This is a genomic window from Pseudotamlana haliotis (assembly GCF_008806375.1).
Lineage (GTDB): Bacteria > Bacteroidota > Bacteroidia > Flavobacteriales > Flavobacteriaceae > Pseudotamlana > Pseudotamlana haliotis.
Genome location: NZ_WAAT01000050.1, coordinates 173,014 through 265,296 on the forward strand (window position 1 = coordinate 173,014; position 92,283 = coordinate 265,296).

Annotated in this window: 67 protein-coding genes (1 of these 67 only partly in view); 50 read left to right on the forward strand and 17 right to left on the reverse strand. The window is 34.9% G+C overall.

Going from position 1 to position 92,283, the window contains the following annotated elements; genetic code table 11:
• From F6U93_RS12130 to F6U93_RS12190, 14 genes are all read left to right on the forward strand, one after another.
• On the forward strand, positions 1–928 hold the 3' portion of the coding sequence (locus tag F6U93_RS12130; protein WP_150940174.1) for an FdhF/YdeP family oxidoreductase. 1,367 nt of this gene lie to the left of the window's left edge; the window shows 928 of its 2,295 coding nt (coding positions 1,368–2,295); the start codon falls outside the window, past its left edge; it ends in the stop codon at positions 926–928.
• A 156-nt stretch (positions 929–1,084) separates the two neighbouring features.
• Positions 1,085–3,601, forward strand: a complete 2,517-nt coding sequence (nirB, locus tag F6U93_RS12135) for a nitrite reductase large subunit NirB (RefSeq protein ID WP_150940176.1) — start codon at positions 1,085–1,087, stop codon at positions 3,599–3,601.
• Between the two features lie 23 nt (positions 3,602–3,624).
• Positions 3,625–4,002 carry a nitrite reductase small subunit NirD gene (gene nirD, locus F6U93_RS12140; protein ID WP_150940178.1) on the forward strand — a complete coding sequence of 126 codons (378 nt, stop codon included), beginning with the start codon at positions 3,625–3,627 and terminating at the stop codon, positions 4,000–4,002.
• Between the two features lie 22 nt (positions 4,003–4,024).
• Positions 4,025–4,609, forward strand: coding sequence for a DUF4202 domain-containing protein (locus F6U93_RS12145; RefSeq protein ID WP_150940180.1), 585 nt, complete (start codon positions 4,025–4,027; stop codon positions 4,607–4,609).
• A 10-nt stretch (positions 4,610–4,619) separates the two neighbouring features.
• On the forward strand, positions 4,620–6,452 hold the full coding sequence (locus tag F6U93_RS12150) for a sensor histidine kinase (RefSeq protein ID WP_150940182.1): 1,833 nt from the start codon (positions 4,620–4,622) through the stop codon (positions 6,450–6,452).
• Positions 6,453–6,519: 67 nt separating this feature from the next.
• The gene (locus F6U93_RS12155; protein ID WP_150940185.1) at positions 6,520–7,185 is read left to right on the forward strand and encodes a response regulator transcription factor; all 666 of its coding nucleotides are present in this window, start codon (positions 6,520–6,522) and stop codon (positions 7,183–7,185) included.
• 272 nt (positions 7,186–7,457) lie between these two features.
• Positions 7,458–8,948 (forward strand): MFS transporter, encoded by a 1,491-nt coding sequence (locus F6U93_RS12160; protein ID WP_150940187.1) that lies wholly within the window; start codon positions 7,458–7,460, stop codon positions 8,946–8,948.
• A 550-nt stretch (positions 8,949–9,498) separates the two neighbouring features.
• Positions 9,499–13,020 (forward strand): nitrate reductase, encoded by a 3,522-nt coding sequence (locus F6U93_RS12165; protein WP_150940188.1) that lies wholly within the window; start codon positions 9,499–9,501, stop codon positions 13,018–13,020.
• A complete protein-coding gene (locus F6U93_RS12170; protein ID WP_150940190.1) occupies positions 13,020–14,450 on the forward strand; it encodes a rubredoxin in 1,431 nt (476 codons plus the stop codon). The genes F6U93_RS12165 and F6U93_RS12170 overlap by 1 nt, the downstream gene beginning before the upstream one ends.
• Positions 14,451–14,777: 327 nt before the next feature.
• Positions 14,778–15,686, forward strand: a complete 909-nt coding sequence (locus tag F6U93_RS12175) for a DMT family transporter (RefSeq protein ID WP_150940192.1) — start codon at positions 14,778–14,780, stop codon at positions 15,684–15,686.
• A 114-nt stretch (positions 15,687–15,800) separates the two neighbouring features.
• Positions 15,801–17,651: a DNA topoisomerase IV subunit B gene (locus F6U93_RS12180; protein ID WP_150940194.1), complete on the forward strand. Its 1,851-nt coding sequence runs from the start codon at positions 15,801–15,803 to the stop codon at positions 17,649–17,651.
• A 177-nt stretch (positions 17,652–17,828) separates the two neighbouring features.
• Positions 17,829–17,972: a hypothetical protein gene (locus tag F6U93_RS14670; protein ID WP_191963510.1), complete on the forward strand. Its 144-nt coding sequence runs from the start codon at positions 17,829–17,831 to the stop codon at positions 17,970–17,972.
• A 3-nt stretch (positions 17,973–17,975) separates the two neighbouring features.
• Positions 17,976–20,579, forward strand: a complete 2,604-nt coding sequence (locus F6U93_RS12185) for a DNA gyrase/topoisomerase IV subunit A (protein ID WP_150940196.1) — start codon at positions 17,976–17,978, stop codon at positions 20,577–20,579.
• Positions 20,580–20,594: 15 nt separating this feature from the next.
• Complete coding sequence (locus tag F6U93_RS12190) at positions 20,595–21,635, forward strand: endonuclease/exonuclease/phosphatase family protein (protein WP_150940198.1); 1,041 nt, start codon at positions 20,595–20,597, stop codon at positions 21,633–21,635.
• 174 nt (positions 21,636–21,809) lie between these two features.
• On the opposite strand, the gene F6U93_RS12195 is transcribed toward F6U93_RS12190, so the two are convergent.
• Complete coding sequence (locus tag F6U93_RS12195) at positions 21,810–23,387, reverse strand: carboxypeptidase-like regulatory domain-containing protein (RefSeq protein WP_317132848.1); 1,578 nt, start codon at positions 23,385–23,387, stop codon at positions 21,810–21,812.
• Positions 23,388–23,495: 108 nt separating this feature from the next.
• On the opposite strand from F6U93_RS12195, the gene bshC reads away from it, so the two are divergent.
• The 5 genes from bshC to F6U93_RS12220 all read left to right on the forward strand — a co-directional run bounded on the left by bshC (position 23,496) and on the right by F6U93_RS12220 (position 30,868).
• Positions 23,496–25,097, forward strand: coding sequence for a bacillithiol biosynthesis cysteine-adding enzyme BshC (gene bshC / locus F6U93_RS12200; protein ID WP_150940490.1), 1,602 nt, complete (start codon positions 23,496–23,498; stop codon positions 25,095–25,097).
• A gap of 289 nt (positions 25,098–25,386) precedes the next feature.
• Entirely contained in the window at positions 25,387–26,760 is a 1,374-nt protein-coding gene (locus tag F6U93_RS12205; RefSeq protein WP_150940200.1) for a pyridoxal phosphate-dependent decarboxylase family protein, read from the forward strand.
• Positions 26,761–26,820: 60 nt separating this feature from the next.
• Positions 26,821–28,356: a glutamine-hydrolyzing GMP synthase gene (gene guaA / locus F6U93_RS12210; protein ID WP_150940202.1), complete on the forward strand. Its 1,536-nt coding sequence runs from the start codon at positions 26,821–26,823 to the stop codon at positions 28,354–28,356.
• A gap of 345 nt (positions 28,357–28,701) precedes the next feature.
• Positions 28,702–30,639 (forward strand): LysM peptidoglycan-binding domain-containing protein, encoded by a 1,938-nt coding sequence (locus F6U93_RS12215; RefSeq protein WP_150940204.1) that lies wholly within the window; start codon positions 28,702–28,704, stop codon positions 30,637–30,639.
• Between the two features lies 1 nt (position 30,640).
• Positions 30,641–30,868 (forward strand): DUF3820 family protein, encoded by a 228-nt coding sequence (locus F6U93_RS12220; protein WP_150940206.1) that lies wholly within the window; start codon positions 30,641–30,643, stop codon positions 30,866–30,868.
• A 13-nt stretch (positions 30,869–30,881) separates the two neighbouring features.
• On the opposite strand, the gene F6U93_RS12225 is transcribed toward F6U93_RS12220, so the two are convergent.
• Positions 30,882–31,121, reverse strand: coding sequence for a hypothetical protein (locus F6U93_RS12225; protein ID WP_150940208.1), 240 nt, complete (start codon positions 31,119–31,121; stop codon positions 30,882–30,884).
• Between the two features lie 154 nt (positions 31,122–31,275).
• Between F6U93_RS12225 and F6U93_RS12230 the strand changes: the two genes are divergently transcribed.
• From F6U93_RS12230 to mazG, 9 genes are all read left to right on the forward strand, one after another.
• Complete coding sequence (locus F6U93_RS12230) at positions 31,276–33,231, forward strand: peptidylprolyl isomerase (protein WP_150940210.1); 1,956 nt, start codon at positions 31,276–31,278, stop codon at positions 33,229–33,231.
• 5 nt (positions 33,232–33,236) lie between these two features.
• Positions 33,237–34,085 (forward strand): peptidyl-prolyl cis-trans isomerase, encoded by an 849-nt coding sequence (locus F6U93_RS12235; protein WP_317132849.1) that lies wholly within the window; start codon positions 33,237–33,239, stop codon positions 34,083–34,085.
• Entirely contained in the window at positions 34,048–35,502 is a 1,455-nt protein-coding gene (locus F6U93_RS12240) for a peptidylprolyl isomerase (RefSeq protein WP_150940214.1), read from the forward strand. Before F6U93_RS12235 ends, F6U93_RS12240 begins: the two co-directional genes overlap by 38 nt.
• A 3-nt stretch (positions 35,503–35,505) precedes the next feature.
• On the forward strand, positions 35,506–36,459 hold the full coding sequence (locus F6U93_RS12245; protein WP_150940215.1) for an AAA family ATPase: 954 nt from the start codon (positions 35,506–35,508) through the stop codon (positions 36,457–36,459).
• A gap of 419 nt (positions 36,460–36,878) precedes the next feature.
• Positions 36,879–39,656 (forward strand): bifunctional aconitate hydratase 2/2-methylisocitrate dehydratase, encoded by a 2,778-nt coding sequence (locus F6U93_RS12250; protein ID WP_150940217.1) that lies wholly within the window; start codon positions 36,879–36,881, stop codon positions 39,654–39,656.
• Between the two features lie 291 nt (positions 39,657–39,947).
• On the forward strand, positions 39,948–45,446 hold the full coding sequence (locus F6U93_RS12255) for an alpha-2-macroglobulin family protein (RefSeq protein ID WP_150940219.1): 5,499 nt from the start codon (positions 39,948–39,950) through the stop codon (positions 45,444–45,446).
• 229 nt (positions 45,447–45,675) lie between these two features.
• On the forward strand, positions 45,676–47,961 hold the full coding sequence (pbpC, locus tag F6U93_RS12260; RefSeq protein WP_225312690.1) for a penicillin-binding protein 1C: 2,286 nt from the start codon (positions 45,676–45,678) through the stop codon (positions 47,959–47,961).
• 148 nt (positions 47,962–48,109) lie between these two features.
• The gene (locus tag F6U93_RS12265; RefSeq protein ID WP_150940224.1) at positions 48,110–50,377 is read left to right on the forward strand and encodes an aconitate hydratase; all 2,268 of its coding nucleotides are present in this window, start codon (positions 48,110–48,112) and stop codon (positions 50,375–50,377) included.
• Positions 50,378–50,643: 266 nt separating this feature from the next.
• Positions 50,644–51,417: a nucleoside triphosphate pyrophosphohydrolase gene (mazG, locus tag F6U93_RS12270; protein WP_150940226.1), complete on the forward strand. Its 774-nt coding sequence runs from the start codon at positions 50,644–50,646 to the stop codon at positions 51,415–51,417.
• Here the strand turns inward: mazG and F6U93_RS12275 are convergent, their stop codons facing one another.
• Positions 51,418–51,570 (reverse strand): SsrA-binding protein, encoded by a 153-nt coding sequence (locus F6U93_RS12275; protein ID WP_150940229.1) that lies wholly within the window; start codon positions 51,568–51,570, stop codon positions 51,418–51,420. It abuts the gene before it with no gap.
• A gap of 128 nt (positions 51,571–51,698) precedes the next feature.
• Between F6U93_RS12275 and F6U93_RS12280 the strand changes: the two genes are divergently transcribed.
• Positions 51,699–52,643 (forward strand): calcium/sodium antiporter, encoded by a 945-nt coding sequence (locus F6U93_RS12280; protein ID WP_150940231.1) that lies wholly within the window; start codon positions 51,699–51,701, stop codon positions 52,641–52,643.
• A 423-nt stretch (positions 52,644–53,066) separates the two neighbouring features.
• On the opposite strand, the gene F6U93_RS12285 is transcribed toward F6U93_RS12280, so the two are convergent.
• Positions 53,067–54,089: a glutamine synthetase beta-grasp domain-containing protein gene (locus tag F6U93_RS12285; protein ID WP_150940233.1), complete on the reverse strand. Its 1,023-nt coding sequence runs from the start codon at positions 54,087–54,089 to the stop codon at positions 53,067–53,069.
• A 266-nt stretch (positions 54,090–54,355) separates the two neighbouring features.
• Between F6U93_RS12285 and F6U93_RS12290 the strand changes: the two genes are divergently transcribed.
• The 7 genes from F6U93_RS12290 to F6U93_RS12320 all read left to right on the forward strand — a co-directional run bounded on the left by F6U93_RS12290 (position 54,356) and on the right by F6U93_RS12320 (position 64,712).
• A complete protein-coding gene (locus F6U93_RS12290) occupies positions 54,356–56,542 on the forward strand; it encodes a glutamine synthetase III family protein (protein ID WP_150940234.1) in 2,187 nt (728 codons plus the stop codon).
• A gap of 82 nt (positions 56,543–56,624) precedes the next feature.
• Positions 56,625–57,803 (forward strand): AIR synthase related protein, encoded by a 1,179-nt coding sequence (locus F6U93_RS12295; RefSeq protein ID WP_150940236.1) that lies wholly within the window; start codon positions 56,625–56,627, stop codon positions 57,801–57,803.
• Between the two features lie 68 nt (positions 57,804–57,871).
• Positions 57,872–58,831, forward strand: coding sequence for a DUF3078 domain-containing protein (locus F6U93_RS12300; RefSeq protein ID WP_150940238.1), 960 nt, complete (start codon positions 57,872–57,874; stop codon positions 58,829–58,831).
• Between the two features lie 389 nt (positions 58,832–59,220).
• Positions 59,221–61,776 carry an adenosylcobalamin-dependent ribonucleoside-diphosphate reductase gene (locus F6U93_RS12305; protein ID WP_150940241.1) on the forward strand — a complete coding sequence of 852 codons (2,556 nt, stop codon included), beginning with the start codon at positions 59,221–59,223 and terminating at the stop codon, positions 61,774–61,776.
• 167 nt (positions 61,777–61,943) lie between these two features.
• Positions 61,944–63,020: a peptide chain release factor 1 gene (gene prfA, locus F6U93_RS12310; protein ID WP_150940243.1), complete on the forward strand. Its 1,077-nt coding sequence runs from the start codon at positions 61,944–61,946 to the stop codon at positions 63,018–63,020.
• Between the two features lie 51 nt (positions 63,021–63,071).
• Positions 63,072–63,896 carry an orotidine-5'-phosphate decarboxylase gene (gene pyrF / locus F6U93_RS12315; protein WP_150940245.1) on the forward strand — a complete coding sequence of 275 codons (825 nt, stop codon included), beginning with the start codon at positions 63,072–63,074 and terminating at the stop codon, positions 63,894–63,896.
• A 9-nt stretch (positions 63,897–63,905) separates the two neighbouring features.
• Positions 63,906–64,712, forward strand: coding sequence for a helical backbone metal receptor (locus tag F6U93_RS12320; RefSeq protein ID WP_150940247.1), 807 nt, complete (start codon positions 63,906–63,908; stop codon positions 64,710–64,712).
• Between the two features lie 192 nt (positions 64,713–64,904).
• Here the strand turns inward: F6U93_RS12320 and F6U93_RS12325 are convergent, their stop codons facing one another.
• The 4 genes from F6U93_RS12325 to purU all read right to left on the reverse strand — a co-directional run bounded on the left by F6U93_RS12325 (position 64,905) and on the right by purU (position 67,370).
• Positions 64,905–65,102: a Lacal_2735 family protein gene (locus F6U93_RS12325; RefSeq protein ID WP_150940249.1), complete on the reverse strand. Its 198-nt coding sequence runs from the start codon at positions 65,100–65,102 to the stop codon at positions 64,905–64,907.
• 88 nt (positions 65,103–65,190) lie between these two features.
• Positions 65,191–65,388, reverse strand: a complete 198-nt coding sequence (locus tag F6U93_RS12330) for a Lacal_2735 family protein (RefSeq protein ID WP_150940251.1) — start codon at positions 65,386–65,388, stop codon at positions 65,191–65,193.
• A 358-nt stretch (positions 65,389–65,746) separates the two neighbouring features.
• Entirely contained in the window at positions 65,747–66,481 is a 735-nt protein-coding gene (locus tag F6U93_RS12335) for a DUF4197 domain-containing protein (protein ID WP_150940254.1), read from the reverse strand.
• Between the two features lie 34 nt (positions 66,482–66,515).
• On the reverse strand, positions 66,516–67,370 hold the full coding sequence (gene purU, locus F6U93_RS12340) for a formyltetrahydrofolate deformylase (protein ID WP_150940256.1): 855 nt from the start codon (positions 67,368–67,370) through the stop codon (positions 66,516–66,518).
• A gap of 147 nt (positions 67,371–67,517) precedes the next feature.
• Between purU and F6U93_RS12345 the strand changes: the two genes are divergently transcribed.
• Positions 67,518–70,955, forward strand: coding sequence for a methylmalonyl-CoA mutase family protein (locus tag F6U93_RS12345; protein ID WP_150940258.1), 3,438 nt, complete (start codon positions 67,518–67,520; stop codon positions 70,953–70,955).
• Positions 70,956–71,181: 226 nt separating this feature from the next.
• Here F6U93_RS12345 and F6U93_RS12350 read toward each other — a convergent pair whose 3' ends face one another.
• A complete protein-coding gene (locus F6U93_RS12350) occupies positions 71,182–71,577 on the reverse strand; it encodes a hypothetical protein (protein WP_150940260.1) in 396 nt (131 codons plus the stop codon).
• A 122-nt stretch (positions 71,578–71,699) separates the two neighbouring features.
• On the opposite strand from F6U93_RS12350, the gene F6U93_RS12355 reads away from it, so the two are divergent.
• A complete protein-coding gene (locus tag F6U93_RS12355; RefSeq protein ID WP_150940262.1) occupies positions 71,700–72,143 on the forward strand; it encodes an Lrp/AsnC family transcriptional regulator in 444 nt (147 codons plus the stop codon).
• Between the two features lie 217 nt (positions 72,144–72,360).
• Here F6U93_RS12355 and F6U93_RS12360 read toward each other — a convergent pair whose 3' ends face one another.
• Together F6U93_RS12360 and F6U93_RS12365 are read right to left on the reverse strand one after the other, a co-directional pair.
• A complete protein-coding gene (locus F6U93_RS12360) occupies positions 72,361–72,738 on the reverse strand; it encodes a VOC family protein (RefSeq protein ID WP_150940264.1) in 378 nt (125 codons plus the stop codon).
• Positions 72,739–72,743: 5 nt separating this feature from the next.
• Positions 72,744–73,721 carry a YpdA family putative bacillithiol disulfide reductase gene (locus F6U93_RS12365; protein WP_150940266.1) on the reverse strand — a complete coding sequence of 326 codons (978 nt, stop codon included), beginning with the start codon at positions 73,719–73,721 and terminating at the stop codon, positions 72,744–72,746.
• A gap of 109 nt (positions 73,722–73,830) precedes the next feature.
• On the opposite strand from F6U93_RS12365, the gene F6U93_RS12370 reads away from it, so the two are divergent.
• Positions 73,831–74,436, forward strand: a complete 606-nt coding sequence (locus F6U93_RS12370; RefSeq protein WP_150940268.1) for a DUF1684 domain-containing protein — start codon at positions 73,831–73,833, stop codon at positions 74,434–74,436.
• Here F6U93_RS12370 and crcB read toward each other — a convergent pair.
• Together crcB and F6U93_RS12380 are read right to left on the reverse strand one after the other, a co-directional pair.
• Positions 74,433–74,759 (reverse strand): fluoride efflux transporter CrcB, encoded by a 327-nt coding sequence (gene crcB, locus F6U93_RS12375; RefSeq protein ID WP_150940270.1) that lies wholly within the window; start codon positions 74,757–74,759, stop codon positions 74,433–74,435. The two genes, F6U93_RS12370 and crcB, sit on opposite strands and share 4 nt — an antisense overlap.
• A gap of 3 nt (positions 74,760–74,762) precedes the next feature.
• Positions 74,763–75,785 (reverse strand): SRPBCC family protein, encoded by a 1,023-nt coding sequence (locus tag F6U93_RS12380; protein WP_150940272.1) that lies wholly within the window; start codon positions 75,783–75,785, stop codon positions 74,763–74,765.
• Positions 75,786–76,586: 801 nt separating this feature from the next.
• Between F6U93_RS12380 and F6U93_RS12390 the strand changes: the two genes are divergently transcribed.
• Complete coding sequence (locus F6U93_RS12390; RefSeq protein WP_150940276.1) at positions 76,587–76,973, forward strand: pyrophosphohydrolase domain-containing protein; 387 nt, start codon at positions 76,587–76,589, stop codon at positions 76,971–76,973.
• Between the two features lie 73 nt (positions 76,974–77,046).
• On the opposite strand, the gene F6U93_RS12395 is transcribed toward F6U93_RS12390, so the two are convergent.
• Positions 77,047–78,114 carry a branched-chain amino acid aminotransferase gene (locus F6U93_RS12395; protein WP_150940278.1) on the reverse strand — a complete coding sequence of 356 codons (1,068 nt, stop codon included), beginning with the start codon at positions 78,112–78,114 and terminating at the stop codon, positions 77,047–77,049.
• Positions 78,115–78,249: 135 nt separating this feature from the next.
• Here F6U93_RS12395 and mnmD point away from each other — a divergent pair, with 135 nt between their 5' ends.
• The gene (gene mnmD, locus F6U93_RS12400; protein WP_150940281.1) at positions 78,250–78,936 is read left to right on the forward strand and encodes a tRNA (5-methylaminomethyl-2-thiouridine)(34)-methyltransferase MnmD; all 687 of its coding nucleotides are present in this window, start codon (positions 78,250–78,252) and stop codon (positions 78,934–78,936) included.
• A 117-nt stretch (positions 78,937–79,053) separates the two neighbouring features.
• Positions 79,054–79,956, forward strand: a complete 903-nt coding sequence (locus tag F6U93_RS12405; RefSeq protein ID WP_150940283.1) for a TIGR01777 family oxidoreductase — start codon at positions 79,054–79,056, stop codon at positions 79,954–79,956.
• 137 nt (positions 79,957–80,093) lie between these two features.
• On the opposite strand, the gene F6U93_RS12410 is transcribed toward F6U93_RS12405, so the two are convergent.
• Positions 80,094–80,759: a YceI family protein gene (locus tag F6U93_RS12410; protein ID WP_150940285.1), complete on the reverse strand. Its 666-nt coding sequence runs from the start codon at positions 80,757–80,759 to the stop codon at positions 80,094–80,096.
• A 148-nt stretch (positions 80,760–80,907) separates the two neighbouring features.
• Here F6U93_RS12410 and F6U93_RS12415 point away from each other — a divergent pair, with 148 nt between their 5' ends.
• From F6U93_RS12415 to F6U93_RS12440, 6 genes are all read left to right on the forward strand, one after another.
• A complete protein-coding gene (locus F6U93_RS12415; protein WP_150940287.1) occupies positions 80,908–81,486 on the forward strand; it encodes a nucleotide exchange factor GrpE in 579 nt (192 codons plus the stop codon).
• Between the two features lie 8 nt (positions 81,487–81,494).
• Positions 81,495–82,607, forward strand: coding sequence for a molecular chaperone DnaJ (gene dnaJ / locus F6U93_RS12420; protein ID WP_150940289.1), 1,113 nt, complete (start codon positions 81,495–81,497; stop codon positions 82,605–82,607).
• 433 nt (positions 82,608–83,040) lie between these two features.
• Entirely contained in the window at positions 83,041–83,967 is a 927-nt protein-coding gene (locus tag F6U93_RS12425; RefSeq protein WP_150940291.1) for an ABC transporter ATP-binding protein, read from the forward strand.
• A gap of 5 nt (positions 83,968–83,972) precedes the next feature.
• Complete coding sequence (locus tag F6U93_RS12430; RefSeq protein WP_150940294.1) at positions 83,973–85,280, forward strand: ABC transporter permease; 1,308 nt, start codon at positions 83,973–83,975, stop codon at positions 85,278–85,280.
• Positions 85,281–85,283: 3 nt separating this feature from the next.
• The gene (locus tag F6U93_RS12435; RefSeq protein ID WP_150940296.1) at positions 85,284–86,210 is read left to right on the forward strand and encodes a mechanosensitive ion channel family protein; all 927 of its coding nucleotides are present in this window, start codon (positions 85,284–85,286) and stop codon (positions 86,208–86,210) included.
• A gap of 35 nt (positions 86,211–86,245) precedes the next feature.
• Positions 86,246–87,409: a sigma-54-dependent transcriptional regulator gene (locus F6U93_RS12440; RefSeq protein ID WP_150940298.1), complete on the forward strand. Its 1,164-nt coding sequence runs from the start codon at positions 86,246–86,248 to the stop codon at positions 87,407–87,409.
• Between the two features lie 176 nt (positions 87,410–87,585).
• Here the strand turns inward: F6U93_RS12440 and F6U93_RS12445 are convergent, their stop codons facing one another.
• On the reverse strand, positions 87,586–88,362 hold the full coding sequence (locus tag F6U93_RS12445) for a hypothetical protein (protein ID WP_150940300.1): 777 nt from the start codon (positions 88,360–88,362) through the stop codon (positions 87,586–87,588).
• Positions 88,363–88,498: 136 nt separating this feature from the next.
• Between F6U93_RS12445 and F6U93_RS12450 the strand changes: the two genes are divergently transcribed.
• Positions 88,499–89,356, forward strand: a complete 858-nt coding sequence (locus F6U93_RS12450) for a PPK2 family polyphosphate kinase (RefSeq protein ID WP_150940302.1) — start codon at positions 88,499–88,501, stop codon at positions 89,354–89,356.
• 120 nt (positions 89,357–89,476) lie between these two features.
• Here the strand turns inward: F6U93_RS12450 and lysA are convergent, their stop codons facing one another.
• On the reverse strand, positions 89,477–90,712 hold the full coding sequence (lysA, locus tag F6U93_RS12455) for a diaminopimelate decarboxylase (protein ID WP_150940304.1): 1,236 nt from the start codon (positions 90,710–90,712) through the stop codon (positions 89,477–89,479).
• A 192-nt stretch (positions 90,713–90,904) separates the two neighbouring features.
• Between lysA and sucC the strand changes: the two genes are divergently transcribed.
• Positions 90,905–92,098, forward strand: coding sequence for an ADP-forming succinate--CoA ligase subunit beta (gene sucC / locus F6U93_RS12460; RefSeq protein WP_150940306.1), 1,194 nt, complete (start codon positions 90,905–90,907; stop codon positions 92,096–92,098).
• The last annotated feature ends 185 nt before the right edge of the window (positions 92,099–92,283 follow it).

Consider the following 92,283-nt stretch of genomic DNA (forward strand, 5'->3'; position numbering starts at 1 on the left):
TGATTCGATAAAAGCGATGTACGAGAAAAAGGCTAAGGTGTTTTTTGGTTTGGGGGGTAATTTCATTTCGGCAGTTCCAGATACGGTGTATTCCGCGAAAGCGTTATCTAATTGCAATCTAACCGTGCATGTGAGTACCAAATTAAATCGCTCGCATTTAGTAACCGGAAAGGAAGCTTTAATTTTTCCGTGTTTGGGAAGAACCGAAAAAGACTATCAGAAGTCGGGTCTACAAAAACAAAGTGTGGAGAATTCTATGGGGGTAGTATCTTCAACAAAAGGTGTGTTGGAGCCTTGCTCAAAAGATATCCTTAGTGAAGTCGCAGTAGTTTGTGGGGTCGCACATGCCACCTTAAAAACACGTTCAAAAATCAATTGGTTAGATTATAAAGACGATTACAACCTGGTAAGAGACGATATCGAAGAGGTGGTTTCGGGGTTCGAAAACTATAATAAACGCTTAGAAAATCCTTCTGGTTTTTACTTGCCAAACGGAGCACGTTTTAGAAAATTCAAGACCAAAACAGGAAAAGCTAACTTTTCAATCAATAAAATGCCAAAATGGAAATTAAAAAATGATGAATTAGTGATGATGACTATACGTAGTCACGATCAATTTAATACCACCATTTACGGTTTAGATGATCGCTACCGCGGGGTTTTTAATGAAAGACGTGTGGTTTTTATGAATCGTGAAGATATGAAAGCTAGAGGTTTGGCCGAACATCAAGTGGTTCATTTAAAGTCGGAATTTAATGGTGTCACTCGAAAAGTACGTAGTTTTAAGGTTATAAGTTACGATATTCCTAAAAATTGCTGTGCTACGTATTTTCCAGAAACCAATGCTTTGGTCCCTTTAGATCATTTTGCTCATACAGCCAAAACGCCCGCATCTAAGAGTATAGCTGTTACCATAGAGCCTGTTTAGAATTTCATTAAAACTAATCCTTTAATTTTTGTAATAAGCAATATATCTTAATTCAATTTGAGAAATCGGCAATAATCAGCCATTTGCTAAAAATTCTTAGAAAAACGTAGTTGAAAATAAGTATAAATACTTAGTTTTGTTTTCAAATACGTAATTATGAAACAAATTATTGTTGTTGGAAATGGAATGGTTGGTTACAAGTTTTGTGAAAAATTTGTAGCGAAAGCAGAAGCTAAAGATTTTAAAGTCACTGTTTTTGGTGAAGAACCTAGACCAGCTTATGACCGAGTTCATTTAAGTGAATATTTTGAAAATCAAGATGCTAAGGCATTAGAAATGGCTCCTAGGGAGTGGTACGAGGAAAACGGTATAGAATTAATTACTAGTGAACTGGTTACCGATATTCATAGAGATAGTAAAACAATAACAACGGTTAAAGATCGTGAGTTTTCATACGATTATTTAGTTCTTGCTACAGGGTCTTCTGCCTTTGTGCCTCCAATTAAAGGTGTTGAGAAAGAAGGTGTTTTTGTATATAGAACGATTGAAGATTTAGAAGGCATGTTGGCTTATGCGGCTAAACTTAAAGAAACCAATCCGGGTGCTAAGGCAGCTGTTTTAGGTGGTGGATTATTGGGTTTAGAGGCCGGTAAAGCAGTTATGGATATGGGGCTAGAACCTCATATTGTAGAGTTTGCTAATAAGTTAATGCCAAGACAGTTAGATTCAAGAAGTAGTCAGGTTTTAAAATTAAAACTTGAGTCTATTGGATTGAACATCCACTTAAGTAAAGCGACTAATCAAATTTTAGGTAATAAGGCGATCACAGCAATGGAATTTGGTGAGGATGATGTGTTGGATGTCGATATGTTGATTATTTCAGCAGGTATTCGTCCAAGAGATGAGCTGGGAAAAACTTGTGGACTGGAGATGGGTGTTCGCGGCGGTATTGTTGTGGATAATAAAATGCAGACTTCAGACGAGAATATTTACGCCATTGGAGAGATTGCTTTGTATAACCAAATGATATACGGTTTGGTGGCTCCTGGTTATGATATGGCGGGTGTTGCTGTAGATCAAATTATAGGTGAAGCAGAAAGCTTGATGCCAGAAGAAATTGATATGTCTACTAAATTAAAATTAATTGGAGTAGATGTAGCGAGTTTTGGTGAACCTTTTATGCCAGCTTCAAAAGGACACTCTATTATTTTTGAAAATAAAACACAACATTTATATAAAAGAATTAATGTTAGTTTAGATGGCAAATCTTTGCTAGGTGGTATTCTTGTTGGTGATGCGTCAGATTATAGTATGTTGCATCAAATTTATCTGAACGGCATGAAAATTCCTGAAGATCCAGCACAATTAATTTTACCTGCTGGTGAAGGAGGTGCTTCTTTTGGAGATGTCATGGACTTGCCTGATGAAGCTCAAATCTGTTCTTGCGAGAGCGTTACAAAAGGACAAATTTGTGGGGTTATTGAAAGTGGTGAAGCTACCGACCTTGGAGATGTAGTATCTTGTACTAAAGCTGGAACCGGTTGTGGTGGTTGTAAACCAATGGTTGCCGATTTAACAAATGCTACCCTAAAATCTTTAGGTATTGAAGTTAAAGAAGGGGTTTGTGAACACTTTGAGTTAAGTAGACAAGATTTATATAAAATTATTCAAGTTAAAGGATATACAGCCTTTAATGAAGTGTTAGATAATCACGGAACTGGAGGGCACGGTTGTGAATTGTGTAAACCTTTAGTAGCATCGTTATTAGCTAGTATTAATGCTGATACAGCTAATAAAGAATATGCTATTCAAGATTCTAACGATAGGTTCATGGCAAATATCCAAAGAAATGGAACCTATTCTATTGTACCACGTGTTCCCGGTGGTGAAATTACTCCAGATAAATTAATAGCATTGGGTCAAATTGCTAAAAAGTATGACTTATATACCAAAGTAACTGGTGGTGTTCGTATCGATTTATTTGGTGCAACCTTAAGTCAATTACCAATTATTTGGAAGGAATTAATAGATCATGGTTTTGAGAGTGGTCATGCTTACGGTAAGTCATTAAGAACGGTAAAAACTTGTGTAGGTTCTACATGGTGTCGTTACGGAATGGACGAAAGTGTAAGTTTCGGTATTGAATTAGAGAACAGATATAGAGGTATACGTGCGCCACACAAAATTAAGGGTGGTGTTTCAGGATGTATTCGTGAATGTGCCGAAGCTCGAGGAAAAGATTTTGGTTTAATTGCTGTTGAAGGTGGTTGGAACTTATACTTGGGTGGAAACGGTGGAGCTACACCACGTCACGCTGAGTTATTTGCTGAACAAATAGATAATGAAACCGTAATTAAGTATATCGATAGGTATTTAATGTTTTATATGCGTACAGCAAAACCTTTACAACGTACTGCAGCTTGGCAAGAACGATTAGAGGGAGGTATCGACTATTTAAGAGAAGTTATTATTGATGATAAATTAGGTATTGTTGCTGATTTAGATGAAGAAATGCAAACTTTAGTGAATAAGTTTGAGTGCGAATGGACACAGGCGGTTAACGACCCAGAAGCTATGAAACGTTTTAGTCACTTTGTAAATAGCGAAGAGGAAGATGATAACTTAGTTTTTGTCCCAATGCGTGATCAAAAAATGCCACAACAGTGGAATTAATTAATAGCTTAAAAAATTAAAACATGGAAGCAGTTCTAGAAACATATAAGACAACTAAATTAGAAGAAGTAACCGTTTGGTTTAAAGCAGCTAAGATTAGCGATTTTGCAAAAGACGGTGGTGCTTGTGTTAAATATAAAGACAAACAAATTGCGGTGTTTAATTTCGCTAGAACAAACACTTGGTACGCCTGCCAAAATGTTTGTCCGCATAAAATGGAAATGGTCTTAAGTAGAGGTATGATAGGTGATGACAAGGGAACACCTAAAGTTGCCTGTCCGCTTCATAAAAAAACCTTTTCATTAGAAAATGGCGAAAACTTAAATGGCGATTTAGATGCTATTGCCACTTACCCTGTTAAAATTGAAGGAGAAAATGTGTATATTGGCTTTTCAGATTAATGAAAAGTAATACAATACACATATGAAGCCAACAAGATTTGAAACAGCCATAGCTTTAATAGATAAAAAGAACGCAGAAGATACCAATACATACCAGGTTGCTGGAATGGAATACCCTAAGGAATTGTTGTATTCACAACGTATGACTAGGAAGTTATTACAGTTTAATCCTAATGCGTCTAAAGCCCTTCAAATCGCGGCACGTGCACAGCATATTTGCCGTTGGAAAATTGCTAGAGATGAATATCCTATGGATCGTGTAGGCTATTTAAAATGGCGAGAAACTTTAAAGAAAATGCACGCTGAAATTACTGCCGAAATTTTAGAGGAGGTAGGTTATGATCAGCAATTTATTGATCGTGTTTCCCTGTTAATCAATAAAAAATTGATTAAAAAGAATGAAGAAACTCAAATATTAGAAGATACCATTTGCTTGGTGTTCTTAGACTATTATTATGATGAGTTTGCTGAGAAGCACAGTGACGAAAAAATTATAGACATTCTTAAAAAAACCTGGGTTAAAATGTCGGATGCAGGGCATGAAGCAGCCTTGCAGTTGCCTTATTCTGAAAAAGGTTTAGCCCTAGTAAAAAAAGCAATTTCATAAGATGTAATATATGACGAAGCACGGAAATTCATTAGACCAAAGAACGTTTGATAAATTAAGCCGGCTTTACATTATTGCATTAAGTGCCATAGCGGTTTCTGTAATTGTTAGCCAAATTCTTATTCGCAATCACCTTTCCAATCAGGAAACGGATTCGTCGGTTATAAATGTAGCTGGGAGACAGCGTATGCTCAGTCAGAAACTCACGAAAAACGTGGTGTCGCTTTCAGCCGAAAATAGCGTAGAAACTCGTATTTTAATTAAGAATAAAATAAAGGAAACCCTTAAATTATGGGAGTTATCACACCACGCCCTTCAAAATGGAAGTGATAGTTTAGGGCTTCCAGAAGATAATACAGATGAAATTCGAGCGCGTTTTTCAGTGCTTAACCCTGTTTTTGATAAGATTAGTTTTGCTTCACAATCTATTGTGAGTAAAATTGAAGCTTATCCAGAATTAGATTTGCAAAATTTTAATTCTGAAGTTGAATTGGTTAAAAATAACGAAGATGATTTTTTGCTGATGATGGATGATATTGTGAATCAATATGATCTGGAAGCAGAGAAAAAAGTAAACTGGCTAAGAAGATTGGAGTCCTGGTTAACAGCCTTGACTTTAATTATTTTATTAGGGGAGTTTTTGTTAATTTTTTGGCCTGCTGCAAAGTCTGTAAAATCAACACTTTCAGAGTTGTTGTATGCCGAAAAACGTGCTAAAAAAATGGCATTTGATGCTGATGAACTCAGTCTGGCCAAAGAGAAATCTATAAAGGAATTACGAGCCTTAAGTCGTGCTATGGATGATACCTTGTTGTTTGCACGTATTTTACAAAACGGGCATATCGTGCATATGGGGAATAAGTTTTCGAGGCTTTTTAATTATTCTAAATTAAATGAAAAGGGTTTGTTTTGGACGGTTTTATCGCCAATAGAATCAGAACAAATTGTTATTGAAGATCTCATTGTTAAGCATAAAAAAACAGGCTGGCAGGGTGAAGTTAAAGCGACGACTAAAGAAAGGTTTGATGTCTGGTTAGAAATGGCTATTATCCCTTACAGTCCAACCGAAGATCGATCGGAATTACTCATAATAGCTTCAGAAATCACCGATAGAAAGGCAGCACAATTAGAGATAGATAGGCTGACGACAGCAAGTTTTGAGGAGAAGATGAACCAGCAAAAAATTATTGCTAGTAAAATCATTGAAAACCAAGAAAAGGAGCAGAATAGAATAGCGAAAGATGTGCATGATGGTATTGGTCAAATGCTAACCGGGTTAAAGTATAATCTAGAAAGTATTGACATGAATCATGTTGAAAAGGCATCGTCAAAAATTGAAAATCTTAAAGCCTTAGCTTCTGATATTATAAAAGGTATTAGAACGGCAACCTTTAATTTAGCACCTCCAGAACTTACCGATCATGGTATTGTTCCGGCAATTGTGAAGTTAACGCAAGAATTGGCGAAGCTAACCGGAAAGCAAATTATGCTTTTTAATAAAACAGATTTTAATCAACGCTTAGATTCCTTGGTCGAAATTAATATCTACCGAATCACTCAGGAAGCTATTAATAATGCGATAAAATATGCCGAAACCTCACATATTTTAGTGTCTTTATCACATAGTAAGGATATTTTAAGTATTGTGATTGATGATAACGGTAAAGGCTTCGACCCTAATAAGGTTAAAAATGTTAAAAATGGCGATGGGGGAATGGGAATGACTTTCATGAGAGAACGTATTAAATATATAGATGGCCGATTCTTTATAAATTCTGAAATAGGAAAAGGCACTCGAGTGACTTTAAATATTCCGCTTAAAGGGAAGTTGAAAACCAACTAACTGCGTGGGAATTTTTAATACGTAGTTGTACTTAATTTTATTACTTTTGAACTTATAATTATAGTTTATGGATGTTATTAATGTAGTGCTTGCAGATGACCATGTATTAGTTAGAGATGGTATTAGAGCACTTTTAGAGGATCAGTCTGGGGTAAAAGTAATTGCCGAAGCTTCAAATGGAAAAGAAGCTTTAGAGATTATTGCTGAGAATAAGCCACATGTGTTAATTGTGGATATTAGAATGCCAGAAATGAATGGTATCGAGGTGGTAGGTGAGATAAATAAGAGGTATTCAGATGTGCGTACTTTAGTCTTATCTATGCACGATTCTGAGGAATATGTTTTAAAAGCTATTCAGGCAGGCGCTGATGGTTACTTGTTAAAGGGAGCGAGTAAGGAAGAGTTTTTAAAGGCTCTTAATAATGTCGCAGCTGGAGGAAAATATTTTACAGGAGATGTTTCTGCCATAATTATGAATAATTTCGTAAACGGAAATACCACTACGGCGGAAGTTGAAGAAAAGAAAGTTAAAGAAGATCCTTTTAAACTCACCAAGCGTGAAAAACAAATTCTTGAACTCGTTCTACAATTAAAAAACAATAAAGATATTGCTGAAGAATTAAAAATAAGTAAGCGTACCGCCGAAGTACACCGTTTTAATTTGATGAAAAAATTAGAGGTTAAAAACTTAATGGAGCTTAGTAATAAGGCTAAAGAGTTCGATTTGGTTTAGCGCTTCTGCTTTATAAGTAAAAAATAAATTATAGAAATCCCAGATTTTGATGATCTCGGGATTTTTTTATGCCTAATGATTTGTCTTATTTGTTAAAACACTCAGGTTTTTGGGGTTCCTTTTAATATATTTTCAGTATTCCTTATTCTAAATTAGTAAACTCATATTTTTACGTAATTACGTAGTTTTTGTGTTTAAAATTAAGTATTTATACTTAATTTTGTTTCGTTGAATAGATAGTTTTTAACTATAAATTATTAAAACAAACGAAAATGAATACAACACAAGGAGCAAATAAAATACTGTTTATAAATACTTTAGCTTTTACTTTTTGTTTCGCAGCATGGATGCTAAACGGGATATTAGTTACTTTTTTAGTAGATAATCAAGTGTTTTCTTGGAGTGCTGTAGAGATTGGTTGGTTAATAGGTATTCCAGTTTTAACGGGTGCTATTTTTAGACTGCCAGCTGGTATTTTAACCGATAAATTAGGGGGGAAGCCAGTATTTACGGGCTTGTTGTTGCTGTGTGCAGTTCCTATGTTTTTATTGTCTTACGCTGATGATTTTTGGGCATTCGCCTTATGTAGTCTAGGGTTTGGTATTGCCGGAGCTAGTTTTGCTGTGGGTATTGCCTTTTCATCAATCTGGTTTCCTAAGGAAAAACAAGGCGTGGCGCTTGGTATTTTCGGTGCAGGTAATGCGGGTGCTGCTATTACAACTTTAGTAGGTCCTAAACTATTGAACTTTCTAACAGATAATAAAACGAATTTAGACGGTTGGAGAGACATGCCAAGAATCTATGCTGCAGTACTTGTTTTAATGGCAGTGATATTCTTTGTAACTACAAAAAATAAAAAACCAGCATCAAGTACTAAGAATATAAAAGGCATGTTAGCACCACTAAAAAGTGTGCGTGTGTGGCGTTTTGGTTTATACTACTTTTTAGTGTTTGGTTGTTTTGTAGCCTTTGCTGGTTGGTTGGTGCCTTATTACACCAATGTATACGCATTAGATTTAGTAACTGCGGGGATATTAGCCTCTTGCTTTAGTTTGCCTTCAGGAATTATTCGTGCCTTTGGTGGGTGGTTGTCTGATCGTGTGGGCGCAAGAAAAGTGATGTATTGGGTGCTTGGTTCTTCTTTAATTTTTAGCGCGATTTTGATTGTACCAAAAATGGATATTTATGCTGCCGGAAAAGGAATTATGGCCAAAAGTTCAGGTACGGTTACTGATGTGACTGCCAATTATATTGAAGTAGAAGGTGTTAAATACCCAGTAATAGCAAAAACCGATAAGCTTGCAAATTTAAATGAAGGCTTCCATGTATTTCCTGTTAAAGAATCATGGCAAGAAGTGGTTGTGAAAAAAGGTGATGTTGTTAAAAAGAAACAATTGATTGCTAAAGGTAATACCCATATTTACTTTCAAGCGAACTTGTGGATTTTCGCTATAGTAGCTATTATTATTGGTTCTATTTGGGGTATTGGTAAGGCTGCGGTTTATAAGCATATCCCAGATTATTTCCCTGAAGAAGTAGGTGTTGTTGGTGGTATGGTTGGTGTACTTGGTGGACTAGGTGGTTTCTTTTGCCCGATCATATTTGGTTATTTGTTAGAAGGAACCGGATTGTGGTCAAGCTGTTGGATATTGATGTTGGCACTGTCTGCTGTATGTTTAATTTGGATGCATCGTGTGGTTCAGAAAATGGCCGATAAAGCAACTCCTAATTTGGTGAACAAATTTGAAAAAGAACAAGGTTAATTCCATTGTTTGTATGATGTTCTTTAGTGTTTTAAGATATATTGATTAATACTAGGCTTAAAAAGGTCTGATTTTAATAAATCCTTAAAATGACTATTCATAATTGTTAATCTTGTAATAATTACAGATTACTTACTTTTGTTGCTTGTAATTAAGTATGAATACTTAATTTTACGTAGAAGAAATTAAAATATTGATTCCTAAGAATGCTTAATGAGCTGTAATGTTCTTGTCATTTTAAGGTTGAATTGAAATATTGACATGCTGCATAATCTGTAGTTTTAGCTACCGTAGTGTCTAATGGTTTTTCATAATTGGAGCCATAGTGGTTGTGGCTACGGTAGTTTTTTTATAACAACTTGCTTAAGTTGAAAAAACTAAAACACATAAAAGGATTATGTGAGAGCGCACTGAAATAACAAAACTAGAAGCCTGTTTTTTTATTAATTTAAAATTAAAAAGCCTCTGTTTTGTTGTTATTCAGAATAATGAATCACGAATTTGTGTTCTGAAATTAAAATGTATTATTTAGTATAAAATCTTTGTCTGAATGATTAAAAACGAAGTTAAAACAACGTGTTCATATTGTGGTGTAGGCTGCGGAATTATTGTTAAAAAAGACAGTAATAACAAAGTACTTGTTGAAGGTGATAAAGATCACCCTGTAAACAGAGGTATGCTTTGTTCAAAAGGTATGAACTTGCACTATGTGGCTAACGATACCTCTGATAGAATTTTATACCCAGAAATGCGCTGGAGTCGTTCGCATCCCAGAGAACGCGTAAGTTGGGATGATGCTTTAGATCGTGCTGCTAGCGTTTTTAAATCTATTATCAAAAAACATGGGCCAGATAGTGTAGCATTTTATGTGTCTGGACAAAGTTTAACAGAAGAATATTATATAGCAAACAAGTTAACTAAAGGTTTCTTAGGAACCAATAATATAGATACGAACTCTCGACTTTGTATGAGTTCAGCGGTGGTTGGTTATAAGAAAACATTTGGTGAAGATTCTGTGCCGATCTCTTATGCCGATATTGAATTGGCAGATACTTTTTTGATTTCTGGTGCGAACCCAGCTTGGTGTCACCCGATTTTATTTAGACGTATTGAAAAACATAAGGAAGAGAATCCTGATGTAAAAATTATAGTTGTAGATCCAAGAAAAACAGATTCAGCAAACTTTGCCGATTTACATTTACAACTTCTTCCAGGTACCGATGTTATTTTATATAACGCCATTGCGAGATGTTTGTATAAAAGTGGACTCATTGATGAAAAATTCATAAATGAACATACGGATGGTTTTGAGGGTTATAAAGACCTTATTTTTCAAACGTCTTTAAGAAAAGCTTCAAAACTATGTGGTGTTTCTGAGGACGATATTCGTAAGGCTGCAAAATATATAGGGCTTTCAAAAGGCTTTATTTCTATGTGGGCTATGGGGCTTAACCAAAGTGTGGTGGGTACCGATAAAAATGTATCGCTTTTAAACTTATCGCTTATTACAGGTCAAGTTGGAAAACCAGGCGCGGGGCCTTTTTCGCTTACCGGACAGCCTAACGCTATGGGCGGACGTGAAGTAGGTGGAATGGCTAATTTATTAGCGGTTCATAAAGATTTAATGAATGAAGAGCACCGTCGTGAGGTGGCCCAATTCTGGGGTGTTGATAAAATCAACCCGAAACCAGGACTTACGGCAACCGAAATGTTCGATGCCCTTGAAAGCGGAAAACTTAAAGCGGTATGGATTGCTTGTACTAATCCATTAGTGAGTTTACCAAACTCAAACCGTATTGAGCGTGCCATGAAAAACGCCAAGTTTGTTGTGGTTCAAGATATTTCGCATAAATCAGACACAGTAGATTTTGCCGATTTAGTGCTTCCTGCAGCCGCTTGGTTGGAAAAGGAAGGTACAATGACCAATTCTGAAAGACGTATTTCATACTTGCCTAAAGAAATTGATGCACCGGGAGAAGCACGACCAGATGTTGAAATCTTTTGTGATTTTGCACAGCGTATGGGCTTTAGAGGGTTTAATTTCAGCAATGCAAGTGAGGTTTACGATGAATATGCGGCTATGACTAAAGGGACCAATATTGATGTGTCTTTCTTAAATTATGATCGTTTAAAAAACGAAGGCACTTTTCAATGGCCGGTTAATGAATATAGACACCCAGGTACACCGCGTTTATTTGAAGATAAAAAGTTTTATACACCATCTCAAAAAGCACAATTCAATTTACCGAGTACAATTGAAAATACTTCGGTGCAACCCAATGATGATTACCCACTGATTCTAACAACAGGGCGTGTTCGTGATCAATGGCATACCATGACAAAAACAGGAAAGGTGTCTCGTTTAAAAACGCATTACCCAACACCGGTTTTAGAAATTAATCCAGTTGATGCCTTTTTAAACAAAATTAAAGATGGTGATATTACTGAGATTACTGGTGAAAACGGACAAGTTAGAGTGCGTGCTAAGATCACCGATACCATTAAAAAAGGTGTGGTTTTCTTACCAATGCACTGGGGAAAACAATTACAGAGTAACTTAAATCGAGCAAACAATCTAACCAATACGCATGTGGATCCTACGTCTAAGGAACCAGATTTTAAGTTCACGCGTGTTGCTGTTACAAAATATAAAAAACCGGTAGAGAAAATCGTTATTGTAGGTGCTGGAGCGGCAGCATTCCGTTTTGTTCAAAATTATCGAGAATACAACGAAGTTGATGAAATTCACGTGTTTTCAAAAGAACCTAATTTATTCTACAATAGAGTATTGTTACCAGAATATGTTACCGAAGAATTGTCTTGGGAACAACTTCTTAAAATAAAAGAACAGGAACTTAGTAAGCTTAATATCAACTTGCATCCAGAAAGATCTATTGTCAAAATTGACAAGGATGGCAAGAATGTTACCGATAGTAATGATGAAATCCATACTTTCGATAAGTTAATCTTAGCTACAGGTAGTCGTCCGTTCATTCCTAAAGATGTTCAAATTGATTTACCAGGACGTTTTACCATGCGTAATAAGAGTGATGCTGATAGTTTTAAAGCTTATTTAGATGCTACAAACTTACCGCCTGAAGAGCAACATGTTGTGATTGTTGGTGGTGGATTATTAGGTCTGGAGTTAGCAGCAGCTATGAAACATAAAAATGCCAAAATCACTATTATCCAACGTGCGTCTCGTTTAATGGAGCGTCAGTTAGATAAGGTGTCTAGTAAGCTCTTGGCTTTAGATGTTCAAGAACGTGGCATTCAAATTTACTTCGATAACGAGGTGAGTACGGTCTTTGATGATGAAGATACAGGAGAATTAAACATTACACTTAAGAGTGGGAAGTTCCTAACGGCCAATGCTATTGTTTATGCTATTGGAACAATTCCTAATGTGGAAATGGCTAGAGTGAATGGTATCTCTTGTAGTCGTGGGGTTAAGGTGAATCAACACTTAGAATCTTCGCATAAGGATATTTTCGCCATTGGTGAAATTGCAGAATATAACAATAGGTTATTCGGAATTACTTCGGCAGCAGAAGAACAAGCAAATATTTTAGCGAACTTTATTGCAGGTGATATTAGCTGTGCTTATGATGGTTCGGTGTTGATGAATATTTTAAAATTCAATGACTTAAATCTTTGTAGTATTGGTGATATTGATGTGCCTGAGAATGATGATAGCTATGAAGAAATCATATTTACTGATCTTAAGAAACGCTATTATAAAAAGTGTATCGTAAAAGACGACTTGCTAGTTGGTGCGGTTTTAATGGGTGATAAAAATGAATTCGCCGAATTTAAAACCATGATTGAAAGTAAGATTGAAATGGCCGATAAGCGTAATACTTTACTTAGAGGATCTTCAAATGACGCACCAGTATTAGGTAAGTTGGTTTGTTCGTGCAGTCAGGTTGGGGCCGGAAATATTGAAGAGGCCATTGCTAAAGGTTGTGATGATTTCACCGAATTATGTAATAAAACAGGTGTCGGGTTAGGTTGTGGAAGTTGTAAAACTGAAGTTAGAGAAATACTTCAAAATTCAAAAGTATTAGCATAATGGAAGAGCCATACAGAATTAAAATTAGTGGAGGTGTTTTGTCTCCAGGAGAGTTAAAATATATTTGTGAAGCGGCAGAAGGCTTAGGTTTAGATGCTATTTCATTCGGTTCTCGTCAAGATATTATTTTCCCAGAACAGATTGATGAATCTAAGTTTGATCAGTTTAATAAAATTCAATTTATTAAGCCTAAGCGCGATGGGATTGAAAATGTCGCTTCATCTTACGTTTCTGCTGAGATTTTACCAAGTACCTCATGGTTAACAAGTGATCGCTATTTATATATATTAGAACAGTTCAAGCATAAATTGAAATTAAGGGTAAATATTACCGATCCTAAACAAAGGTTAGTGCCTTTATTTACTGGAAATGTCAATTTTATTGCTTCAGAACACGAAGATTATTGGTACTTATATGTACGACTTCCAGGTTGGAAAAAAACACTCATGTATCCTGCGCTTATTTATAGCTGGGATATGGATAAGATAGAAATTGCCATAGAAAATATCCTTCAGGAGGAACCAGAAACTATCGAAACGGTTTTTGACTTGGTGAGTGATGCTGTAGATACCAATAACAGAACGGTTGATAAAGCTTTAGAAGTGCCGTTTTATCCGTTTCCTTACTATGAGGGCATGAATAGAATTGGACCAGATCGTTACTGGTTAGGCTTGTATTGGAGAAATAATCGTTACGATTTGAAGTTCTTGAAAGCCATGTGTGATCTGTGTTCAGAAAATAAAATCGGTAAAATATCGATTACCCCTTGGAAATCATTTATTGTTAAAGGAATTCCTTTAAAATCGAAATTACAGTGGGAGAAATTCCTTGGTAAATACGGTATTAATGTCCGTCATTCTATGTTGGAGATGAACTGGCACCTGCCGGTAAATGATCCAGATGCTTTAAATCTAAAAAAGTATTTGGTAACCAACTTTGACCAAAATGATATCAGTACCTATGGTTTAACCTTCGGGATTACAAGTTATGAGAGTGATACTTATAATTTCACTTCTATAGTTATCGAGAAAAATAAGCAACCAGATATTAAAGGGGATTTCAAAATTAGAGATACTTACAATCTTTTATACGCTAAAAATTTCGACCCAAATACACAGCAATACATCATGCATGTTCAAGATGTTGATAAGGTGGAGTTACCAGGGTTGTTAATGGAATTGAGTCAGTTGTATTTTGAACAATTGGGTACAGAACGTGAAGAAGAAGAGGTTGAACTGGTTCAGAAAGAAAAATCAGAAGTTGAGGTGTATCAGTGTTCAGAATGTATGACCATTTACAATGAAGTTTATGGTGATGTGACTCAGGATATTGCACCAAATACACCTTTTGAAAGTTTAGAAGGTACTTACGCCTGTTCACTATGTGAAGCGCCTAAGAGTAGCTTTGAAAAGAAGGTTTTAGTACATTAAAAATCAAAGTTGATGGCTGCTAACAATTTGAGGTAAAGCTTTAAAATGTAGTGAATCTGTCATTTCTAGGTCACGAGAAATATAGAAAGTATAACCTAGAAAGAAAAAAATAAGAGGAAAATCTTAAATAAAATAACCGAATACTTTTGCTCGAATGCGATGTCTCAAAAGTGCTGAATGTGTTTTAAATATGCTTGGGTTTGTATTTAAATAATTAACATTGGTGCTAGAGATATCGCATTACTTTTTAATGCTTGTTTGGCCTGAACATCGTAATCTTTCCCGTTTCAAATCCTTTGAACTAAAACAGAGATTTACTTTCGCCGCATGGAAACAAATACAAAACAATTTTGGTACGGTGTGCTTATAGGTGTTCTAGGTGTGGTGCTTTTTTCATCAAAAGCAGTTATGGTCAAATTGGCTTATAATTACAATGTTGACCCTATTAGTATTTTATTGCTCCGTATGTTATTTGCTTTTCCTGTGTATGTGGTGATTGCTTTTATTTATAGCAAGAAAAAAACGGCTATACCTATAAAGAAAACAGATTATGTATGGTTGGTCTTTTTTGGCTTAGTAGGTTATTATCTGGCTAGTTATTTTGATTTTGTCGGACTCAAATACATCAAAGCCAGTTTGGAGCGTATCATTTTGTTCTTATACCCAACCATGGTGTTGGTTCTAAATCGTGTGTTTTTAAAACGCCCTATAACTAAAATACAATCCTTAGCCATTGCTTTAACTTATATGGGCGTTGTTATAGCCTTTTGGGATGAAGTGGCCTTGTCAGGTCGTGATAGCTTTTTAGGAGGCGCTTTTATTCTATTAAGTGCGATTACCTATGCAACGTATTTAGTAGGAACCGGTTGGCTTATTCCGAAATTCGGAGTCGTTAAGTTTACCGCATACGCCATGATTGTGTCTTGCGTAAGCGTATTTATTCATTTTAGTATCGTAAGCGATGTAGATTTGTTTAGTTTTTCATGGCAAGTTTATGCTTTAGGATTTATTATTGCCCTGTTTGCCACTGTAATTCCGTCTTTTTTGGTGTCTACATCGATAAAGATGATTAGCTCTTCAAATTTCGCTATTGTTGCAGGAGTCGGACCTATTTCAACCATTATTTTGGCTTCCATATTCTTGAATGAAGTTTTAACGGGCTTGCAGTTTTTTGGGGCTTTGGTGGTGATCTTAGGGATATTGATGGTTTCTCTTAAAAAAGAAAAGCAGGCCTAGTCAGGTTCTCAACAATGAATTAAGGTTCATTGTTAATTACTTTGTGGCTTTGCTATTTCATTTTTTGATTGGTTGTGCTATATTAGCATCCTATCTTAACCACAGCTCTTATTAATGGCAGAAAATTCTAACTACACCGAAGACAATATTCGTTCATTGGATTGGAAAGAGCATATCCGTATGCGTCCTGGAATGTATATTGGAAAACTTGGTGACGGGTCTTCTCCTGATGACGGTATTTACATTCTACTTAAAGAAGTTTTAGACAACTCCATTGATGAATATGTCATGGGAGCCGGAAAAACTATCGAAATTTCCATTCAAGGGACTAAAGTAACGGTTCGTGATTACGGCCGTGGAATTCCGTTAGGGAAGGTAGTTGATGTGGTTTCTAAAATGAACACCGGTGGTAAGTACGACTCCAAAGCCTTCAAGAAATCGGTTGGATTAAACGGTGTTGGTACTAAAGCTGTAAATGCTTTATCATCTTTTTTTAGGGTAGAATCCACACGTGATAACAAAAGCGCTTCCGCGGAATTTGAACAAGGTAACCTTACCAACGAAGACTTTTTAGAAGAAACCTCACGCCGAAAAGGGACGAAAGTATCTTTTATTCCTGATGAACTTATTTTTAAGAATTATAAATTCCGAAGTGAGTATATCGTAAAAATGCTTAAAAACTATGTGTACCTGAATCCAGGTTTAACCATTGTTTTTAACGGTGAAAAATTCTATAGTGAAAACGGATTAAAAGATTTATTAAGTGAAAATATTGGTGAATCTGATCGTTTGTACCCAATCATCCACCTAAGGGGAGATGATATTGAGGTCGCTCTAACCCATAGTAAAACTCAATATAGCGAGGAGTATCACTCTTTTGTAAACGGACAAAATACAACGCAAGGGGGAACACACCTAAATGCCTTTAGAGAAGCCATAGTGAAAACCATTAGAGAATTCTATGGGAAAACTTATGATGCTTCTGATATTAGGAAATCTATTGCCAGTGCTATTGCCATCAAGGTTATGGAGCCGGTTTTTGAGAGTCAAACCAAAACAAAATTAGGTTCTACCGATATGGGCGGTGACCTGCCAACGGTAAGAACCTATATCAATGATTTTGTAAAACGTTATTTAGATAACTATTTACATAAACATCAAGATACGGCTGAAAAAATTCAGCGTAAAATACTTCAGGCAGAGCGCGAACGAAAGGAGCTTTCTGGTATTAGAAAGTTAGCCAAAGACCGGGCTAAAAAAGCCAGTCTGCACAATAAAAAATTACGCGATTGCCGGGTGCACTTTGGTGATGCTAAAAACCCAAGAAACTTAGAAACCACTTTGTTTATTACCGAGGGTGATTCGGCTTCTGGTAGTATCACAAAATCTCGAGATGTAAATACACAGGCCGTGTTTAGTTTAAAAGGAAAGCCTTTAAACTGTTACGGACTAACAAAGAAAATTGTTTATGAAAATGAAGAATTTAATTTGTTACAAGCGGCTTTAAATATAGAAGAGTCTTTAGAGGATTTAAGATATAATAATGTGGTAATTGCTACCGATGCCGATGTTGATGGTATGCACATTCGCTTGTTATTAATTACCTTCTTTCTTCAGTTTTTTCCTGAAGTGATTAAAGAAGGGCACCTTTATATTTTGCAAACGCCGTTATTCCGTGTTAGAAATAAAAAGGAAACCATATATTGTTATTCTGAAGAAGAACGAAGAAATGCCATAGAAAAACTAAAACCAAAACCAGAAATCACTCGATTTAAAGGTCTTGGTGAAATTTCTCCAGATGAATTTAAACATTTCATTGGTGAAGATATTCGGCTAGACCCGATTATGCTAGACCATAATATGTCTATTGACGAATTATTAGAGTTTTATATGGGGAAAAACACCCCGTCAAGACAAGAGTTTATTATCGATAATCTTAAAGTAGAATTAGATATTATCGAGTAATTGATAAAGCGTTTTTTTTAGCCTATTTCGGAATAAAAAATAGATAAAAAAACGTAATAAATTTTAGTTAAAATTGGTTAAGAAATTTATCTGAAAACGTAACTTTGCTGCGATTTTAAAAAAGATAAATTATATTAAATAACACCTACTTTTAGTAGGCATAAAAACTTAACTAAGATGTTATACGCAAAGAAAGAAGAATTAGAAGTAATACGTTCATATGAGTACTTACATGTTCACCCAGCTAAAGATCAAGTAATGAGATTACAAGCTCGTGGTGGTGTAATGCTTAACGGCAAACCAAAACCAAATAAAAAGTAATTAATGATTGAAAACGGAGACGATTTAATTAACGAACAAGATGAACCTCAGGAAACCATTACCCGTGTTACGGGAATGTATAAAGATTGGTTTTTAGATTATGCTTCTTACGTTATTTTAGAACGTGCCGTTCCTGCTATTGAAGACGGTTTTAAACCCGTTCAACGTCGTATCATGCATTCCATGAAAGATTTGGATGATGGACGTTACAATAAAGTGGCCAATATTGTGGGGCATACCATGCAATATCACCCGCACGGTGATGCGAGTATTGCTGATGCCATGGTGCAAATTGGACAAAAAGATTTATTAATTGATACCCAAGGAAACTGGGGAAATATTTTAACGGGTGACCGAGCTGCTGCTTCCCGTTATATTGAGGCTCGAATTTCTAAATTCGGACTCGATGTGGTCTATAATCCTAAAATTACAGAATGGCAGGCAAGTTATGACGGACGTAGAAAAGAGCCGGTGAACTTGCCTGTTATGTTTCCTTTGCTACTAGCGCAAGGAGGCGAAGGTATTGCGGTTGGACTTTCAACTAAAATACTACCTCATAACTTTATTGAGCTTATTGAAGCTTCTATAAAACATTTACAAGGCAAACGCTTTACCATATTACCAGATTTTCCAACAGCGGGTATTGCCGATTTTTCAAATTATAATGACGGACTTAGAGGCGGAAAAGTACGTGTTCGTGCTAAAGTTTCTCAGCTGGATAAAAATACTTTGGTCATTACCGAATTACCTTTCGGAACAACAACATCGTCATTAATTGATTCCATTTTAAAGGCTAACGATAAGGGTAAGATTAAAGTCAAAAAAATTGAAGATAATACAGCTGCTGAAGTTGAAATTCTTGTGCATCTTCCAACAGGATTATCACCAGATAAAACCATTGATGCCTTATATGCCTTCACAAGTTGCGAGTCGTCTATTTCTCCTTTAGGATGTGTTATTGAAGATAACAAGCCTTTATTTGTAGGTGTGACAGAAATGCTTCGCCGTTCCACAGATAATACGGTGCAACTTTTAAAGCAAGAGCTTGAAATCAAACTCGGTGAGTTTGAAGAGCAATGGCACTTTGCTTCATTAGAACGTATTTTTATTGAAAATAGAATTTATCGTGATATTGAGGAAGAAGAAACCTGGGAAGGTGTTATTAGTGCTATTGATAAGGGGTTACAACCTCATATCAAGCACCTAAAACGTGCCGTGACTGAAGAAGATATTGTGCGCTTAACCGAAATTCGAATCAAGCGTATTTCAAAATTTGATATTGATAAAGCACAGCAAAAAATAGATGCTTTAGAAGATCAGATTGCTGAAATCAAACATCACCTCGCAAACCTAATTGATTATGCGATTGCTTATTTCACAAGACTTAAAAAAGAATACGGTGAAGGTCGAGAGCGTAAGACCGAGATAAGAGTTTTTGATGATGTAGATGCCACCAAAGTGGTGATTAGAAACACCAAACTTTATGTTAATCGTGCTGAAGGTTTTATTGGAACCTCATTAAGACGTGATGAATATATTGGTGATTGCAGTGATATTGACGATATTATTGTATTTACCAAATCAGGTAAAATGATGGTAACCAAAGTGGATAGTAAAACCTTTATTGGTAAAGACATCATACATGTTGCTGTTTTTAAGAAGAAAGATAAGCGTACCATTTATAACTTCATTTATCGTGATGGTAGAGGTGGGCCTTCGTATATTAAACGTTTTGCCGTAACAAGCGTGACGCGCGATAGAGAATATGACTTGACTAACGGCACTAAAGGGTCGGATGGTTTATATTTTTCAGCAAATCCTAATGGTGAAGCTGAAGTAGTAACTATTTTACTGCGTCAAGCAGGAAGTATTAAAAAACTGAAATGGGATATTGACTTTGCCGATATTTTGATTAAAGGTCGTGCTTCAAAAGGAAATTTAGTGACTAAATATCCTGTAAAACGCGTAGAACTTAAGGAAAAAGGGGTGTCTACCTTGAAACCACGTAAAATTTGGTTTGATGATACGGTTCAGCGTCTTAATGTTGATGGACGAGGGGAGTTGATTGGTGAGTTTAGAGGCGAAGATAAACTGCTTATCATTTCACAATCGGGTATACTTAAAACCGTAACCCCAGAAGTCACCATGCATTTTGATAACGATATGATTGTTATGGAAAAATGGCAACCTAAAAAACCAATTTCTGTAATTTATTTCAACGGTGAAAAAGAATTGTATTATGTCAAACGTTTTTTAATTGAAAATGAAGGTAAAGAGGAAACTTTTATTCCTGAAGATCCTAATTCGCAATTAGAAATCGTTTCTACTGATTGGAGACCTATGGCCGAAGTCGTATTTGCTAAAGAACGCGGCAAAGACAGAAAAGAAAACTTAGAAGTTAATCTTGAAGAGTTTATTGCGGTTAAAGGAATAAGTGCTTTAGGAAATCAATTGACTAAAGATAAGGTTAACCAAGTGAATTTATTAGATTCTCTACCTTACGAATCTCCTGAGGAAGTTCATGCTGAAGATTTAGAAGTTATTGATGAAACCGAAGTGTCTTCAGAGGATAAACATAATGACGACTCACAGCCAACCTTGTTCTAAAAATGAGTGATTCCCTTGAATTTGATTAAAAAAGTTTTCTTCGGATTAAGCCGTTTGGTCTATTTTTTAGTGCCACTATTCTTGATTTTTGCCTGTGTTATAACACTTTATTTTGAAAATGTACTGTCCTTAGTTTTATCTGTTGGGCTGCCTGGTATCGTTGTTTTAAATGCTATTATCTTCATTTATCTAGCCTTTAGAAAGCGTAAGCAAGCCGTTTTTGTGCTTTTGGCTTTAGTGGTTTATGGTTTTACTCATGTTTCTTTTTTTAAATTCAACTTTAACGAAAATGCTGAGTTAGGAGATACCATGTCTATTTTAACTTTTAACGTAAGAAGTGCAGGAGGTGCTGGACATACCAGTGATCGGGATCGAGATCAAAGAAAAGTAAGGATAGAAACCATGGCTAAATTTGTTAAAAAACAGGAAGCTGATGTGGTACTATTTCAAGAATTTTGGACTGCTAACATAAAGGATTTTCCAAGCTATCCTTATACATTTCTTGGGCAAAGGAAGGGGAGTGGTAAGTCAATGCAGCTTATTTTATCCAAATATCCCATAGTGAATAAAGGTTATATAGACTTTCCTAATACGGCCAATAATGCCATGTTTGCCGATATTCAGTATAAAAATGAACTGATTCGTGTTTACAATGTGCACTTACAATCCTTTAGTGTTGAGATAGATCAGGAGTTTTTTACAGAATCGGGCCTAAAAGCGGTCTATCCTAAAATAGAAAAGGGTCAAAAATTTAAAAGTGTTCAAACAGAATTATTGCTTGAGAACTTCCGTGAGTTTCAAGGTAGAAGCATTGTTGGAGGGGATTTCAACACCACGCCTTTTTCTAAAACTTATGAAAGCCTCAGAGCAAACCGCCAAGATACTTTTTTAGAAGTTGGTTCTGGTTTTGGAGGCACTTACAATTTATTAGGGTACCCTATGCGATTGGATTATATACTCCCTGATCATAATTTTCAAGTCATGTCACATGAAAACTTCAACTTAAAGTTATCAGATCATGAGCCGATACTTGTGCATTTGAAGTTAAAAAACTAAGGGTTTTTCCGTTAAAAAATATAGAGTTAAAAGTCAAAATTGAAAAAATGTCAACTCTTCTTAGGGAAGTTCAAATGAAAACAATTTCCATTCGTAAAAAAAACCACCAATAATTAGGTGGTTTTTAGTATTGTAATTTTAATAGTCTAAAAATGGTATTACAATTATTAATTTTTAAGTACGTTTCAACTGTTTTTGAATTTTCTTAATCGCTGATTGAATAGATTTTTCAGGTTCGATAATATTATAGGCACCCCAAAAACGTGGATCTGAAAACCCTGAAGCTTTTTCTGTTAAAATAGTGGTAGGTCTAATCACTTGACTTCTGTTTTTGCTTAATTTCGAGTCATTGATCTCCCAGTCTGTTATGGCCATTTCACTGTTTAAGGTGTAGGTGCTGTTAAAAAGTTTGCCTTCCCAGTTTACCTTAAAGGTTAGAGAAATATTGCTGTAGGCATAATGCCATTTTCCATTTTTGGTTCTGTAATTCACGCGGTATGCGGTTTCGGTAGGGTAAACATCTGCTTTTCGCGGTTTTTTACGAACAAAATGTTCACTTGCGAGTGTACGGTTTGAAATATTTAAACTATAAACAGCGTTGGTTAAAGCTCGGGTTTCTGCATCAATAAAAAGTTTACCATAATATAAAGGCGTATTTAAGTTTTCTTTTTGTTTAAAATCAACCACATAAATTAAGCGGTCGTTGATTTTTGTAGCTTTATCAAAACTGAAATCATAATGAGGTATAGATTCTTCAGTAAAAATAAACTCTGGGTACTTAATGATATCTGTATATAGATTACTAAAAGGCCCGCCTTGTAGTTTTAAGGCCAACGTGTCTAACTTTTTATAATCAGTGGTTTTTCTAGCTTTAACCAACTCAATATAGTCACGGCTTAAATTATCGTAAGGTTCCTTGTGTATTCTAACCACAGCTTCTGATAATGAGGCATTTTTTTTGCGTTTTTTTATAGTTTCACGGTAAAAAGCAGTCATTAAAGTACCTTGGTCATTGTAAATACTCCCTTTTTTACTTAAAACATCCATAACTAATGCTTTAGCATTACTTGGTGTAGAGACGATGCTAATTTCATCTAAGTTGGTGGTTACAGGGTTTAAACGAATTTTTTCATGATTTTTAAATGCTGAAACTTCAATTTCAACTTTTTCATATCCCAAATAGGAGATGCTTATGATGCCGTTTAGGTGGTCTTTGGGGATTTTTAAAGCAAAATGGCCGTCATTATTTGAAACGGTGCTCATGTTGGAATTTAATAACGCGATATCAGCAAAAATCAAGTCATCATGTGTATCGGCATCAATGACTTTACCTTCAATTTCTTTAAATTGTTCAGGGGTTTCTTCTTGAGCCATTACGGTGTTCGTCCCAAATAAAATTAGGATGAACACAAATAGCCCTTTAATGTAGCATGTCTTTTTCATAATATTAGAGTTATAGATGGTGCTATAATATACGGAAAATTCATGTAAAACGCTAATTATCAACAATGTTAGTTGCTTTGTGAAATCGGCTCTAGACTGGTCTGTAAGGCTTTTCATAAAAGCAATTAAAGCAATCTGTTCTTTTTTAGTTAAATCTAAATTATCAAAAGGCAAGGTTTGGTGTGCCAAATCAAAACCAAATCCAACACCGCCGCCTTCATTATAAAACTCAACGACTTCCTCTAAGGTGTTAGATACACCATTTGATTGCGCATTGGCCAAATGAGGTTTGGATAAATTAGTGCTCAAGATATCTTAGTATTTTCTAAGTGTTAATTTCAGGAGAAACATCTTAACTTAATTTTTAGATTTGCTAAAATAGAATAACAGTATATTTACGTGATTTTTAAGTGGCATATGCAGTATAAAACCCTACCATTCTATAAAACTGGCTATTTTTCAACCTTAATTTGTGATTATTTAGCTGAAAAACCAGAATTGAAACCTTTTTATAATAGGTTTCCTGAAATTGATGCTTTCCAAAAGCAAATAGAAGAAAAAGGCCAATCTTTTGGTCTAGAAGCACGAGTGACTTTAGTTTCGGCTTTAAAAAATCAATATCAAGATGTTGAAACTTCAGAATTGACCTTAAGTCATATTGAGTTACTAAGTGCTGAGAACAGCTTTACGGTAACTACGGGGCATCAGCTTAATTTATTTACAGGACCACTTTATTTTCTGTACAAAATTGTTTCAGCAATAAATCTTTCTAAGGCATTAAAATTGAAGTACCCAGAGCATAATTTTGTACCGGTGTATTGGATGGCTACGGAAGACCACGATTTTGAGGAAATCAATTATTTTAATTTCAACGGAAAGAAAGTACAATGGAATCGCAAAGCGGAAGGCCCTGTTGGTGAATTATCTACCGAAGGTTTAGATGCTGTGTTTGACGTATTTTCGGAAGAATTGGGCCATAGCTCAAATGCTGAAACTATAAAAGTGTTGTTTGAATCAGCCTATTTAAGGCATGATAATTTGGCTGAATCCACACGTTTTCTAGCCAATGCTTTATTTCAAGAGTATGGTTTGGTGATTATTGATGTTAATGATACCAGCTTGAAAAAGGAATTTGTTCCATACATGGAACATGAATTACGCAATCAAGTGTCTTTTAAAGCAGTTTCAAAAACGAATGATAAGCTAGCGGAAGTATCCGATGATTACAACATTCAAGTAAACCCAAGAGAAATAAACTTATTCTATATTGCTGAAAATTTACGTGAACGTATCGTTTTTGAAGAAGGAATTTACAAAGTTTTAAACTCAAATATCACTTGGACTGAAACTGAATTAATAAAACACCTCAATGAAAACCCTGAACGTTTTTCACCAAATGTGATTATGCGTCCGCTATATCAAGAAGTGATTTTACCTAACCTATGTTATATAGGTGGTGGTGGCGAATTGGCCTATTGGTTTCAGCTGAAAGATTTTTTTGAAACCGTAAATGTGCCTTTTCCTATGTTACTATTGCGGAATTCAGTATTAATTCAAACTGAAAACCAACTCAAAAAGTTGGAAAACTTAAATATTTCTACCGAAACCCTATTTTTAAAACAAAGTACCTTTATAAATAAAAAGGTTCGTGATATTTCGAACATCGACATTGATTTTTCAGATCAGAAAAAGCATTTACAGGAACAATTTAAGAGCATGTATGACTTAGCTGAGCAAACTGATAAATCTTTTATTGGCGCTGTAAAAGCCCAAGAAGTGAAACAAATCAAAGGTTTAGAGCATTTAGAAAAACGATTGCTTAAAGCACAAAAGCGAAAATTGTCTGATGAGGTGTTACGTATGACAGAGCTTCAAAATCAATTGTTTCCAAATCAAAGCCTGCAAGAGCGCAACACGAATTTTTCTCAGTTTTATATGGAATATGGCGAAAAGCTAATTCCGAGTTTAATAGAAAAATTAGATCCTTTAAGCGGTGAGTTTTCTATACTGACTTTGTAATTGCTGTTTTTTGCCCGTCCGTATTATTTAAATTTAAGGAGAACTAGTAATGCTTTACGCCATGATGGCTTTTCTTTATTTAGAGACCTTTCAGGTTTTTAAAACCTGAAAGGTCTGGTTTTAAATTAGCTCTAATTTTATCCATAACTTCTTCAATTTTATAGTTGAATTTTCGTTTCTAATACACGTATTCTTGTCTATGTTAACTCTTTTCAATTTTAGTTGAACTAAATTTCATAGTTTCTAATGATAAGCTTAATTTTGAATTCGATATTTAAATTCAACTTAAATGCATAAAATTGATTTTGATTTGGTAGAGATGACTATGGATACCATGAAATATGTTATCGATAGAGTCTCGTCTACAACCACTAAAATAGGAAAGCCCAAAAAGGCCGAAGAATTAAAAGCCCTAGTTGGTGAAACCGTTACCGAAAAAGGTATTGGTGGTGAATATGCGTTTGAGTTATGGCGTAAGCATTTAGCTGTTGCTAATGTTCCCGTAGATCACCCAAGAAATTTAGCCTTTGTACCAGCCTCACCAACACGAGCAGCTATTATGTTCGATTTAGTGACGGCAGCATCTAGTATTCACGGTGCCTACTGGATGGAAGGTGCTGGTGGTATTTTTTGTGAAAACGAAGCCATGCGTTGGATGGTGTCCTTAACCGGTATGCCAGAAGGCGCTTTTGGTGTGTTTACCAGCGGTGGTACGGCAGCGAACCTATCGGCTATTGTTGCGGCACGTGAAAATTGGAGAAGCAGTGATGAAAAACATCAAGCTCAAAAAGGACTTATAATCACGTCTATTGGTGCGCACTCTTCAGTAAAAGCCATGGCTAAAGTGGCCGATATTGATGTTGTACTAGTAGATACCGAAGATTGCTTAGAAAAAGAAGCCCTTTTAGAAACCATAAACAGCTTATCAGAAGTAGAAAAACAACGTTTATTTGCTGTTGTTGGAACAGGAGGTACTACAAATGCAGGAATTATTGATGATTTAGAAGGAATCGCCGAGGTTTGTGAAGCCGAAAATTTATGGTTTCATGTGGATGCTGCCTATGGAGGTGGTGCTTTAATGGCAGATTCAGTAAAGCACTTATTTAAGGGTATTGAAAGAGCTGATAGTATTACTATCGATCCGCATAAATGGATGTTTTCACCTTATGATTGTGGCGCCGTTATTTATAAACACCCGGAATTGGCAAAAAACGCCCATTCTCAAGAGGGGTCTTACCTTGATATTTTTAAAGATGAAGGGGCTCACGGATTTAACCCAACCGATTATCAAATACAATTAACACGTCGAGTACGTGGTTTGCCTTTATGGTTTTCATTAGCCATGCATGGTACCAATAGGTATAAGGAGGCTGTTGAGCGTGGTATTGAATTGGCTCAAACTGCTGGACGATTAATTAAAGATATGCCGCACGTAGAGTTGGTTAGAGACCCTAGTTTATCTTGCGTATTATACAGACGTATTGGTTGGAAACCTGAAGATTATACGCATTGGACCTATGAAAATCACGAATCCGGATTTGCTCTGGTCACCCCTACAAAATGGAAAACAGGTGATCGCTTTGAAACCGTTTCTCGTTTTTGTTTTATTAATCCTGATACTACAGAAGAAGATATTCGCATGATTTTAGAAACCATGTCTTAAAAAATTATAAAAAAAGTGGCGTGTAATTCGTCAATAAAAAATCAATTCCTATTTTTGCGCATGCAACATGATAAGGTACTAATTTTAGACTTCGGATCGCAATACACACAGCTTATTGCTCGTAGAGTTAGAGAACTCAACATTTATTCCGAAATACATCCATTTAATAAGATTCCAAGCAACTTAGAAGAATACAAAGCTGTAATTCTTTCTGGTAGCCCAAACTCAGTAAGAGGTGAAGCAGCCTTACATCCTGAACTGGATGGGATTAGAGGTGTTAAGCCGATGCTTGCCGTTTGTTATGGCGCACAATATTTGGCACATTTTTCTGGCGGAGAAGTAGCACCATCAAATACCAGAGAGTATGGTCGTGCTAATTTATCGTTTATTAAAACTAATGAACCGTTTTTTGCACATATTCATACGGGAAGTCAAGTTTGGATGAGCCATAGTGATACGATTAAAAAACTTCCTGAAAACGGAGTTTTAATTGCAAGTACACACGATGTGGAAAATGCAGCTTATAGAATTGATGGTGAAGAAACTTACGCCATTCAATTTCACCCAGAAGTATACCACTCAACTGATGGTAAACAACTCCTTGAGAACTTTTTAGTAAGCATAGCGGGCGTTCAACAAGATTGGACTCCAGATTCTTTTGTTGAAGAAACTGTTGAAGCTATTCAAGAAAAAGTAGGTGGTGATAAAGTGGTTTTAGGACTTTCAGGAGGGGTAGATTCTACCGTTGCTGCAGTACTTTTAAACAAAGCTATTGGCGATAATTTATACTGTATTTTCGTAAATAACGGACTTCTTCGTAAAGATGAGTTTGAAAGCGTATTGAAACAATACGAAGGCATGGGACTTAATGTAAAAGGTGTTGATGCTTCAGATCGTTTTTTAGATGCTTTAAAAGGTATTGAAGATCCAGAATTAAAACGTAAAGCTATCGGAAATGCTTTTATTGAAGTTTTTGATGATGAAGCTCATAAATTAACAGATGTTAAATGGTTGGCTCAAGGAACTATTTACCCTGATGTTATTGAAAGTGTTTCTGCTACAGGAGGCCCTTCAGCAACGATTAAAAGTCACCATAATGTAGGAGGTTTACCTGATTTTATGAAGCTTAAAATCGTAGAACCTTTACGTGCTATTTTTAAAGATGAAGTAAGACGTGTAGGGGCTACATTAGGTATTGATCCTGAATTATTAGGACGTCACCCGTTTCCTGGACCTGGTTTAGGAATTCGAATTTTAGGTGATATTACGGCTGAAAAAGTACGTATTCTTCAAGAAGTTGATGCGATTTTTATCAACGGATTGAAATCATGGGGACTTTACGATAAAGTTTGGCAGGCTGGAGCCATGTTGCTTCCAGTAAACAGTGTTGGTGTTATGGGTGATGAGCGTACCTATGAAAAATGTGTAGCGCTTAGAGCTGTAGAAAGTACCGATGGTATGACTGCCGATTGGGTAAATTTACCTTATGAGTTTTTACAAAAAACATCAAATGACATTATAAATAAAGTAAAAGGTGTTAACCGCGTGGTTTACGATATTAGCTCCAAACCACCTGCTACCATTGAATGGGAATAAAGATAATGACAAAACCATTAAATTTTGTGATTAAGGATTAAATACCAATTTAATTGTATAATGCCGTATTCTTAACTTGAATTATTTTTTGTTCAGATAAAATAGAAAATCCAAGCATAGCCGTAGCTACGGTTTTATTTTATATTGAAATTTGGACGAAAAAGAAACAAATTATATGCGACATTATATGGTTAAAATGGTATAAATACATAATTTTGGTTTTGGCATACTATATGATAAAAGAGAAAGGATGTTTATGACATCCTTTTTTTTATTTAAAATTAATGTAATACGGCGTAGATATTCGCGTTTTATTATATTTATATCCGCAGATTATAACACACTATGAATAGATTTTTTTTAGTACTGGTTTTTGTATTTAGTTTTACATGGGTTGAGGCTCAAAATTTTAGCACACACAATGTAAAAGCAGGCGAAACCGTTGAAGGATTAGCAAAACGTTATTACGTACCTGTTTCAGAAATTTATAAGTTAAATCCAGATGCTAAAAGAGGCTTAAAACCAAATACGGTTTTAATTATTCCGACGTCAAAAGCTGTTATTCCTGAAACAAAAACCACAACTACTAGAGAGTTTCAAGGTTTGAAACAGCACCGCGTGAAACGAAAAGAAACCTTGTACAGTTTAGCTAAAGCTTATAATGTAGAAGAAGCCGATATCAAAAAATATAATAAATCCTTGTATTCAAATCCATTAAGAAAAGGTGATAGAATACAAATTCCAGTTTATAAAACTGTTAAAGTTGTTGAAGAATTAAAACCAACAAAAACATATACGGTTTTAGCTAAAGAAGGAAAATGGCGGGTGGCCTATAAATTTGACATCACTCTAAAGGAGTTGGAAACCTTGAATCCAGATATGGGGGAGGTTTTACAAGAAGGGCAAGTTTTAAATGTTCCTAATGTCGATGTTTCGGAAGAAAAAGAAGTTGATGATCAATACAGTTATTATAAAGTACTACCTAAAGAAGGCTTTTATAGACTGAAATTGAAGTTAGGCTTAGAACAAGCTGAAATTGAAGCGCTCAACCCAGGTTTAGCCGAGTCTGGACTAAAAGCTGGTATGATTCTTAAAATTCCATATTCTGAAGAACATGCGCCAATTGCAGGAGGTTCGGTTGCCGAAAAAGTGAACCTAGTTGATAGTATTTCTAATCGCAAAACAAAACACTTGGCAGTGATGCTTCCTTTTAGGTTAAATCGTGTAGATTTTGATTCTATTGCACATACAAAACAGAGTATTAATAGTGACCCTTATTTAAACGCTTCTTTAGAATTTTATTCAGGGGTTTTAGTTGCTGTAGATTCACTTAAAAAACTTGGTATTTCGTTAAAAATAGATGTGTATGACACCAAAAACTCTGTTGGTGAAGTTTCTAAAATCATTAATAGTCATGATTTTAAAAATGTTGATGCGGTTATTGGTCCGTTAACGTCATCTTGTTTTGATAAAGTGTCTTCAGATTTGAATCAGGATCATATTCCAGTAGTATCTCCAATTGGTCTAAATTTAAAATTACGTGATAACGTGTTTCAATCAAGACCATCAGACGCTTTGTTAAAAGACAAAATTGTAAACTTTGTAAAAGCTGATACGATTGCTCATAATGTATTAATCATTTCAGATTCTAAGGCCTCATCTAAAGCTAATGCGCTTAAACAAGATTTTCCAACAGCAAGTCAAGTGCATTCGAGAAAAGATAAAAAAGGGAAAGATGAATTTTTTGCAACACGAGAGGATGTTAATAAAGGCCTAAATCCCGGAAAGAATTATGTGTTTTTAGAAACTAATAACGAAGGTTTTGCTTCAAATATTACCAGTATATTGGCTTCTTTAATCAGTAAAGGAAATCCTGAATTAAAACAGGAGGCTGTTGATATTGTATTGGTAACAAGCCATATAAATTCGGCATTTGAGGGTGATGAAATTAACAATACACACCTTTCTAAATTGCAATTTCATTTTGCTTCGGGCTCTAAAGAATACAATGAGACTGAAGATAATTCTTTTGTGAAATTGTATAAGAATCAATATCACACGATTCCTAATAAAAGAGCCGTAAAAGGTTTTGATTTAATGCTAGATGTTGGTTTGCGTTTAGCTGCCTCCGATGATCTGTATATGTCGGCAATGCAAGCGCATTTAACCGAGTATGTTGAAAATAAATTCGCTTATAAGAAGCAGCCTATGGGAGGCTATTATAACGATACCGTCTACTTGGTGAAGCATCAGGATTTAAGAATTGTTGAAGTCGCAGAGTAATATGCTCCCAGACAAACAATTTCTTATAGACCTTGCGCATACTAAAATGCCTTTTGGAAAATATAAAGACCGCTTTTTAATTGATTTGCCTGAGTATTATGTGGTGTGGTATCATAGTAAAGGTTTTCCAAAAGGGAAATTAGGGTTAATGTTAGAACAGGTTTACGAACTAAAATTAAACGGGCTTGAAGATATTATACGGAATATCAAACGTCAATACCCAAAATAAGTATTGTTTTGTCTTAGGCTTCAGTGTAAACTTGTCCGCGATGTGGTTTTAGTGTATCACGAATGGGTTTCATCTCACTTTCGTTAACAACCAAAAAGGCTATGCTATGCATGTCGCTAATGGTGGAAACTCCAGTAATCGAAATATCTAGACCTTCTATTTTAATATATTCTTTTAAATGAATGTGATGATGTTCTGATGTTTTTGCTGCATTTGGGCCATGAAAGTCCCAAATAAGTTTGAGTTTACGCATGTTTCGTTTTTTATAATGAAAGGCTAAAAGTACATAAATAATAAGGTTATGTAGTTAATTGTCGTAAAATATAAGTCGTTTTCAATCGTTCTTAAAACCACTTGCGTTATACGTTTATATTGCTATTTTTGTATCTTTTAAATATTTTGACTTCATGAAATTCAATCATTTTCTCGTATTTTTTACTTTATTTAGTGTTTTAAGTGTTACAGCTCAAACTTCAAAAGAGGAAGTTCTGTTTACTGTGGGCGATCAGCCCGTTTATGCTTCAGAGTTTGTTAGAGTTTATCAAAAGAACTTGGACTTAGTTCAAGATGAATCGCAAAAGGATGTTGATGAATATTTAAAACTCTATACCAGTTATAAATTGAAGGTTAAAGAGGCTAGAAACTTAGGCTTTCACGAAAAACCTGGCTACCAAAAAGAATTAGATAATTATAAAAAACAACTTGCCAAGAGTTACCTTTCAGATTCAAAAGTAACCGATGCTTTGGTTGAAGAAGCTTATGAACGTGTGAGCTATGATGTAAACGCCAACCACATTCTTGTAACAATATCTGAGAATGCGAGTCCGCAAGATACTTTAACGGCCTATAACGAAATTTTAAAGTTAAGAGAAAGAGCTGTAAACGAGGGGTTTGAAAAAGTTAGAAAAGAAGTTCATAACGGCAAAACCATTTATGGTGAAGCTTTAGGATATTTTTCAGGTTTTAAAATGGTTTATGAATTTGAATCTGTTGCGTATAACACACCTGTTGGAGATATTTCACAACCTTTTAGAACACAGTTCGGATATCATATTTTAAAAGTTATCGATAAAAGAAAATCTGAAGGCGAGCGTGAAGTGGGGCATATCATGGTGATGGCGAATAAAGATGTTAACGATTCTATCGCTAAAAAAGCAGAAGCTCGCATTAATGATATTTATGCTAAAATTAATCAAGGTGAAGACTTTGAAGCTTTAGCCAAACAATTTTCAGAAGATAAAAACTCAGCATCTAGAGGCGGAAAGTTGCGTGCTTTTAGTCGCGGACAAATACGTGCTGAGGAATTTGAGAATGTCTCGTTTAGTTTAGAAAAGGTAGGGGATATTTCAAAACCATTTCAAACCAATTTCGGCTGGCATATCGTGAAGTTATACGCGATTAAATTGGTTCCAGATTTTGAAACTATGAAACCTGAATTAATCTCTAAAGTACAACGTGATTCGAGGTCTAAATTAATAGATCAAGCTTTAGTTGATAGTCTTAAAAAGAAATATGGAGTACCAAATGAGCAACCTTCATTAGCCTATTTTGGGCATATTCTAAATAATGATTATTTTAAGAATGCTTGGAAGTTGCCAAGTGATTTCACAGCTACAAAAACCATGTTCGTTTTAGGTGATAGTAAAATCACGTATCAAAATTTTGGAGATTATTTACTTGAAACCCAACGCCAGTCTAGAAAACAAAAATCTATAGCGAGCTTAGTTGATGAAAAATACCAAGCCTTTTTAAAGAAGACTTTAATTGCTTATCAAGAGGAAAACCTGGAAACAGAAAATTCAGAATATGCCTCGGTTTTACATGAATACAGAGATGGGTTGTTATTATTCGAATTGATGGAAAATACCATTTGGAATACGGCTGAAACAGATTCTGTAGCCATTAAAAACTACTACGATGCTCATAAAGGGGATTACTTTTTTGATGAGCGTATTGATGCCGTAATAGCCGCTTCGCCAAACAAAAAAACCTTGAAAAAAGTGTCTAAGCTTTTAAAGAAAAACCAAGGGTTAGACGTGATAAAATCAGAGGTGAATTCTAATGAAACTGTTGATGTGATTTTTACTGAAGGTATTTTGGAAGCTGATCATCAAGGGCTTCCAAATGATTTTGAATTTGAAACAGGAGTTTCTAAAATATTCAAACATAACGAAAGCTACGTTGTAGTTCAGGTCAAGGAAGTTTTTCCTAAAAAACAAAAAACTTTTGAAGAGGCCAGAGGGCAAGTGGTTAGCGATTATCAAAGCTCTAAAGAGGAAAAATGGATTGATGAGTTGGCAGCCAAGTATACGGTGACTGTTGATGAAGAAGTATTCAAAAAAGTAAAAGAAGAACTTAAATAATAAGCGTGCACAAATTTATAAGTATAGTGTTTCTTAGTGTTGTAGTGTCTTGCGATTATTTTAATAATTCGGAAGAGATTGATGCTGTGGCACGTGTCAATTCTAGTTATTTGTATCATGAGGATATAGAAGGTTTGGTTCCCGCTGGCGCCACTGAAGCCGATAGTACTTTAATGGTTCACAATTTTATTAACCGTTGGGCAACGCAACAGCTTTTGGTAGATGGAGCCAAACTAAATTTGAATCAGGAAAAGCAAGAAGCCTTTAATAAGCTGGTCGCGCAATATAAAAACGATTTGTACATAAAAGCCTATGTTGAAGCTTTGGTGAAACGTAGTATTGATACACTCGTGAGTTATGATGAGGCTAACACTTACTACACGGCTAATAAAGAGGTTTTTAACTTAAATGAAGAACTTATAAAATTTAGATACGTTCACGTTGATGAAAACATCCTAGATTATGAGAATATTAAATTGTGCTTTGAACGCTACGAAAAAGAGGATAAGCGCGTGCTAGATTCCATAGCTATTCAGTTTAAATCCTACTCCTTAAATGATTCGATTTGGATAAAATTAAGTCAAGTTGTCAATAAAATTCCAGTAGTAAATTCTGAAAATAAAAACGAACTGTTAAAAAAATCTAATTTTATACAACTCAAAGATTCATTAGGAGTATATTTGATGCAAATTAATGATGTGTTATTACGTAATAATACCGCACCGTTAGAGTATGTTAAGCCTACTATTGATCAAATAGTCATCAATAAACGCAAGCTTGAATTAATAAAAGAGTTAGAAAAAGATATCACAAAAGATGCCATTAAAAATAAACAATTTGAAATATATAAGTAATTTGAAACACCTATTAATTTTAAGCATGACCTTCCTTTTTATGGGCATAGCATCTGCACAAGAAATCATTGAAGAGGAAGTAGCGCCGGAAGTTGTGGAACAAGAAAAAACACCCCAAACACAACAAGCCAAAAAAATTGATGGTGTAGCTGCAGTTGTTGGAGACTATATTGTTTTAGATTCTGATATTAACAAAGAAAGAGAGCAGATCAAAGCTTCTGGAGGCTCTATAGATGGTATTGGTGATTGTGAGTTGTTCGGTCTGATGTTAGAACGTAAACTTTATGCACACCACGCGGTTCAAGACAGTATTCCTGTTTCTGATGCTGAAATTAGAAGAAATGTGGATTATCAAATCGAACAGTTTTTACAGCAAACCAACGGTTCTATGGAAAAACTTTTAGAGTTCTACAATAAAGAGGACGAACAAAGTTTTAGAGATGAAATGTTTGAAATTAATAAGGCTAATGAACTGGCTCAAAAAATGCAGGCTCACATCGTAGAAACTGTTGAAATCACCCCTGAGGAGGTACGAACTTTTTTTAACGAAATTCCAGAAGACGAGCGTCCTACTTTCGGAACAGAGCTTAAAGTGGCTCAAATTGTTGCAGAACCACAAGTTTCTGACGAAGAGAGACAGGAAATTATAGACCGCTTAAATGAGTTCAAAAAAGATATTCAAGTTAATGGAGCAAGTTTCCGTTCAAAAGCGGTGTTATATTCAGATGATCCAGGCTCGGCAAGTAAAGGTGGGAAGTACACACTGAACAAAAAGAAGCCTAAAATGGTTAAAGAATTCAGACAAGTCGCTTTTTCTTTAGAGGAAGGCCAGATTTCTGAACCATTTGCTACAGATTATGGATACCATATCATCATGCTTGAGAAAATTAGAGGTCAAGAGTATGACGTAGCTCATATACTTTTAATCCCAAAAGTTTCTAGTGAAGCTATAGCTGAAGCGAAAGAACGTTTGGAAAAAACAAGACAACAAATTATTGATGAGGAAATTACTTTCGCAGAGGCTGCCAAGGAAGTTAGTGATGAAGATGAAACTAAAAATGATGGCGGACAATTAATTAATCCGGTTACTCAAGATTATAATTTTGAACTCACTAGAATGGACCCAGAACTATATTCGCAGATTCAAAATTTAAAAGATGATGAAGTGAGTTTAGTGTTAAGAGAAGAAGATCGTACTGGAAAAGTGAAATTTAAAATTCTAAAGATTACTGATAGAATTGATGAGCATACAGCCGATTACGGAAGAGATTACTTGAAAATTAAAGAACTAGCACTCGATCAGAAAAAGATTGAAGCTATTGAAGAATGGCAAAAAGAACATATTTTAGATACATATATTAAAATTACTGGAAAATACAGAGATTGTGACTTCTCAGGAAATTGGTTAAAAAAATAAAATATGTCAGACGTAGCAGCAATAGAATCATTTGTAAAACAATTTAAAGGTTTAAAAACTGAAATTGGCAAAGTTATCATTGGTCAAGATGAGGTTGTTACTCAAATTTTAATTTCTATTTTTTCTGGAGGACATTCCTTATTAATAGGCGTTCCGGGTTTGGCAAAAACTTTAATGGTAAATACCATTTCTCAAGCCTTAGGCCTAGACTTTAAACGCATTCAATTTACGCCAGATTTGATGCCTAGTGATATTTTAGGTAGCGAAATTCTAGATGAGGATCGTCGCTTTAAATTTATTAAAGGCCCTATTTTTTCAAATATTATTCTTGCCGATGAAATCAATAGAACGCCTCCAAAAACACAGGCTGCTTTATTAGAGGCTATGCAAGAACGTGCCGTTACTGTGGCCGGGCATCACTACAAATTAGATTTACCATATTTTGTTTTAGCAACACAAAACCCCATTGAGCAGGAGGGAACATACCCATTACCTGAAGCGCAATTAGACCGTTTTATGTTTGCTATTAATTTAGACTACCCTACATTCGAAGAAGAGGTTCAAGTGGTAAAGGCAACTACAACCGATAATAAGGCCAAAATCAACGCCTTATTTTCAGCTCAAGAGATTGTAGATTTTCAGCATTTAATCAGAAGAATTCCTGTAGCTGATAATGTGATTGAATACGCCGTAGCCTTAGTTGGAAAAACAAGACCTAATACAGCATCTACTCCAGAAATTGTAAAAAATTATGTGGATTGGGGTGCAGGGCCAAGGGCTTCTCAGAATTTAATCCTTGCCGCAAAAACACATGCTGCCATTAATGGTAAGTTTTCTCCCGATATTGAAGATGTGCAAGCTGTGGCCTATGGTATCTTAAGACATAGAATGATTAAAAACTACAAAGCCGAAGCTGAAGGTATTTCCGAAGAACAAATTATTGAAAGTTTGTTTTAGATTTTCGATCAACAAAAGCATATGTCATTTTATGCTATTTTCTATTATTTTGATTGATTACTGTTCAAGAGCTCATTTTTATTGTATATCAGGAATGTTCTTAGCGTTAATTCCTTATTAAATCTTCAGTTTTACATGAAAATTACTGTTAAAAATTAAATCATTTCAAATTTTTATGTCACTATAATAATTTGAAGCGCCTTCAAGTGCTATAACTAAGAATCCGTTTAAAAATAAGCTTTTAATTTCGTACTTTGCGAAGCCTAAAATTTTTTAGGTGTTTCGTATGGCGTATAGTGTACAAACGCACTTATAAAAATGCTATTAAATTTTTATAATAAGTTGAAAAGATTAACGTCTCGTATCTGCTAGACGACATTAAGCGAAATTTAAAACCGAACCTGAATTAATTCTAATATATGAATACTTATAACGATTACATCAAGGAGATTGAAGAAAGAAAAGAACAAGGTCTTCACCCTAAACCAATTGATGGTGCTGAATTGCTTAATAACATTATTGAGCAAATTAAAGATTTAGATAACCCACATAGAGAAGATTCTCTTAACTTTTTTATCTACAATGTTTTACCAGGAACAACAAGTGCTGCTGGTGTGAAAGCTAAGTTTTTAAAAGAAATTATTCTTGGAGAATCGGTACTTAAAGAAATTACTCCTGCTTTTGCTTTTGAGCAATTAGCACACATGAAAGGTGGGCCTTCTATAGAAGTGCTCTTAGACTTAGCTCTAGGTGAAGATGCTGCTATTGCAAAAGATGCTGCTGAAGTTTTAAAAACGCAAGTTTTCTTATACGAAGCGGATATGGCGCGTTTAGAAAAAGCATATAATGAAGGAAATGCCGTTGCTAAAGAACTTATTGAAAGTTATGCTAAAGCAGAATTCTTTACAAAACTTCCGGAAATTGAGGAAGAAATCGAAATTGTAACTTTTATTGCTGGTGTTGGTGATATTTCAACAGATTTATTATCTCCAGGTGGTGATGCCCACTCAAGATCAGATCGTGAGTTACACGGACAATGTATATTTGAGCACAATAAGGAACAACAAGCTGAATTAAAAGCCTTACAAGCACAACATCCTGATAAACGTGTGATGTTAATCGCAGAAAAAGGAACCATGGGTGTAGGATCATCAAGAATGTCTGGTGTGAACAACGTGGCTTTATGGACAGGTAAAAAGGCTAGTCCTTATGTACCTTTCATTAATATTGCTCCAATTATTGCAGGAACTAACGGAATTTCTCCAATTTTCTTGACAACTGTTGGTGTTACTGGTGGTATTGGTATTGACCTTAAAAACTGGGTTAAGAAAACTGATGCTGAAGGAAACGTGATTAAGGATGCCAATGGCGATCCTGTTCTAGAAGAAAAATACTCGGTGGCTACAGGAACGGTACTTACTGTAAATACTAAAGAGAAAAAATTATACAATGGTGATCAGGAACTTATGGATATTTCTGCATCATTAACTCCACAAAAAGCTGAATTTATCAAAGCAGGTGGGTCTTACGCAGTTGTATTTGGTAAAAAACTTCAAACTTTTGCTTCTAAAGTATTAGATATTGATGTGGTACCAGTTTACGCACCTTCAAAAGAAATTTCTGTTGAAGATCAAGGTTTAACTGCTGTTGAAAAAATATTCAATAAAAACGCCGTTGGAACGACTCCAGGTAAAACATTACATGCGGGTTCTGACGTTCGTGTTGAAGTAAACATTGTGGGATCTCAAGATACTACGGGGTTAATGACTTCTCAAGAGTTAGAAATGATGGCTGCGACTATTATTTCGCCTATCGTTGATGGGGCTTACCAATCAGGTTGTCATACGGCTTCAGTTTGGGATAACAAGTCTAAAGCGAACATTCCTAGATTAATGAAATTTATGAATGATTTCGGTTTAATCACAGCACGTGATCCTGAAAACAAGTACAAGCCAATGACCGACGTAATTCATAAAGTACTTAATGATATTACCGTTGATGACTGGGCGATTATTATTGGAGGTGATTCACACACAAGAATGTCTAAAGGTGTTGCTTTTGGTGCCGATTCAGGAACCGTGGCTTTAGCACTTGCAACAGGTGAAGCTTCAATGCCAATCCCTCAATCGGTTAAAGTAACCTTTAAAGGAGAAATGGCACCTTATATGGATTTCCGTGATGTGGTTCATGCGACACAACAACAAATGTTGGCGCAATTTGGTGGTGATAATGTTTTCCAAGGAAGAATTATTGAAGTACACTTAGGTACACTTACTGCTGATCAAGCTTTTACATTTACAGATTGGACTGCAGAGATGAAAGCGAAAGCGTCTATTTGTATTTCTGAAGATGAAACGCTAATCGAATCATTAGAAATTGCTAAGAGCAGAATCCAAATCATGATTGATAAGGGAATGGACAACAAATTGAACGTTCTTAAAGGATTAATTGCGATTGCAGATAAACGTATTGCTGAAATTAAATCTGGTGAAAAACCAGCTTTAACCCCTGATGCTAATGCTAAATATTTTGCTGAAGTTGAAATCGATCTTGAAAAAATTCAAGAGCCAATGATTGCCGATCCAGATGTAAATAATGAAGATGTTTCTAAACGTTATACACACGATACCATTAGACCATTATCTTATTACGGTGGAACGAAAACTGTAGATTTAGGGTTCATAGGATCTTGTATGGTTCATAAAGGTGACATGCAAATCTTAGCTCAAATGTTAAAAAACATTGAAGCTTTACAAGGTAAAGTTGAATTTAAAGCGCCATTAGTAGTAGCGCCTCCAACTTACAACATTGTTGATGAATTGAAAGCTGAAGGTGATTGGGAAGTATTACAACGCTATTCAGGGTTTGAGTTTGACGATAATGCACCTAAAGCAGCAGCACGTACTAAATATGAAAATATGCTGTATTTAGAACGTCCTGGTTGTAACCTTTGTATGGGTAATCAAGAAAAAGCTGAACCAGGTGATACTGTAATGGCTACATCTACACGTTTATTTCAAGGAAGAGTTGTAAAAGATTCTGGAGAGAAAAAAGGTGAGTCTTTATTATCTTCTACGCCAGTTGTAGTTTTATCTACAATCTTAGGTAGAACGCCTAACTTAGAAGAATATCAAGCTGCTGTAAAAGGTATTAACTTAACTAAGTTTAAGCCTTCTAGTAAGTTATTAGCTGTTTAATTACAGATAAATATATGATTATAAAAAGCCTGAGTTTGTAGCTCAGGCTTTTTTATGCGCTTAAAACCTTTTAGTACCAATTATGACCTAAAGCTTTCTATTATTTTTAGACAGAATCCATAAAATTAATGTAGTTTTATTCTTACTAATGTTTGGTTTTTTGTTAAGTTTGCAAACTTGTAAATATACAGGTGTTTTTGTGGTGATAATATTTATAAAAAATAGAAGTTTCGACCATTACTAATTGCTGTATTCTTGAATAAGAATTAACCCAAAACCAATCATAATTTCATGAAATATTTTTCTGTAGTCCTAGTTTTAGTTATGCTCATTTTTAATGGATGTAAAGACGATTCAAGTGTAGCTTTAAACAACATTCAAAAGTTTAAGGATTATATCTTTGAAGTAACCACAGGAATTGTTCCAACCAAAACAGACATCAAAGTGGTTTTAATTAATCCGATGAAAGATATTTCTTCTGAAGTCGAATTGGATAAAAGTATATTAAAAGTTTCGCCTAAAGTCCCAGGTAAAGTCGTTGCGCTTAATAATAGAACCATTGCTTTTATTCCTGAAAATAAATTTGAATCCGATACCAGGTATACTTTTAAATTAGATTTGGGAGCTCTCCAAGATGTTAGCAGTGAGTATGAGCATTTTGTTTTTGATGTAAAAACCATAAAACAAGATTTCCAGGTGGTAATTAATAATTTAGAAAGCTATTCTAGAGATTGGCAATATTTAAATGGGACTTTAAGGTCTAGTGATATTGTTTTAAAAGCGGTAGCAGAAAAACTCATAACCGTTAAGCATAAAGGTAAAGCCTTACCTGTAAAAATACTTGATGAGCGTTTAGAAGGGAATTATTTTAAATTTAAAATAGATAGCATTAGACGCTATGAAAAGGACAGTTACCTCGAAATAGAATGGGATGGCAGTGATTATGATATCGATACAGAAGGTGATTATACCTTTAATATTCCGGGTAAAAATAATTTTGAAGTCGTAGATATCAATGTTTTTGATGAAAAGAATAAATACCTAGAAATTAACTTCTCTGACCCCATTAAGAAGAACTTCAATCTAGATGGTTTTATTACTGTTGAAGGTAAAAATCATTTGTCGTTTTCAATCATTAATAACGTGGTTCGGGTTTATGTAGGGCATTTTGATGAAACCAAAACACTAACTATTAATAGTGGTATTACAAACGAATACGGATACAAACTGAAAAGATCTTTAACAAAAGAAATTACCTTTGAGGAGATTAAGCCGAATGTGAAACTGCTTCAGAATGGTACTATTTTACCCACTTCTGAAAATCTTAAATTCAATTTTGAAACCGTAAATTTAAAGGCTGTTGATGTTACCATTATTAAAATTTTTGAAGATAATGTACTGCAATTTCTTCAAAATAATAACCTAAGAGATAGCACCGAACTTTTGCGTGTGGCTAGACCAATAGCCAAAAAGACAATCAATTTAGCAAAGTATAAAACCGATTTATCCAACTGGAAATCTTATTCGGTCGATTTAAAAAATATTATTAACCCAGACCCTGGAGCTATTTATCGTGTAGAACTGAGTTTCAAAAGGTCATATTCTAATTATCAATGTGCCAATGATGATTATGATGAAATTGAAGAAACCGTTATAAATTACGACCAAGAAGCAGCTGAGTCTAGTAATTGGGATAATTCTTATTATAACGAAGGTTATGATGAATACAATTGGAGAGCTTCTGATAACCCTTGCGAGCCTGCTTATTATAGAAATAAAAAAGTGAGTACCAATTTACTCGCATCAAACATAGGAGTCATTGTAAAACAAGGGGTTGATAATAGTTACTTTATAGCCGTTAGCGATATCATTACAACCAACCCGATTTCGGATGCCGAGGTGAAATTCTATAATTACCAGCAACAATTACTTGGGAAACAAAAAACAGATTCCGAAGGTCTATCTGTAATTCCTATGTCATCAAAAGCATATTTTGTTGTAGTAACAAAAAACAAGGTGAGTACCTATGTGAAGTTAAACGATGGAAATGCCCTATCTGTAAGTAAATTTGATGTTTCTGGAGCCGAAACCAAACGTGGTTTAAAAGGCTTTATTTATGGAGAACGTGGGGTTTGGAGACCAGGAGATACTTTGCATCTTTCATTTATGTTAAATGATAGCAAAAATAAATTACCAGAAAATCACCCCGTTAAGTTAGAGGTTTTTGAACCTTCTGGCGCCTTATATTTTTCAGAAATTAAGACCGATGGTTTAAACAATTTTCACAAATTCACAGTAACTACTCACTCATCTGACTTTACCGGTTCTTGGATGGCTAAAGTGAGTGTTGGTGGCGCTGTTTTTACTAAAAAACTAAGATTAGAATTTATTAAGCCGAATCGATTAAAAATCAAAACTTCAACGCTCAATAAACTCATTACTAATAAAAAGGTTCATGGAGACCTTGAGGCGCTGTGGTTGCATGGCGCTATCGCGAAGAATTTACAGGCTGATGTGACGGTTACATTTAGCCCTGTGAAAACGAGTTTCAAGGCTTTTCCTAGTTATAAATTTGATGACCCAACCAAAGTATTTTCAGGAAATGAAAAACTAGTTTTTAATAGTTATTTAGACAGTGAGGGTAAGGGACAGTTTTCTTTTAAACCAAATATAAGTCGTACGGCTCCAGGGTTATTAAAAGCCACTTTTGTTTCTAAAGTTTATGAAGAAGGCGGTGATTTTAGTACAGATGCTTTCTCGGTAAATTGTTCACCTTATGCTTCTTATGTTGGAATCTTAACACCAAAAGGTGATGCTGCTCGAAATATGCTCCTAACCGATACAAAACATAAATTTGAAGTTGCAACGGTTGATGCCTATGGAAAACCAATAGCAATTAAGGATGTTAAAGTAAAGATTTTTAAAGTGAACCATAACTGGTGGTGGAATGAAGATGAAGATAACTTATCTTCTTTTGATACCAGCACTAACCATGAGGAAACCTTTTCAACTACTGTTTCTACAGATTCTAAAGGAAAAGCCACATTCGAGTTTGAATTGAAATATCCAGAATGGGGTCGCTATCTAGTATATGTTTTTAATAATGAGTCTGGACATTCCACAGGAAAAATGGTTTTTATCGATTGGCCAGGCTGGGCAGGAAAAGCCAGAAAAGGAGATCCTTCAGCGGCAACCATGCTTACGTTTTCAACCGATAAAACAGATTATAAAGTAGGAGAAAAAGCGCTTATAACGTTTCCGTCCTCAGGGTCAGGAAGAGCTTTGGTTTCCATTGAAAATGGTTCGGGCGTGATTAAATCGTTATGGGTAAAAGCAAAGAAAGGTGATACGAAGTTTGAACTGCCTATCACAGAAGATATGTCTCCTAATGTTTATATAAACATGAGTCTTCTTCAAAACCATAACAACACTAAAAACGATTTGCCTATACGTATGTTTGGTTTAAAAGGGATTCATGTTGAAAACCCAGAAACCAGGCTGGAACCTGAAATTTCCATGCCTAAGGTTTTAGCTCCGGAAACAGAGGTAGCTATTAAGGTTTCTGAGGCCAATGGTGTTGCGATGACTTATTCGATTGCCATTGTAGATGAAGGTCTATTGGATTTAACCCGTTTCAAAACCCCTAATCCTTGGGATATTTTCTATCAAAAGGAAGCTTTAGGGGTTAAAACCTGGGATATTTATGATGATGTGATTGGTGCCTTTGGAGGGAAGATTAACCAAGTGTTTAGTATTGGTGGTGATGATATGCTTCATGCGAGTAAAAATAAAAAGGCAAACCGGTTCAAGCCAGTAGTGATTTACAAAGGGCCCTTTAAAATAGAAGCCAATAAAAGTAGAACACATAAAATTAAAATACCTAAATACATTGGAGCGGTAAAAACAATGGTTGTGGCTCATAATCCAGAAATTCAGGCTTATGGTCATGCAGAAAAATCGACCCCTGTTCGTAAACCTATAATGGTATTAGCTTCTATGGCAAGAAAGGTGGTGCCAGGTGAAAAGGTTAGGGTTCCTGTTACTGTTTTTGCCATGGAAAATAAAATCAAAAGTGCTAACGTGTCCATTAAAGTCAATGACGTATTTAAAGTAATAGGGCGCTCAACAAAAACATTATATTTTTCTGGTCCAGATGAAAAAATAGCCTATTTTGATGTTGAAGTGCTTAAGGATGGCATTGGTGAAATTGATGTGAATGTCAGCGGACATGGTGAAAAGGCTTCTTATAGTCTAGAATTGAATGCTTTTAATCCGAACCCTAAAACAATTGAAACTACAGAGTCAGTTATTCAAGCGAAAGCCTCACAGACTATGTCTTTTGAAACTTTTGGTGTAGCCGGGACAAATGCTGCAAAATTAGAATTATCTGCTTTTCCTTCCATAGATTTTACGAGTCGATTAGCCTATTTAATTGCTTATCCGCATGGCTGTGTTGAGCAAACCACATCTGCGGCTTTTCCACAATTATTTATCAATGATATTTTTAAAATTTCCGAAGCAAAGCAAGATGAAACTCAGAAAAATATTCAAGTTGCTATTGATAAGTTAGCTAAATTTCAAAAATCTAATGGTGGATTTTCATATTGGCAAGGTCAAAGTTATACAAACGATTGGGCGACAAGTTATGTTGGGCATTTCTTTTTTGAGGCTGAGAAAAAAGGGTATGTGCTTCCGCTTGATTTTGAAAAAAGATGGATAGACTACCAAAAGAAGGAAGCGAAGCGCTGGAGTGAGTCCGACAACCAATTAGCACAGGCCTACCGATTATATACCTTGGCGCTCGCCAAAGAAGCAGATAAATCATCCATGAACAGATTTCGTGAATTAGCCATTCAAGGTGGCTTAAATGATGTGGCGAAATTACGATTGGCTGCGGCTTATGCTTTATCTGGTAAACATAGCGTGGCTAAAGAATTAATTCGTGATTTTGATATTCATGAGGCTTTAGATAATATTGAGGTAAGCACCCATAATTATGGTTCTAAACAGCGCAACTTAGCGATGATTTTAGAAACCTATATCCTTTTAAATGAAAGTTTAGAGGCGAAAACAATAGCTGATATTTTAGCTTCTGATTTAACAAGTAATCAATATATGAGTACGCAAACCACGTCATATTGTCTTTTGGCTATGTCTAAATATGCTACTCATGTTGGAAATAAAGGAATTGATTTAGTATACAGTCTAAACGGAAAAAAACGCCAGTCTGTTAACGCGGATAAAGCCTTAATAATTGATGACATTCAAGTTAATTCAGGTGCTAACAGCATTAAAATTGAAAACAAAAATGATAACCTTATTTATGTTAGGCTAATTAATGAAGGGATATTACCAATTGGAAGTGAAAAAACAATTGAAAAAAATATGACTGTTAATTTGGCTTTCACCGATAAATCAGGACAACGTGTAGATGTTTCAAACCTAAGTCAAGGAACAAATTTTGTAGCACATATTGTGTTGGGTAATCATACAGGTTCTAAAGTCAAAGATGTCGCTTTAAAGGCACTATTTCCTTCGGGTTGGGAGATTGTTAATTCAAGGTTTAATACGGGATCTAGTTTAAATAGTTCGATTACTCATGAAGATATTAGAGATGACCGGGTTAATTTTTATTTCGATATGGCACCGGGTCGAGAAAAATCATTTAAAGTATTATTAAATGCGTCTTATTTAGGAAGTTTTTATTTGCCGGGTATTCAGGCTGAAGCAATGTACGACCAAGACTATTTTGTAAGAGATCAAGGGCAATGGGTTGAAGTAACGAAGTAATACCATTTTAACTATATAATGGCGCATATAATTAGTTTCTTTTTCGCCCATATTTCAATATAAAATAAAATCGTAGCTAAGGCTATGCTTGAATTTTCTATTTCATCTGAACAAAAAATAATTCAAATTAAAAATACAACATTATACAGTTAAATTGGTATAAAACATGTTAAGGCGTATCAAATGTTATTTATATAGAAATAAAGTTAAAGCAATTATTTTGCTATTAATGGTTTTTGGATATGCCTTTTGTTTACCAAAACAGTTATTTGATAGTCCAACGTCAACAATTTTAGAAAGTCGAGATGGAGCCTTGCTTGGTGCTTTAATTGCAGATGATGGTCAATGGCGTTTTCCAAAGTTAGATTCCGTTCCTAATAAATTTAAACATTGTATCACACAGTTTGAAGATGCTTACTTTTATAAGCACCCTGGTTTTAATCCCGCATCGATGTTTAAGGCTTTTAAGGCGAATATGAAAGCCGGAAAAGTGGTTAGAGGTGGTAGTACGATAACGCAGCAGGTTATACGGTTATCTCGAAAAAACCAGTCAAGATCATATTTTGAAAAAGTTATAGAAATCATTCTAGCCACACGATTAGAATTAAGAGATTCTAAAGAGGAGATTTTAAATACCTATGTCTCAAACGCCCCTTATGGCGGAAATGTGGTAGGCCTAGAAGCGGCATCCTGGCGCTATTTTAAGACGGCTCCCGATAAATTGTCTTGGGGACAATCTGCTTTATTGGCTGTTTTACCCAATGCACCTAGCTTGTTATACCCTGGGAAAAATTCACAACAACTGATTGACAAAAGGAATGTCTTATTAAAAAAGTTATATGACTCTGAAATCATTGATCAAACCACATATGAATTAGCAATAGAAGAAGGTGTACCAACTAAACCTCAAAAATTACCACAATTAGCACCTCATTTGTTGCAAAAAATCGCGAAAACAGAAAAAGGAAAACGCGTTAAAAGCACTATAAACACGCATTTTCAAGAATTAGCACTTCAAACAGTGAACAGACATCATAAGCAGCAAATACAAAATGGTGTTCATAATATGGCTGTTTTAATATTAGATGTGAAAACAAAAAAAGTACTTAGCTATATAGGAAATACAAATACAAAAAAGCAGCATCAAAAAGATGTTGATATCATTCTTGCTCCAAGAAGCACAGGTAGTGTTTTAAAACCTTTTTTGTACATGGCCATGTTAGATGCTGGAGAGTTACTACCAGAAACATTATTGGCAGATGTCCCAACAACTATTGGAAATTATAAGCCAGAAAATTTCAGCCAAAAGTTTTTAGGTGCAGTTTCCGCAAAAGAAGCACTTGCTAGATCCTTAAACATACCTGCTGTAAGAATGTTGCAAGACTTTGGTCTCACCAGGTTTTATGATATTTTACAAAAATTAAACTTATCTCATATTAATAAAGGAGCTGATCATTATGGGCTATCGGTAATTCTTGGTGGTAGCGAAGCGAGTCTTTGGGATATTTGTAATGCGTATAGCAACTTAGCAGGAACTTTAAATCATTTTAATGAAAATTCTAGCCAGTATTATACGAAGGAATTTCAAAAAGCAGATTTTTCAAATGCCTTTCAGGCAAATTTAGGAAAGCTGAATTTTGATGATAACATATTTAAAGCTGGTAGTATTTATTTTGGTTTTGAAGCCATGAAAGAATTAAATAGACCGAGTGCTGATAATGCTTGGCGTTATTTTGAGTCTGCACAAGAAATTGCATGGAAAACTGGAACTAGTTTTGGTAATCGTGATGCTTGGAGCGTAGGGGTAACATCAAATTATGTAGTTGGTGTATGGGTAGGTAATGCAGATGGTGAAGGCAGGCCAGGGATGACAGGTGTCTCTGCGGCAGCACCTGTGATGTTCGATATATTTGATGCTCTGCCCAAATCAGAATGGTTTTTGTCACCCTTAGATGATTTGGTTGAAACAAAAATTTGTGATAAAAGTGGGCAATTAGCTTCTGATATTTGTCCGTTTACATTAAAACAAATTCCAGCGAAAGGCTTAGATACAGACTTGTGCACTTACCATAAGTTGGTGTATTTAAATAAGAGTAGAACGCACAGAGTGAACGCTTCATGTGAAAGAGTTGACGATATGGTTAAAACCTCTCAATTTGTACTTCCACCATTAATGGCTTGGTATTATCAATCTAACAATGCAGAATATAAATATCTACCACCGTTAAAAACTGGCTGTGAAGGTGAAGCAACTCCAGTAATGGCTTTTACAGAGCCTTTAAATACGAATACTATCATTGTTCCTAAAGGGATTTCTGGAGAACGAAATAAAATTGTATTTAAAATAGCCCACACCAATCCTCAAGCTAAAGTGTATTGGTATTTGGATGACCGGTTTTTAAAAGCAACACAAAATTTTAATGAACTAGCCATTCGTTTAACTTCAGGATATCATACGGTGACTGTTTTAGATGAAAAAGGACACAGCATTTCTAAAAGAATCAATGTAAAATAAATTTATTCGTCATCCTACAAACGAAGAAACACGTTCAATACTCAATAGTGTTCAATATAACTGCATTTGAGCAAAACAATAGGCTTTCATAATCTACCTATATTTTGTATCTTAGGATAAATTTTTAACAAAACTTAAAATTTAATTTATGGCATTTGATATTGATATGATAAAAGGTGTTTACAGCAATATGGCAGAGCGTGTAAATAAAGCTCGTGAGATTGTTGGTAAGCCGTTAACGCTTTCAGAAAAGATCTTATATTCTCACTTATGGGATGGTAATCCGACGAAAGTTTTTACCAGAGGAAAAGACTATGTTGATTTTGCACCTGATAGAATTGCATGTCAAGATGCGACTGCACAAATGGCTTTGTTACAATTTATGCAAGCCGGAAAACCTAAAGTTGCTGTACCTACAACGGTGCACTGTGACCACTTGATTCAAGCTAAAGAAGGTGCTGCAAAAGATTTAAAGCATGCTAATAGTGTAAGTAGCGAGGTTTTTGATTTTTTAGAATCTGTTTCTAATAAATACGGTATAGGATTCTGGAAACCAGGAGCGGGTATCATTCATCAAGTAGTATTAGAAAATTACGCCTTCCCTGGCGGCATGATGATTGGTACAGATTCTCACACAGTAAATGCTGGAGGATTAGGAATGGTAGCTATTGGAGTAGGTGGTGCCGATGCAGTTGACGTGATGGCCGGAATGGCATGGGAATTAAAATTCCCAAAATTAATTGGTGTGAAATTAACCGGAAAACTTTCAGGTTGGACCGCTCCAAAGGATGTCATCTTAAAAGTAGCTGAAATTCTTACTGTAAAAGGAGGGACTGGTGCTATCGTTGAGTATTTCGGACCAGGGGCAACATCTATGTCTTGTACCGGAAAAGGAACCATATGTAATATGGGTGCCGAAATAGGTGCAACGACCTCTACCTTTGGTTATGATGAATCTATGGAGCGTTACTTACGTTCTACCGATAGAGCTGATATTGCTGATGCAGCCAATGAAGTTAAAGAACATTTAACAGGAGATTCTGAAGTTTACGATAATCCAGAACAATATTTTGATGAAGTTATTGAAATTAACCTCACAAAATTAGGCCCTTTATTAAACGGACCGTTTACACCTGATTTATCTACGGAAGTTGGGGCATCAATGACCGAAAAAGCGAAAGAAAATGACTGGCCAATAAAAGTAGAGTGGGGCTTAATTGGTTCTTGTACCAATTCGTCTTATGAAGATTTATCAAGAGCCTCTTCTATAGCACAACAAGCCATTGATAAAGGATTAAAGATGAAATCTGAATTGGGTATTAATCCAGGTTCAGAACAGGTGCGTTATACCGCTGAACGTGATGGTATTTTAGGCATTTTCGAGAAATTGGATGCTAAAATATTTACCAATGCTTGCGGACCATGTATTGGTCAGTGGGCAAGATACAGCGATCCAAAAAATGCACCTAAAAATAGTATTGTACATTCTTTTAACAGAAATTTTGCTAAACGTGCCGATGGCAATCCAAACACGCACGCTTTTGTGGCTTCTCCAGAAATTACAGCGGCGATTGCAATAGCTGGACGCTTAGATTTTAATCCGCTTACCGATAAGTTAATTAATGAAAATGGAGAAGAAGTCATGTTCGAAGAACCTCAAGGATGGGAATTGCCACCAAAAGGTTTTGAGGTAAAAGATAATGGCTATTTAGCACCAGAGAAAGACGGAAGCCATGTTGAGGTTGTTGTGAGTGAAGATTCAGAACGTTTAGAACTTTTAACACCTTTTGAGCCGCTAGGTAGCAACATTTCAGGAGCTAAACTCTTAATTAAAGCCTTCGGAAAATGTACAACCGACCATATTTCTATGGCTGGACCTTGGTTACGTTTCCGTGGACATTTAGATAATATTTCTAATAACTGTTTAATTGGGGCTGTTAATGCATTTAACGATAAAACCAATTTCGTGAAAAATCAGCTTACTGGCGATTATGGAGGTGTTCCAGACACGGCAAGAGCTTATAAAGCGGCTGGTATTCCAACCATAGTGGTTGGTGATCATAATTATGGTGAAGGGTCCTCTCGTGAGCACGCAGCTATGGAGCCTAGACATTTAGGTGTTGCTGCCGTTATCGTGAAATCTTTTGCACGTATCCATGAAACAAACCTTAAAAAACAAGGGATGTTAGGATTAACTTTTGTGAATGAAGATGATTATGATTTAATACAAGAAGATGATACCTTCAACTTCACAGATTTAAATGAGTTTGCACCAGATAAACCGTTAACGCTAGAAATTGTTCATGCCGATGGTTCTAAAGATGTGATTTCATTAAATCATACGTATAACAAAGCGCAAATTGCTTGGTATAACGAGGGCTCTGCTTTAAATTTAATTAAGAAGCAAAATGCTTAATTTGTATTCATAATATTTATTGAAAATCCAGCCCAACGGCTGGATTTTTTTTGTTCCAATTTTTAAAATATCTAAAGTTATTGTTTTGGCGTTACCACAAGGGTCGGGCTTTCACGACTCGCTTTTTTGCGTTTCCTGCCTGCCGGTAGGCAGGAAACACAAAAAGAGCTCAAACAAGCGTTCAATCCCTAACGCAGAGTTTCAAACTATTAAACAAATTCCTTATTAAAAATCATCAAAGTTGTATTTTTACAAAAATACTTTACATGAATTCAAGAGAAAATCAACTAAAGGCATTCGATCGTTTACTTACTATTATGGATGAGTTGCGCGAACAATGTCCGTGGGATAAAAAACAAACCATGGAAACCCTAAGGCATTTAACCATAGAAGAAACTTATGAACTTGGTGATGCTATTTTAGATAAAGATTTAGAAGAGGTTAAAAAAGAATTGGGTGATGTCCTGCTCCATATCGTATTTTATTCTAAAATAGGTAGTGAAACTCAAAATTTTGATATCGCCGATGTTTGTAATAGTATTTGCGAAAAGTTAATTCACAGGCACCCACATATTTATGGTGATGTGAAGGTTGAAAATGAAGAAGATGTCAAACGAAACTGGGAAAACCTCAAGCTTAAAGAAGGTAAAAAAAGTGTTTTAGAAGGTGTGCCTAAAAGTTTACCAGCTTTGGTCAAAGCAAATCGTATTCAAGAAAAAGTAGCAGGTGTTGGCTTCGATTGGGAACAGCCAAATCAAGTTTGGGAAAAAGTTGAAGAGGAATTAGCCGAATTTAAAGTAGAAGTAGAAAAAGGCGATACCGACGCTATGGAAAGTGAATACGGAGATGTGCTTTTTTCAATGGTAAATTATGCTAGGTTTTTAAATATTAATCCGGAAAATGCCTTAGAAAGAACTAATAAAAAGTTTTCAAAACGTTTTCAGTATCTAGAAGAAAAGGCGAAAGGCATGAATAAACCTTTAAAAGAAATGACTTTAGCCGAAATGGATGTGTTCTGGGAAGAAGCTAAGAAAATTTAGTTAATCTAAAGCACGCTTAGTCACATACCATCGCCAGCCTATAATAGCCATTTGAAACTTACTCGCTTTAGAAATATCTAATTTCTGTTTTGAGTAACTTGGCAGGACGGCCTTGTTTATTTTTGCTAGTAACTTGAATAGTTGTTTTTTCATAACACAAAAATATAAAACTTATTTTAGCTGACTAGTTTAGAATGATTTGGTTTTAAGCGCATAAAAATTATAACTGAGCATGGTGTAAACCTATGTGTTATATTATCTTCGCAATAAAAAATATCTAGATGAGTATACTTTTGGTAGTCCTTGGGTTTGTATTATTAGTTGTAGGTGGTGAGTTTTTAGTGCGCTCATCAGTGGCCTTATCTTTTAAATTTAATATTTCTAAAATGGTGATTGGAATGACCGTGGTGTCGTTCGCTACTTCAGCACCAGAATTATTGGTGAGCCTGCAGGCTGCGCTTTCGGGGTCTCCGGCCATTGCTATCAATAATGTGATTGGGTCAAACATCGCCAATATAGGATTAGTACTAGGAATAACAGCTTTAGTGAGTGCGATTGATGTCGATAAATCCTTTTACAAGCTCAATTGGCCAGCCATGATGTTATTTTCGATGGCATTATTCTACTTTTTGAAAAATGATATGGTTTTGTCTACTATAGAAGGCGCTATTTTATTTGGGGCCCTAATTCTGTTCTTAATCATTTTGATAAAAAACGCAAAAAAGGATGAGGTTACAGAAGAGGTTGATGAATCTTTAGCCGTGGTTTCTAATTTTAAAATAATTATATGGTTATTAATTGGAGCCACAGCACTTTATTTTGGAAGTGAATGGTTGGTTGAAGGGTCTAAGGAAATCGCCTTATCGATGGGAGTGAGCGAAGCAGTAATAGGCGTGTCTTTAATTGCGATAGGGACCAGCGTACCAGAATTAGCAGCGTCAATTATTGCGGCAGCTAAACAAGAAAAAGCCATTTCACTGGGGAATTTAATCGGTTCCAATATCTTCAATATTGGTTCGGTGTTGGGTTTAACCGCCTTAGTAAAACCAATTCCGGTAACGGCACCAGAAATACTTACTAATGATATTTTTTGGATGTTAGGCTTTGCAGCTATTTTAGTTCCGTTAGTGTTTTTGCCTTCAAAATTAAAAATCACACGATTTAAAGGCATGGTATTAGTTGCTGCTTATGGAGTGTTTATGTTTTTAATTTTTACGAATAATTAGAATTATATTTATTAGATCTCCAGAAATAGTTTCTGCAATGTTAGTGAACTGATACTTTAAAATTCAATGGCATGATCTTTTTTACCTATTTACCAAAGATTTTGATTTTCTTTCATGTTCCTCTATTCTTATGATTGAACATCTAGGTACTTCATTTAAGAATACTTTGTTCTATTTTTCTTAAGTGTTTTATGGCTATCCAAATTGAAATAAGGATGAGCAGTTTCTGTTTTCAGTCAATAAGCCTTCATGCATCATTTGGCGGAAGACATGCCAGTGTACACGTATTGTGTGACGTTTAAAGGTCTAATGTAGAATATGAGTTGCTTACAAAATCTTAAGCATTACTTGAAAAAATAAAAGGCTAACATGTATATCATGTTAGCCTTTTATTATGAACAAAATGTTTTTAAACTTTAAGAATTAGATCTTAGCAGTTTTCACTGTTTTGATAATTCTTGCCGCAATTTTGTATGGATCTCCATTAGAAGCAGGTCTTCTGTCTTCTAACCATCCTTTGTATCCTTTTTCTACAGCGATAATTGGAATACGGATTGAAGCTCCTCTATCTGAAACTCCCCAAGAGAAATCTGTAATAGCAGCAGTTTCGTGTAATCCAGTTAAACGTTGGTCGTTAAACTCACCGTAAACAGCGATATGTTCTTTTACGAAAGGTCTGAAAGACTCACAAATAGCAGCATAAGTTTCTTTACTTCCACAAGTTCTTAATGTTGTGTTAGAGAAGTTAGCGTGCATACCTGAACCATTCCAATCCATATCTTTACCTAATGGTTTTGGGTGGTACTCAATATAGTAACCATATTTTTCAGTTAAACGGTCTAGTAAATATCTAGCGATCCAAATTTCGTCTCCAGCTTTCTTAGCACCTTTAGCGAATAATTGGAACTCCCATTGTCCAGAAGCAACCTCTTGGTTAATTCCTTCAAAGTTTAATCCAGCATCGATACATAAATCAGCATGCTCTTCAACTAAATCTCTACCGTGAGTATTTTTACCACCAACAGAACAGTAGTACATACCTTGTGGAGCAGGGTAACCACCAACAGGGAAACCTAATGGTAATTGTGTTGCTGTATCCATGATAAAGTATTCTTGCTCAAAACCAAACCAGAAATCATCATCTTCATCGTCAATAGTTGCTCTTCCGTTAGAAACGTGAGGTGTTCCATCAGCATTCATAACTTCAGTCATTACTAAATAACCATTGATTCTATCTGGATCTGGGTAAATAGCAACAGGAACTAATAAACAGTCAGACGCTCCACCTTCAGCTTGTTTTGTTGAAGATCCATCAAAAGACCAGTTTCCGATTTCTTCTAAAGTTCCTTGAAAGTTTTCATGCTCTTCTACCTTAGTTTTACTTCTCAAGTTTTGAGTTGGGAAGTAACCATCCAACCAAAGGTATTCTAATTTAATTTTTGCCATAATGAATATTTAATAAATGTAATATTAGTTATAATATCACAAATATAAATTTTTATGTTTTCAATTAAAATTTATAGGGGTCTTTTAACTTAAGGTCAAGATGTTTTTATTTATACCCTATTTTTTTCAAGTTTATCTAGAAAAAAGTTTAAATTTTTATGTAAATACTGAAAAAGTGTTAACAATAAAATTTAAAGTAGAGAGCTTTTTATTGATAAAACCTAACTATTTTTGTTTTATAATTTATTTATTAAAGTTTTAATAAAATGTCAACACTAAGATTTCATGCTTTAAAAGAATCGTTAGCTTATAAAGCTATTAATATAGAGGAGGAAGAGCGTCGGTCTGAGTTATTTGGTAAAAATGTATTCAGTTTGAATACCATGCGCCAATATTTAACTAAGGATGCGTTTGTTGGCGTAGAAAATGCCATCCAATTCGGAAAAAAGATTGATAGGAATATTGCCGACCAAGTAGCCTCTTCAATGAAAGATTGGGCGCTGTCTAAAGGTGTAACGCATTATACACACTGGTTTCAACCATTAACTGGAGCAACAGCTGAAAAACATGATGCGTTCTTCGAAACAATAGGCAATGATTTGGCTATTGAAAAATTTGGTGGCACGCAATTGGTGCAGCAAGAACCAGATGCTTCAAGTTTCCCTAATGGAGGAATTAGAAACACATTTGAAGCAAGGGGGTATACCGCTTGGGATCCTACCTCTCCAGCTTTTATTTATGGTACAACACTTTGTATACCTACTATTTTTGTGGCCTATACTGGTGAGGCTTTGGATTATAAAACCCCCCTTCTACGAGCGTTGAGTGCCGTAGATGAAGCGGCGACAGCGGTTTGTAAGTATTTTGATAAAAATGTCAAAAAGGTAACTTCTTCACTGGGTTGGGAGCAAGAATATTTTCTTATTGATAAAATGTTGGCGGCGAGTCGCCCAGATATTATGTTGACAGGGCGTACTTTGTTAGGACATTCTTCTGCTAAGGGACAGCAGCTAGATGATCATTACTTTGGTTCTATTCCAAACAGGGCTCTAAATTTTATGAAAGATTTAGAAAGAGAATGTATGCTTTTAGGAATTCCTGTAAAAACAAGACATAATGAAGTCGCACCGAACCAATTTGAAGTCGCGCCTATTTTTGAGGAAGCTAATCTTGCCGTAGATCACAATTCTTTATTGATGGATATTATGGGGCGTGTTGCTTCACGACATAACTTTAAAGTCTTACTTCATGAAAAGCCCTTTGCGGGTGTAAATGGTTCAGGGAAACACAATAACTGGTCGCTTTCTACTGATACTGGAGTGAACTTATTGGCGCCTGGAAAGACGCCTATGAGTAGTTTGCAGTTTTTAACTTTTTTCATAAATACCATTAAAGCGGTACATCAACACGAGGCTTTATTAAGAGCGGTTATTGCATCAGCGAGTAATGACCATAGACTCGGAGCAAATGAAGCACCACCAGCAATTATTTCGGTGTTTATTGGTGAGCAATTAAAGAAAGTACTAGAGGAACTTGAAGGGGTAACTAAAGGAAAATTGTCGCCTCAAGAAAAAACCGAATTAAAGCTTAATGTAGTCGGTAAGATTCCAGATGTGCTTTTAGATAATACCGATAGAAATAGAACATCACCTTTTGCCTTTACAGGAAATAAATTTGAATTTAGAGCAGTGGGCTCAATGGCGAATTGTGGAAACCCTATGACGGTTTTAAATACGATAGTCGCTAAGCAACTAAAAGATTTCAAGAAGGAAGTTGATGCTTTAATTGATAAAAAAGATTTAAAGAAAGATGAGGCTGTTTTTAATGTGTTAAGAGAATACATCAAGTCTACAAAAGATATTTTGTTTGAAGGAAACAGTTATGGTGAAGCTTGGGAAAAGGAAGCTAAAAAAAGAGGGTTAAGCAATAGTAAAACCACACCTGAAGCTTTAAAGGCTAGTATTTCAAAAGAAAGCATTGCTTTGTTTGAAGAAATGGAAGTGATGAGTGTAATTGAAACTAAGGCACGTTATGAAATTGAAATTGAAGCTTACATCAAGCACATTCAAATTGAAAGTCGGGTTTTAGCTGATATCGCTCGAAATCATATTGTGCCAACAGCGGTGAAATACCAGAATGTGTTGATTGAAAATGTACGCGGTTTAAAAGAAATTTTTGAAAAGAATTATGCAAGCGTTTCCAAAGAGCAAATCACTTTAATTGAGGAGATTTCCAATCATATTGAAGGTATTAATGCGAATGTTACTAAAATGATTGACGAACGTAGAAGTGCTAATAAACTTTCTAATATGGATAAAAAAGCAGAAGCTTATAGTCATAAAGTGATGCCTTTGTTTGATGACATCCGTTACCATTGTGATAAGCTTGAGCTACTAGTTGATGATGAAATTTGGCCTTTAACAAAATACAGAGAGCTATTATTTACAAGATAGTGTATAAAACTTATAAAATCCTGCTTCAAAAAAGCGGGATTTTTTAATTCAAAGAAGTAAATTTGCAACACAATTTTATATTATGAGTCAAGAGGTTTCAAAACGATACGCGCAACGCGGTGTTTCAGCATCAAAAGAAGATGTACACAATGCTATTAAGAACATAGACAAAGGTTTATTTCCGAAAGCATTTTGTAAAATAGTTCCAGATTATTTAACAAACGATGATAACTATTGTTTAGTCATGCATGCCGATGGTGCAGGAACTAAATCGTCTTTAGCATATATGTATTGGAAAGAAACTGGCGATGTTTCAGTTTGGAAAGGGATTGCTCAAGATGCCTTAATCATGAATATTGATGATTTACTGTGTATTGGGGCTACCGATAATATCATGTTGTCTTCAACCATTGGAAGAAATAAAAATTTAATTCCAGGAGAAGTGCTTTCTGCTATTATCAATGGTACCGAAGAACTTCTTGAAGATTTAAAATCTTTTGGAGTAACCATTCATTCTACAGGAGGCGAAACTGCTGATGTTGGTGATTTGGTAAGAACGATAATTGTAGACTCTACCGTTACTGCACGTATGAAACGCAGTGATGTTATTGATAATGCTAATATAAAAGCAGGCGATGTTATTGTAGGTTTAGAAAGTTTTGGTCAAGCTTCTTATGAAAAAGAGTACAATGGCGGTATGGGAAGTAACGGATTGACCTCTGCGCGTCACGATGTCTTCCATAAATATTTAGCTGAAAAATTTCCTGAAAGTTTTGATGCTTCTGTACCCGAAGACTTAGTGTATTCTGGTGGTGTGAAGTTAACCGATACTGTTGAAAATTCGCCTATAGATGCAGGTAAATTGGTATTGTCACCAACGCGTACTTATGCGCCTATTGTTAAAAAAATACTTTCTAAATATAATAGTAAAGATGTTCACGGTATGGTGCATTGTTCTGGTGGAGCTCAAACTAAAATTCTTCATTTTGTAGACCAATTTCATATTGTAAAAGATAATATGTTTCCAATTCCTCCATTATTCAAATTAATACAAGAGCAGTCTAAAACCGATTGGAAAGAAATGTATCAAGTTTTTAACTGTGGTCATCGAATGGAGTTATATGTAAATTCAGAAGTAGCTGAAGATATTATTGCTATTTCAAAATCATTTAATGTTGATGCTAAGGTAATTGGTAGAGTAGAGGCTTCCGAAGCTAAAAAACTTACAATAAAATCAGAGTATGGTGAGTTTACTTATTAATTATTCTTGTTTAGTTATGGAATAATTATTGTGACCTACAGGGTTTGAAAAAATAATTTTAGCACTCTATGAGAACTTTAGCCTTACTAATTGCTTTATTCGGATTTAATATGTTAAACGCGCAACCGGATTGGTTGTATATTGAAGAGGAAGAAGATGATTATAAAGGCCCAGAATGGGTGCAAAAAAATAAAGTAGCCTTAGATATTAGTGAAGCTGTTTTCGTAAACTGGAACGAAGGGGGTACCAACTCCATTTCAGGGCTGGTTGATGTGAAAAGCGTCGTTAATTACAGTGATAAATATTATGTTTGGAACAATGATGCGCACCTGCGCTACGGCTTAAATATGCAGGAAGAGCGCGAGGCCAGAAAAACCGACGATTTATTTGAGCTAAACTCAAACTTGGGTTATACTCCAAACGAAGATTCCGATTGGTTTTATATGGCGCGTTTAAACTTTAGAACGCAATTGTCCAACGGTTATAATTACCCTAATAAAGACAATCCCATTTCAAAATTTATGGCTCCGGGCTATTTATTTTTCGGGGGAGGTATGGAATATGGAAAAAACAAGAAAAACTTATCCTTATATTTTTCACCGCTTACTTTAAAAGCAACTTTTGTTTTTGATGAAACCTTGGCGAATTCGGGTGCCTTTGGTGTGACTCCTGCGGTTTTTGATGACCAGGGTAATGTGATTACGCCTGGTGAGCAGATTAGACGTGAGTTTGGAGTGCTGTTAACCAATACTTATAAAAGGAAATTGGTTAAAAATATTGAGGTGACCAACCAACTTAGTTTGTATTCCGATTACATAAATAATTTTGGAAATGTAGATATTGATTGGAGACTAGATTTCGATTTTAAAGTGAATAGTTTCGTTCGTGCTAATTTTGGTACACATCTTCGTTATGATGATGATATTAAAACTTTAGAAGAAACTGATGTGGAAGGAGAATTTGATGAGGCTGGTGCCAAAGTGCAATGGAAACAATTTTTAGGAGTGGGTGTAGCTTTCGATTTTTAGTGTAAAATATCTTCACAATATTTATTAATTCATTTATTTTATTTCTTAAAACTCAGGCTTTAAAAGACTTGTTGAAAAGTATCTTAAATAAGTAGATTTTTATACGTTAAATCCTTTTATTCTGAGCATGAAAATGATACCTTTGGCGCCCTTTATGTCAAGGGCTACACTGTTTAATCTTTATAATCAGTAAAAAAATCACGCTACAAATATTGTTTTCAAAATTTGTTAACTTTTTTATGTTGATAAATTTATAAATATCTAATTTTCAGATACTTAGATGTTTTTGTTTGTAAACTTTATGATTAAAATCATATTTTAAATTGTACATTTGTTTTTTATTTGTAGCCTAGTAAATTATTTAATCCAGCTAAAAAATCAAATTATCCATGAACGAAAAACTCACAAAAGTACCAACACAAACTTACTCTCAAGAGGAGGCCTTTCAGGAAGCTCTAAAATACTTCAAAAATGATGATTTAGCAGCTAGAGTTTGGTTAAACAAATACGCGCTTAAAGATTCTGATGGAAACATCTTCGAATTAACGCCTAATGATATGCATAAGCGTATCGCTATAGAGATTGCAAGTGTGGAATCTAAATATCCAAATCCTTTATCTGAGTCTGAAGTTTTCGATTTAATCAAAGATTTTAAATATATCGTGCCTCAAGGAAGTCCGATGGCGGGAATTGGTAATCCTTTTCAAATCGCGTCATTATCTAACTGTTTTGTAATTGGAAATGATGGTGAGTCTGATTCTTATGGAGGAATCATGAAAATTGACCAAGAGCAAGTGCAATTGATGAAACGTCGTGGAGGTGTTGGTCATGATTTATCGCACATACGTCCCAAGGGTTCTGCTGTTAAGAATTCAGCATTAACGTCTACAGGAATAGTGCCTTTTATGGAGCGTTATTCAAATTCAACTAGAGAGGTTGCTCAAGATGGAAGACGTGGTGCTTTAATGCTATCGGTGTCTATTAATCATCCAGATTCAGAAGATTTTATCAATGCGAAGTTGGAGCAAGGTAAGGTGACTGGAGCGAATGTTTCTGTGAGAATTGATGATGAATTTATGAAGGCTGTAAAAGCTGGAAAAGAGTATACTCAGAAATATCCAATTTTTAGTGATAACCCAAAAGTAGCAAAGTCTATTGACGCCAATGCCTTATGGAAGAAAATTGTACATAATGCATGGAAATCTGCTGAACCAGGTATTTTATTTTGGGATACCATTATTAATGAATCGGTTCCAGATTGTTACGCAGATTTAGGTTATAAAACGGTGTCTACAAACCCGTGTGGAGAAATCCCTTTATGTCCATACGATTCTTGTCGTTTATTAGCGATTAACTTGTTTTCTTATGTAGAAAATCCGTTTACTGATAAAGCAGAATTCAATTTTGACTTGTTTAAAAAACATGTCGCTGCTGCACAACGTATCATGGATGATATTATTGATTTAGAACTTCTTAAAATCGACAATATCATTAAGAAGATTGATGATGACCCAGAACAGGATGAGGTAAAAAGAACAGAGAAAAACTTATGGTTGAATATTCAGCGCAAAGCGGAAGAAGGGCGTAGAACCGGAGTAGGTATTACTGCTGAAGGTGATATGTTAGCTGCTTTAGGTATTAAATATGGTAGTGAAGAAGGAAATGCTTTTTCATTAGAAGTGCACAAAACGATTGCTATTGAAGCTTACCGTGCTTCGGTGCATTTAGCTAAAGAACGTGGTGCTTTTGGTATTTTTGATGCTGAACGCGAAAAAAACAACCCGTTTATTCAACGTTTAAAAGAGGCTGATAGCAAGTTGTATTATGAAATGTTGGAATACGGCCGTAGAAATATTGCTTTATTAACCATTGCACCAACAGGAACAACCAGCTTAATGACACAGACTACTTCTGGAATTGAGCCTGTATTTATGCCGGTTTATAAAAGAAGAAGAAAAGTAAATCCTAATGATAAGGAAGTTCGCGTTGATTTTGTAGATGAGGTTGGTGATTCGTGGGAAGAATACGTGGTTTTTCATCACCGTTTTAAACAATGGATGGAAGTAAACGGTATTGATACTTCTGTGAATTATTCTCAAGAAGAAATTAACACCCTTATTAAAAAATCACCATACTATGGGGCGACTTCAAACGATGTTGATTGGATGAGTAAAGTTAGTATGCAAGGTGCGATTCAAAAATGGGTAGATCACTCAATTAGTGTAACCATAAACTTGCCAAGTGATGTTTCTGAAGATTTAGTTGGTGAATTATACTTAAAAGCTTGGGAAGTAGGATGTAAAGGAGTGACGGTTTATAGAGATGGTTCACGTTCTGGAGTTTTAATTTCTAACGATGAAAAGAAAAAAGAAGAGACGGATGATAAATCAGCGGCCTTCCCAACAAAGCGTCCGCAATCATTAGAAGCAGATGTGGTTCGTTTCCAAAATAGTAAAGAAAAATGGATTGCTTTTATAGGTATTATTGATGGGAAACCTTATGAGGTGTTCACAGGTCTTGCTGATGATGAAGATGGGATTCTATTACCACGTTGGGTAAATAAAGGTGTTATTATTAAAAATCGAGGTGAAGATGGTGTAAGACGTTATGATTTTCAATACAAAAATACTAGAGGGTACAAAACCACAATTGAAGGGTTGTCACATAAATTTAACCCAGAATTTTGGAATTATGCGAAGCTAATTTCTAGTACTTTACGTCATGGAATGTCAATAGATAAAATTGTAGATTTAATTAATAGTTTACAATTAGATAGTGAATCTATCAACACTTGGAAAAACGGAGTGGTACGTGCTTTAAAACGTTATGTAGAAGACGGTACTAAGGCAAAAGGCCAACAATGTGATAACTGTAAGTCTGAAAACTTAATTTATCAAGAAGGCTGTTTAACATGTAAGGACTGTGGTTCTTCAAAGTGTGGGTAATATATAAATGATATATGAAGAAAAGGGAGGCTATTTTGGTCTCCCTTTTTGTTTTATAAAACCCAGGTGTATCTGAAAAATTAGTCTGCGATATATTTTAAACAAGGATTTCAAGCATTGAAAATTCATAAATTATCGTATTTTTGACTTCCAATTAAAAAAGGCAGATGTTAGAGAAATTACAAATTGTAAAGCAACGTTTTGATGAGGTGAGTGATTTAATCATTCAACCAGATATTATTTCAGATCAAAAACGTTATGTAGAGCTGAATAGAGAGTATAAAGATTTACGTATCCTAATGGATAAGCGTGAAGAATATATAGAGTGCACGAATAATTTAGCTGAAGCTGAAGAGATTATAGCTGATGGAAGTGATGCTGAAATGGTTGAAATGGCCAAGTTGCAATATGATGAAGCTAAGGAAGGACTTGCACGATTAGAAGAAGAAATAAAAGTATTATTGATACCTAAAGACCCTGAAGATTCTAAAAATGCGGTTGTGGAATTACGTGCTGGAACCGGTGGTGATGAAGCAAGTATTTTTGCAGGTGATTTGTTTAGAATGTACACGAAGTACTGTGAAGGTAGAGGTTGGAAAGTTGATACTGTAGATTTTAGTGAAGGGACTAATGGTGGATTTAAAGAAATTCAGTTTGAGGTTAGTGGAGAGGATGTTTACGGAACTTTAAAATTTGAAGCTGGTGTACACCGTGTACAACGTGTGCCACAAACCGAAACTCAAGGGCGTGTACATACCAGTGCAGCGACTGTAATGGTGTTCCCTGAGGCTGAAGAGTTTGATGTAGAAATTAACCCTAAAGATGTTCGTATTGATTATTTCTGTTCATCAGGACCAGGAGGTCAGTCGGTAAACACCACGTATTCTGCGGTGCGTTTAACTCACGTACCTACAGGTTTAGTAGCGCAATGTCAAGATCAAAAATCTCAGCATAAAAATAAAGAGAAAGCCTTTAAAGTATTACGTTCGCGTTTGTACGATTTAGAGTTAGCCAAAAAGATGGAAGAAGATGCGGCTTTACGTGGTACCATGGTAACTAGTGGAGATAGAAGTGCTAAGATTAGAACTTATAACTATTCTCAAGGTCGTGTAACAGATCATAGAATTGGTTTAACACTTTACGATTTATCAAACATTGTGAATGGTGATATCCAAAAAATTATTGATGAGTTGCAATTAGCTGAAAACACTGAAAAGTTAAAAGCTAGTAACGATCAAATCTAGTATTACTAGAAACACTGCGAAACTTCGTAAAATAGTTATTCAATACATACAATGACAACAAATCAGCTTGTAGAAGAAATCAAGAAAAAGAAATCCTTTCTATGTATCGGATTGGATGTTGATTTAAATAAAATTCCGAAACATCTTTTAAAAGAGGAGGACCCTATTTTTGCATTTAACAAAGCGATTATAGATGCGACACACCATTTATGTGTGGCCTATAAGCCAAATACGGCCTTTTACGAGGCTTATGGTTTAAAAGGATGGCAAGCTTTAGAGAAGACTATTAATTATCTCAACGAAAATCATCCCGAAATTTTCACGATTGCTGATGCAAAACGTGGTGATATAGGAAATACAAGTACGATGTATGCTAAAGCCTTTTTTGAAGATTTGGCATTCGATTCAGTGACTGTGGCGCCATATATGGGAAAAGATTCTGTAGAACCTTTTTTAGCTTTTGAAAATAAACACACCATACTTTTAGCTTTAACGTCTAATCAAGGGGCTTTCGATTTTCAAACGAAAACCATAGAGGGTAAAGAAGTTTATAAGCAGGTGTTGGAGACTTCAAAAACTTGGACCAATTCTGAAAACTTAATGTATGTGGTTGGAGCCACAAAAGCAGAATATTTAGCTGACATTAGAAAGATCATTCCAAATAGGTTTTTATTAGTACCTGGAGTAGGCGCTCAAGGCGGAAACTTACAAGATGTTTGTAAATACGGAATGAATGAATCTGTTGGCTTATTAATCAATTCTTCGCGAGGTATTATTTACGCGTCTACGGATGCTACTTTCGCTCAGGAGGCGGCTCAAAAGGCAGAAAAGCTTCAACAAGAAATGGCTGAGGTTTTAAATGCAGCATCATTATAAAATGATGTCATGCAAATTATAGATCAACTTCAACGTGTCATTCAACTAGAAAAAACGCCAAAACGCATTGTGTCTTTAGTGCCAAGTCAAACCGAATTGCTTTGTGATTTAGGTTTGAAGGATGCTTTAGTAGGGGTAACTAAGTTTTGCGTGCACCCAAGTACAATAAGAAAGGAAGTTAAAGTTGTTGGTGGAACAAAGCAAGCTTATATAGATAAAATAAAGGCGCTTAAGCCAGATGTCATTCTGTGTAATAAGGAAGAGAATACTAAAGAGCTTGTGGAAGCCTGCGCTTTAGTTTGCTCGGTGCATGTTTCTGATATTTATAATTTAGAAGACAGTTTAGAACTTATAAAGCAGTATGGCGAAATGTTTTCTTGTTCTGAAACGGCGTCATTTATCATTGAAAAAATTTCAAGTGAATTTGAAAATTTTCAAGATTTTATAAGGCCTGAGCTCATAATAAAAGTGGCTTATTTTATTTGGAAAAAGCCATGGATGGTTGCAGCCAATAATACCTTAATAAATTATTTACTAGAAGTGAATAAATTTGAAAATGTGTTTGGGCACAAAGACAGATATCCAGAAATAGAGTTTTCAAGTTCTGGAATTATTGCAAATGCAGATTTAATTTTGTTATCTTCTGAACCTTTCCCTTTTAAAGAAACTCATAAAAAGGAGGTACAAGAAATTTTCACCAAAGCTACAATAGAGCTTGTAGATGGCGAAATGTTCTCCTGGTATGGTTCAAGACTTATGATGGCGTTTCAGTATTTTAAAACGCTCCGTTTAAATCTTCAGAGTATTCCACTTTAGTAGTGTCTTCTACAAAGTTTGCAATTCTATTTTCTAATTGTTTTAAGCTGATTAATTTGTTCAAATTAGGCTTAATTTTTCCTACGCGACAAAAATGAGGGTTCATAACGTTTATTTTTTAAGTTTATACAAAATACGTGAAAATGACTGATTTAGATGTTTTTAAATAGTTAATAAATGGATAAAATAAAATTATATCCTACAGTAGCTCAGTTGATTCGTACTTAAATAATTTAAGCGGTTTAATTCATTAAGTAGTTTGATGGCTTTGAATTCTAAAATATCACTCAAGGCAGCATCTATTTGACTAAAATTATAAGCCTGCTCCATGAGTTTTTTGTATTTACGGATTAGTAAATTTTGCTGTGATTTTATATATGAGGTATTCATAATGTTAAATTATTATTTACAAATTAATATACTGGCGAATTTAACGCCTAGTATGTTTTAAAGTAGTTAAATAAATGGTAAAAAAATATTAGATGATAGACTGCTTCTGTTCTCGGTATAAATATTTTAACCTGTTTAGCTTGTTTAGCAGTTTAATCGCGCGATATTCCGAAATATCACTTAATGCAGAATCTGTTTGTCGGAAATTATACGCCTGCTCAACAAGAGATTTATAATCTCTGTAGAGTTTATCCTGTTGAAGTTTTATGGCGTCAAATCGATTCATTGTTGTGTATTGATTAACAAGTAGTTAAATATACATTTTTTTTGTTTAAAATGTAAATGAGATGAAGAAAAATTTATTTTTTTTAACTAGTACCAATTATGATTTAAAAGGCACCCTAAATAATTTGGAATATGAGTTTAATAGAAACAAATTATAGGGCTCATTTTAGGTTATAATTGGTAAAAAATATTAATGCATAAAAAGAGGCTGTCTAAAAAGTAAGTTTACCGTCAACCTGAATTCATTTCAGGTTCTCATAATGATTGATTTTCAATATGATGAGATTCTGAAATAAATTCAGAATGACGAATTTTAACACTTTTTAGACAGCCTCCTTAAAATATTAGCAGCTATATTTTTAGTCTTGTAAAGCAAAAACTTGTTTTAACAAATCGGTTGTTCTAGAGCTGTATTGTGTTCTTATTTCTTTTTCTTCCACTTCAATCATGGTGTAAACGCCTTTTAAGGCTTCACCGGTCACATAGTCGGTTAGATCAGGGTTAACATCATCTGTAAATGGAATACTGTTGTATTTTGTTATTAAATTTGACCAAACTTTGTCTGCACCAACTTTACTAAATGAATTTTTAATAACTGGATTAAACTTGCTGTAAAGTGAGCTTTCAGTTTTTGACTCTAAATATTGTGTAGCGGCATTATCACTTCCTGTTAGTATGCTTTTAGCGTCGTTAAATGTAATGTCTTTCACAGCATCTACAAAAATAGGAGTAGCTTCCTTAACAGCATCTTCAGCGGCTCGGTTTAATGCTTTTAAGCCTTCATCGGCTAAACTTCCTAATCCTATTTTTCTTAGACCATCATCGACTTTCTGTAATTCTGGTGGTAAAAGTATTTTCACCATACTATTACCATAAAAACCATCAGTCTGCGTGAGTTTAGAAACTTGCTTTTCTATCCCTAAGTCTAAGGCTTGTCTTAATCCAGCGGCGATATCGGCGTTTCCAATGGCATTTATTCCAGTAGACCCTGTTTGTGTTTGAGTGGTCTGTGGTATTTGATTTGCAACATGTTGTAATTCCGCGCAAGCGCTAAGGTTAAATAATAAGGTAAGAGCTATTAATTTACGTATCATGGGGTCTTTTAATTTTAAGAGATTATTTTATTAATTAGGTAAAAATGACTGTTTTGTTGTTATAAACCATAACTTTTCTGTTCGCATGCAGTTTCACGGCGTTAGCCAAAACGACTTTTTCTAAATCACGGCCTTTCGCGATTAAATCGGAAATAGCATGCGTATGGCTCACACGAGTAACATCTTGTTCAATTATTGGACCTGCATCGAGTTCTTCAGTGACATAATGACTGGTAGCTCCTATAATTTTAACGCCGCGCTTATAGGCTGAATGGTAGGGTTTTGCACCCACGAAAGCTGGTAAAAAGGAATGGTGAATATTAATGATTTTGTTAGGGTACTTGCTTATCATGTTATCTGAAATGATTTGCATGTAGCGCGCAAGCACAATAAAGTCCACTTTATGCGCCTCTAACAACTCCAATTGTTTGTTTTCAGCTTCTTTTTTGGTGTCTTTCGTTACAGGAATATGATAAAAGGGAATGTTGAAGTTTTTGGCGATATGTTCTAAATCACGGTGATTACTTATTATAAACGGAATTTCTAAATTCAATTCCCCGGAGTTATACCGTCCTAATAAGTCGTATAAACAATGGTCGTATTTTGAAATAAACAGTGCCATTTTAGGCTTCTTTTCTGAAGAATAAATACGCCACTTCATTTTGAAAGTTTCCGCTAATTCTGTTTTGAAACAAGCTTTAAAATCGGTTGTAATAAACGATTCCGCCTCAAATTCACTTTCCAAACGCATAAAAAAGATGTCTTGTTCGCGATCAACATATTGATCGATATAAACAATATTCCCACCTTTGTTCGCGATAAAATTTGTAATAGAAGCAATAATGTTTGGTTTGTCCTTACAATGTATGAGTATGGTTATTTTTGTCATTTGAATTTTAAGCTTTAATACGTTCAAAATTAGCTTAAAAAAATAAAAGACTAAACTTAGAATCTAGTTTTAGATAATATCAAGTAAATGGTTGGATTTTTTGATTATTTCGTAAATTGCCGGACTTAATTAAGAGAATCTTTACGAATGAGTCAGCAAGCAATTTATAAGCCAAAACATAAAATTAGAATCGTTACCGCAGCATCCCTTTTTGATGGGCATGATGCTTCCATAAATGTGATGCGTCGTATCATTCAAGCTACTGGTGTTGAGGTGATTCACCTAGGGCACGATAGGAGTGTAGATGAGGTAGTAAATACGGCCATTCAGGAAGATGTGAATGCCATTTGTTTAACCTCTTACCAAGGCGGGCATAATGAATACTTTAAATATATGTTCGACCTTTTAAAAGAAAGAGGTGCTGAACATATTAAGATCTTTGGCGGCGGAGGCGGTGTGATTCTCCCTTCGGAAATTAAGGAGTTGATGGATTATGGCATTTCACGTATTTATTCTCCTGATGATGGACGTGAAATGGGACTCCAAGGTATGATTAACGATTTGGTTGAACAATCGGATTTTGCTATAGGTGATCAGTTAGAGGTGTCATTAGAAAATCTTCAAAATAAATCATCAAAAGATATTGCACGAGTTATTTCTTCAGCTGAAAACTTTCCTGAAGTTGCTAAAGCTACCTTATCTGAAATTCATGAAAAAAATAAAGATTCAAAAACACCTGTACTCGGAATTACAGGAACAGGAGGTGCTGGAAAATCGAGTTTGGTAGATGAGCTAGTAAGACGTTTTTTACTAGATTTTCCAGAGAAAACGGTTGGGATTATTTCTGTAGACCCTTCCAAAAGAAAAACAGGTGGCGCGTTACTTGGTGATAGAATACGAATGAATGCCGTTAATAATGACCGTGTGTATATGCGTAGTTTGGCCACACGTCAATCTAACTTGGCCCTTTCTAAACATGTTAATGAAGCTGTTGAAGTTTTAAAAGCTGCCCAGTATGACTTAATTATTTTAGAAACTTCTGGAATCGGACAATCAGATACTGAGATTATTGAACATTCTGATGTGTCTCTTTATGTAATGACTCCAGAATTTGGGGCTGCAACCCAACTCGAGAAAATAGATATGCTTGATTTTGCCGATTTGGTAGCTATAAATAAGTTTGATAAACGTGGCGCTTTAGATGCTTTACGTGATGTGAAAAAGCAGTATATGCGCAACAATTTGCTTTGGGATGTGCCACAGGATAAACTTCCTGTTTTTGGAACCATTGCTTCGCAGTTTAATGATCCAGGTATGAATACGCTATATAAAGCGATTATTACCAAGTTGGTTGAAAAGGTTTCAGCAGATTTGGACTCTAAAATGATGGCTTCCGGAGAAGAAAGTGAAAAGATTTTTGTGATACCGCCAGCTCGAACACGTTACCTTTCTGAAATTGCTGAAAATAATAGAGCATATGATAAGAAGGCCGATGAACAAGTTGATATCGCTCAAAAACTATACGGTATTTTCAAAACCATTTGTACGGTTGTCAATGTTTCTAAAAAGGAGGAAGAACTTAATTTTATTGGAAAATTAGGATTAGATGAAGGCGCTATTTTAGAAAGTTCTCAAGACGACAATAAAGATTTTGTAAATCTGCTTATAGCAGAATTTGATCGCATAAAAATGAACCTCGATCCTTATAACTGGGAGATTCTAACAGGCTGGAATGATAAAGTCAATAAATATAAAAACCCAATTTATAGCTTTAAGGTCAGAGATCGCGAAATTAAAATAGAAACCCACACCGAATCTTTATCGCATACACAAATCCCTAAAGTGGCTTTCCCAAAATATCAAGCTTGGGGAGATGTATTGAGATGGTGTTTACAAGAAAATGTGCCTGGTGAATTTCCGTTTACCTCAGGTTTGTATCCTTTTAAAAGAAAAGGGGAAGACCCTGCGCGTATGTTTGCAGGAGAAGGGAGTCCAGAACGTACCAATAAACGTTTTCATTATGTGAGTCAGGGTATGCCTGCTAAACGATTGTCCACAGCTTTTGATAGTGTCACCCTTTACGGAAATGACCCCGATATCAGACCAGATATTTATGGTAAAATTGGTAATGCTGGAGTTTCTATTTGCTGTTTAGACGATGCTAAAAAGTTATATTCAGGTTTTAATTTGGCTCATGAACTCACCTCGGTGAGTATGACTATTAATGGTCCTGCGCCGATGCTGCTAGGCTATTTTATGAATGCGGCTATCGATCAGCAATGTGAAATATACATCAAAGAAAATGGTTTGGAAAAAGAGGTGGAATCCAAAATTTCTAAATTTTATAAAGATAAAGTACGTCCTAAGTACAACGGAAACCTCCCTGAAGGTAATGATGGTTTAGGACTCATGTTGCTTGGAGTTACCGGTGATCAAGTGTTACCAGAAGCTGTTTATCAAGATATAAAAGTTAAAACCATTGCACAAGTTCGAGGAACTGTACAAGCCGATATTTTAAAGGAAGATCAAGCACAGAATACCTGTATTTTTTCCACAGAATTTGCTTTGCGTCTTATGGGTGATGTTCAGGAGTATTTTATTCAGAATAATGTGAGAAACTTTTATTCGGTGTCTATTTCTGGTTATCATATTGCTGAAGCTGGAGCCAATCCAATTACACAACTAGCACTGACCTTATCTAATGGTTTCACTTACGTTGAGTATTATTTGAGCCGTGGGATGGATATTAATAAATTTGGACCAAATTTATCATTCTTCTTTTCAAATGGTGTCGATCCAGAATATGCAGTTATCGGTAGAGTAGCACGAAAAATTTGGGCTAAAGCCATGAAGCATAAATATGGTGCTAATGCTAGAGCGCAAATGCTTAAATATCATATTCAGACCTCTGGACGTAGTTTACACGCTCAGGAAATTGATTTTAATGACATTCGTACCACTTTACAAGCCTTGTATGCTATTTATGATAATTGCAATTCATTACACACCAATGCTTATGATGAAGCGATTACAACACCAACAGAGGAATCTGTACGCCGTGCTATGGCGATTCAGCTTATCATTAATAAAGAATTAGGACTTGCTAAAAATGAAAACCCAATTCAGGGGTCCTTTATTATTGAAGAGTTAACCGATTTAGTTGAAGAAGCTGTTTTAGTCGAATTTGACAGAATTAACGAACGTGGTGGTGTTTTAGGTGCTATGGAAACGATGTATCAACGAAGTAAAATACAAGAAGAAAGTTTGTATTATGAAACCTTAAAACACAACGGAGATTTCCCAATAATTGGTGTGAATACTTTTTTAAGTAGTAAAGGATCGCCAACGGTTTTACCTGTGGAAGTGATTCGTGCCACAGAAGAAGAAAAACAAAATCAAATAAAAACTTTAGAAAACCTGCAGCAAGCACATGATACTTCAGGTTTACTGAAAGATCTACAGGAAAAAGCAGTCCACAATGAAAATATATTTGAAGCCTTAATGGAAGTTTGTAAACTGTGTTCTTTAGGTGAAATTACTAATGCCTTGTTTAAAGTAGGGGGGCAGTATAGAAGGAATATGTAAGCGGTTTTAAGTTTAATATTATTGTTTTTTTTACATAATAAAAACAAGTAACCCCCTCTTATTGTCAGATTGAGTACAGTCTAAATATCATCAGTTTTGATACTGAAACGCTGTCAATCTTGTTGGAATTATATTTCACTATCCATCAAAAATAAAAAATCCTCAAGAATCTTAGTTCTTGAGGATTTTTTGTAGACTTCCAAGTTATTTGGTTAAACCGAAAATTCTACAAGGTTAACATCCAGTGGTTCTGAAGTTTTTTAAACTTTTTTAATTCACTTCTTAATATAGGTAAAAAGTCTTTTCCGTTACTATTTGATCGTTCTAAACGGTATGAGTTTTTATAAAGCTTATTGGTGAGTTTTCTTAAGGATTCAATATGCTTATGTTTGCTATCAGAATGTCTTTGCATTTCTGCATTAAGAATTTCTGGTGCTAAAGAATTAGATTGTTGAATTATATCTCCAGAGAAATAAATGTGCTGATCTTCGCTACCATCTTGATTTAGAGAAGATAAGTCACTTGCTAAATACGAGGAAATGCTTTGTGAGAGTATGAAAATCTCTAAAGCTTTCTGATAAATAGGTAATTCCGATAGATTTAGTGGGGTATTAGAAGACATAATTATTTTTTCCAAATATTTACTCAAAATTACTCACAAGCAACGAGATTTCACTTTAATTATTAAGGTGATTTAGTATATTTGCTTTAATAATTAATTTAATTTGGTTAAAATTCATTAAAATGGTTGTTGATACACTTAATCGTAAAATTTTGAAATGTTTACAGCAAAATGCAAGGCTCTCAAATGCCGAAATTGGGAGGCAAGTTGGCATCAGTTCTCCAGCTGTTTCTGAGCGCATAAAAAAGATGGAAGATTTGGGTATTATTGAAGGTTATAAAACCATAGTCTCTCCCTTTGAAATTGGATATCAACTAAAAGCTATTATTACATTAAGAGCCTTTATGGGAAAGCTTCGTCCGTTTTTAGAAAAAGTTAAAACTTACGATGAGGTGATTAATTGCTACCGTATTACAGGTGATGAAAATATTGTGATGGAGGTGGTTTTACAAAATCAAAAGCACCTTGAAACTTTTATCGATCAGCTTATTACCTATGGAGAATCAAAAACGCAAATCGTTTTATCAAACGTGGTGAAGCAAAAGGAAGTAATACCTATTAAGTAAATAGAACTTAGTGCGATTTCTAAGAGGTAAGCAAACAGTTTTTTATATGAAGTTTTACAGAGTACTTCTGAGCACTTTTTTTAGTCGTAAATGTTCTCGACTCCGCTCGAACACCAGTAAAATAGCTCTTTTATAACGGTCTTCGAGCGGAGTCGAGAAGGGAATATTTATAGGTGACGGTTATATTTTTATTTTTTTCGAGTACTCAATCTGATAGTCATTTCAACTTCCATGGTGGATCCTTTCTATTTTCGCCTGCATAATATAAAATAATTTGATTGCCATCAGGATCTTCTAAGTGTGCCTCACGCCATAACCAAGGCATATCAGTAGGTAATTGATTAAAAAGGATGCCTTTGTTTTGAAGTATTTCAACATAATTATCTAAATCTACTTCTTCAAAATAGATGGTAACACCGCAACCTTGTGGTAGGGCTTCAACTTCATGGATAGAAAATGTGGCATCGCCTTGCGGACAAACAAAACGGGCATACCTAGAATGTGAAAACACGATGAGTTCTAATCCTAAGGTTTTATAAAACGCTACTGACTTTTCTACATCTAAAGCAGGTACTGTCACTTGGTTCAGATTCATAACATTTAGAATTGAAGTTCATCAAGGTGTTTAGTGATAAGTTTGGCATGAATCCTTGAGTTTTCTATAAACCATTTGTGGGTTTCTTTTCCTCCACAAACCACACCTGCCAGATAAAGGCCTTCAACATTAGATTCCATAGTTTCAGAATCGTACTGCGGAATACTTCTTTCATCTTCGGAAAGCAGAACACCACTGTTTTCTAACAATTCAAAATTTGGTAAATAACCTGTTAGAGCAACGACAAAATCATTAGGAAGGTTTACATAACCGTTTTCCGTATTAATTATGACTTCATCGGGTTTTATAGCTTCAATTTTTGCATTGAAATAGGCTTTGATACTGCCTTCTTCAATACGGTTTACTATATCTGGACGTACCCAGTATTTGACACGGTCTCCAATTTGTGCACCTCGAATTACCATAGTCACACGACCACCTTTACGCCAAATCTCTAGGGCTGCATCAACTGCAGAGTTACTTGCGCCTACAACAACCACGTTTTGCAAAGCATAATTATGTGCTTCCTTATAATAGTGACTCACTTTATCTAAGTTTTCGCCTGGAACATTCAGTAATTTCGGAATGTCGTAAAACCCTGTGCTGACAATCACTTTTTTAGCAGTGTACTTGGCTTTGTTGGTTCTGATATGGAATGTTTCTGAAGATTTTTCAATATCCAAAACAGTTTCAAACAAGTGCATGTTTAACTGGTTTGAGGTGGTTACGCGTCGGTAATATTCCAAAGCCTCGTCTCTGTTAGGTTTCGGATTATTACTTATAAACGGAATCTCATTAATTTCAAGTTTTTCAGAAGTAGAAAAGAAGGTCATGTTCTTTGGGTAATTGAATAGCGAATTTGTTAACGCGCCTTTTTCGATAACCAAATAATTCCAATTTCTTTTTTTACATTCTAGAGCACAGGCAATGCCAATAGGGCCGCCTCCAATAATAAGGATGTCAAACACTTCTTCTTTCAGCATGTCACTTTTCTTTTTGCAATGTTTTGAATCATCAAAGCTATCCAAAACATTTGAAAATTGTATTTTTAAAGCTAAAAATAACAATTATAAATATAGATTCTACACGTTTATGAGAATAGCAATTATACTCTTTTTTGTTTTATTGACTTCTTTTGGATGCCAAGAAAAAAAGCGCAGCATAAAAGGAGATACCCTTTATCAAAGACAGCAAAACGCCGATTTTAAAGATGCTTCTAAATCGCCATTAAAACCAAAGGATTTAAAAAATTTTGAGGGTTTAGATTTTTTTAAGCCAGATTCAACTTATGTTGTTAAAGCTTTTTTAGAGCGAAGCAAAGACACGGTTTGGTTTAAAATGAAAACGACTACAGATCGCGTTTCAGAAGAACGTGTTTTTGGAGTTTTGTCTTTTGAATTAAAAGGACAAACGTATCAATTAAATATCTATCAGGGGAAAGACCTAATAACTGAAGACGGTTTTGAAGGTTATTTGTTTTTACCGTTTTTAGACGAAACAAATGGTGTTGAAACTTACGGTGGCGGTCGTTATATAGATGCTAAAATACCAAAAGGAGATAGCTTGATTATTGATTTTAATAAAGCGTATAATCCTTATTGTGCCTATAATGAAGCTTATTCTTGTCCTGTTGTACCGCGTGAGAATTATTTAAAGACTAGAGTTGAAGCAGGAGTAAAGGCTTTTAAAAAACACTAAAAACTTTTAGCTAAATACATACCAAAAAACACTAATAAAAAGCCTCCAGATTTTAAAAACACGTGATTTTCGTAAATAAAGGTAGAGAAAGTAGTAAAACCACCACAAAAACCAGTAGCTAATAATAGCGTGTGATTATGGTTTATAGCATTATGTTTTGCCGCCAATCCAAGGATGATACCAATTAAAAAACTGCCTAAAATGTTAGCTGAAAACGTGCCGTAAGGAATTCCTGTTTCAATGCTGTTAAAGTGTTTTCCTATCAGAAATCGTAAAACGCTACCAAATCCACCACCAATAAATACAAGTAACAGGTTTTTCATATTTTATTTTACAGCTATGTAAATCTCGGTAACCCAAAGCGCAGGATTATCAGTTTCACTAGGGTCGGTAAGGTAAGTTTCTAACATCGGACCATTTTCAGCGAACTCTAAGCCTTTATTAGGAATATAATTCATGGCTGTATCCCAGGCTTCTTTTAAATTACTGTAATCGCCTTTTAATGTTGTTTTTACAGCTTTAAAAGCTTCTAATTGTCCTGTTAAGATATCAATATCTGTAGTAATCACTTTTTCAGTAGTTGGAATGCAGCATGAAAAAATAGCAGCATTATTTTCATCATCCCATTTTAGGTAATGGATAAAAGGTGCACCAGCCATTTTGATATTGTTTTTAATAGCGTATTCATGAATTTTAGGCATCATGATTTGCATTTTTCGTGGTATATCTGAAATTTTACAAGATGTGGTATTGTAAATATAGTAACCTCCACCATGTTCTGTGATGCCGTTTACAGTCACGCTGTATTTCTTCATATCTGTGGTCACCACGCTATCCAGTTTAAATAATCCTCGTTCAAAATCAGGTGCTGAGTTTTCTTCAATAGATCCCGAAAAAGTGGTGTACATTTTGGTCATAAAATCCTGTTTTCCATGCATAGCCCAAGTTACTTTGGTACCTTCCTCCGTAGGTTCAAAAGTCCAATCGATGTTTGATTTCGATTTAAAAGGCTCGAAGAATTCAATAGATTGTGAAATCGATTCGTTTTCATTAACCGAAAGAGTTGTCATTTTTCCCTCTCCTAAAATTTCACCTTGCCAAGCGTACCCCGCGTTGACTCCTGAGGTTTTATCCTGGTAAGTTAAATTAGCATCTGGTTCGGCTTCCATCCATGGTGAAAAACTTGGCCAGTTTTTATAATCATTGACCTTATCGTATAAAATAGATGCGGGTGCTTTAATAATTCTACTTCTTTGAAAGCTAAATTCATTAGGTTGTACAGCGATGTACATAGCCGTCCCTATAAAAATAATGAGTAAAAGAAATAAAATATATTTAAGTGCTTTCATGAAGTAGTATTAATAGTTTTTCTTAATCAAATATACTCATTTTAGTTTTTTGATTAAAAAATCTTTTTTTAAGTTTAATTTGCTTTTAAATTGATGAATATTTTAATTTTTGACATGTACTAAAAACAATTTTTTATACGCACCGTTTAATTGATTTGTAAACCCTGTTTTAGTAGCAGAGAAAAATGATCAAGGTGAAATTACTGAAATAAAAGTAACACAACCAGAAAGTTTTGATGCTCAAATGTTAAATTACAGTAAAAATTATAGTTTCCTTCCTGAGGTAAATTAGACTTATAAAATGAGTGTAAATAAAAAAACAGAACCTGCTTCAAGGTTCTGTTTTTTTATTTACACTAAAAATTAATAAAATAATATTAATTACAATAAGCGCACTTAAAATTAATATAATAGTCATCTTTTAGGGTTTATGGTGGTTTAGTTGGAAGATGCCAGATTAGTAAAATGGTTGCGTCTAAAGTATCATTTTTTTTAAAAATAGGTTAATTTTATATGAATTTATCGATAAAATACGGGTTTTATAGCTATTTGAAGAAGAATTTTATAGCTGAAATAAGCGCAATAAAGCCAATAAAAGCGATAAGCATCCAGTAACTTCCCTTATAGAACCGTTGATGTAATTTAAAATCTTTTCTATACGTGAAGGCAATAATTATAGAAAAAACGATAAAGAATAAAACTCCGAAAATGATTTGGCCGTTACTAAACATATGATATTTTTATGCAAATTTAATGAATTAGAAACCAATTTTCTAGTTTAACTCTAAACCAAATCACAACATGAAAAATAAAATTGAAGCCGTAAAAGCCTTTCACACGGCATTTAAAATAGGACACTTAGAGTCGCCCAAAGCGGATTTAGGAATTGCAAAAAACACACTGCGATTCAACTTAATGAAAGAGGAAAATGAAGAATATCTCGAAGCGGCTAATAGCAATGATTTGGTTGAGGTTGCCGATGCACTTGGTGATATGCTCTATATTTTATGCGGAACCATTATAGAGCACGGTATGCAGCACAAAATAGAAGAAGTTTTTGAAGAAATTCAACGAAGTAATATGAGTAAATTAGGTGAAGGTGGTGAACCGATTTACCGAGAAGATGGTAAAGTGCTTAAAGGTCCAAATTATTTTAAACCAGATATTAAAGCTATTTTAAGCAAGTAGGTTTTACATTCTAATACCTTTATTATAAAGCAAAAAAAAAGGTCAGTTTTTTTGAAACTGACCTTTTAAAATTCTATTTTACCTCATAACGCCACCCAAAAGGATCTTCGGCTTTATTGGTTTGAATATCGGTAATGCGTTTTTTCAAGAAACTCGCATAGGTATCATCTATTTTAGGAATGTCATAATCTTCATTCTTATAACCAAACCCAGAAATAGGAGAAATAACTGCAGCAGTTCCAGCTCCAAACATTTCTTTTAAAGAACCGTCTTTTGCAGCTTCAACAACTTCAGCAACCGTAAGTTTTCTAACTTCAACAGGAATATTTTCAGATTCAGCTAACTGAATAATACTTTTACGGGTAATCCCATCAAGAATTCTATCACTTGTAGGACCAGTAATTAAAGTATCGTTGATACGAACAAAAATGTTCATAGCTCCAGCTTCTTCAATATACTCGTGGGTATTGTCATCAGTCCAGATCACTTGTTGGTAACCTTTTTCAACAGCTAATTGTGTTGGGTAAAACTGTCCAGCATAATTACCACCAGCTTTAGCAAAACCTACACCGCCATTGGCAGAACGTGAATATTTTTCTTCAATTAAAACCTTTACATCTCCAGCAAAGTACGACCCAGAAGGCGCTGTACAAATGATGAATTTATACTCATCGGCAGGTGAGGCGTGGAAACCATTTCCAGAAGCAAAAACAAAAGGTCTTATATATAATGAACTTCCTTCGTTAGTGGGAATCCAGTCTTTATCAACTTCTAGTAACGCTTTTAAACCATCCATGAAATAATTTTCTGGAAGTTCAGGGATCGCTAAACGTTTAGATGAAATATTAATACGTTTGAAATTATCTAATGGGCGAAATAACCAGACTTTGTTATCGGCATCTTTATAAGCTTTCATGCCTTCAAAGACAGATTGTCCGTAATGGAAAATTTTAGCAGAAGGGTCTAAAGTAATACCCTGATAAGGAACCACTTTAGGGGCTTGCCATTTACCGTCTTTAAAGTTACATTCTAGCATGTGGTCAGAAAAAACATGTCCGAATTTTAAATTGTCAAAATCTACATCATTAATTTTTGTAGTTTCTGATTTTATAATCTCGATATCGTTGATTATAGCACTCATAGTCTCGTATTTTTATAAGGCAAATTTAAACAAATTCGTCTTTAAAAAATGCTATATTTACAACAAATCATGGTTTCTTTTATTTTTTTTGAGGCCAAATCTTAAAATAAGCACTTTTCACTAGAGATTCTTAATTTGAAACGAGAAATTATAATAACTTCAGATGGTTCTTCAACCATTCATATCCCAGATTGGGACGAGCAATACCATTCTAAACATGGGGCCATTCAAGAAGCCTATCACGTTTTTATAAAACACGGATTACAACATGTTTATGATTCGTATTTGAATACAAAAATAGGGGAAAATTTATCCATTTTAGAAATTGGTTTTGGCACAGGTTTGAATGCATTTATCACCTTAATTGAATCTGAAAAATTAAAGCTTCCAATATATTATTATGGTGTAGAAGCTTATCCTGTTTCAGCTGAAGAAGTTAGCAAGCTAAATTATGTTTCAGAATTAAATTCTGAAGAAAAAAATAATTTGTTTGAAGTCCTTCATAAGGTGTCCTGGGAAGCTTCTCACAACATAAAAAACGACTTCACCTTAAGCAAGCAACAAAAGTTTTTTGATGAAATAGATGATGTTAATAAACACAATCTTATATATTTTGATGCATTTGGTGCACGAGTTCAACCTGAATTATGGAAGGAAGATATCTTTGGCATAATGTACAAAGCTTTAAAAACTAATGGTGTTTTAGTGACTTACGCCGCCAAAGGCAGTGTGCGACGTGCCATGCAGGCTGTTGGTTTTACCGTTGAGCGTTTGCCAGGCCCACCAGGGAAACGCGAAATGTTACGCGCCACAAAATCATAGTATTTTAAAAATCAATACTTGTGATAGAAAGCTATAAATCTTGTCTATACTGTTAAACCTAATATAAATAGGAAGTAGCCACCACTACCATTTAGTAACTTAGTAAAAAAAATAAAGATGCGGGTTTTAGTTACAGGGGCTACAGGAATGATTGGTCAGGACATTGTAAAACTATGTCATAGGCATGGTGTGCAAGTGAGCTACCTCACAACGCGTAAATCTCAAATTTCTAAGGATGAAAACTATCTTGGTTTTTATTGGAATCCGAAGACTAAAGAAATAGATACCAATTGTTTTAAAAACGTTGACGCTATTATTCATTTGGCAGCAGCGACTATTGCTAAAAGGTGGACACCTTGTTACAAACATGAAATTTTAAAAAGTAGAACAGAGACTACCAAATTGCTTGTGAATAATTTAAAAGGGGAGTCGCATGATATTAAGCAGGTGATTTCTGCTAGTGCAATTGGCGGGTACCCCGATTCTATTACGAATTATTATGATGAGAGTTATAAAATCAAAGAAACCTCATTTTTAAGCAAAGTGGTTTATACTTGGGAAAAGGAAGTTGACGCCTTCAAACCTTTGGGGATAACTGTTTCTAAGATAAGAATTGGCTTAGTGTTGTCTAATAAAGGAGGGATGTTACAGGAATTAGTAAAACCAGTCAATTTTGGATTAGGCTCTGCATTTGGGAGCGGAAAACAATGGCAGTCTTGGATTCATCAATACGATTTAACGCAACTTATCTATCATGTTTTAAAATTTAAATTAGAAGGTGTTTATAATGCAGTTGCTCCAAACCCAGTAACCAATAAAGAGTTGATAAAAACTACGGCTAAGGTACTTGAAAAACCATTTTTTATGCCTAATGTGCCAAAGTTCGCCATGAAGCTCATTTTAGGTAAAATGCATACATTATTGTATGAAAGTCAGCGTGTGAGTTCTAAAAAGATTGAAGACAAAGGCTTTTTCTTTAAATTTCACCATATAGAGCCAGCTTTGTTTGATTTGTTGTAAAAAAAAAGACTGTCTAGAAAGTATTTAAGTTCGTCATTCTGAATTTATTTCAGAATCGCATCCCTTTGATAACTCATTAGGATGATGAAAACTTCAACTTTATAGACAGCCTCTAAAAAGGTAAAACACTTTTTAAATTAAGCTTTTGCAGCCTTAACTACGATTTTAAATTCAATATCATCACTGATAAATTTATCACCTAAATTATCAAAAATTGATTTTGAGCCATATTTAATATCCCATTTAGTTCTATCAATAGTGAAGGCTTCACTTGTAATAGTTGCTGAGTTATCTGTATAATCAACAGAAACAGGAATACTAATATTATGAGTAATTCCTTTAATGGTTAAGTTACCCGAAAGTATATTCTTCCCTTCAGATTTTACTAATTCTGTAATTTCAAAAGTTGAAGTTGGGTTGTTTTCAACATCAAAAAAGTCTTCATTTTTTAAATGACCTAAAAGTTTTGCGTTTCCTTCTTCTTCAGCAGGAATATCTTTAACTACAATTGAATTCATATCGATAGTAATTGATCCAGCTACAACTCCGTCAGTAGTACTACGTTCTATAGTACCTTCTTGAATAGCAATAGTACCAAAGTGTTCTCCTGTTGGTTTAGTACCTTTCCATTCAATGCTTGATTCCTTGGGAACTACGTTATAAACTTCAATGTTTTCAGTTTCGTCAACTACTACTGGAGCTTCTGCTTCTGTTATTTCTGCTTCTTTAGTTTTGTCTTTACAAGAGGTAAAACCAGCCGTAATGGTAATTAATAATATTAGAATAGATAAATTCTTTTTCATGTTATAATTGTTTTGAGTTTAAGTACCAAAAATAGTGAATAGTACATGGTAAAAAAAATAAAATAAATTTAATGACATTATGACATTTTTATAATAATGGCAGTACTTTTGCCAACTTAAATTTAGTATTTCAAAACCTGCATTTACGATGAGTAAAAAAGATAAGAACAACGATATAGACAAAGAACAAGTAGACGGTGTACAAAACGAAACCGTTGAAGTAGAAGAACAAGTTGTTGATGAGCAAGAAGCTGGTGAACAAGTGATTGAAGAAACAGCCGAAGAGAAACTTGAAGCAGAATTAAAGCAAGAGAAAGAGAAGTTTTTGCGTTTATTTGCTGAGTTTGAAAATTACAAACGCCGTACAGCCAAAGAACGTGCTGAGCTGTTTTCTACAGCTAGTGAAGGTGTAATGAAGACATTATTACCTGTTTTAGATGATTTTGAGCGTGCTTTAAGTCATATTGAAGACGACAAAGAGGCTGAAGAATTACGTAAAGGCGTGCTTTTAATTTATCAGAAACTGGTAAATACCCTACAACAAAAAGGATTAAAGGCTATGGAAGTTGAAAAAGGCGATGTTTTTAATGCCGATAATCACGAAGCAATTACACAAATACCTGCACCAAGCGACGATTTAAAAGGAAAAATTATTGATATAGTTGAAAAAGGATATGTTTTAGGAGAAAAAGTAATCCGTTTTCCAAAAGTAGTTATTGGGCAATAAAATAGAATATGGCAAAAAGAGATTTTTACGAAATATTAGGACTAAATAAAGGGGCAACAGCTGCTGAAATTAAGAAAGCTTATAGAAAAAAAGCGATTGAATTTCACCCAGATAAAAACCCAGACGATAAGGAAGCTGAAGCTAAATTTAAAGAAGCCGCTGAGGCCTATGAAATTTTAAGCGACGAAAATAAAAAAGCACGTTACGACCAATATGGTCACCAAGCCTTCGAGAATGGCGGCGGTGGCGGTTATGGCGGCGGCATGAATATGGATGACATATTTAGTCAGTTTGGCGATATTTTCGGTGGCGGTGGTTTTGGAGGAGGCTTCGGAGGAGGCGGTGGCCAACGTCGTATGAAAGGAAGTAACCTACGTATTCGTGTGAAGCTAACTTTAGAAGAAATCGCTAATGGCGTAGAGAAAAAGGTTAAAGTAAAACGTAAAGTTCAAGCGCCTGGTACTACCTATAAAACTTGTTCGACATGTCAGGGTAGCGGACAAGTAACACGTATTGCAAATACCATTTTAGGGCGTATGCAAACTTCGGCACCATGTAATGCTTGTGGTGGCGCAGGACAAACCATTGATAAAAAACCTAGTGATGCTGATGCTCAAGGTTTAAAAGTGGCTGAAGAAACTGTTTCTATCAAAATACCTGCTGGTGTTGTTGATGGTATGCAACTTAAAGTTTCTGGAAAAGGAAACGAAGCACCAGGTAATGGGGTTTCAGGTGACCTAATTGTGGTTATTGAAGAAGAAGAACACGAAAAATTACAACGCGAAGGTGATAATTTACATTATGATTTATATGTGAGTTTCCCTGATGCGGTTTTAGGAACTTCCAAGGAAATTGATACCGTTACCGGAAAAGTACGGATCAAAGTTGAAGCTGGTGTACAATCGGGTAAAATTTTACGCTTACGCGGAAAAGGAATACCGAGTATCAATGGCTACGGAAAAGGTGATTTGTTAGTACACGTTAATGTGTGGACACCTAAAACCTTAAATAAACAACAGAAAGATTTCTTCGAAACTATGAAAGATGATGAGCATTTTGATCCAAAACCAGAGAGTTCAGATAAATCTTTCTTCGAGAAAGTGAAAGATATGTTTTCGTAACAAAAACGATTGAAAATTAAGAAATCCGCTTTTATAGCGGATTTTTTTTGTCAATAACTATAAGATATACTGCGCATTACTAGGAAGTATTAAAAAAAAAAGTATATTTGAAAATCACTAATTAAATTTAGTGATAATTTTTCTTTTTCATAGCAATTTTTTTCCCATCCTTAATTTTTTAAGGGTGGGTTTTGTTTTTAGACTGTTTTGTGGTTTTAAATTACTGTAAATCAGTTTAATGTTTGTTGAAGTGTGATGGGGTCAGTTGCTATGATAATTAGCATGATGAGGTCTATTTTAGCCTTAAAATTTTATGGTTTTTAAAGTCTTTATGGCGGTTTCCACTCTAGTGTTTGCATTTGGTCGGATAAATCCGTGAAAATGCTGAGCTTGCTTGTATACATTTAATATATTTACCATTAAAAGTATTTCTATGAGTAATTTGTTAGAGGTGAATGGAGTTTCCAAGAAGTTTGGAGATTTTAGAGCCTTAAATGAAGTATCTGTTTCGGTTCCCGAAGGCAGTATTTTTGGTTTATTAGGCCCTAATGGTGCTGGAAAAACCACCTTAATTCGAATTGTCAATCAAATCACCATGCCAGATTCAGGCACGGTACACCTAGATGGAGAATTACTTAACCCCAGTCATATTAGTGCTATTGGTTATCTGCCGGAAGAACGTGGCTTATACAAATCGATGAAAGTTGGAGAGCAGGCCTTGTACCTCGCCCAACTTAAAGGTTTGAGTAAAGCTGAAGCGAAAAAACGTTTAAAATATTGGTTTGACCGTTTAGAAATTGGTGATTGGTGGAATAAAAAAATAGAAGAACTTTCTAAAGGGATGGCTCAAAAAGTTCAGTTTGTGGTGACGGTTTTACATGACCCTAAATTACTGATTTTTGATGAACCTTTTTCAGGGTTTGACCCCATTAATGCAAATTTAATTAAAGATGAAATTTTACGATTACGCGATAATGGCGCCACCGTTATTTTTTCAACACACCGTATGGAATCTGTAGAGGAGCTCTGCGATGAAATTGCTTTGATCAATAAATCAAATAAAATACTAGATGGTAAGTTAGTTGATATTAAACGTCAATATAAAATCAACACCTTTGAAGTTGGTATCAGAACCTCAGATAATAATCAACTAAGACAAGAATTGGAGTCGAAATTTGAGGTGTCTAATGCCAAGTTTAAAACCCTTGATGATGAATTAAAAGTGAATATAAAATTAGATGAGGCGATTAAACCAAACGACCTTCTTAACTATTTAACCTCAAAAGGTGAGGTGTCTCATTTTGTAGAACTCATTCCTAGTGTCAACGATATATTCATTCAAACCGTAAAAAATAACTAGCTTTTATGAACCACCTACCGCTAATTATAAAACGCGAATACTTAACAAAAGTTAGAAACAAATCCTTTATTATCATGACTTTTTTAAGTCCGATAATATTTATGGCGCTCATCGCCTTTGTGGCTTATCTTACTCAATTGAATAATGATAAAGTACGGGTGATTTCTGTGCTTGATGAATCAGAATTGGTTTATGATGTGTTTAAAAAAACCGAACAGACAACCTATAATATACTACACGGATTATCGCTTGAAGAAGCGCAAGCACTCGTTTTAGAAACTGAAGGTACCGGGTTATTACATATTCATGAGTTAAAAGACCACACTATAGATAGCCAGCATATTACCTTTTATTCAGAAGAGTCACCGTCCATAAGTTTAATTTCAGATATAGAAAATAAAGTTGAAAAACGCCTGACGCGATTAAACCTTCAAGCCAATGGTGTTGATGTTGAAATGATTAACAATTCTAAGGTTAATATAAACATTGAACAAGAAAGTTTTGATGGAGAAAAAACCTCTAAAATGGATAGACTTATCAAATTGATTTTTGGTGGAGCAGCAGGCTATTTGCTGTTCATGTTTATCATAATATATGGTAACATGATTATGCGTAGTGTGATAGAAGAGAAAACCAACAGAATCATTGAGGTTATTATTTCATCAGTAAAACCCATGCAATTGATGCTTGGTAAAATTATTGGAACTTCTTTAGCCGGTATTACTCAGGTTGTTATTTGGTTGATTTTTGGTAGTGTATTAATGACTGTTGCGACTATTGTTTTAGGAGTGGATATGGCTGCAACACCACAGCAGCAGGCCATGCAACAAGCCATGGAAAATCCGGAGGTCAATATGCAGGTTCAAAATATAGCCAATGCTTTTTATCACTTACCTTTAACCAACTTGGTTATAGCGTTTATTTTGTTTTTTATCGGTGGTTATTTATTTTATAGCTCGTTATATGCGGCCATTGGTGCGGCTGTGGATAACGAAACGGATACCCAGCAGTTTATGATGCCTATCATTATGCCTTTAATTTTGGCGGTTTATATTGGGTTTTTTACAGTTATTGAGGATCCACATGGTACGGTTTCAACGGTGTTTTCGTTTATACCTTTAACCTCACCCGTGGTGATGCTTATGCGTATTCCGTTTGGTGTGCCTATTTGGCAACAAGTACTATCATTACTAATTTTAGTAGCGACCTTTATCGGTACGGTTTGGTTTGCTTCAAAAATATATCGGGTAGGTATTTTAATGTATGGAAAAAAACCGAGCTATCGTGAGCTTATGAAATGGATTAAGTATTAAAACATGCAAGATACAGGAGATAAAATAGAAAAAAGTGTAGAAACAGTTAGTGCTACCATTACCGAAAGTGGTGTTTGGGAAAAATTCATTCAGTTTTTAGAATTCAAAATTATTGATTTCTCTTATGTGACTGAAGGGGATACCCATGAAATCGTTTTAAAGGTAAAATATGTGCTCCTTGTAGCCATTGTTTTAATTGCCACAACATTTATTTTACGGGCCATCAAAAACATGGTCACTAAAAAAATGCCATTAGATGATAAGCGGAAATTTACAACGGTTTTTTCATTTGCACGTTGGCTGATTTATCTGATTGTTATATTGGTGGTTTTCGATTCCATCGGAATTAATGTGACAGGTATTTTCGCGGCTTCAGCAGCCTTGTTAATAGGTATTGGTTTAGCCTTGCAAACCTTATTTCAAGATATTATTTCCGGAATTTTTATTCTTGTTGACCAAACCGTTCATGTTGGTGATATTATTGAAATAGAAGGTAAAATAGGTCGCGTAGAAGAAATTAAATTACGTACCACTCGAGCGGTCACCATTGACAATAAAGTTTTGGTGATTCCTAATCATTTGTATCTTGAAAATATGCTTTTTAATTGGACACAAAATGGCACTGTTACCAGGGAGTCTGTGTCTGTAGGAGTGGCCTATGGCAGCGATGTGCAGTTAGTGAAACGCCTTTTGATTCAAGCGGCTAGCACCAACGAATCAGTGCTTAGCGAACCAGAACCGACTGTGTTATTTATGGATTTCGGTGCGAGTTCTTTAGATTTTAAGCTGGTTTTTACTATAAATGATAGTTTTAAAGGGCAGTTCCCTAAAAGTGAAATTCGTTTTGAAATTGATAGATTGTTTAGAGAACACAATGTGAGCATACCATTTCCGCAAAGAGATATTCATATTATTCAGAAACCTCAGTAATGACTAAATTGTAATTACAGATTTAAAATTAAAGTATGTCGAAAATATTAGTAATTGAAGATGAAGCAGCGATTAGACGGGTGTTGGTTAAAATTCTTTCCGAAGAAAATGACAGCTATAAAGTAGAAGAAGCCGTTGATGGCTTAGAGGGTATCGAAAAGATAAAAAATGACGATTATGATTTGGTGCTGTGTGATATTAAGATGCCTAAAATGGATGGTGTTGAAGTCTTAGAAGCTACAAAAAAGATAAAACCTGAAATCCCTATGGTTATGATTTCCGGTCATGGCGATTTAGATACTGCCGTGAATACCATGCGTATGGGGGCTTTTGACTATATTTCTAAGCCGCCAGATTTAAACCGTTTATTGAATACGGTTAGAAATGCCTTAGAAAAAAAGGAGTTGGTTGTGGCTAACAAAATTCTGAAAAAGAAGGTGAGTAAAAAGTATGATATGATTGGTGAAAGCCAAGCCATTTCTAACATCAAAGACATTATAGATAAAGTCGCTCCTACTGAAGCTCGAGTTTTAATAACAGGTTCCAACGGTACAGGAAAAGAGTTGGTAGCGCACTGGTTACATGAAAAAAGTGCCCGTTCTAAAGGTGTTTTGATAGAGGTGAATTGTGCTGCTATTCCGTCTGAATTAATTGAAAGTGAATTGTTCGGTCACGTGAAAGGGGCCTTTACAAGTGCTAATAAAGACCGTGCTGGTAAATTTGAAGCGGCTAATGGTGGAACGATCTTTTTAGATGAAATCGGAGATATGAGCTTATCTGCTCAGGCTAAAGTGCTTCGAGCTTTACAGGAAAGTCGTATTCAGCGCGTGGGGAGTGATAAAGACATTAAAGTTGATGTCCGCGTGATTGCTGCAACCAATAAGAACTTGAAAAAGGAAATTGAAGCAGGACGTTTTCGTGAGGATTTGTATCACAGATTGGCTGTTATTTTAATAGAAGTTCCGTCTTTAAACGATAGGAGAGAAGATATTCCTTTATTGGTGAATCATTTTTCAGAAAAGATTGCTTCAGAGAATGGTTCTACTAAAAAGAAGTTTTCCGATAAGGCTATAAAACAGCTTCAAGAGTATGATTGGACAGGAAATATTCGTGAGCTTCGAAACGTTATAGAGCGCTTAATTATTCTTGGCGGACAAGAAGTGAGTGAGCAAGATGTGAAATTGTTTGCTTCGAAGTAAAGTTAATTAAGTTCTAGAAAAATAAAGCTGTCTCAAAAGAAACTTTTCGTCATTCTGAACTTGATTCAGGTTCTCATAATGATAGGTTATCAGTATAATGAGATCCTGAATCAAGTTCAGAATGACGTAAGCACTACTTTTTGAGACAGCTTTTTTATATTTGAGTAGCTATAAAATTAACTCGCTTCACACTGATTTAAAGCTTCTAAATAGTTTTTAGTAAGCATTTTAATTTCGTTTAAATAGTGTGATTTAATTTCAGAAATACTTTTAGTTTCCATGTCAATAATGGTTTCTTTAAATTTTACATAAGAATGACTTCCGTATACTTTTAAAGTTTCGTTGTAAGATTTCATGTTTTCTAATATCTGACTCTTGTACGCTTGAATCATTTGTTGTTTTCTAAGGGCTAATTCTTGAGCTTCTTGTTGCGCTAATTGCGCTTTGATTTGTTGAGATTTTAACCTTAAAGCCTCTTGTTGTTGCTTTAATTTAAGTTGTTCCTGTTCTAGCTCTGTTAAGTTAGATGGCGTGGAATTAATTGTAGTCCCTGCAACAGCAACACTCGCCACCGCGGCTGGTTGAAATTGGTTGTATGCACATTTGTCGATTTCAACAAGGCCTTCTTTACTAAATTCACGTCCGCGTTTCACGAAAAAACGTCCGTCTTCAAAAGTTTCGGCAGATTCAACTTTCTCTAAGGCTTCAATACTTTTATTTGCCAATTCAACCGCTTTATCACAGTTACATGAAGCAAGAGATTTTTTAGCTAATTTAAAAGATTCCACCGAACGGTTTGCGTAATGTTTTAAGTGACTGACGTTATTTGATTCGTAAGAATCTTTAACATGGGCGTAGGCGTTTCCCATGTACGCATGAGCATTGTCGCATGCAGATTGAGCACTAACCACCATAGAGGCCGTTAGAAAAAATAGTAGGTAATAATTTTTCATAGTATTTGGGTTAACATAAATAGGTAGGTCCAATATATGTAAAATTTATTAAAATTACTGTGGGCTACCGTTCAAAATTTAGATTTACTATATTTAAGCTTGTTTATTAGAAAAGTCAACCAAAAAGGAAAAAAATATGAACATCGAACATTATAAAGTAAGCTCAAAAATTATATTAAAAAACTCGCAAACTAAGGTTGTAATTGATGATGCTGAGAAGGAATTAAAAAAGCTAAGAAAGAAATTAGGAAAGCTACAAGACACCTTGTATGCGCACGGGAAATATGCGGTTTTAATCTGTTTACAAGGCATGGATACGGCAGGGAAAGACAGTTTAATTCGTGAAGTTTTTAAAGATTTTAATGCTAGAGGCGTAGTGGTACATAGTTTTAAAGTACCAACAGAATTAGAGCTCAAACACGATTTTATTTGGCGTCATTACATCGCACTTCCAGCACGTGGTAAGTTTGGTGTTTTTAATAGAACACACTATGAAAATGTATTGGTGACCCGAGTACACCCTGAATATGTTATGGGCGAAAATTTGCCTAATATTCATAGCGTCAATGATGTTGATGATGACTTTTGGGATAAACGTTTTGAACAAATCAATAATTTTGAGAAGCATGTCGCTCAAAACGGGACTTTAATTTTTAAGTTTTTCTTGAACTTGTCTAAAGACGAACAAAAACACCGTTTATTACGACGTTTAAATAAGCAAGAGAAAAACTGGAAATTCTCTCCAGGCGATTTAAAAGAGCGTAAACTTTGGGATAAATATCAGGTTTGTTATGAAGATGCTATAAATAGAACTTCAAAACCTCACGCGCCGTGGTATGCAATTCCTGCTGATGATAAACCTTCAGCACGTTACTTAGTCGCTAAAATTTTATACGATACACTTAAAAAGTTTGATGATATTCAAGAACCTGAATTAGACGATGCGATTAAGAAGCATTTAGAAGATTACAAGACACAGTTAAATAATGAGTAATTGTGGTTTATTTTAGTATAGGTTTGATGAGATACTGCATCAAGTTAGGTATGACGCGCTCAAACAAAAAATCCTCTTCACTAAAAAGTAAAGAGGATTTTTATATGATTTGAGCAGTAATTATTTAGCTGCTGCAGCTTTCTTTTTTGTTGAAAAATCGATTTGAACTTGATTTTTCAGAATGTCTTCCATGGTTTCACGTTCTCTAATCACATGCGCTTCGTTGTTATACCATAAAATTTCAGCAGGCTTAAATCTAGAGTTGTAGTTACTAGCCATTGAGAAGCAATAAGCTCCTGCATTTCTAAAACATAATACGTCACCTTCGTTGATTTCATTAATACGACGGTTGTTTCCGAAGGTATCTGTTTCACAAATGTAACCTACCACCGTGTAAAAACGCTCACGTCCGTTAGGGTTTGAAATGTTTACAATATCATGGTGCGATCCGTAAAGCATTGGTCTAATTAAGTGGTTAAATCCTGAATCAACTTGAGCAAAAACTGTTGAAGTCGTTTGTTTCACCGCATTCACGTGAGTTAAAAAACTTCCAGATTCACTTACTAAAAATTTTCCAGGCTCAAAAGCTAAGGTTAAATCCTTACCGTATTCTTTACAGAAGTTGTTGAATCTTGTGGTTAACTTTTCGCCTAACTCTTCAATGTTAGTTTCGATATCTCCCGCTTTATAAGGTACTTTAAAACCAGAACCGAAATCAATAAAATCTAAGTCTTTAAATTGCTTTGCTGTTTCAAATAAAATTTCACTAGCATAAAGGAAAACTTCAATATCTAGAATATCACTTCCAGTATGCATATGGATACCATTAATGTGCATTTTAGTATTTTCAACAATACGTAAAATGTGTGGTATTTGGTGAATGGAAATTCCGAATTTTGAATCAATATGTCCTACTGAAATATTCGCATTACCACCAGCCATAACGTGTGGGTTGATACGAATACATACCGGTACATTAGGATGTTTTGTTCCAAATTGTTCTAAAATAGAAAGGTTGTCTATATTAATTTTAACCCCAAGTTTGGCAGCTTCTTCTATTTCAGATAAAGATACACCGTTAGGCGTGAAAATGATTTGTTCTGGTGAAAACCCAGCAGCTAAACCCAGTTGAACCTCTTGAATAGAAACGGTGTCAATACCAGATCCTAATTTTTTAAACAACTTTAAAATAGAGATATTAGATAGCGCTTTAACCGCATAGTTAAGTTTTAACTTCTTAACATTCTTAAAGGCGTTTGTTAATCTGTGGTACTGAAATTCGATTTTTTCCGCATCATAAACGTAAACCGGACTTCCAAAATCTTCCGCAATTTTAAGCAATTGACTATCTAACATAATTTATAATTTTTGGCAAAGATATTTCTTTAAGGAATATAAAAAAGGAATAAATAAAAAATTATACAAAATAAACAATGTGTTAATTATTTAACTTTTTAATAAAAACTTATTAGAGTTTTCGGTATTAAATATTAGGGTAAGTAAAGCCTATAATATATATTTGCTTTTTTCTTAAACAATTAGCAAATTATGAATTTACACGAATATCAAGGTAAAGAGATATTGAGTAGTTTTGGAGTTCGTATCCAAAGAGGTATTGTTGCACAGAATGCTCAAGAAGCAGTAGCTGCTGCAAAGCAGTTAACTAGTGAAACAGGAACGAGCTGGCACGTTATTAAAGCACAAGTTCACGCAGGTGGTCGTGGAAAAGGTGGTGGAGTAAAGCTTGCAAAAAACCTTCAAGAAGTTGAAGAAATTGCAGGTCAAATTATTGGAATGGATTTAGTGACACCACAAACTTCAGCTGAAGGAAAACGTGTTCACCAAGTTTTAGTTGCCGAAGATGTTTACTACCCAGGTGAGAGCGAAACAAGTGAGTTTTATGTATCTGTATTATTGAATAGAGCTACAGGTCGTAATATGATTATGTATTCTACTGAAGGTGGAATGGATATTGAAACTGTTGCTGAAGAAACACCACATTTAATTTTTACTGAAGAAGTTGATCCTATTGTTGGTTTAATGCCTTTCCAAGCGAGACGTATTGCTTTTAACTTAGGTTTATCTGGTCTTGCATTTAAAGAAATGACTAAATTCGTAACTGCTTTATATACAGCTTACGTAAAGTCTGACTCTTCTTTATTTGAAATTAACCCAGTATTAAAAACAAGTGATGATAAAATCATGGCTGTTGATGCTAAGGTAACGATTGATGATAATGCTTTATACAGACATAAAAACTATGTTGATTTACGTGATGTACGTGAAGAAAGTGCTATTGAAGTTGAAGCTGGAGAACTTGGTTTAAACTATGTTGACCTTGACGGAAACGTGGGTTGTATGGTAAACGGAGCTGGTTTAGCAATGGCAACTATGGATTTAATTAAGCAAGCTGGTGGTGAGCCTGCTAACTTCCTTGATGTTGGAGGTACTGCAGATGCTGCACGTGTAGAAGCTGCTTTTAAAATCATATTAAAAGATCCTGCTGTAAAAGCGATCTTAATTAATATTTTTGGTGGTATTGTACGTTGTGACCGTGTGGCACAAGGTGTTATCGATGCTTACAAAAACATGGGTAACATTAATGTACCAATCATTGTACGTTTACAAGGAACAAATGCCGATGTCGCTAAAGAATTAATTGATAATTCTGGTTTAGATGTACTAAGTGCTACAGAATTCCAAGAAGCTGCTGATAAAGTACAAGAAGTATTAGCTAAGTAATTATTTTAAAGCCTGTTTTTACAGAATTTAAAATGTATTCTATATAAAAATCTCCGGAAGCTTTGCTTTCGGAGATTTTTTTTTTTTGATTAATTAGATGTAACACAAAAAATTGGCTGTCTAAAAAGTAACGTTGTCGTCATTCTGAATTTATTTCAGGTTCTCATAATGATTGATTTTCAATA

Excerpts from the sequence above, each read along its gene's own strand:
- purU (WP_150940256.1), bottom strand. The coding sequence starts at position 67,370 with ATGACAAAAATAACCATACTCATACATTGTAAGGACAAACCAAACATT.
- F6U93_RS12205 (WP_150940200.1), top strand. The coding sequence starts at position 25,387 with ATGCATAAAATTGATTTTGATTTGGTAGAGATGACTATGGATACCATG.
- F6U93_RS12240 (WP_150940214.1), top strand. The coding sequence starts at position 34,048 with ATGCCATTAAAAATAAACAATTTGAAATATATAAGTAATTTGAAACAC.
- F6U93_RS12290 (WP_150940234.1), top strand. The coding sequence starts at position 54,356 with ATGTCAACACTAAGATTTCATGCTTTAAAAGAATCGTTAGCTTATAAA.
- F6U93_RS12255 (WP_150940219.1), top strand. The coding sequence starts at position 39,948 with ATGAAATATTTTTCTGTAGTCCTAGTTTTAGTTATGCTCATTTTTAAT.
- F6U93_RS14670 (WP_191963510.1), top strand. The coding sequence starts at position 17,829 with ATGTTATACGCAAAGAAAGAAGAATTAGAAGTAATACGTTCATATGAG.
- F6U93_RS12295 (WP_150940236.1), top strand. The coding sequence starts at position 56,625 with ATGAGTCAAGAGGTTTCAAAACGATACGCGCAACGCGGTGTTTCAGCA.
- F6U93_RS12430 (WP_150940294.1), top strand. The coding sequence starts at position 83,973 with ATGAACCACCTACCGCTAATTATAAAACGCGAATACTTAACAAAAGTT.
- prfA (WP_150940243.1), top strand. The coding sequence starts at position 61,944 with ATGTTAGAGAAATTACAAATTGTAAAGCAACGTTTTGATGAGGTGAGT.
- F6U93_RS12395 (WP_150940278.1), bottom strand. The coding sequence starts at position 78,114 with ATGAGTGCTATAATCAACGATATCGAGATTATAAAATCAGAAACTACA.
- F6U93_RS12220 (WP_150940206.1), top strand. The coding sequence starts at position 30,641 with ATGCTCCCAGACAAACAATTTCTTATAGACCTTGCGCATACTAAAATG.
- F6U93_RS12390 (WP_150940276.1), top strand. The coding sequence starts at position 76,587 with ATGAAAAATAAAATTGAAGCCGTAAAAGCCTTTCACACGGCATTTAAA.
- F6U93_RS12405 (WP_150940283.1), top strand. The coding sequence starts at position 79,054 with ATGCGGGTTTTAGTTACAGGGGCTACAGGAATGATTGGTCAGGACATT.
- bshC (WP_150940490.1), top strand. The coding sequence starts at position 23,496 with ATGCAGTATAAAACCCTACCATTCTATAAAACTGGCTATTTTTCAACC.
- lysA (WP_150940304.1), bottom strand. The coding sequence starts at position 90,712 with ATGTTAGATAGTCAATTGCTTAAAATTGCGGAAGATTTTGGAAGTCCG.
- dnaJ (WP_150940289.1), top strand. The coding sequence starts at position 81,495 with ATGGCAAAAAGAGATTTTTACGAAATATTAGGACTAAATAAAGGGGCA.
- F6U93_RS12330 (WP_150940251.1), bottom strand. The coding sequence starts at position 65,388 with ATGAATCGATTTGACGCCATAAAACTTCAACAGGATAAACTCTACAGA.
- F6U93_RS12440 (WP_150940298.1), top strand. The coding sequence starts at position 86,246 with ATGTCGAAAATATTAGTAATTGAAGATGAAGCAGCGATTAGACGGGTG.
- F6U93_RS12300 (WP_150940238.1), top strand. The coding sequence starts at position 57,872 with ATGAGAACTTTAGCCTTACTAATTGCTTTATTCGGATTTAATATGTTA.
- F6U93_RS12320 (WP_150940247.1), top strand. The coding sequence starts at position 63,906 with ATGCAAATTATAGATCAACTTCAACGTGTCATTCAACTAGAAAAAACG.
- F6U93_RS12380 (WP_150940272.1), bottom strand. The coding sequence starts at position 75,785 with ATGAAAGCACTTAAATATATTTTATTTCTTTTACTCATTATTTTTATA.
- F6U93_RS12170 (WP_150940190.1), top strand. The coding sequence starts at position 13,020 with ATGGAAGAGCCATACAGAATTAAAATTAGTGGAGGTGTTTTGTCTCCA.
- nirB (WP_150940176.1), top strand. The coding sequence starts at position 1,085 with ATGAAACAAATTATTGTTGTTGGAAATGGAATGGTTGGTTACAAGTTT.
- F6U93_RS12335 (WP_150940254.1), bottom strand. The coding sequence starts at position 66,481 with ATGATACGTAAATTAATAGCTCTTACCTTATTATTTAACCTTAGCGCT.
- F6U93_RS12415 (WP_150940287.1), top strand. The coding sequence starts at position 80,908 with ATGAGTAAAAAAGATAAGAACAACGATATAGACAAAGAACAAGTAGAC.
- F6U93_RS12425 (WP_150940291.1), top strand. The coding sequence starts at position 83,041 with ATGAGTAATTTGTTAGAGGTGAATGGAGTTTCCAAGAAGTTTGGAGAT.
- F6U93_RS12350 (WP_150940260.1), bottom strand. The coding sequence starts at position 71,577 with ATGTCTTCTAATACCCCACTAAATCTATCGGAATTACCTATTTATCAG.
- F6U93_RS12285 (WP_150940233.1), bottom strand. The coding sequence starts at position 54,089 with ATGGCAAAAATTAAATTAGAATACCTTTGGTTGGATGGTTACTTCCCA.
- F6U93_RS12305 (WP_150940241.1), top strand. The coding sequence starts at position 59,221 with ATGAACGAAAAACTCACAAAAGTACCAACACAAACTTACTCTCAAGAG.
- F6U93_RS12445 (WP_150940300.1), bottom strand. The coding sequence starts at position 88,362 with ATGAAAAATTATTACCTACTATTTTTTCTAACGGCCTCTATGGTGGTT.
- F6U93_RS12450 (WP_150940302.1), top strand. The coding sequence starts at position 88,499 with ATGAACATCGAACATTATAAAGTAAGCTCAAAAATTATATTAAAAAAC.
- F6U93_RS12275 (WP_150940229.1), bottom strand. The coding sequence starts at position 51,570 with ATGAAAAAACAACTATTCAAGTTACTAGCAAAAATAAACAAGGCCGTC.
- F6U93_RS12410 (WP_150940285.1), bottom strand. The coding sequence starts at position 80,759 with ATGAAAAAGAATTTATCTATTCTAATATTATTAATTACCATTACGGCT.
- F6U93_RS12180 (WP_150940194.1), top strand. The coding sequence starts at position 15,801 with ATGGCAGAAAATTCTAACTACACCGAAGACAATATTCGTTCATTGGAT.
- F6U93_RS12435 (WP_150940296.1), top strand. The coding sequence starts at position 85,284 with ATGCAAGATACAGGAGATAAAATAGAAAAAAGTGTAGAAACAGTTAGT.
- F6U93_RS12365 (WP_150940266.1), bottom strand. The coding sequence starts at position 73,721 with ATGCTGAAAGAAGAAGTGTTTGACATCCTTATTATTGGAGGCGGCCCT.
- F6U93_RS12355 (WP_150940262.1), top strand. The coding sequence starts at position 71,700 with ATGGTTGTTGATACACTTAATCGTAAAATTTTGAAATGTTTACAGCAA.
- F6U93_RS12145 (WP_150940180.1), top strand. The coding sequence starts at position 4,025 with ATGAAGCCAACAAGATTTGAAACAGCCATAGCTTTAATAGATAAAAAG.
- F6U93_RS12175 (WP_150940192.1), top strand. The coding sequence starts at position 14,778 with ATGGAAACAAATACAAAACAATTTTGGTACGGTGTGCTTATAGGTGTT.
- crcB (WP_150940270.1), bottom strand. The coding sequence starts at position 74,759 with ATGAAAAACCTGTTACTTGTATTTATTGGTGGTGGATTTGGTAGCGTT.
- F6U93_RS12215 (WP_150940204.1), top strand. The coding sequence starts at position 28,702 with ATGAATAGATTTTTTTTAGTACTGGTTTTTGTATTTAGTTTTACATGG.
- F6U93_RS12360 (WP_150940264.1), bottom strand. The coding sequence starts at position 72,738 with ATGAATCTGAACCAAGTGACAGTACCTGCTTTAGATGTAGAAAAGTCA.
- F6U93_RS12225 (WP_150940208.1), bottom strand. The coding sequence starts at position 31,121 with ATGCGTAAACTCAAACTTATTTGGGACTTTCATGGCCCAAATGCAGCA.
- F6U93_RS12250 (WP_150940217.1), top strand. The coding sequence starts at position 36,879 with ATGAATACTTATAACGATTACATCAAGGAGATTGAAGAAAGAAAAGAA.
- pyrF (WP_150940245.1), top strand. The coding sequence starts at position 63,072 with ATGACAACAAATCAGCTTGTAGAAGAAATCAAGAAAAAGAAATCCTTT.
- F6U93_RS12185 (WP_150940196.1), top strand. The coding sequence starts at position 17,976 with ATGATTGAAAACGGAGACGATTTAATTAACGAACAAGATGAACCTCAG.
- F6U93_RS12345 (WP_150940258.1), top strand. The coding sequence starts at position 67,518 with ATGAGTCAGCAAGCAATTTATAAGCCAAAACATAAAATTAGAATCGTT.
- guaA (WP_150940202.1), top strand. The coding sequence starts at position 26,821 with ATGCAACATGATAAGGTACTAATTTTAGACTTCGGATCGCAATACACA.
- F6U93_RS12370 (WP_150940268.1), top strand. The coding sequence starts at position 73,831 with ATGAGAATAGCAATTATACTCTTTTTTGTTTTATTGACTTCTTTTGGA.
- pbpC (WP_225312690.1), top strand. The coding sequence starts at position 45,676 with ATGGTTTTTGGATATGCCTTTTGTTTACCAAAACAGTTATTTGATAGT.
- F6U93_RS12245 (WP_150940215.1), top strand. The coding sequence starts at position 35,506 with ATGTCAGACGTAGCAGCAATAGAATCATTTGTAAAACAATTTAAAGGT.
- F6U93_RS12150 (WP_150940182.1), top strand. The coding sequence starts at position 4,620 with ATGACGAAGCACGGAAATTCATTAGACCAAAGAACGTTTGATAAATTA.
- F6U93_RS12265 (WP_150940224.1), top strand. The coding sequence starts at position 48,110 with ATGGCATTTGATATTGATATGATAAAAGGTGTTTACAGCAATATGGCA.
- F6U93_RS12165 (WP_150940188.1), top strand. The coding sequence starts at position 9,499 with ATGATTAAAAACGAAGTTAAAACAACGTGTTCATATTGTGGTGTAGGC.
- nirD (WP_150940178.1), top strand. The coding sequence starts at position 3,625 with ATGGAAGCAGTTCTAGAAACATATAAGACAACTAAATTAGAAGAAGTA.
- sucC (WP_150940306.1), top strand. The coding sequence starts at position 90,905 with ATGAATTTACACGAATATCAAGGTAAAGAGATATTGAGTAGTTTTGGA.
- F6U93_RS12160 (WP_150940187.1), top strand. The coding sequence starts at position 7,458 with ATGAATACAACACAAGGAGCAAATAAAATACTGTTTATAAATACTTTA.
- F6U93_RS12325 (WP_150940249.1), bottom strand. The coding sequence starts at position 65,102 with ATGAATACCTCATATATAAAATCACAGCAAAATTTACTAATCCGTAAA.
- F6U93_RS12155 (WP_150940185.1), top strand. The coding sequence starts at position 6,520 with ATGGATGTTATTAATGTAGTGCTTGCAGATGACCATGTATTAGTTAGA.
- mazG (WP_150940226.1), top strand. The coding sequence starts at position 50,644 with ATGAATTCAAGAGAAAATCAACTAAAGGCATTCGATCGTTTACTTACT.
- F6U93_RS12230 (WP_150940210.1), top strand. The coding sequence starts at position 31,276 with ATGAAATTCAATCATTTTCTCGTATTTTTTACTTTATTTAGTGTTTTA.
- F6U93_RS12280 (WP_150940231.1), top strand. The coding sequence starts at position 51,699 with ATGAGTATACTTTTGGTAGTCCTTGGGTTTGTATTATTAGTTGTAGGT.